Below are 96,643 nucleotides of genomic sequence, written 5' to 3'. Positions count from 1 at the left end.
CCCACGCCCCGGAATCATTCGATGACCACGAACCACGAACTCTTCGACCGCGCCCGACAGCTGCTGCCCGGTGGCGTCAATTCGCCCGTGCGCGCCTTCAAGTCGGTCGGCGGCGAACCGTTCTTCACCGCGCGCGCCGATGGCGCTTATCTCTGGGACGTGGAAGGGAAGCGCTACATCGATTACGTGGGCTCGTGGGGCCCGATGATCGCCGGGCACAACCATCCCGCAGTGCGCGAAGCGGTCCAGCGGGCGGTGCTCGATGGCCTGTCGTTCGGCACCCCCTGCGCGGCCGAAGTGACGATGGCCGAGACGATCGTGTCGCTGGTTCCCTCGGTGGACATGGTCCGCATGGTGAACTCCGGCACCGAAGCGACGATGTCCGCGATCCGCCTGGCGCGCGGTGCCACGGGCCGCAACAAGATCGTGAAGTTCGAAGGCTGTTACCACGGCCACGGCGACAGCTTCCTCGTGAAGGCCGGCTCGGGCGCCCTCACTTTCGGCGTGCCCACGTCACCCGGCGTGCCCAAGGCGGCGGCCGACCTCACCCTCACCCTTCCGTATAACGACATCGATGCGGCGCGGTCGCTGTTCGCCGAGCACGGCGACGACATCGCGGGCCTGATCATCGAGCCGGTCGCCGGCAACATGAATTGCATTCCTCCGAAGGAAGGGTACCTGCCCGCGTTGCGTGAACTGTGCACGCAGCACGGCGTGCTGCTGATCTTCGACGAGGTCATGACGGGCTTCCGTGTCGCCCTCGGCGGGGCGCAGGCCCACTATGGCGTCACGCCGGACCTGACCTGCTTCGGCAAGATCATCGGTGGCGGCATGCCGGTCGGCGCCTATGGTGGACGCCGCGACCTGATGCAACAGGTGGCACCTTCAGGCCCGATCTATCAGGCAGGCACCTTGTCGGGGAATCCCGTGGCCATGGCCGCCGGGCTCGCGATGCTGCAAGTGATCCAGGCACCCGGGTTCCACGACGACCTCGCTGCACGCACCGAGAGGCTCACCGATGGCATCCTCGACGCCGCGCGCAAGGCTGGCATTCCTTTCAGCGTGAATCGTGTCGGGGCGATGTTCGGCTTGTTCTTCACGAACGAGACGGTCGAGAGCTACGCGCAGGCCACGGCGGCCGATGTGGCGGCCTTCAACCGGTTCTTCCACGGCATGCTCGAGCGCGGCGTGTATCTGGCGCCATCGGCGTTCGAGGCGGGCTTCATGTCGAGTGCGCACGGCGACGCGGAGATCGACGCGACGATCGAGGCGGCTGCGGCGACGTTCGCCGCGCTGTAACGCGACCCGACTTCACTGTGGGAGCCGCTTCAGCGGCGATGGGTGCTTGCCGCACCCTTGCCCGCTGCCGCGGGATCGCCGACAAGGTCGGCTCCCACCAGGGCGGAGTCGGCTCCGGCTCTTTCAGGCGACCTTCGCTTCCTGCGCGAACTCGGCCAGCGTGGCGTGCAGGCGCTCCAGGCCTTCGGCCACTTCTTCGTCCGTGATCGTCAGGGGCGGCACGATGCGCAGTACATCGGGGCCCGCCTGGAGGATCAGCAGGCCGTGGGCGGCGGCGATGTCCAGGATTTCGCCGGCGCGTCCCTTGTAGGACGACTCCAGCACGGCGCCGAGCATCAGGCCCCGTCCGCGGACTTCCGAGAACAGCTGGAATTCGTGATTGAGCTTGTCCAGGCCCTTGCGGATGTCGTTGGACTGACGCTCCACGTTGAGCAGCACCGCCGGCGAGGCGATCTTGGCCAGGGCCACGCGCGCCACCGCCGCGGCCATCGGGTTGCCGCCGAAGGTCGTGCCATGGGACCCGAACTGCATTACCTCGGCCACCTTCGGCCCGGCCAGCATCGCGCCGATCGGGAAGCCACCGCCCAGCGCCTTGGCCAGGGTGACGATGTCGGGCGTGACGTGATCGTGGCTATGCGCGAACAGCATGCCGGTGCGACCCATGCCGCACTGGATCTCGTCGAGCACCATCAGCGCGTCGTGCTCGTCGCACAGTTCCCGCACTTTCTTGAGGAAGCCCGGCGCGGCCGGCATCACGCCACCCTCGCCCTGCAACGGTTCGAGCATGACGGCCGCCACGCCGCCCTGCGCGAATGCCTCTTCCAGTGCCACGGGATCGTTGAAGGGCACGTAGCGAAAACCGGCGGGCAGTGGCTCGTAGCCCTCCTGGTATTTCGGCTGGGCCGTCGCCGTCACCGTGGCGAGGGTGCGTCCGTGGAAGGATCCCTTGAAGGTCACGATCACGCGTTCTTCCGGTGTGCGCCCCTGCGAGGCGGCCCACTTGCGCACCAGCTTGATCGCGGCCTCGTTGGCCTCCGCACCGGAATTGCACAGGAAAACACGCTCGGCGAACGGCGCGTGGTCCACCAGTTCCTGCGCCAGGCGTAGCGGCGGCTCGGAATAGAAGACGTTGCTGGCATGCCAGAGCTTGTTTGCCTGGGCGACCAGCGCCGCGACGAGGTCGGGGTCCTGGTGGCCTAGCGCGTTCACCGCGATACCGGCGCCGAAATCCATGTAGTCGCGGCCTTCCGTGTCCCACACCCGCGCGCCCTTGCCGTGGTCAAGGACCACGTCGCGTGGACGGTAGACGGGCAGCCAGTAACGCTTGCCCAGGCCGAGGAGATCGGAGGGATCGACAGGGTGCGACGACATGGAACGGACTCCCGGCCCCGGCCATAGCGCCGGGACCCATGCAAGGACGGATGCGCGTGCACGCGCGTGAAAACCGCATCGTATAAGGCGATGGGCGCCCCGACAACGCCGGACGTGTGTCTCCTTTGCAACGGCTTGTTACACCTCGCAACACCGGATGAACGGACAGCGTGCGGGGCTTCGCTGAAAATTCCTTGCGAATCAAAGCATCCACCCGGTGGCACGGCGTTTGCTCCTTCTCAGGGGCAAGGCCCTGTGAAGCCGCGTGGTTCGCTCGCCCGACGACCCTGCCAAGCCGGACGATCGAATGGGAACTCCCGGTCCTTCCGAGGACCGGGAGTTTTCTTTTCAGGGGACAGGTGTAGCCGGTGCCGTCAACGCAACTGATCGAGGGCCAGTTGATGCTTCTTGCAAAGCCGATAGACGGTGACGCGGGAAACGCGCAGGCGGCGCGCGCATTCGCTGATGTTGAAGGCGCTCGCGCGCAGGCAATCCACGATCGCCTCGCGCTCGGCCGAGGTGCGCGCACTGCCGAGGCTGTCGCGGTCGCCCGTGGCCGTGTCCATGCTCAACTCCAAGTCCTCCGGCGTGATCAGCGCGTCCTCCGCGATCACCGCCGCGCGCTGCACGCGGTTCATCAACTCGCGCACGTTGCCCGGCCATGCGAACCCGTTCATCGCCTTGCGCGCGTTCGCACTGAACGCGCGCGCTCGCGTTCCGTAGCTTTCCCGGAAGGCATCGAGGAAATGCTGCGCCAGCAGTTCGATGTCGCCCTGGCGTTCGCGCAGTGGCGGCATGCGCAGCCGCAGCACGTTGAGCCGGTAGAACAGGTCTTCGCGGAACCGCCCCTGCGCCACCGCTTTTTCAAGGTCGACATGCGTCGCGGCGAGCACGCGCACATCCACCTTGATCGATTGGCAGCTGCCGATGCGTTCGATCGTTCCCTCCTGCAACACGCGCAGCAGGTTGGTCTGCGCATCCAGCGGGAGGTCGCCGATCTCGTCCAGGAAGACGATGCCGCCATCGGCGGACTCGAAGTGCCCGATCCGCCGCGCGGTGGCACCGGTGAAGGCGCCGCGTTCGTGACCGAACAACTCCGACTGCACCAGGTTGGCCGGCAACGCGCCGCAGTTGATCGCCGCGAAGGGACGGTCGCTGCGCGAGGAAATCTGGTGAAGTGCCCGCGCGGCCATCTCCTTGCCGGTGCCGGTCTCGCCGGTGATCAGCAAGGGCAGCTCCACCGGCGCGAACTTGCGTATGTTGTGCGACAGCGCGCGAATGGCGGGGCTGTTCCCGGTCAGCATGCTGGGCCGGTCGTCGCCGGCGTGCGCGATGCCCTCGTTGGGAATACGGGTGAGCGCACGGCGCAACGCGCTGAACGACGAAGGGCCGTCGATGATCTCGAACGCCTGCGGCAATACATGGCGAACGGAAGGATCGCGGGTGGGAGTGCGCGCGCTGGTCAGGCCGATCCATGCCATGCCCGGATGCGACTCGCGCAGCGCGGCGAGGATACGGACGGCTACCTGCGCACTCGCGCGCAGGTCCACCACCGCGATGGCGGCATCACCACATTCGGGCAGTTCAGCGTCCTGCCGCGCCGGATCGGCGACCAGCGTTCGCCAGCCCGCCCGGATCAGTCCGAAATGTTCCTCGACGCTCGGTCTACCCACCCAAACGACGCAACGTCCCGTCGATTCCCCGCGCGACATGCCTGCTCCTCACCCGTCTCGTGGCCTGCTGCCGGCTTCGCGGGTTCATCTTCGGACCCGCCGCCGGCACCCCTGCAGGCCGGCAAGCCCCACTTGTCCGCCCTGGTTCGAGCATGGGCGACAGGGTTCGACGGTATACCCGCTTGCCGAAAGCGGCCATACGCCAAACGGGCTAGCCGTGCTCGCTATAGGAACAGATCGGGCAGCAACGGCTGGCCCGGCAGCACGGCATAGCGCTCGAAATCGCGCACGCCTTCGTCGCGCAACACGTCTTCGTCGATGCAGAACCGTCCGGTGAAATCGCGTGACGGTTTCGTGAGGATCGCGTGGGCGGCGTCCGCCACGATTTCCGGCGTACGACAATTCTCAGGACGCACCGTGTCGCCGAGCATCGCGATGGCCGCCGTCGCGATCACGGTTCGCGGCCACAGCGCGTTCACCGCGATGCCCATCGGCGCGAACTCGGGCGCCATGCCGAGCACGCAATGGCTCATGCCGAACTTCGCGATCGTGTACGCGACGTGCGGTGCGTACCACTTCGGATCGATGCTCGGCGGTGGCGAAAGCATCAGCACGTGCGGATTCGCCGCGTCCTTCAGGAACGGCAGGCAGGCTTGCGTGGTGAGGAAGGTGCCGCGCGTGTTCACCTCGTGCATGAGATCGAAACGCTTCATCGGCGTGTCCTCCACGCCGGCCAGCCAGATCGCACTTGCGTTGTTCACCACGATGTCGATCCCGCCGAAGCGTTCCGCGGCGGTGGCGGCCGCCATGCGCACTTCCGCTTCCTCGCGGATATCGACCTTGAGCGGCAAGGCCACACCACCGGCCGCCTCGATCTCGGCAGCCGCGGTGTGGATGGTGCCCGGCAAGCGCGGGTTGGGCACGTTGCTCTTGGCCGCGATGACGATGTTGGCGCCGTCGCGCGCGGCGCGCAGGGCTATGGCCAGGCCGATGCCGCGCGACGCGCCGGTGATGAACAGGGTCTTGCCGGCGAGCGTGGTCATGACGGAGGCCTCAGGCGCGTTGGAAACGCGGAAGGATATCGCGCAGTTCGGCCAGGCGTTGCAGGGGATCGGCAAGTTCGAGCATGTGCTGGCATTCCTCCGGGTCCAGTGGCAGCAGTTCCGACAAACGGAAGCCCACCCAGCTCGCATCGTCCGACTTCGCCGCCACGTCGTTGCGCCACGGCGGGGACATCTGCTCGGAAAGACGCTCGAGGATGGTCGCCAGCAAACCGAATTCCGCGGGTAGCGGAAGGATCTCTTCGTCTTGCCAGGTGGCGATGTCGCCGCGCACCTGGCCGTCCGAACGCACGCGCGTGCGCATGACCCGGAAGCGCCGGCCGCCCTCGGCGACGATGCCGAGCAGACCATCTTCACGGGTGTGGAAATCGGTGATCGTGGCCAGCGTGCCGACGGCCGCGGGCACGGCGGGCTGCCCCGCCTCCCGGCCCTCGAGGATCATGCACACGCCGAAGGCCCGGCCGGTGCGCGCGCATTCGCGCACCAGGTCGATGTAGCGCGGCTCGAAGATGCGCAATTGCAGGTGACCGCCCGGAAAAAGGACGTTCGAGAGGGGGAACAGCGGAAGGTCGAGGGCGGGCGTGGTCGCGGCCATGCCCGTGAGTCTAACCCGCGTCCAGCGCCGCGAAGAAGCGCCGCGGGGCTCCTTCGAAGCCACCGTTGGACATGAACACCACGTGGTCGCCATCGCGCGCCTCAGCCGCGAGGGCCGCGACGAGTCCTTCCACGGTGGGCAAGGTGGCGCCGCGGCCGTGGAGCGCCGCCGTCACCTTCCCCGCATCCCACGCCAACTCGGGCCGGTGCAGGAAGACCACGCGATCGGCATCGGCCAGCGAAGGCGCCAGCGCCTCGGCATGGGCGCCTAGACGCATCGAGTTCGACCGCGGCTCCAGCGCCACGAGGATGCGCGCGCCGCCGACCTTCGCCCGCAGGCCCGCCAGCGTCGTGGCGATGGCCGTCGGGTGGTGGGCGAAGTCGTCGTACACGGTCACCCCACGCGCCGCGCCGATGAGTTCCATGCGCCGCTTCACGCTGGCGAAATCGCCGAAAGCCGGCAGCAGCGCGACGGGATCGGCGCCGGCCGCCGTCGCCGCGGCGAGCGCGGCGAGCGCGTTCATGACGTTATGCCGGCCCAGCGATTCCCAGCGAACCTCGCCCAACGGCATGCCGGCGCGGTGTACACGGAAATGCGAGCCATCGGAGGACAGCAGTTCGGCGCGCCAGTCGCCGGCATCGATGCCGAAGGTTTCCACCGGCGTCCACGCGCCCATCGCCAGCACCTCGGCCAGACAGGCGTCCTCGGAGTTGACGATCAGGCGGCCATTGCCCGGCACGGTGCGCACCAGGTGGTGGAACTGGCGCTGGATCGCGGCCACGTCGGGGAAGATGTCCGCGTGGTCGTACTCAAGGTTGTTGAGGATCGCGATGCGCGGCCGGTAATGGACGAACTTCGAACGCTTGTCGAAGAAGGCCGAATCGTATTCGTCGGCCTCGATCACGAAGGGCTTGCCCTCGCCACGCCGTGCCGAGACGTCGAAGTTGCCCGGCACCCCGCCGATCAGGAAGCCCGGCGAGAGGCCGGCGGATTCGAGCAGGTGCGCCAGCAGGCTGGTGGTCGTGGTCTTGCCGTGCGTGCCGGCCACGGCCAGCACCTCGCGCCCGCCGAGCAGGGTCTCGCCCAGCCACTGCGGCCCGGAGATGTAGCGCAGGCCCTCGTCGAGCATGTATTCCACGGCGGGGTTGCCGCGCGTCATGGCATTGCCGACGACGACCAGATCGGGCGCGGGCTGCAGGTGTTCCGCCTTGTAGCCCTGCATCAGGGCGATGCCGAGGTCCTGCAGCTGGGTGCTCATGGGTGGGTAGACGTTGGCGTCGGAGCCTTCGACGGTGAGGCCGAGTTCGCGCGCGAGCGCGGCGACGCCGCCCATGAAGGTGCCGCAGATACCGAGGATATGGACGCGCATGAGGGGGCTCGTCTTGGCGCGGTGCGAGGGCACCGCGGAGATCCGCCGGTCAGGCCGGCGGACCACGGGGATCAGGCGCTGGCGGCCTTGACGCCACCGGGCAATACGTCCAGCACGCGCTGGGTCACCTCGTCGAGTTCACCGACGCCGTCGACGACCTGCAACTTGCCGCGCTGCTTGTAGAAGTCGGCTACCGGAGCGGTCTGGTCAGCGTAGATGCCGAGGCGCTTCTTGACCGTGTCCGGGTTGTCGTCCGGACGGCCTTCCTTCTCGAAACGCACCTCGCAGCGATCGACGATGGCCGAATCGGGCACGTCGAGCTTGACCACGACATCCAGCGGCTGGCCGATGCGGGCGAGCACGGTATCGAGCGCGTCGGCCTGCGCCAGGTTGCGCGGATAGCCGTCGAGGATGAAGCCCGGCTTCGCGTCCGGCTCGCCCAGGCGGTGCTCGATGATGCCGAGCATGATGTCGTCGGGCAGCAGCTGGCCGGCGTCCATGAGGCCCTTGGCCTTGAGGCCCAGTTCGGTGCCGGCCTTGATCTCCGCGCGCAGCAGGTCGCCGGTGGAGATATGCGGTACGCCGAGGCGTTCCTTGAGGCGGGTGGCCTGGGTACCCTTGCCGGAACCGGGGGCGCCGAATAGCACGAGTCGCATTGATGCTCCGTTTCGTCGGACGCACGGGGCAAACCCGCCGCCGGACACGAGAAAATGGGTCTCAAGGTAACGGCAGCGGCGCCGCCGCGTCAAACGGCTGAAATACTCGCCCCGTTCAAGCCACCATGACGCCGGGCGCGCTACCCTGCGGTTCCCGCCCCACCAGAAGGATGCGAAGCATGGCCGCCGGCAAACTCCTCTACGCCCAGTCGGGCGGTGTCTCCGCCGTGATCAACGCCACCGCCGCGGGCGTGATCGAGACGGCCCGGGACAAGGGCATCGTGGTGTACGCCGCGCGCAACGGCATCCTCGGCGCGCTGCGCGAGGAACTGATCGACACCTCGAAGGAAGCCAAGGCCAACATCGCCGCCCTCAAGCACACGCCGGGCGGCGCCTTCGGCTCCTGCCGCTACAAGCTGAAGTCGCTGGAAGAGAACCGCGCCGAATACGAACGCCTGATCGAGGTCTTCAAGGCGCACGACATCCGCACCTTCCTCTATAACGGCGGCAACGATTCGGCGGACACCGCCAACAAGGTCTCGAAGATCGGCCAGGCGCTCGGTTACGAGGTGAACTGCATCGGCGTGCCGAAGACGATCGACAACGACCTGGTGGTGACCGACACCTGCCCGGGCTTCGGCTCGGTCGCGAAGTACACCGCGATCGCCGTGCGCGAGGCCAGTCTCGACGTCGCCTCGATGATGGACACCTCCACCAAGGTCTTCATCATCGAGGTGATGGGCCGCCACGCGGGTTGGATCGCCGCGGCGGCAGGCCTGGCCGGGTCGTCGCCGGGCGGTCCGCCGCACGTCATCCTGTTTCCGGAGAACGTCTTCGATCCGGAGACCTTCCTTGCCAAGGTCAAGGCCACCGTCGAGAAGGTGGGTTATTGCACCGTCGTGGTATCCGAGGGCGTCAAGGACAAGGAAGGCAAGTTTCTCGCCGAGTCCGGCGCCCGCGACGCGTTCGGCCATGCGCAACTCGGCGGTGCCGCGCCGGTGCTTGCGGCGCTAGTGCGCGAGAAGCTGGGCTACAAGTACCACTGGGCCCTGCCCGACTACCTGCAGCGTTCAGCGCGGCACGTCGCTTCCAAGACCGACCTCGAACAGGCTTATGCCGTGGGCAAGAAGGCAGTGGAATACGCGGCGGAAGGACTCAACGCCGTCATGCCAGTGATCGTGCGCACGTCGGACGAGCCGTACAAGTGGAAGATCGAGGCGGCGCCGCTGGACAAGATCGCCAACCATGAGAAGAAGATGCCGAAGAACTTCATCTCGAAGGACGGTTTCGGCATCACGGCGGCGGCGCGCCGTTACCTGGCGCCGCTGATCCAGGGCGAAGCGCCGCCGCCGTACGGGGCGGACGGGCTGCCGGTGTACGTGACGTTGAAGAATGCGGCGGTGCCGAGGAAGTTGAAGAAGTTCGCGATCGGATAGTTGCGCTCCCATTGTGGGAGCCGCTTCAGCGGCGATGGGTGCTTGCGGTGACTTGGCCCGCTGCCGCGGGATCGCCGACAAGTCAGCTCCCACCAGGGTTTGGCAAGCCTGTGTGCCTCATCCGGGGCCGTGAGCCGTGGTGGGAAGCCGCTTAAGCGGCGATGGGTGCTCGCGATGACCCGCCCCGCTGCCGCGGGATCGCCGACAAAGTCGGCTCCCACCGGGGTGGGGCAAGCCTCCACGGGGAGGCAAGCCTCCACCAGGGTGTGCTTAACCAAGCACCTCCTTCAATTGCTTGAGATCGCGGACGAAATCCGCGAAGCCCTGCTCGCGCGCCTCATGTCCCGGCAAGCGCAACAGATACGACGGATGCACCGTGGCCAGCCCGCGGCGGCCGTCCGCCAGTTCGATCCAGCGCCCGCGTTCGGCCATCAACCGGAACGACGCCCCGAATACCGCCTGTGCCGCCATCGCACCCAGGCATACGATGCCCTTCGGATCGATGCGGTCGATCTCCGCCGCGAGCCACGGCCGGCATGCCGCCTGTTCTTCCGCGTTCGCCCGCTTGTGCAAGCGCACCTTCCCCCGCGGTTCGAACTTGAAGTGTTTCACGGCGTTGGTGACGTAGAGCGCGCCACGTTCGATGCCTGCCGCATCCAGCGCACGGTCGAACAACTTGCCCGCCGGGCCGACGAAGGGCTTGCCCGCCAGATCTTCCTGGTCGCCGGGCTGTTCGCCGATCACGACGATCCGTGCACGCACCGGCCCCTCGCCGAATACCGTCTGCGTCGCCGGCTTCCACAAGTCGCACGCCCGGCACTCGCGCGCCTGCTTGCGCAAGGCCGTGATGCTGCCTCGCGGCGCCTCCGCGGCCGCCTTCTGCAAGGGCGTGATCTTCGTTTTCCGAGTTATTTGCTGCTTGTCGACCACGGCCTCCATCCTCGGCAACGTACCGGTGCGGTTTGCCCCGTGTTCGAACGGAAGACTCTCGCCGTCGCGGTGCGCGATACGTGACGGCGCCAGCAAGGACCAGTGCATACCAATGAACCGCCAGGCCACCCGGTGGGAGCCGCCCCTGTCGGCGATGTCCAGGGCCAAAGCGGCCGCTATCATGAAGCGTCATTCTTCCCGGACCCGCCATGGACCTCATCATCCGCCACGCCAGCCTTCCCGACGGCCGCACGGGCGTCGACATCGGCATCGAGAACGGACGCTTCGCCGCGATCCAGCCAGGCCTGCCGGCGAAGGGCGTGGAGGAGATCGATGCGCGGGGCCGGTTGGTCGCGCCACCCTTCGTCGATGCGCACTTCCACATGGATGCCACGCTGTCGCTCGGCCTGCCACGCCTGAATGCTTCGGGCACCTTGCTCGAAGGCATCGCGCTGTGGGGCGAGCTGAAACCCGACCTCACCCAGCAGGCGCTGGTCGATCGCGCGATGGCCTATTGCGACATGGCCGTGGCGCAGGGGCTGCTCACGATCCGCAGCCATGTGGACGTCTGCGACGATCGCCTGCTGGCGGTCGAGGCGTTGCTCGACGTGAAGCGCCGCGTCGCGCCCTACCTGCATCTGGAACTGGTGGCCTTCCCCCAGGGTGGCCTGCTGCGCTCGCCCCATGCGAAGGCTAACCTCGTGCGCGCCCTGGACATGGGCGTGGACGTGGTCGGTGGCATACCGCATTTCGAACGGACGATGGCCGAGGGTACCGCTTCCATCCGCTGGTTGTGCGAACTGGCCGCCGAACGCGGCCTGCGCGTGGACATGCACTGCGACGAATCGGACGACCCCCTGTCGCGGCACATCGAAACGCTGGCCGCGGAGACCATCCGCACCGGCCTGCAAGGGCGGGTGACGGGCTCGCATCTCACCTCGATGCATTCGATGGACAACTACTATGTGTCGAAGCTGCTCCCGCTCATCGCGGAAGCCGGCGTGCACGCCATCGCCAATCCGCTCATCAACATCACCCTGCAAGGCCGGCACGACACGTATCCGAAACGGCGCGGCATGACCCGCGTGCCCGAACTGATGGATGCCGGGGTGAACGTCGCCTTCGGCCACGATTGCGTCATGGACCCCTGGTACGGCATGGGGTCCGCCGACATGCTCGACGTGGCGCACATGGGCCTGCACGTGGCGCAGATGACCTCCAGCGCCGGCGTGGCGCGCGCCTTCGCCGCCGTGACCGGCAATGCGGCGCGCGTGCTCGGCCTGGAAAGCTATGGCATCGAGGCCGGGAACCGCGCCGACCTGGTGCTCTTGCAGGCGGGCGATACCTACGAGGCGATCCGGCTCAAGGCGAACCGCCTGCTGGTGGTCCGCGGGGGGCGGGTCCTTGCCCGGACGCCTGAACGGAAAACCGCTCTAGACCTGCCGGAACGCCCGGAAAGCCTCAGTCTCGAGTTCCGCCCCGGGTCGATTTCCTGAACGCACCAGTTCAATAGCTGTCGCGGCAATGAACACTTTCCTGAAGCTTTCATTTCGTAGGACTTCGCGTTCAGCCAGCGCTGCCTAGGATCCGAATCGTCGATCGACCGCGGTGACCCGCGGGGTGACGGTCGTCCTGGGAGACCTATGATGAAAACGATGCTGCGTACCGCGTTCGCTGTCCTGGCGCTGGCCACCACCACGGCGGCTTTCGCCGACGACCATGGGCGCGGCGACCGCGACCACGGCCGTGATCGCGACCGCCACGGTTACGACCGCCGGCATGACGACCGGGGCTGGCGCCACGACAACGACTGGCGCGGGCATCGTCCGCCGCCGCGTTATTACGGCCACGGCTACGACCACCGCTACGATCACCGCCCGGTCTATTACCACCGCCCGCCGCCGCCGCGTTACTACGGCCATTGGGAGCGCGGGCACCGCTACTACGGACGCAACGTGGTCGTATACGACTACGGCAGCTATCGCCTGCGTCCCCCGCCGCGCGGCTACCACTGGGTCCGTGAAAACAACGATTTCCTCCTGGTCGCGATCGCGACGGGCATCATCTTCGACATCGCCACGCGTTAACGGGAGACACGGATCATGAAATCGTTCGGAAAACTGGTGTTCTGCATCGCCACCCTGGGCACCGTCGCGCCTGCGTTCGCGTTCGATCCGCCGCGCGGTGGTCCGCCGGGACAGGATCGTCGCGACGACAAGCGTGACGATCGTCGCGACGACCGCGACTGGCACGACGACCGCGGCAACCACCGCGGCCCGCCGCCGCATGCGCGCAGCTGGCAGCGCGGCCATCGTTACGACGGCCGCGTCATCATCGTGAACGACTATCGCGTGCGCCACTTGCGCGAGCCGCCACGTGGTTACCACTGGGTCCGCGACGACGACAGCGATCAGTACCTGCTCGTCGCCATCGCTACCGGCATCATCCTGGATATCGCCACGCGGTAAAACTGACGTGCGCTGCGGCACCTACGCCGCAGCGCACAACGCCTTCCCCCGCCTCCCCTGCCTATACTCGGATCGGGCCCCATGTTGGGCCCCCACAATTCGGGGAGGCTTCGATGCTGCAGCAGTACGGTTTATGGATCGCGCTGGCATGTGCGGTCGTTGCGATTCTGTACGGTGCGTTTTCGGTCAGTTGGGTCTTGGCCAGGTCGCCGGGCAACGAACGAATGCAGGAGATCGCCGCGGCGATCCAGGAAGGCGCCCGCGCTTACCTCAACCGCCAATACGCCACCATCGGCGTTGTCGGCATCGTGCTTTTCCTACTCATCGGCATCTTCCTCGATTGGGGTACCGCGATCGGCTTCGCGCTGGGGGCGGTGCTCTCCGGGGCGGCCGGCTACATCGGCATGAACGTGTCCGTTCGCGCCAACGTCCGTACCGCCGAGGCCGCCAGAAGCGGCCTTTCTTCCGCTCTGGCGGTGGCCTTCCGTGGCGGCGCGGTCACCGGCATGCTGGTGGTGGGTCTGGGCCTGCTCGGCGTGGCGGGCTACTACGGCGTGCTCACCCACATGGGTTACGAGCGCACGCATGTCCTGCATTCATTGGTAGGACTGGCCTTCGGTTCCTCGCTGATCTCGATCTTCGCGCGCCTCGGCGGCGGCATCTTCACCAAGGGTGCCGATGTGGGCGCGGATCTCGTGGGCAAGGTCGAAGCCGGCATCCCCGAGGACGACCCGCGCAATCCGGCGGTCATCGCGGACAACGTGGGCGATAACGTCGGCGACTGCGCCGGCATGGCCGCCGATCTCTTCGAGACCTATGCGGTGACCCTCATCGCCACGATGCTGCTGGGCAGCGTGATGGCCACCGAAGTCGGCCCCTCGGGCGTGCTTTACCCGCTGGTGCTCGGGGGTGCCTCCATCGTGGCCTCGGTGATCGGCACGTTCTTCGTGAAGACCCGCGGTGGCAAGATCATGAACGCCCTGTACGCTGGCGTGGCGGTGTCCGCCGTGCTCGCGGCGGTCGCTTTCTGGCCCATCACGCAATCGCTGATGGCCGACTCCGCATTCGGTCCCGGCCGCATCTACGGCTGCGCGATCATCGGCCTCGTGCTCACCGGGGCGATGGTGGTGATCACCGAGTACTACACCGCGACGGAGTTCCGCCCGGTACGCCATGTGGCGCAATCCTCGACCACCGGGCACGCGACCAACATCATCGCGGGCCTCGGCGTCTCGATGAAGTCCACCGCGCTGCCGGTGCTCGCCGTATGCGCGGCGATCTGGGGCGCGCACGCGCTCGCCGGCCTCTATGGCATCGCCATCGCCGCCACGGCCATGCTCAGCATGACCGGCATGATCGTGGCGCTGGATGCCTACGGGCCGATCACGGACAACGCGGGCGGCATCGCCGAGATGGCCGAACTCCCCGCCGAGGTACGCGGCGTCACCGATCCGCTGGATGCCGTGGGCAACACGACCAAGGCGGTGACCAAGGGCTACGCGATCGGCTCGGCGGGCCTCGCGGCGCTGGTCCTGTTCGCCGACTACACGCACAACCTGAACCTGCATTTCGGTGGCACCGAGGTGCGCTTCGACTTGTCCAACCACTACGTGATCATCGGCCTGCTGATCGGCGGCCTTATCCCGTACCTGTTCGCGGCCATGGCGATGGAAGCGGTCGGCCGTGCCGCCGGTGCGGTCGTGGAGGAAGTGCGCCGGCAGTTCCGCGAGATCACCGGCATCATGGAGGGCACGACCAAGCCCGACTACTCGCGCGCGGTCGACCTGCTCACCCGCTCGGCGATCCGCGAGATGCTGGTTCCCTCGTTGCTGCCGGTGCTGGTGCCCGTGGTGGTGATCTTCGGCTTCAAGTGGCTCGGCGGCCCCGTGGCCGGCGCGCAGACGCTGGGCGGCGTGCTGATCGGCACGATCGTCACCGGATTGTTCGTGGCCATCTCCATGACCACGGGCGGCGGCGCCTGGGACAACGCCAAGAAATACATCGAGGACGGCCACTTCGGCGGCAAGGGCTCCGATGCGCACAAGGCGGCCGTCACCGGCGATACCGTGGGCGATCCGTACAAGGACACGGCGGGACCGGCGGTGAATCCGCTGATCAAGATCATCAATATCGTGGCGTTGTTGTTGATTCCGTTGCTTTAAGAGCATCGCCGACAAGGTCGGCTCCCACCAGGGCGAGGCAAGCCCGGTGGGAGCCGACTTGTCGGCGATCCCGCGGCAGCGGGCCAGTTCATCGCAAGCACCCATCGCCGCTGAAGCGGCTCCCACAGGGAAGCGGCTCGACAGATATGCCATCCCAGGATGGGCAGATCCCGCGATAGGTAGGAAGTCATGGCGCCCGTCGCGCCACCGCTGCGCTAAGGTCGAGCATTCACCTCCAGGATCACGACCCATGCATCAACGCTGGATTGCGCTGGCCATCGCCCTTACCTTCAGTGGCATGACCCAAGCCCACGAAACACCCAAGACCGCCGCGCCCGCCATCGAAGCCGGCGCCGATGATGAAAACCTCTGGCTCGACGACATCGACGGCGCCAAACCGATGGAATGGGTCAAGGCGCGCAACGCCGAGACCGTCGCGAAGTACGCGGAAGGCGAGGATTTCAAGACCCTCGACGCGCGTCTCCTCGAGGTGCTCGATTCCGACGCGAAGATCCCCATGGTCTCGAAGATCGGCGACCACTACTACAACTTCTGGCGCGACAAGCAGCACCCGAAGGGCCTCTGGCGGCGCACGACGCTGGCCGAGTACCGCAAGGACAAGCCCGCCTGGGAGACGGTGATCGATCTCGACGCGCTCGCCGCATCCGAGAAAGAGAACTGGGTATGGCATGGCGCCCAGTGCCTCAGGCCCGACAATCGCCGCTGCCTCGTCTCGCTCTCGCGCGGCGGCGCGGACGCCGATGTGGTGCGTGAGTTCGACCTGTCGACGAAGACCTTCATCGAGGGTGGTTTCACCCTGCCCGAGGCGAAGAGCCAGGTCGCCTGGATCGACGACGACCACATCTATGTCGCCACGGACTTCGGTCCCGGTTCCATGACCACGTCGAGCTACCCCCGCATCGTGAAGGAGTGGAAGCGCGGCACGCCGCTGTCGTCCGCCACGACGGTGTACGAGGGTAAGCCCAGCGACATGTCGATCTCGGCCTTCCGCGATCTCACGCCCGGCTTCGAACGCGACTTCGTGCAGCGTGCGCTGGAGTTCTACAATTCGGAAACCTTCCTTCGCGGCAAGGACGGCAAGCTCGCGAAGATCGACGTCCCCAACGACGCCGAGACCGACGTCGAGCGCGAGTGGTTGCTGATCGAGCCACGCACTCCCTGGACCGTCGGTGGCAAGACGTATCCTTCCGGCGCGTTGCTTGCGACGAAGTTCGACGATTACATGGCCGGCAAACGCGACCTCACGGTGCTTTTCACACCCGACGAGCACACCTCGCTGTCGGGCCACTCGTGGACGCGCCACCACCTGATCCTGAACCTGATGCGGGACGTGGTGAGTGAGATCCAGGTCCTGACGCCGGCCGCCACGGGTGCGTGGAAGAGCGAGACACTGAGTGGCGCGCCAGCGCTCAGCACGATGCAGGCCGGCGGCATCGACGCCGACGAGAGCGACGAGTATTTCCTCACCGTCTCCGGCTTCCTGCAGCCCACCACGCTCTACTACGGCACGCTGGGCAAGGGCGAGCGCGAGGCGATCAAGCACAGCCCGGCGTTCTTCGACGCCTCGCGGTTCGTCGTGAGCCAGCATTTCGCCACGTCGAAGGACGGCACCAAGGTGCCCTACTTCGAGATCGCACCGAAGGCGATGAAGGCCGACGGCAACAACCCGACCCTGGTCTATGGCTACGGCGGCTTCGAGATCTCCCTGCAACCGATGTATTCGGCGGGTGTCGGCCGCGCGTGGCTGGAGAAGGGCGGCGTCTACGTCATCGCCAACATCCGCGGCGGCGGCGAGTACGGCCCGCGCTGGCACCAGGCAGCCTTGAAGGTCAACCGTCCGCGCGCCTACGAGGATTTCGCGGCCGTCTCGCAGGACCTGATCGACCGCAAGATCACCAGCCCGGGCCACATGGGCATGATGGGCGGCAGCAACGGCGGCCTGCTAGCGGGCAACATGCTGACCAAGTACCCGCAGCTCTACGGCGCGGTGGTGAGCCAGGTGGCCTTGCTGGACATGAAGCGCTACCCGCACATGTCGGCCGGCGCGTCGTGGATGGCCGAATACGGCGATCCGGACAAGCCGGAGGAATGGAAGTACATCCAGACCTTCTCTCCGTACCAGAACCTGCGCAAGGGCACCAAGTATCCGCCCGTGCTGTTCACCACCTCGACCCGCGACGACCGCGTCGGACCGGTCCATGCGCGCAAGATGGCCGCCCGCATGCAGGCCATGGGCTTCGACGCCAGCCTGTACGAGAACATCGAGGGCGGCCACGGCGCCGCGGCGGACAACAAGCAGTCGGCGTTCATGAACGCCCTGGCCTACACCTACCTCTGGGAACACCTGAAGTAAGGGAGCGCCTTGCCCCGGGGTTTCCCCCCGGGGCGGGGTGGCCGTATCCTATCCGGCCGACTTATCCCCGAAGAATCAAGGAATCCCATGGGTCTGCACCTCGTTCCCGCCGGTCGCAACGTGCCGGATGAAATCAACGTCATCATCGAAATCCCGAAGGATGCGGAGCCGGTCAAGTACGAAGTGGACAAGCAGAGCGGCGCGATCTTCGTCGACCGCATCCTCTCCACGCCGATGCGCTATCCCTGCAACTACGGCTACGTCCCCGGCACGCTCGGCGGCGACGGCGACCCGCTGGACGCCCTGGTGATCCTGCCCCTGTCGCTGGTACCGGGCTCGGTGATCCGTTGCCATCCGGTCGGCATGCTGAAGATGACCGACGAGGCCGGCGCGGACGAGAAGCTCGTCGTGGTGCCGGTGGAGAAGGTGTTCGCGGGCTACGCGCACATCCGCGATATCAAGCAGGTCTCCGGTCACTGGCTGGAGCGCATCGGCCACTTCTTCGAGCACTACAAGGACCTGGAGAAGGGCAAGTGGGTCAAGATCGACGGCTGGGTCGGTGCCGAAGAAGCGAAGGCCGAGATCGTGTCGGGCATGGGTCGGTACAAGATCGATAACTGACCTGTGGATTCAGGGGTGCTTCTGCCGGCGCATTCGGCGAGCACCCATCGCCGACAAGGTCGGCTCCCACCCGACCTGCCCAGGTCTGGTGGGACCCGATCCTATCGGCGGCTTGGGTGGGAGCCGATCCTATCGGCGATCCGCGCGTAGCGCGGCCCATTTACCGCACCCCATCACCGTCACCCGCGCCCCAGCAACCCACGCAGGTCGATGATCGCCGCGTTCGCCCGCGAGATGTAGTTCGCCATCACCAGCGAATGATTGGCGAAGAACCCGAACGGCGAGCCATTGAGCACCACCGGGCTGCCCAGCGCCTTCTGCGATTCCTCCAATTCCCGGATCACCTGTTGCAAGCTGGCGTCCGCGTTCTTGCTGCGCAGGATCGGGGCGAAATCGTGACGGATCGCCTTCAGCTGCTCCAGCAAGGTCCAGGTGTAGCCACGCGCTTCGTAGAAGTTGTCGTCGATCTTGTTCCAGGGCGTCTTCACGTACACCGCCTTGGCGGGACCAGCGTTGACGGCCACATCGGCATTCGGGGCTGCGTCCACCTTCAACTGGCCGACGCTCGCCGATAGCCGTTGCGATAGGGAACCCAACCGCGCGGACACCGTCTGCAGGTAATCGGCCAGATTGTCGGCGCGCGCGTAGAAATGCGCATTGGCGTCCGCGGCGTCCGACAGGCGCGAGAGGTACTTGTCGAGGTCGTCCGTCGCTTTCGCATACTGCGATTCCGAACTCGGCAGCAGCCAGCGATCGTTGGGACTGTTGAGCAGCGGATCGGCCTCGCCCAGGTCCTTGTCCTCGGTGGACTGCGTCTGCGAACGGCTGAAGTCGTTACGCAGCGAGCGAGCAAGGTCGCGCGAGGCGATCAGCGAGCCGAATTCCCAGTTGGGCATGTTGTCCATGAACACGCCGGGCGGCAGCCTGTCGTTGCTGAGGTAGCCGCCGCGCTTGTCCAGCAAGGTGTCGACCGAGCGGATCAGCGTGTACGTGGTGACGGCGCCGGTGCTCAACGGGCGGCCGATGTCCTTCATGTGCGCGGTGGTGACGGCGACCGGATCGAATTGTTCGGGCTCCTTGTCCCACCACCACATCATGATGAGGATGAGCAGCACGAGGATTGCGACGAGGACCGCGATCGCCATGCTGAGGGGGTTCCGTCGGCGCCGGGCCGGCGCGGGCGTGGCGGTCGCATTCATGGGTCATCCTTATCGTCGCGAACGTGAGCGCCTAGCTTACCGTCAATGCGACGAAGGTGCCGCCGGCTCGCCCTTGGCGCCAAGGTTCTCCAGCAGGGTCGCCATGTCCTCGGCGTGCTCTTCCTCCTGCGCGAGGATGTCCTCCATGATGCGCCGGGTGGTCGGGTCGTCGTCGCCGATGTACTGCACGATCTCGCGATAGCTGTCGATGGCGATGCGCTCGGCGACGAGGTCTTCCCTGATCATCTCGACCAGCGTGGTGCCTTCGACGTAGTCGGCGTGGCTGCGCGACAGCAGGCCTTCCGGGTTGAAGTTCGGCGTGCCATCGAGCTGGGTGATCCGCTCGGCGATGCGGTCGGCGTGGGCCTGTTCCTGGTTCGCGTGTTCGAGGAACTCCGACTTCACGCTTTGCGAATGGATGCCCGGCGCCATGTAGTAGTGGTACTTGTAGCGCAACACGCAGACGATCTCCGTGGCCAGCGCTTCGTTGAGCAGCTTGATCACCGTTTCGCGGTCCGCACGATATCCCGAGGTGACGGCGCCACGGTCGATGTGTTCACGGGCGCGCTTGCGGATGTTCTCGATGTCGCTGACGAAGGGCTTGCCGTTGGCCATTGCCTGTCTCCTCGGGAGAGTGGGGAATGGCGGGAACGTTAGGGCCGCCGCCGGGAAGGGCGGGTGAAGACGCTCTTGGTGGGAGCCGACCCTGTCGGCGATCCCGCGGCAGCGGGCCAGGTTGAGGCAAGCACCCATCGCCGACAGGGTCGGCTCCCACCGGAGCACCGGGTGTCACCGGGCATCGGGTCTCATGCCTTGTGGTAGACCTCCGCGCCTTGCGCCAGGAATTCCGCGGACTTCTCCGCCATGCCGCGCTCGGCGAGTTCGACCGCGCCCTGCTCCGCCGCGTAGTCGCGGACATCCTGGGTGATCTTCATCGAGCAGAACTTCGGGCCGCACATCGAGCAGAAGTGGGCGGATTTATGCGCGTCCTTCGGCATCGTCTCGTCGTGGAATTCGCGCGCCTTGTCCGGGTCCAGGCCGAGGTTGAACTGGTCGTCCCAGCGGAACTCGAAACGGGCCTTCGACAAGGCGTTGTCGCGCACCTGCGCGCCCGGATGGCCCTTGGCGAGGTCGGCCGCGTGCGCCGCGATCTTGTACGCGATGATGCCATCGCGCACGTCCTGCCGGTTGGGCAGGCCGAGGTGTTCCTTCGGAGTGACATAGCAAAGCATGGCGGTGCCGAACCAGCCGATCATCGCCGCGCCGATCGCGCTGGTGATGTGGTCGTAGCCGGGCGCGATATCGGTGGTGAGCGGCCCCAGCGTGTAGAACGGCGCCTCGTGGCACTTCTCCAGCTGACGCTCCATGTTCTCCTTGATGAGATGCATGGGCACGTGCCCGGGGCCTTCGATCATGCACTGCACGTCGTGCTTCCAGGCCAGCTGCGTGAGTTCGCCCAGGGTGTCCAGTTCGCCGAACTGCGCGGCGTCGTTCGCGTCGGCCACGCAACCCGGACGCAATCCGTCACCGAGACTGAAGGACACGTCGTACGCCTTCATGATCTCGCAGATGTCCTCGAAATGCGTGTAGAGGAAATTCTCGCGATGATGGGCGAGGCACCACTTGGCCATGATCGAGCCCCCACGGGAAACGATACCCGTGACGCGTTTCGCCGTGAGCGGTACGAAGCGCAGCAGCACCCCCGCGTGGATCGTGAAGTAATCCACGCCCTGCTCGGCCTGCTCGACCAGCGTGTCGCGGAAGATCTCCCAGGTGAGGTCCTCCGCCACGCCGTCGACCTTCTCCAGTGCCTGATAGATCGGCACGGTGCCGATGGGCACGGGCGAATTGCGGATGATCCATTCCCGCGTCTCGTGGATGTGCTTGCCCGTGGAGAGGTCCATCACCGTGTCGCCGCCCCAGCGGATCGCCCAGACCAGCTTTTCCACTTCCTCGGCGATGCCCGAACTCACCGCGCTGTTGCCGATGTTGGCGTTGACCTTGGTCAGGAAGTTGCGGCCGATGATCATCGGCTCCGCTTCCGGGTGATTGATGTTGGCGGGAATGATCGCGCGGCCGCGCGCCACCTCGTCCCGCACGAACTCCGGCGTGATCCGCTTCGGCAACGACGCACCGAAGGCCTCGCCAGGATGCTGCATGCGCAGCGCGCTGTCGGCGAGCGCGTCGATGCACTGGTTCTCGCGGATGGCGATGTACTCCATCTCGGGGGTAACGATGCCGCGCCGGGCGTAGTGCATCTGGGTGACGTTGGCGCCGGCCTTCGCCCGTAGCGGCGCGCGCGTGGACGCGAAGCGGATGGCGTCCAGCCGCGGGTCGATGGCGCGGCCACGTCCGAAGCTCGAGGAGAGCCCGTCGAGCCGCTCGACATCGCCACGTTCGGCGATCCATGCGGCGCGCGGCGTCGGTAGACCGGCGGCCAGGTCCACCACGTGAGTGGGATCGGTGTAGGGGCCGGAGGTGTCGTAGACGACGATCGGCGGATTGTCCTCACCACCGAACAGCGTCGGCGTGGCGGCCTGGGCGATCTCGCGCATCGGTACGCGCAGGTCGGCCCGGCTGCCGGTGACATGGATCTTGCGGGAACCGGCCATCGGCGCGGTAACGGACTGCGACAGCTCGCGCGCGGCGCGGGCCAGGTCGGTGGGCATGGCGTTCATCGGCTTCTCGTTCCTCACAGGGGAAGGGAGAAGCGGACGGCGCCGTCACGAGGCGCGACACGCCCCAGGGGCACGCACGTCGACCGTGGACGAAGCTTCCTACGCCGGTACGGACCGGATCAGGTTCGAAGGGACTCTCTCAGCCCGCGCGTATCGCATGGGCACCCCCGCTTCGCCGGGGATTCAACCACGAAGCGAGCCGGGAAGCGAGCGTCAGACGCTCACGTGGCGCGGCGAATACGCGCGCATGAACATGTCCACCGCGGCCAGGGCGTTGGCCTTGACCTCTTCGGCGAACTGCACGGCGCAGTCTTCGCAACCGAAGAGACGGCGGATCAGCAGGTCGCCCTTGAGCAGGGCGAGGAATTGCGTGGTGGCGCGGGACACGTCGGGGATATCGAGCTGGCCACGCGAAGCGGCGCCCTCCAGCAGGCGCTGCATCAGCTTATGCATGCGTGCGGGACCCTCTTCCCAGACCAGGCGGCCGAAACGCGGATTGCCGCCCGATTGGCAGTCGGACAGGATCGCGCGGAAGGTGCCCACCGATTCCGTGTTGGTTTCCATCGCCGCATGACGGCTGGCGATGTTGGTCAGGGTGACGCGGATGTCGGCGCCCGGATTGAAGTCGAAGAGGTCGTCCGGCAGGCGTTCCTGCACATGCGCGCGGATCACCTCGCGGAAGAGGTTGTCCTTGTCGCCGAAATGGCTGTACACGGTGAGCTTGGATACGCCGGCGGAAGCCGCGACGGCGTCCATGCTGGTACCGGCGAAGCCGCCATGGGTGAAGAGCGACTTGGCCGCGTCGAGGATGGCCGCGCGCTTCTCCATGTCCTTCGGACGCCCCGGACCCTGGGTCTTCAGTTTCGGGCTGGCGTTCATGGCTGCACCTTCACAAACAGAGATTATGACTTTATTATACGCAGCGGTTCAGTTATTTCCAGCATGCTGAAAACACTGGTTGTACCGCCCGTCTACCTTAGAATGACAAATGGGGGCGTTCGGGCGGTTACCCATGGCGGCCAAGGCGGGGCGCCGGCACCCGTTCAGGCGCCAGCGTAGCTCCCGATGGCGGGAACCATGACTTCCGTCAGCCCGGTCCGGTGACTTCCGGCACTTCGCCGGACGGCGTCGGCACCGCAGCCTTAACACAATGGGAAAACGGGCGCTAAGCGCTTATCCTTCCGAATCTTTTTGCAGCTTTCGTACGGGATCCAACACATGGCGATGAATTTCGAGCAGGCGCGGCAGAACATGGTCGAAAACCAGGTTCGCCCCTGGGAAGTCCTCGACGCCGACGTCCTCGAGACCCTGAAGAGCGTGCGTCGCGAGGATTTCGTGGCGCCGGCTCACCGGAACGTGGCATTCGCCGACCTCACGCTGCCCCTTGGCCACGGCGAGGTGATGATGAAGCCGGTGATCGAGGGCCGCGTGCTCCAGGCCCTGGCGCTCAACAAGACCGACGAGGTCCTGGAGATCGGCACCGGCTCGGGTTACCTGACCGCCTGTCTCGCCCGCCTGGCCGGCAAGGTCACCAGCATCGACATGCATGCCGATTTCGTGGAGGCAGCGCGCCAGCGCCTGGCCGCCGCTGCGGTGACGAACATCGCGCTGGACACCGCCGAGGCCGTCAACGGTTACAAGCCCACGGGCGTTTTCGACGCCATCGTGGTCACGGGAGCCGTGCACACGGTCCCCGAGAAGTTCGTGCGCTGGCTGAAGCCTGGCGGGCGCATGTTCGTGGTACGCGGCGATTCCCCCGCACAAACGGCGGTCCTGCTCACCCATGAGGGTGAAGGCCGCTTCCGCGAGGAATCGCTGTTCGAAACGGACCTTCCCTACCTGGCGCATGCCGCGCCGGTGAAGCGCTTCGTGCTCTGACCCACCAGATTCCCAATCACCCACGAGGCGAAACCATGCGCTTGAAGCTGCTCACCGTCGCGCTGGCATTGGCCGCGATGCCGTTCGCGAGCCATGCGGAAGACTTGCTCGACGCCTACCGGCAGGCCCGGGCCAACGACCCGGTGCTGTCACAGGCCGATTCCACCCGTCTCGCCACCGGCGAGGGCGTGGCGCAGGCCCGCGCGTTGCTGCTGCCGCAGATCACCGCCCAGCTCAGCCTTAACCAGAGCGACCCGAACGGCCCCTCCCGCTCGATCGTCACCGATGCCGCGGGCAACCCCGTGGTCGACGGCGCCGGCAACCCGGTGCTCACCTCCGACGCGGGCCACACCCGCACCCGCGAGCTGGGCGCCACCATCAGCCAGAGCGTGGTCGACTTCAGCAAGTACGCCGACCTGAAGGCGGCGCGCTCCTCGTCGGAGGCGCAGGACGCCACCTACGAAGCCGCTTTGCAGCAACTCGCCACCCGCGTCGCCACCGCGTATTTCCAGGTGCTGACCAACGACGACGCCCTGACCTTCGCCAAGGCGAACGAGCAGGCGCTGGCCCGCCAGCTCGAACAGGCCCAGCAGCGATTCGACGTCGGCCTCTCGGCGATCACCGACGTGCAGGACGCCAAGGCGCAGCACGATACCGCGGTCGCCGCCGTGATCACCGCCGAGAACACGCTGGCGGATTCACGCGAGGCACTGACCCAGATCACCGGCAAGCCAGCCGACAACCTGAAGAAGCTGCGCGAGCAGCTGCCGATGGATGCGCCCTCGCCCAACGATCCGAAAGCCTGGGTGGCCGAGGCGGTCAAGAGCAATCCGACCATCATCGCCTCGCAGTACAACGTGGAGTCGGCGGAGCACAGCATCTCGTCCGCACGCGCGGGCCACCTGCCCACGCTCGATGCCTCGGTCGGCTACAGCAAGAGCACGGCATGGACGCAGAACGCCGGTACCGCGTCCACCGCGGGCACGCTCGGCACGGGTAACAACGGCCGTGGCGCCACCACCGTGGGCCTGACCCTGAGCGTGCCGATCTTCTCCGGCGGCCTGACCCAGTCCCGCGTCCGCCAATCGATCTACCAGCGTGACTCGGCGCAGGATTCCCTGGAGTCCACCCGTCGCCAGGTCGTGCGCGACACGCTGAACTTCTACCGCTCGGTCGTCGCCGGCATCAGCAAGGTCGAGGCCACCAAGGCCGCGGTCGAATCGTCTGAGAGCGCACGCGACGCCACGCAGGCCGGTTTCGAAGTCGGCACGCGCACCATCGTCGACGTGCTGATCGCGCAGCAGAACCTCACCCAGGCGCTCAGCGACTACTCGCAGGCGCGCCACCAGTTCATCCTCGACAAGCTGCTGCTCAAGCAGACCGCGGGCACGGTGGACGTGAAGGACCTGGAAGCGATCAACGCGCTGCTGCAGTGATCCAGGGCAGGCGATGAACGAAAAAACGGGCCCGCTGGGCCCGTTTTTTTATTCCTGCAGCAGGCTGTCGACCAGCTTCATCACCTTGCCGACCGAACCCCGCTCGCTGTCGAACACATGACGCGCCCTCTCGCCCATGTGTTCACGGCGCTTTGGATCGCGTAGCAGCGACAACACCTGTTCGCCGAGCGCGTCGCCATCGGGGACACGCTGGCCACCTTCTTCGTCCAGCAGCGCCTGCGTGATTTCCTCGAAGTTGAACGTGTAAGGGCCGACCAGCACGGGCTTGCCCAGCGCCGCGGGCTCCAGCACGTTGTGGCCGCCGATCGAGACCAGGCTTCCACCGACGAAGGCGACATCGGCCGCGGCGAAGAAGCGCAGCAACTCGCCCATCGAGTCGATGACGAAGCACTGCGTGGTATGGCTGGGAATGCCGTCGCCACTGCGCGTGGCCACCTGGAAGCCAAGGCTGCGCACGGAGGCTTCGACCGCCTTGAACCGTTCGGGGTGGCGCGGCGCGATCAGCAACAAGGCGTCGGGCAGGCGGCGCATCACGTCGAGGTGGGCTTCCAGCACGCACATCTCTTCGCCTTCGTGGGTGCTGGCGGCGATCCACACGGGGCGGCCCGTTCCCCAGGCTTCGCGCATCGCCGTGCCCGCCTCCAACGCGGCCTGCGGCACGGGCATGTCGAACTTCAGGTTGCCGCACACGGTGAGTTGGCTGGGCTCCGCGCCCAGCAGGCGGTAGCGCGCCGCATCCGTGCGCGATTGCGCTGCGATATGGCTGACGCAACGCAACGCGCGCTTCACCAGCGAGCTCATTCGCGCGTAACCGCGCAGCGAGCGCTCGGAGAGTCGCGCGTTGGCGATCAACAGAGGGATACCGTGGCGGCGGCAGGCGAAGTAGAGGTTCGGCCAGATTTCCGTTTCCACGATCACCGCCAGCCGCGGCCGGGTGCTGCGCAGGAAACGCTTCACCGCGAAGGGGAGGTCGTAGGGCAGGTAGACGCTGTGCACGCTGTCGCCGAAAAGCTGGCGGACCCGCTCGGAACCCGTCGGGGTCACCGTCGTCACGAGCATCGGGGCTTGCGGATAGGCCTCCATCAGCGCCTTCACCAGCGGCTCGGCGGCGTTGACCTCACCCACCGATACCGCGTGTACCCAGAGGCAACCCGTCAGGCGCGGTTCGCGGAAGCGGCCGAAGCGCTCGCGCCAGCGCACGTGGTAGTCGCCGTAACGCATGCCACGCGCCATCAGGCGGAGCATCACCAGCGGCGTGAACAGGTACATGGCGAAGTTGTAGAGCAGGCGCAGGAGCACGCGGATCCCTGGTATTGCCATCGACCGGGCAGTATAGCCGCCCCCATTCGTTACAATGACCGGCCATGCCCGGTATGCCCCGCCCCCACCTCACGCGCCGCCTGCTCACGCCCCGACATTGGCCGGCGTGGCTCGGCGTGGCCTTCATCTGGCTGATCGCGCACCTGCCCTTCCGCCTGCTGATGCGCCTGGGCCGGTTGGCGGGCCGCCTTGCCCTGCACCTGAATCCGGAGCGCCGGCGGATCGCGGCGACCAATATCGCGCTTTGCTTTCCCGAACTGGACCCGTCCGCGCAACAGGCGCTGGTCCGCGCCAACCTGTGCGATGTCGGCATGATGCTGGCCGAATTCGCCCTCGGCTGGATGGGTTCCGACCGCGCCATCGCACGGGTGCCGGTCACGGTGGAAGGGCTGGAACATCTCGAGGCCGCGCGCCGCGAGGGCCGCGGCGTCCTGCTCGTCGGCGGACACTTCTCGCACCTGGAACTGTGCGCGCGTCTCGTCTCGCAGCGCATCCGCATCGCCGGCATGTACCGGCGGATGGATTCGGACGTCTTCGAATTCACCGTCCTCCGCTCGCGCCTGCACTACGCCGACGCGATGTTCGAGAAAGACGATATCCGCGGCACGGTGAAGTACCTGAAATCGGGCGGCACGCTCTGGTATGCGCCCGACCAGGACATGCGCAGCAAGGACAACGTCTTCGTTCCGTTCTTCGGCGTACCGGCGGCGACGATCACGGCGACGCACCACCTTGCCCGCCTCTCCGGCGCGCTGGTGATTCCTTTCTTCCACCGCCGCCTGCCCGGCGACGCGGGTTATGCCATGCGCCTCGCCGCCCCGCTGGAAGATTTCCCCAGCAAGGACGCCGCCTTCGACACCGCGCGTGTCAACGCGCAGATCGAACAAATGGCCCGCGAGGCCCCGGAGCAATACCTCTGGGTCCACAAGCGATTCAAAACGCGCCCCCCCGGCGAACCGAAAATCTACTAAGCCACCGGCTGCCTTCTTCGTGTGGGAAGCGCGCGGGTGGGAAGCGCGCTGGCGCGCGATCGCGGCCCAGGCCGCTTCCCACCCCAAGCACCACGACAACCTGGTGGGAAGCGCGCTTGCGCGCGACAGGCTTCCCCTACCCAACACCACACCCACACCCTCTGTTCCCCACTCCCGCGTTTGAATGACCGTGGAGGAATGAAAAATCCTCCACCCCACAGCAAAAGCCTCCGCCGCGGACGATTCTCCGAACCCGGACGAACGTATCTCGTCACGACGACAACCGCGTCTCGCATTCCACTTTTCCTCCAGCACGATGCAGCGCGCTCGGTCGCACGCATATGCCACGACCCGAAAACCTGGCCACTGTCGACATGTGTCGCCTGGGTGGTGATGCCCGACCACTGGCATGGCCTCGTCGAACTTGGCGACGAACCGTTGTCGCGTGCTGTCGCACGGTTCAAGGGAAGAGTGTCGCGTTCGCTCGGACAGGCGGGGATGTGGCAGGAAGGCTTTCATGATTGCGGACTGAGAAGGGATGGCGATCTCAGGAGGGCGGCCCGGTACCTTGTCGCGAATCCGGTGCGTGCGGGGCTTGTCGATTCGGTCCTGGATTACCCCTATTGGAATACGGTTTGGTTGTAGTGGTGGCTGTCGCAAGAGCTATCGCGGCCAAGGCCGCTTCTCACCCCCAAGCACTACGGCAACCTGGTGGGAAGCGCGCTGGCGCGCGATCGCGGCCGAGGCCGCTTCCCACCCGATGCGACTCCCAGCATGCCGCGATCTTTCATCGGACTTTCCCTGATCTTTCGTGGTGCATAACGCCTGCACAACGGCGAACCTTTCGTCGGAAACAACGAAAGCCTCGCGAAAAAACGCCAGCGTAGAAAGTTCGGCATGCCCACAAGACGGACCTTCGCCATGCAGTCGTTCTTTCGTTTCGCGCGATCATTACGCGGCCGTGCCGGATGGCACAGCACGCGCACGCATGCCATCGGCGCGGTGCTCACCTATGCGCTGCGTTGTGCGTCTCGGTGGCGTGCGCACGATGCATGGCTGGCCTTTCTGGAGAAGCCGCCGATGGCAGGTATTTCCTCCGTCGATACCGTGCTGGTGGAACGCTACCAGCATCGCTACATCAGCAAGGCTTGGAGCAAGGAGCGCCGCATGAAAGCGCTGCGCGATCACTACGACTTCGCGCTGGCCCACTTCCCGCGTCCGTTTTTCCACACGCTCTATCGCGAACGCCAGGTGCTGGCCGGGCGCGTGACCTTGCGCGATGGCGGCCTGCTGTCGCTGATCGTCAAGGCTCCCCTGCGCCGGGGACGCGAAGGCGAACTCAGCCTTTCGCTCACCGACGAGAGCGGGCTGCAGATTTCGTACGCCACGATCTCGTTCATCGATGAGGGCCGCACGATTGTCATCGGTTGCCTTCAAGGCGCCGCGAACAACGCCGGGCGCGATGTCGTTCGCGACCTCACGCGGCAATGCCACGGACTTCGGCCGAAGAACCTCTTGTTGTCGATGATCCGTGCGCTGGCCGATGCTTTCGGCGTGGAACGCGTGCTCGGTATCGGCAATGCCGCCCACGTCTTCGCCGGCATTCCGGACAAGGTGAAGGCGGACTACGACGCCTTCTGGATCGAGTCCGATGGCGTCGCCGGTGACGATGGCTTCTACGTGCTTCCTCCACGCGACCCCGTGCGCAATGCATCCGAGATCGAAAGCAAACGCCGCAGCGAGTTCCGCCGTCGCGAAGCCTTGCGCCGCGAAGTGTGCGAGCTAGTCGTCGCCGCGTTCGGTTTCGAGCGGGCCGCGGCCGTCGCGCTGGCCGCCTGACCGGCGCAGCTCATAAAGCTTGGCGTACTTGAGGAACGCGTAGAAGGCGTGCACGCGGGCGGCGACAAAACCGGCCCAGCCGCCTCGCCAATGGCCGCGCCAGAGGTAGTACCGGGCGAACGCCACCGTGGGATAGAACACCATCCGCAACCGCAGGAAGCGCGGCGTCCGCCTGTGCCGGTCGCGCACCTGCAACGATGAATAGCGGTTGGCCTTGTCGACGCGGCCTTCGATGTCACGCTCGCCGTAGTGGTCGATGATGGCGTCGAGCCGATGCACCGGTCCGTCGACGATGACGCTCTCGTGCACCTCGTGGCCACTCATCCGCGCACGCGTGCGATCGAATAGCCGCACGTAATGGTTGAGCCGCGCCCGGTCCGGCTGCCAGCGCCAGAACACCCATTCACGGCGGAGCAGCACGTATCCCGCGGCATCCGGCGCGTCGAGCACGGCCCGGATGCGTTCCGCCGCTACCGCCGGAACGGCCTCGTCGGAATCGAGCAGCAATACCCATCGATGCAGGGCCAGGTCGATCGCCGCCTGCTTCTGCGCGCTGTAACCGGCGAACGGCTGCACATGCACCCTCGCCCCATAACGCGCGGCGATTTCGCGGGTACCGTCGGTCGAACCGGAGTCGAGCACGACGACGTCGTCGGCGAAGGCGACCGATGCCAGACAGGCCGCGATCGTGGCCTCGTTGTCGAATGTGGTGACGACGACCGACAGCGGCTCACACGGCATCGAGGGACTCCACGTCGGGCAGATCGGCGAACAGCGCCGCGCACCATACCGAGAGCAACCAGGCCGCCAACAGGCCCCACCACGCGGAGTAGAACGCCATGTGGGTGTTCAACGGGAACAGGATCGCCGCCAGCGACACGGTCGCCGGGAACGCGCGGGCACGCGCGGCGGCGCCGGCATGCCACCAGGCACGTATCGCAAACACGGTCCCCGCCAGCCAGGCCAGCAAGCCGAGGGTCCCGGTCTCCGTGGCGACTTCGAGCACGACCTGGTGCGCATGGCATGCGCCCTCGCCGTCCCCGCATTTTTCGATCGTGAGGAAGTGGTCGCCGGGCGAAGCCACCGAGGGATAGGCGACGCGGAAACCGCGCACGCCGACGCCATTCACCGGATGCGACGCGTACAGGCGCAGCGACGTCGTCCAGATGTCCAGACGGCCGGTCAGCGCCGCATCCACGCCGGCGGAGGTTCCCGACAACGCGGGCAGCGTATGCGCGACGCGATCGCGGAACCGCGGCGACACCTGCCACGCCAGCGCGAGCGCGAGGGCCACGACCACGGCGCCGGCGGCGCAGGCAGCCGCGAAACGGCGGAACGACCCTGCCTCGCGCCAGACGAAGCAGAGCGTGACCACGCCATAGCAAAGCCACGACGCACGCGAGCCGGACAGAAGCACCGGACCGAGCGCCAGCAGGAAGGCGGCGGTGAGGCCACGCCACCCCCAACGTTCACGCGCGGACCAGAGGAGGAAGGGCGCCAACGCGGACAAGGCGGGGCCGAGTTTGAGGTTATCCGCACCGAAGATGCCGGATAACCGCTCCGGGTCCGAAGCACCCGCCAATCCGTAGCCGGTCAGCGCCTGCACCCAGGCATCGGCCACCCAGACCGCGACCACCGCCGCCGTGGCGACATACAACGCGTGGACCTTTCCCGGACGGCGCATGGCGAAGCAGGTGTACACGCCCAGCGGGGCGAAGCGCAGGATGCCGGCGACGGTGCCCCAGCTCTTGCCGGGGGCCACCGCGTCCACCGCGGAAACCAGTGCGGCGCCGGCGTAGGCCAGGAACAACCACAGGAACAGCTTCGCGCCCGGATGGTGGCGCACGGCCTCTGGCTCGCGCACGAGCAGGAGGATGCTGCCGATGAGGGCGAGGAAGACCCCCAGTTCGGCGCTGCGTCCGAACGGCAACAGCGCCGGGACCAGCCAGACCGGCAGCAGCGGCGAGGCGAGGCCCGCCTTGATCGCGGCGCCGAAGCGGCTCCCGCTCACGTGGCCGGCACGCCTTCCACGACCTCCGCGTAGAGCGCCAGGGTGGCCGACTGCATGTCGGACAGGCGATAGCTGCGCGGCGGCGGGATGGACGGGGCGAAGCGAAGCAGCTCGGCGGCCCGCTCGACCAGTTTCTCGCGATCACCCAAGGGAACGCGCCCGGCGGGATAGAGCTCGGCCAGCAGTTCACCCACGCCGCCATGGGCATACCCCATCACCGGGCGGCACAGTGCCAGCGCTTCCACGACAGTGCGCCCGAACGACTCGGGACGCGTGGAAAGCTGCAGCACGAGCGCCGACATGGCGTAGATGTCGCGGACGTCCGAGCGCTGCGGCGAGATCACCACCTTGTTGTCGAGGCCACGCTGGTGGATGAGGTTGCGCAGCTCGGCGATATACGCCTCGCGGCCGGGCTCGTCGGCGCCGAGCAGGAGCAGGCGCGCGTCGATGGCCCGGTGGCTCAGGTCGGCGATCAGTTCGATCGCGTCCGCATGGCCTTTCAGTCGGGTGCCTCGCCCGGGCAAGGTCAGCAGGGGCGCACCGGCGAGTTGGGGGTATTCCTCGAAGAAGGCGCGCTGCCAGCTGTCGTCGGGGCGGTACCCGTAGGGAAAGGCGTCCGTATCGATACCGCGCGGGATCACCGTGATGCGCGAGGTCTCGATGTCGTGCGGGTAGTGGCGCAGCACGTAGTCGCGCAGGGTCTGCGAAACCACGATCACCCGCTCGCCGCGCAGCAGGATGGCGCTATAGCGGCTGGGCCGGTTCAGGCCGTGCACGGTGGTGACGAAGTGCGGGCGCGGCTTGACGCCCCGCATCGCCCACCAGCCGATCCAGGCGGGCAGGCGCGAACGGGCGTGCACGATGTCCGGCTGGATGTCGCGAAACACACGGCGCAGCTTGCCGACGGTGAACAGGGTGGCGAACGACTTCTTGCCGATGGGCAAGGCGATGTGTTCGCTGCCTTCGGCTTCCAGCTGCTCGACCATCCGCCCGCCGGCGGAAACGACGATGGAACGATGACCTGACTGGACCAGGGCCCTGGCGATTTCCAGGGTCGAGCGCTCGGCGCCACCCGAATGCAGGGCGGGTATGAGCTGTACGACGGTCATCGTCCGATTGGGAGAGACGGTGGCCATGGGTTGGTCCGTTTGAGAGGTTACGAGGGCGATGCACGAAGCATGCCCGCGCGGGGGCCGATCAGTCTTTCAGGACGTAGGTCGCGCCGCAATAGGAGCACTTCGAGGTGCCGCCGTCGTCCTCGATGGACAGGTAGACGCGCGGATGCGAATTCCACAGGTACATGCCCGGCATGGGACAGGACAGCGGCAGGTCGGCGCGGGTCACTTCGTAACGATTTTCGGCGTTCGCCGGGATCAGCGGGGCGGCCGCGGGATTGGGGCGCATGGGAAAACTCCGACGATGCGGTGGAACCGGGGATAGAAGGCGATGTTAGCAGGAACGAAATGCCCGGCGTGACGACGCGGCATGCGGCGAGGCCCGCCCGGAAACGAAAAAACCCGCGCCGTGACCGGCGCGGGTTCCCTTGCCTCGCGGAGCGGGTGGCTTACTTCTTTTCGGCCGAGGCGTCGTGCGCTTCGGTCGTGATGCGGATCTTGATCTCGTCCGAGACGTTCGGAACATACGCGCCCACGCCGAAGTCCGAGCGCTTGATCGTGGTGGTGGCGTCGAAGCCGACCGTCTGCACCTTCATCATCGGGTGCGGGCCGACCTTGTTCAGGCTGACGTCGAGGGTGACCGGCTTGGTCACGCCGTGGACGGTCAGGTCGCCGGTGACCTTCAGCTTGCCCTTGCCCGCCGGGACCACCTTGGTGCTCTTGAAGGTGACGGTGGGGTACTTGGCGGCATCGAGGAAATCCGCCGACTTCAGGTGCTCGTCGAGCTTGGGCACGAAGCTATCCAGGCCGGCGAGCGGCAGGGTCGCCTCGACGGTGGCCTTGGACGGATCCTTTTCGTCATAGACGAGGGTGCCCTGGACCTGGCCGAGGTTAGCCGTCGGGTTGGAGAAACCGAAATGGTTCCAGCTGAACAGGACCATCGTATGGCCCGGATCCAGCGTGTAGGTGACCGGGGCGGCGACGGCGGTGCCGGCGGTGGCCAGCAGCGCGGCGAGGGCGACATAACGAAGAGCGCGCATGGTGTATCTCCTGCAGTGAGGTGGGTACGGCGGTTGACGGCGGGACCGTGCGGTCACCGCGGGAAGTATCAGGCGATCCGTGCGGCTTCGTCGAAGTCCAGGCGCGGCAGGCGGTCGAACAGGTTCTTGCCGGGATCGCCATAGCCGATGTTGATCAGGAAGTTCGACTTGATCTGCGTGCCGGCGAAGAACTCGGCGTCGACGCCGGCCTGGTCGAAGCCGGACATCGGGCCGCAATCCAGTCCCAGTGCCCGGGCGGCCATGATCAGGTAGGCGCCCTGCAACGAACCGTTACGCGTGCCCGAGGACTGGATCATCGGTTCGTTGCCGACGAACCAGCTGCGCGCGTCGGCATGCGGGAACAGCTTGGGCAGCTTCTCGTGGAAGGCGAAGTCCGTGGCGACGATCGCCGTCACCGGTGCCTGCATGGTCTTTTCGACGTTGGTTTCGGACAGGTGGGGCTTGAGGCGCTGCTTCGCGTCTTGCGACTTCACGAAGACCAGGCGCATCGGCGAGGCGTTGGCGGCGGTGGGGCCGAATTTCGCCAGGTCGTACAGCCGGTGAAGCTGCTCGTCGGTCACCTCCTTCGGGAGCCACGCGTTGTAGGTGCGGGCCTTGAGGAAGAGTTGGTCAAGCGAAGCATCGGTCAACGGAGCACTCATGGATATCCTTGTACAGTGATGGCTGCCGAAACGCCGGCATCGTCACAGTGTAAGCGTCACGACGCGATCGTGGACAAGCCGGCCAGGGAACGAACTGTGCGGAAATCGACAACAATCGGGGGCCGTGGCGCCACGTGAGCACGCTATCGCACGAGTCATGCTGGGTCGTGACCGATGGCGCCGCCGGCAATCGGCGCCAGGCCTTGGCCCTGGCCGAGGCACTGACGCCCTCGATCCGCGAGATCGTCGTCCAGTTGCGCGCGCCCTGGTCGTGGCTGGCGCCACGCAGCCTGCCTGGCGCCCGCATGGCGCTGGGCCGCCAAGAGGACAGCCTGTTGCCGCCATGGCCGAAGCTGGCGATCGGCTGTGGCCGCCAGGCCGCCTGGGCGACCCGGCAGATCCGCCGTTGGTCCGGCGGCGCATCACTCACGGTGCAGATCCTCGACCCGCGGATCGATCCGGCGCACTGGGACCTCGTGGTGGCGCCGCGGCACGACGGTCTGCAGGGGAGCAACGTGCTTCACTCCCTGGGATCGCTCCATCCCATCGACGACGCATGGCTCGCCGACGGGAGGGACGCCTTCGCTCAGTTCGCCACACTGCCGGGGCCCCGGCTCGGGGTATTGATCGGCGGCGATCGCCATGGGGCTCGGCTGGATCCCGCCGCCGTGGACGCCTTCCTGATGGCGGCACGCGCGCGGCACGCGGCGGACGGCGGATCGATCCTGGTGGCCGTTTCGCGGCGCACGCCGGCGGCGAGCCTGCCACGCATCCGCGAGGTCTTCGCCGGCCTGCCGGGCGTGGTCTGGACCGGCAGCGCCGATGGAGCGAATCCGTACCCGGGCATTCTCGGCTGGGCCGACCGGCTGCTCGTCACGCCCGATTCGGTGAACATGCTTTCGGAGGCATGCGCCACCGGACGGCCGGTGCATACGCTCGTGTCCACGCCCCTGCCGGGGAAGCTGGCGCGTTTCCATGCCGAGTTGCGCTCGGCGGGGCTGTTGCACGATGTCGAGGCGGTTACCGCCGAACGGCAGGCGCCATTGCGCGAAACCGCGACGATCGCCGCGGAAGTGCGCCGGCACCTGGGGTTGGCCTAGGCGGGCACATCGCCGACAGGGTCGGCTCCCACCGAGCGCCCGCTACCTGGTGGGAGCCGACCCTGTCGGCGATACGGCCCCGCCCCTGTCCGGCCCTGTCCGCCTCGTTCAGCCTCACGCATCCACATACCGGGCCGCGTCGCCCACCCAACGCGCGATAAGCCGTTCGCAACGCACCGGATGGTCCTTCATCATCGCCTCGGCCACGCGCTGCACCTCGGGCATGAGGTGCGCGTCGCGCGCGAGGTCGGCGATACGGAACTGCAACTGGCCCGTCTGCCGCGTACCCAGCACTTCACCCGGACCGCGCAGTTCGAGGTCCTTTTCTGCGATGCGAAACCCGTCGTTCGTCTCCCTCATCACTTGCAGCCGCTCCCTGGCCAGACGCGACAGTGGCGTCTGGTAGAGCAGCACGCAATTGGACGCGACCGAACCACGCCCCACCCTTCCGCGCAGTTGGTGCAACTGCGCGAGGCCAAGCCGCTCACTGTTCTCGATCACCATCAGGCTCGCGTTGGGCACGTCCACGCCGACCTCGATCACCGTGGTGGCCACCAGTACGGCGAGGTCGCCCGCCTTGAAGGCGTCCATCACCGCCTGCTTTTCCTTCGGCTTCATGCGCCCGTGGATCAGGCCGACCGCGAGGTCCGGCAGCGCGGCGGTGAGTTCGGCATGAGCCACCTCGGCCGCCTGCGCATTGAGTTGTTCGGATTCCTCGATCAGCGTGCACACCCAATACACCTGGCGGCCCTGCACGCATGCCGCGTGGATGCGCTCCATGACGTCGAAACGCCGCTCGTTCGACAGCGCCACGGTCTGCACGGGGGTGCGTCCCGGTGGCAACTCGTCGATCGAGGAGACGTCGAGATCGGCATAGGCGCTCATGGCGAGCGTGCGCGGGATCGGCGTCGCGGTGAGCACGAGCTGGTGTGGGATGAGATCGCCTTCGGCCCCCTTGTCGCGCAGCGCCAGCCGCTGGTGCACGCCGAACCGGTGCTGCTCGTCGACGATGACGAGGCCCAGCTTCGCGAAGGCCACGCCCTCCTGCATCAACGCGTGCGTGCCGACGACGACGTGCGCCTCGCCACTGGCGGTACGATCGAGCGCTTTCTTGCGCGCCCTGCCCTGCACCTTGCCGGCCAGCCATTCCACGTCCAGCCCCAGCGGTTCGAGCCAGGCGCGGAAGTTACGCAGGTGCTGTTCGGCGAGTAATTCGGTCGGCGCCATCAGCGCCACCTGGTAGCCACTCTCCACGGCGGCGACCGCCGCCAGCGCGGCGACCACGGTCTTGCCGCTGCCGACATCGCCCTGCACGAGGCGCAGCATCGGGTGGGCGCGTGCGAGGTCGCGCGCCACTTCTTTCGAGACGCGCGCCTGCGCCTTGGTGAGGGCGAACGGCAGCGCCTCAAGCAATCGCTCACGCAGCGCGCCGGCACTTTTCAACGCGGGCGCCTTGCGCTTCTTCACCGCCGCGCGCATGCGCCGCAGGGTGAGGTGCTGGGTCAGCAGTTCCTCGAAGGCGAGGCGTTTCTGCGCGGGATGCCGGCCCTCGCCGAGTTCGCGCAGATCGACTTCCGGCGGCGGCCGGTGCACGAAAAGCAACGCCTCGCGCAACGACGCCAGGCCCATCGGGCGGCCGATCGATTCCGGGATGAGTTCCAGGCGATCGTCCACCGGCAGATGGGCCAGCGCACGCGACACCAGGCTGGCCAGCCGTCGCGGGCCCAGACCTTCCGTGGTCGGATAGACCGGCGTCAGCCGCTCATCCACCACCACGGGTTCATCGGGTTCGATGCGCTGGTACTGAGGGTGGACGATTTCCAGTCCCTGCGGGCCCTGGCGCACCTCACCGAAGCACAGCAGGCGCGTGCCCTTCTGCAACTGGTCGACCTGCGACTTGCGGAAGTGGAAGAAGCGCAACAGCAGCGCACTTCCCGATTCGTCGCCGATGATCACCTTGAGTTGCGGTCGGAAGCGGAAACCCCGCTCGACGAATTCGACCGTGCCCTCCACCTGCGCGCGGTCTCCCGGACGCAGGTCGGCGATGGGACGTACCTGGGTGCGGTCTTCGTAACGCAGGGGCAGGTGGAACCAGAGATCCTGCACCTCGCGCAGCCCGAGCCTTGCCAGCGTCTCCGCGAGCGCGGGGCCCACGCCGCCGAGCGACGTCAGCGGCGCGCGCCCGGGATCCGCCACCGGCGCGGCGGTCATCGGCGATGCACGGCGAGCCACGGAACCCGCGCTATGGCTTAGGGCAGGACGAGGATCGCGTCGACCTCGACCTGGGCGCCCTTGGGCAGGCCCGAGACCTCGATGGTCGAACGCGCTGGATACGGCTGCTGGAAGTACTCAGCCATTACCGCGTTCACCGCGGCGAAATTGCCCAGGTCGGTGACGTAGATGCCTACGCGGACGATGTCGGCGAGCTTTCCGCCCGCGGCTTCGGCCACGGCCACGAGGTTGTCGAACACGCGGCGGGTCTGCGTGGCGATGTCGCCCTCGACGAGGTTGCCGGTGGCCGGATCGAGTGGAATCTGGCCCGAGAAATACACGGTGTTACCGGCGCGTACGGCCTGCGAATACGGGCCGATGGCCGAAGGTGCCTTGTCGGTGGCGATGGTGCTGCGGGTCATGGGATGTCCTAGAGCGGATGACGGTAAACACCGCTGACCACGCCGGTGCGGCGCACGCGGCGCATCACGTCGGCGAGGTGCTTGCGGTCCTTCACCTCGATGGCGAAGAGTAGCGTGGCGGCGGTGCTGTCGCGCTCGATGTACTCGACATTTTCAATGTTCGAACCGGCGTCGGCGATCGCCGCGGCGACGGTGGCGAGCACGCCCGGGCGGTTGAGCACCTCGATGCGCAGCTCCGCGCGATAGTCACCGGAGACGTCGCGGTCCCATTCGATGGCGACGATGCGTTCGGGGGTCTTGCGGAACTCCGCCACGTTCGGGCATTCCACGCGGTGCACGACGATGCCCTTGCCCGAGGACAGGAAACCGACGATCTCGTCGCCCGGCAGCGGATGACAGCAATTGCCGAAGCTGAGCACGCCGCGTTCGGCGCCACTGATACGGATCTTCTCCGCCGAATGTTCGGCGGGCGCCTGCGTGTAGTTCTCGCCCGGACCGAGCAGTGCCACGAGTTGCGCCGCCACCTGATCGGCGAAGCGGTTGCCAAGGGCGATTTCCGACAACAGCTCCTCGAGGCGCTTGAGCTTGGCGTCGTCGAGGAAGCGGTCGAGCGTGGCGCTGGGAATCGCGTCGAGGCTGAGGCCGCGGGCATCGAGCGCGCGGTCGAGCATGCGGTGGCCGAAGTCCACCGCGTCTTCGTGTTGCAGGTGCTTGAGGTATTGACGGATCGCCGTGCGCGCCTTGCCCGTGACCACGGCCTCGAGCCATGCGGGATTGGGCACGGCCGACGGCGCGGTGATGATCTCCACCTGCTGTCCGGATACCAGGCGCGTGCGCAACGGCACCAGTTTCTTGTCCACGCGGGCGGCCACGGCGTGGTCGCCGACATCGGTGTGCACCGCATAGGCGAAGTCGAGCGCCGTGGCGTTGCGCGGCAGCGAGAAGATGTCGCCGCGCGGCGTGAACAGGTAGACCTCGTCGGGGAACAGGTCGATCTTGACGTTCTCGAGGAACTCCGACGCCGATGGCGTGTTCGCCTGGCTGTCGGCCAGCGCGGACAGCCACTCGCGCGCACGCGCCTGGGCGCTGTTCGCCGGGCCGGAATCGCTCTTGTACGCCCAGTGCGCAGCCACGCCTCGCTCGGCCACGGATTCCATTTCCGAGGTACGGATCTGGATCTCGATCGGCGCGCCGAACGGCCCGAGCAGCACGGTGTGCAACGACTGGTAGCCATTGCCCTTGGGAATGGCGATGAAATCCTTGAAGCGGCCGTCCACCGGCTTGTACAAGCCATGCACGGCACCCAGCGCCATGTAGCAATGCATGGCCGAATCGGTGATGACGCGGAAGCCGTAGACGTCCATCAGCTGCGCGAACGATTTGTGTTCGCTGCGCATCTTGGAATAGATGCTCCACGCCGACTTGATCCGGCTGACGGCGCGGCCGGGAATCTTCTCCGCCGCGAGCCGTCCTTCCAGCGCCATCTCGATCTTCGCCATCGCCTCGCGGCGGTTGCCCAGGGCGGCGCGAATGCGCTCGCCGATGATGCGGTGACGATCGGGATAAAGGGCCTTGAAGCCGAGATCCTGCAATTCGGCCTTGAACTTGTTCATGCCGAGACGCTGAGCGATCGGCGCGTAGATTTCCAGCGTTTCGCGGGCGATGCGCCGGCGGGACACGGCATCTTTCGCACCCAGCGTGCGCATGTTGTGCAGGCGGTCGGAAAGCTTGATCAGGATGACGCGCAGGTCGCGCGCCATGGCCAGCAGCATCTTGCGGAAGCTTTCGGCATCGGCTTCGGCGCGGCTGGAAAAACGCATCTTGTCGAGCTTGGTGACGCCGTCGACGAGTTCGGCCACGGTTTCACCGAAGGCACCGGCCAGCTCCGCGCGTTCGAGCTTGGTGTCTTCGAGCGTGTCGTGCAGGATCGCCGCGATGATCGTCTCGGCGTCGAGGCCGAGTTCCGCGAGCACGTGCGCCACGGCCACCGGGTGGGTGATGTACGGCTCGCCGGACTTGCGGGTCTGCCCTTCATGGGCGGCGGCGCCGACCAGGAAAGCCTTGCGGATACGCAGCACCTGGTCGTGCGGCAGGTACGCACCCACGCGGTCTTCCAGTGCCTGCACATAGGGAGGCACCGGTCCGTCATCGACCACGTCGGTCAGTTTTTTCGCAGGGATGACTTCCATGGGAGAATCTCGCGCGCCTCAGGCCGCGGAGCCTCCCGCACGCGGCTTTTCAAGCCGCGCGTCAGCGTGCGCAGGGTGAGGATGAATGCAGGGCCGACAACGACCCGGCGTCATCAATCATCTCCGCCCTTCGAGAGGTCGTCGTCCACTTCGGTGGCGGCCCACTCGAGGGCTTCACGCTCGGCACGCTCACGGGCGGCGCGGTCGATTTCGTCGATCATTTCGTCGCTGACGCGACGATCGGCGATCTCGCGCAGGGCGAGCACGGTCGGCTTGTCGTTGTTCGGGTCGAGGGTCGGTTCGGCGCCTTTGGACAACTGGCGCGCGCGCTTGGTCGCCATGAGCACGAGCTCAAAGCGGTTGTCGACTACCTCGAGGCAGTCTTCGACGGTAATACGGGCCATTTCAAATCCTTGACAATAAAGATACTTCTGACCGTGCAGTTTAGCCGCCCGGCCCGTTGGCTGGCAATCGGGGTAGGGGTATCATGCGCGGTTCTGACCAGGACGGACGGGCCCTTCGTGCAAATAATAATACCGCGCGGTACACTAAAGCACCGCCCCACCCCTAAAGCCACATCGATGCGCCCCAGAACCCTGCAACGGACCGTCCGCACCGCGCTAGGCCTCCTCGCCGCCGCCCTGCTGGCCGCCTGCCACATCGCGCCCCCGCGTACCGACGATCCGAACGAGAAGTTCAATCGCAAGGTCTACGCCTTCAACGATTCGCTGGACAAAGCGGTCATCCGCCCCGTGGCCGTCGGCTACCGGAAGGTGACCAATCCTCCCGTGCGCACGGCCATCAGCGACTTCTACACGAATATCCGCTTGCCGGTGACGGTGGCCAACGACCTGCTCCAGGCCCGTCCCAAGCAGGCCTTGCTGACCACCAGCCGGTTCGTCGTGAACCTGACGATCGGCTTCCTGGGCTTCAAGGACCCGGCCAGCCTGCTCGGCCTCCCGCTGGAACAGAACGATTTCGGCGTGACCCTGGCCCGCTGGGGCGTGCCCGAGGGCGACTACCTGGTCCTCCCTTTCGTGGGCCCGACCACGGTCCGCGACGTCTGGCGCCTGCCGGTCGACAGCTACTTCTTCGACCCGCTCAGCTATTACACGCGTAACCACGACTTCAAGTACGGCCAGCAGTACGTGCCGCAGGTGCTCTATCTCGTGACCCTGCGCTCGCGGGGCATCGACGCGGAGAGCTTCCTGGCTTCCGCTTATGACCCGTACGTGTTCATCCGCGACGCCTACCGCCAGCAGCGCCTCTACAGCATCTACTACGGCAACCCACCGCCGGAAGCCATCGAGCAGATGCAGGGCCTGAACGACAGCAAGGACTTCGACCCGGACAAACTGCTCGACGAGCAGCACACCTGGGAACGGCAGAACGGCGAAAAGCCGCAGTGACGAAAAGGGCCCCTCGGGGCCCTTTTCCGTTGGTGCTTCTTGGAAGGGCCGCTGGTGCTTCGCGATTCGGGGCTCGGCTTCGCCCTCGCATTCGCTGTGTGCGTGGCGGGGGAGCTGCCGGGCGCCACCCTCGGCGCGACAGGCGGCGCCGTCCCTTGGGAAGGGAAGCCGCTGCGCGGCCATGCCTGATGGCTGGCGCCCCTTCGGGCTCGGACGGGCGGGCGGGGGTTTTCGATTCGCCCTCCGTGGCTCAGCGAAAACGATCGGCCGTCCAGGCCGATCCCCTCCGGGCCTTTTCCGCCCGCCCCTCCTCGGCTCCTCATGTCGCGCCGAGGGTGGCGCCCGGCAGCTCTCTCGACACGGCGGTGGGGTGGTGGGAAGAGCAAAGCCCGCCGTGCCAGTGGCCATTGACCGCTAGTCACTTGCCGCCTGACGGTTCCCGGTTTGCTGCACCCAGGTGGGAAGACCGCACCCGGGTGGGAAGCGGGCTGGCCCGCGATGCCTCAATCTTTCTGCTGGTGAAGGAAGCTTTGCAGTGATCGGGCGAGGCTTGTCACCGCTCGCTCGGTTGCCGTGCACCGCCTCATTCGCTCGAAACAGGGTGGCGAATCGCGGGCCAGCCCGCTTCCCACCCGGGTGCGGGGGAGTCACACGTAACCGCTTGCCTCAGGTCGCGAGCGTTGCTCGTGTCGCACGACCCCTCAGTGCGCAGAGAGCCGTCGGCCGCCACCCTCGGCGCGACTTGTGGAACCGAGGAGCGACGGGCGAAAAGGCCCGTCAGGGGGCCGGCCATGGATGGCCGGCCGTTTCCGCTGAGCCAGGAAGGCGAATCGGAAACCCCGCCCGGCGCTCCGGGCGCGACGGGGCGTCAGCAATAGAACATGGCCGCGAAGCGGCATCCTTTCCCGAGCGACGGTGGAACCGGAGCGACGAGGGTGGCGGCCGACGGCTCTGCCTCACCAACGAATGCGAGGGCGAAGCCGAGCCGTGCATCAAACTGGCCCGCTGCCGCGGGATCGCCGACAAGGTCGGCTCCCACCAGGGTCGGCTTCCACCAGGGGTGGGTGGATTAGAAGAAGGAGTCGACGCCGGAGACGCGGGCCAGGGCTTGCAGGCCGGCGGGGGCGTGGGTGACGGAAAGCGTCCTGCCCTGGCTGCGGGTGTGGGCCAGCAAGGCCAGCACGGTGGCGAGGCCGGCGCTATCGACCTGGGACAGGCCGGCGAGGTCGAGGTTGACCTGGCGTCCGCCGTCCAGCTGGTGGCGAGCGGCATCCAGTGCTTCGGCCGCGGTGGCGAACGTCAGCGCGCCGGAGACCGTCAGGGTCTCCGGCGCCGGGTTGCCCAGCTGAAAGGCCGGCTGGCTCACTTGCGGGCGCCGCCGTTCTGCTGCTGCATCTCGTCGATGGCCGCCGAACCCTTCTGCTCGAGATCGGCCGTCAGCTTGTCCAGGCCTTCCTTCTTGATCTCGGCATCGACCTGGTTGCGGTAGTTCGTGATGTACGAAATACCCTCGATAATCACGTCGTAGGCCTTCCAGTCGCCCGTCTTCGACTTGCGGAACGCGTAGTCGACCGAGACGGACTTGCCGTCGTCGAGCATCACCTGCGTACGCACGACGGTGCGCTTGTTGTTGAGGTCGCCACTGAACGGCAGGACCTTCACGCGGCCCCGGGTGTAGTTGAGCAGGCCCTCCGCATAGCGGTGGGTGATCGAGTTGTAGAAGGCCTTGGCGAAGCGCTCGCGCTGCTCGGGGGTCGCCTTGGAGGCATTCTGGCCGAGCACGAGGATCGAGGCGTAGTCGATGTCGAAATGCGGCAGGAAAACGTCGTCGATGACGGCGATGAGCTTTTCCTTGTCGCTCTTCAGTTCGGCCTGGTGACCCTCGATGGCCTTGGCGAGGTCGTCGGAGATGGTGGTGACGATGCCCTGCGGGGACTGCGCGTCGACCGCGGCGGCCGGAGCGGGAGCGGCCTGCGCGAAGACGGGCGCGGCCGCCGCCGTGGTCACGGCGAGGGCGATGGCGAGGGAAAGCTGACGCAACATGCGGTGTCTCCTGGTCCGGCCTTACTTCTTGCCGGCGTTGTCGGGTTGGGTGGAGCCCTGGGCGCCACCGGACTTGTTGTCGCTCGGCGAACCGTTCACCAGGAACTTGCCGATCAGGTCTTCCAGCTGGAGCGCGGACTGCGTGAGCACGAAGCTGTCGCCTTCCGCCAGGTATTCCGGCGACCCGCCGGGTTGGATCGCAACATACTGGCTACCGATCAAACCGCTGGTGAACACCGCGGCCGACGAGTCATCCGGTATCTGGGAGTAGCGTTTGTCGATCGCAAGGGTCACCGTGGCTTCACTGCTACCCGGCTTGATCACCACCGAATCGACGCTGCCGATGGGCACGCCGGCCATCTTCACCGCCGCGCCAGGCTGCAGGGCGCCGACGTTGGTGAAGTTACCGGTCACGTGGAAAGTGCCACCGAGGCGGTCCGGCGCGCTGCCGCCGCCGAAGAACTTGCCGAGCATTTCCTCCAGCTGCTGCGCCGGACGGGTCAGGCCGATCTCGCCGCCTTCCTTCACGGGATTCTTGGAGCGCCCGAACTGGATGCCCACGTACTGGTCGCCCAGCAGGCCGCTGGTGAAGATCGTGGCGACGGAATCGTCCGGGATGTCCTTGTGCCGGTCGTCGATGGACAAGGTGACCTTGGCCTCCTCCTTGCCCGGCACCAGCTCGATCGATTGCACCGAGCCGACACGTACGCCGGCGATCTTCACCGGGGCGCGGGTCTTCAACTGGCCCACATTGGCGAAGTGGGTTTCCACCACGTAACTGGAACCCTGGCTGGCATTGGCCACCGAGGTGGTCTGCGTGGCGAGGTAAGCGAGGGCGGCGAAACCGAGCACGATGAAAAGGCCGGTGCCGACGGCATAGGAACGTCTCTGGGTCACGGCACGATCCTCGAATGGGCGATGAAGGAATGACGGGTCATGGCGGGTCTCCGGTGCCTCAGATCAGGAACGAGGTGAGGACGAAGTCCAGCGCCAGGATGGCGATGGACGAGGCCACCACCGTGCGGGTCGTCGCATAGGCGACGCCCTCGCTGGTGGGCGGGGTGGTGTAGCCCTGGAACACCGCGATCAGGGAGACCACGATGCCGAAGGCGATGGATTTGAGCAGCACGCCATCGATGATGTCCTTCTGGACGTCGACGGTCGCGGTCATGTTCGACCAGAAGGTGCCGTTGTCGATGCCCAGCCAGGTCACGCCGACCAGGTGGCCACCGAATACACCCATGGCGCAGAACACCACGGCGAGCAGGGGCAAGGCGACGACGCCGGCGAGGAATCGCGGCGCGGCCACGTAGGCGATCGGATCGACAGCCATCATCTCCATGGCGTCGAGCTGGTCGGTGGCGCGCATGAGGCCGATCTCGGCCGTGACCGAGGTACCGGCGCGGCCGGCGAACAGCAAGGCCGTGACCACCGGGCCGAGTTCCCGGTAGATCGCGATCGCGACGACGGTGCCGGTAGCGGACGTGCCACCGAAGATCGAGAGCACGTCGTAAAGCTGCAAGCCCAGCACCATGCCGACGAACAGGCCGCAGGTCATCACGATGGTGAGGCTCATCGCGCCGACGAACCATATCTGGCGGATCGTTTCGCGGCCATGGCGCAGGCTACGCGGCACGGCCGCGAGGATAGTCAGCAGGAAGAGCCCGCAGGCGCCGATCTGCGCCAGGCTGCGAATGACGACGTTGTCGTCCTTGGCGGTCATGCCTTGCCTCCGGGGAAACCGAGCGCGGTGGCGTAGTCGCCCGCGGGATACTGGAAAGGAACCGGGCCGTCGGGCTCGCCGCCGAAGAACTGCGCCGTCCACGGCGAGCCGTCGCTGGCGAGGGAGTCGGGCGCGCCCTGGGCGACGACCTTGCCATTGGCGATCAGGTAAACGCGGTCGGCCACTTTCTGCACGGCCGCCAGCTCATGCGCCACCAGCACGCTGGTGATGCCCAGGGTCTGGTTGAGCGTGCGGATCAGCAGCAGCACCTGGTTCAGGGCGATCGGGTCCAGCCCGACGAAGGGTTCGTCGTAGAGGATCAACGCCGGGTCGAACACGATGGCGCGCGCCAGCGCCACGCGACGGGCCATGCCGCCGGAAAGCTCCGTGGGCATCAACCGGGCGGCACCGCGCAGGCCCACCGCCTGCAACTTGTTCAACACGATGTTGCGAATGAGCTCTTCCGGCAGCCGGGTGTGCTGACGCAGCGGGAAGGCCACGTTCTCGAAGACGTCGAAGTCCGTGAGCAGGGCGGAGTTCTGGAACAGGTAGCCGATCCGCTCGCGCAGGCCGAACAGCCGTTCGCGGGAAAGCGCCGGCACGTTCTCGCCGTCGACCTCCACGCTGCCGGCGTCGCCGCGCATCTGGCCGGTGATGTGCTTCAGCAGGGTGGTCTTGCCGGTGCCGCTCGGCCCCATGATCGCCGTGACCTTGCCACGCGGGATGTCGAGGTCGAGGTTGTCGAAGATGGTCTTGCCGTTGAGGACGGTGGTCAGGCCGCGGATGCGGACGATGGCGTCGTCGGTCATGGTGCGAGCAACTCCTCGATCAGCGATTCGTGGCGGCGGGCCGACCACGGCGTGCGCTGGCGGACGGCGCGGACGATCGCCTGGAGATCGCCCAGGGCGTCCTCGAAACGATCGTTGACGATGATGTAGTCGAACTCGTGCGCATGCGCGATTTCCTCGCGGGAGTTGAACAGGCGGCGCTCGATCACCTCCGGCGCATCCGATCCTCGACCCCGCAGGCGGCGTTCGAGTTCCCCCCTGGATGGCGGGAGGATGAAAACACTGACGCAATCCGGCTTGCCCTTGCGCACCTGGCGCGCGCCTTGCCAGTCGATCTCCAGCAGGACATCGGCGCCTTCGGCCAGTTTGCCTTCCACCACGGTACGCGAGGTGCCGTAGAGGTTGCCGTGCACTTCGGCATGCTCAAGAAAGATGCCGTCGGCGATCTCGCGCTCGAAATCCGGGCGCTCGACGAAGAAATAGTGCCGGCCGTATTCCTCGCCCACCCTCGGCGGACGAGTGGTATGCGACACGGACAGGGATATGGCGGGCTCGCGCTCAAGCAGCGCGTTGACCAACGTGGACTTTCCCGCACCGGAAGGCGCGGCCACCACGAACAGGGTGCCTTCGATCATCCGCGGCTAACTCGTTGGGGGTTCATGGCTCGCTCCCGGTGGCACCGCATCGTGCAAAACACAATTGTAGCGGGTTCAGCTATCGGCCGCCTTTCACCGGATGACCGTAGCGGCTCGGCGACACGCCCACGATCCGCTTGAACGCATGGCTGAAGGCGCTTTCCGACGCGTACCCTAGGTCGCGCGCCAAGGTCGTCACCGGCACATCCCCACGGCGCAACGCGTGCTGGGCCAGCCGCATCCGCCAGTGAGCCAGGTAGGTAAGCGGGGCGATGCCCGCCACCACCTTGAAATGGGAGGCGAAAAGGGTCCGCGACATGGCGGTGGCCTGCGCCAGCTGATCCAGGCGCCACGGCTTGCCGGGTGCACCGTGCATGAGGCGCAGTGCCGGTGCCAGGCGCCGGTCGGCGGCCACCCGCAGCCACCCCGCCTTCAGCGGTCCTTCCACGGAGAGATGGGCACGCAGGATATGGACGAAGAGCAGGTGGGCGAGCTGGGTCATCGCCAGTCCGGAACCGGGTTGGTCGCTGCGGCTTTCCTCGACCAGGCTATCGAGGATCCAGCGCATGAATCGCGCCTCCGGCGTCGAAGCCCTTACGTGCACCAGTGGCGGCAGCGCCTCGGCCAGCATAGGCGCATAGGCGGGATCGAGGCGGACGTGTCCCCCGATCAACAGGATGTCCTGCCCACCCCCCAGTTCGACGATTGGCGAGGTACGGCCCTCGAACACAGTGGGCGCATCTACCGGCGTCACGGCCGGATGGCTCGCCATAGTAAAGGCACGCGCCGCCGTGAGAAGGAGCACGTCACCGGGTTCGATCCGGAATGCCCGCGGCTCGCCCTCTATCTGCAATCCACATGAGCCTCTGATCGAAGCGAAGAACTTCAGCTTGTCGGGGGCGGGAAAGCGAATCGCCCATTCGCCGCCGGCGGTGAAGCCGCCGGAGACCACCGACTCCACATCGGCCAGCCGCAAAATGTCGGAGATCGGATCTTGGTTCATGGGCCGAACGATTGAGCATGTAAGACGGACTTTCAAGCATTCATCGTTCGGAGATGCGCCCCTAGGCTAATCGGACCCTCCAAGGAAGCATCCGATGTCCACCCCACAGACCCCCATCCATTCCGGCTTCACCGCCGCATCCACCGCCGACGAGGTCATCGCCGGGATCGACCTCACCGGCAAGACCGCCATTGTGACCGGAGGCTATTCCGGCATCGGCACCGAAACCGCTCGCGTGCTTCGCGCCGCGGGAGCACGGGTGATCGTGCCTGCCCGCGATCTCGCCAAGGCCCGCAAGAACCTCGAACACATCGATGTCGAGATCGCAGCGATGGATCTCGCCGACCCGGATTCGATCGATGCCTTCGCCGCGGCCTTCCTCGCTGAGGACGCGCCACTGCACATCCTGGTCAACAGCGCCGGCATCATGGCTTGCCCGCTCACCCGCGATGTCCGTGGCTACGAACTCCAGTTCGCGACGAACCATCTGGGGCACTACCAGCTGACGGCGCGACTATGGCCTGCGCTCAAGCGCGCCGGCGGCGCACGGGTGGTCTCGGTATCCTCGCGCGGCCACCGTTTCGCCGCGGTCGATTTCGACGATCCGAACTTCCAGCACCGCGAGTACGATCGCTGGCTCGCCTATGGCCAGTCCAAGACCGCCAATGCCCTCTTCGCCGTGGCGCTCGACGCGCGAGGCCGCAGGCATGGCGTCCGTGCCTTCGCATTGCATCCCGGCGGCATCATGACCGATCTCACCCGTCACATGACGCAGGATGACCTGCGCACATTGGGCGTGATCGATGCGGAAGGTGGCCTCGTCGCCGAGGTGGCTCGTACCTTCAAGAGTGTGCCGCAGGGCGCTTCGACAAGCGTCTGGACGGCGACGCATCCGCGACTCGAAGATATCGGCGGCGTCTACTGTGAGGACAACGACATCTCGCCGATCCTCGTGGAGGCGGACAACACCGTCGGCCGATTGAGTAACGAGGTGGGCGTGCGTCCATGGGCCATCGACCCCGCGGCCGCCGAGCGCCTCTGGGCGCTCAGCGAGCTTCAGACGGGGGTGGCGTTTCCCACGTAGCGTCCTTCGCGCCGCTCAATCGGGTCGTTTGTATACCACCCCGCCCTTCATCACGAAAGCGACGTGCGCGAGCGTCCCGATGTCCTTCGTCGGGTCGCCGGGCACGGCGATGATGTCGGCTTGCAGTCCGCTGCGAAGCTGCCCGATCCGGTCCTGCTGGCGAAGCACCTTCGCGTCCACCGCCGTCGCGGCAAGCAGGGCACGGGCGGGGGTCATGCCATCGCGCACCATCCATTCCAGTTCCTTGTAGTTGGTGCCGTGCGCGAACACGCCCACGTCGCTGCCATTGCCTATGGTCACACCGGCGTCCATGGCGAGCTTGAACGCCTTCGCCGACTTCACCATCGCCTCGGTCGGTGGCTGGCCCGGCTTCCATCCGCCAAAGTATTCGGCGTAGGCGGCGCTGGCTTCGAGCGTGGGCATGTAGGCCACGCCGTGCTTCTTCATCAGCGCGAACACTTCGGGCGTGCCGTCGTAGCCATGTTCGATGGTCTCGACGCCGGCCTCGACCGATCGGCGCATGCCTTCGGCCGTGGAGGAATGCACCGCTACCGGCAACCCCAGCGAGTGCGCGGTCTCGACGGCGGCGTTCAATTCCTCCTGGCTCAACGTCGGCATCGAGCCCTTGGCCTTGCCGCAGTGGTAGTCGGCGTAGAGCTTGATCCAGTCCGCTCCATGCGCCGCCTGGTCGCGCACGGCGTCGATCATCTGCGCGGTGCCGCTGACCGGAGCGGCGCCCTGCGGCAGGTCGATGTCGTCACGGAAGCCCAGTGGCCCCGGTCCATAGCAGTGCCCGGCCACGATCGCGCGCGTGGCCACGAACAGGTGCGGACCCGGGATGAGGCCCTTGTCGATGGCCTGTTGCACGTCCACGTCGGCATAGCCCGCGCCCTCCGTGCCGAGATCGCGCAAGGCGGTGAAGCCGTTCATCAAGGTGTCGCGCGCATGCTTCACGGCCTGGATCGTGCGGAGCGCGAGCGATTCCTTCAATACCTGGTCGTTCCACAGGGTTTCGTTGTACGGGTGCAGGAAAACGTGGGAGTGGGCATCGATAAGGCCGGGCAGCAGGGTCATGCCAGGCAGGTCGATGGCCTGCGTGCCCGGTGGCGCGGAGATCTTCGCTGCAGGCCCGACTTCCGTGATCTTGTCGCCCTGTACGAGGACCACCCAACCTGCGTGCGCCTGCTCGTCACGGGCGTCGAAGACGCGGTCCGCCTTGAGCAGCCACGCCTGGTCCGCATGCCGACCGGCATCGGGCGGCGTTTCGGCGGCAAGCGTCACCGTCGACGCCGCGATGCCGGACAATGCGAGAAGCACGCTTCGGATCCACTTATCCATGCGTCATGTCCCCTTGGTAAGTCGTGGGAAGCCGATCACCCACCCGGATGGTACGTCCGTTCGACATGCCCTTCGAGTTCTTCAGGCCAGAAATACACCGTGCGCAGGTTGCCCGTGGTGTAACGCTCGGCCTCGTCGTTGAAATGCTTCGACGAAGGATCTCCGCTTTCGCCGCCCGCGGTTATCGCACGGGCACGCACCTTGGCGCCGAATTCCACCACGGCGACGAAGCTATTGCCGCTGGTGCCGTAGTAGCGCTTCGTGCCGGGCCAGCGATGCGCGCCGAACGAGGCCAGCGAGCCCCAGCGCGACGACGTGAACGGCACGGGGATGCTCGGCTTCGCATCGTCGAAACGTTGCTTGATCGCACCGTCGACACGCTGGAAGCGATTGACCTCGCCCCAGGGCACGCCCCAGCTGCCGAAATCCCTTTCCAGCCGGTCCGCCGCCTCGGCCAGCGCATTCAATCGCACCTTCGGACCCGCCTTCTCCGCCATCACGTCGTAGACCGATAAGCCTTCCGCCGTGTCCAGCTTGCTCGCCTTGTCCCACAGGATGTCGCCCCAGAACACGGCGAGCGAGGTCGGCATCGAGGCGATGCCCCAGCGATAGTCCCAGGTGCGCAGCAGCGCGATGGGCCCTGCGAGTTGCCGCTTCAGCGGGTCGGTGGCGGGAAGCGCATCGTAATCCGCGATCAGGATGGGTAGTTGCCGTGCGAAGGCCGGCAGGTACGGGTCGAAGGCAGCGTCGATCAGCGAAGCCAACGTGAAGTCGCGCCTGCCTGTAAGGACACGCGTCGCGTGCAAGCCGCGCGGATTCTCGCCGACGGAATCCATGTAGCGGGGGTAGTCGGCCTGCTTGGGGCTATCGGGTCCGGCGGCCGAATACGGCCAGTCGTTGGTGTTGAAGATCCACCCGGTCGGCGGATTGAACAGATGCGGCGCCTTGTCCAACGGAAGCGTTCCCTTCCAGTCGGCCGCCGGGTCGCTGCCATCGACGGGTTTCGTATAGTCGAAGCGGTCGTCGCGGTTCGGTATGAATTGAGGATGCAGGTAGGCGATGTTTCCCTTGTCGTCCGCATAGATCGTGTTGTTCGACGAGTTCGCCTTCAGCTCCGCGACCTTCATGTAAGTGGCGTAATCATTGGCCTTGGTTCGCAACCAACTCTGTTGCAAGGCTTCCAGCGGCTTGTTCATCAGCGCCACCGCGATCCACTTGCCGCCTTCCGAACGAACGACGGGGCCGTGGTGCGTCGCATAGACGGTGAAGCGGCGTTCCGCGAGCGACCCGTTGGCCGCTCGCACGGGCACGACGATCTCGCGCGATGCCACCGGACGGAGTTCCTTGCCATACCGGTAGAACAGCTTGCCGTCCTTGCGCTCGATGGTCTCGGCGAATTCATCCACCACGTCGGCACCGGTGGAGGTATGCATCCAGCCGATGTGCTTGTTGAAGCCCTGGTAGATGAAGAACTGGCCCCAGGTGACCGCGCCGTAGGCGTCCAGCCCCTCGTCGCTCGACATCTGCAATTCCGAGCGGAAGAAGAACGAGGTGTGCGGATTGATCAGCAGCAGCGCGTGTCCATTCGCCGTGAGCTTCGGTGCGATGGCGATGCCATTCGAACCAGTTGGCTCCGCCCAGCTCGACGGCGGCACGAATTGCGCCAGGGCGCCGGCGGGATCTTTCCCGTAGAACGCCTGTAGATCGGCCGTCTTCACCCTCTCGATGTCGCCACCGATGCTGCCTTCGCTGAAGCTCAAGGCCATCCACGGCTCGAAGCGCCGGATCACACGCGGCTGCACCTCCGGATGACTGGCAAGGTAATAGTTGAGGCCGTCGGCCCAGGCATCCATCAACCGCTTGAGCCACGCCGGGCTCCGCGCGTAGTCGGCCTTCAACGCCTCCGGGTCGACGAACAGCTTCTGCCGGAGATCCTGCCACAGCGCGGACTCCCCTTCGGCCTCGGCCGTGCGGCCCAGCGAAGTCAGATAGTTGGTCTCCACGCGATTGAAGTCGTCTTCCGCCTGGGCATAGGCCATGCCGAAGACGGCATCGGCATCGCTCTTGCCATGGACATGCGCGATGCCCCAGTCGTCGCGAACAATGGTGACGGCCTGCGTTTCCTGCCGCCAGCGGGCCACGTCATCCGTGGCGGCGTGGACGCCCGGGGTAGCGAGCAAGCCGCCAAGCGACAGGGCAAGCATCGTGTGACGAATGGACATGGCGCACCTTCCCCCGGAACGAATCGTCGATCCTAGCCGTGGCGGCCAAGGGTGCGTCAAGTGCCGGAAAGTCCGACTTGCGATACGTTAGGCCGACACTGCCTGGAGACGCCCATGCGCACCGCCCTGCTTTCGTCGTTGTTGCCCGCCCTGCTCTTCGCCAGCATGCCGGCGGTTTCAGCGGAGAAGGACGACCTGCGGAACGTCCTGCAGGCCGACCACGACATCTGCGCCGCCTTCGAACGTGAGGATGCCGATTGGCTGGAGCGCCATCTCGACGCAACCTTTACCCTGACCAGTTCCACCGGCAACGTCACCACGCGAGCCGACGAGGTCGCCGACCTGCGTGGCGGGACGAAGTACGACGTGTTCCGCAACCGCGACGTGAAAGTTCGCCTGTATGGCGACGCGGCCGTCACCACCGGCATCACGCGGGTGGAGGGCACGGCCGATGGCAAGCCTTACGCGCTGAACTTCCAGTTCACCGATACGTACGTGCGCAAGGCGGGTGGCTGGGTCATCGTCGCCAGCCACGCGTCGCGATTACCAGCGCCACAATGACGTCAGCGGTGAGCGAGCGCGTAGTCGATCGCCGCGCGCACCGCCGCCACCTGCGCATCGTTGCACTGCTGCGGCGTGGCGCGCGGGCTGTCCGGATACACCTCGGTGGTCGTCGTGTAGCGTGCGCCGGTGATGCCCGCGCACAAACCAAGCGCCTTCAATGCGTACTCGATGACGCCGGATGCCACCTGCGGTGAACCGATGATCTCGCCGTGCGCGTCGGCGGGGGCGATATGCGTGACCTTGGCCACCGCTTCGATCACCGCCCGCTGGAATGCGGGCTGGGGATTCTCCGTATCGTCCACGAGGTAGAAGCCATCTGGGATCTCGCCCGGCTCGAAATCCTTGCCGTCGCGCGCGGCGAGGGCGGGACGGAATTCGGACTCGTCGGAGTCGGTGGTTTCGTGCAGGTCGATATGCATGAGGACGCGCCCGCGCAACGGCGCCAACAGCTTCACCAGGGCTGCGGCCTCGCCCGACGGGCTTCCCTCGCGAAAATTCCGATTGGGATCGATCGCATCGGGGTTCCAGCGATGGATGCGTTCATAGGCCCAAGGGCTGACACAGGGCACCACCAGCAGGTTGGCGCGTCCCTCGTAATCCTGAGCGTGATCGCGCAGGAACTGCAATGCCCCGTGCACGCCGCTGGTCTCGTAGCCATGCACGCCGCCGGTCACGAGCATGACCGGCAGTTCGTCGCGCCAATCGCGGCTGCGGACGGTCATTAGGGGGTAATGCTCGCCGGCATAGTCGAGCGCGCCATACTCCTCCACGTCGAAGCGTTCGCGAAGGGATTTCAACGCTTGCAGGACGTCCGTGGCATAACTGCGCCGCTTCACCTGTCGCGAACGCCAGTCGGCGATTTCCACGGCACCCCAGGGTTGCCCAAGGGTACCGATGGGATACGACGGACGGCTGTTCATGGCGGAGGGAATCCTTGTCGAAAGGGGGCGTCACTTTATCATCGGGCGGCATGTCTCCGCCTGCCCGGCTTAGCACCTTCGTGCAGGCGGGCTGTAAGCCGCCAGGATGTCCCACAAGAAAGGCTATTTGCACCCCTCTCCGCTCTCTTCGCTGCAAGTCGCAAGCGCCGAGCTACCGTCACATCCCGCGTTTCCAGCGATAGCCACCGACCGCATGGGCTATTGACTCTTCAATATTATGATCATAATATTGACATCATCATCTAACTATCGCTGCGGCGCAGCCATCCTGACCACCCACCGGACGAGCCCTCATGAGCGAACCTATCGAAATCCACGAGCAATCTGACTCTGTAAACGCGTCGAAGCTCGGCGTCGCTGAAGCTGCTGCTGCCATCCGTGAGGGCTCCATGACTTCAGAGTTCTACGCCGCGGCGCTCCTTGAGCGAAGCCGGGCGAGTGCAGACCTGAATGCGTTCGTGACCATCGACGAAACAGCAGTCTTGGAACGAGCTCGCAAGGCAGACAAGCTTCGCGCTGAGGGTCTTGCTCTTCCGCTTCTCGGCGTTCCTATTGGCGTTAAGGACAGCTATCTGACCAAGGGTATTAGGACCACATTCGGATTGGAGCACTTCGATTTCGTCCCTACGCGCGACGCCGCATCGGTCGCCGCCCTTAAGGGAGCCGGAGCGATCGTGTTTGGCAAGAACAACCTTGTTGCTATGTCGTATGGCCTGACAGGCGACAGCTCGCGCGACGGCCAAGTGCTCAATCCCCACAACCGTGACCATGTTTCGGGCGGGTCATCGAGCGGATCTGCCGCAGCCGTGGCCGCCAGGCTGGTACCTGCTTCGCTCGGTGGCGACACTGTGGGATCAATCCGCGTCCCGGCATCGCTGACTGGCATTGTGGGTTACAAGCCAACCAACGGCCGGTGGCCATCCGACGGCGTGGCCCCAGTTTCGCATACGCTCGATACCATCGGTGTCCTTACGCGAAACGTTGACGACAGTATTCTCATTGACGGCGTGATTACGCGGGGCCGATTCCCACGCATCGCCTCCAGTGCACGGGACTTGCGAGGCGTAAAACTCGCAATCGCGCCGAGGCAATTTCAAGCGATCATAGACCCTGAGGTTGACGCCCATTTTCACGAGCTTTCGCGAAGGCTGCTCGACGCCGGCGCCCAACTGATCGAAATCGATCTTGGAAGCGACTTTGCTGAGCTAACTCAGCAGACCGCATGGACGCTGTTCTTTCATGAAACACGATCGTCCATTATCGAATTTCTCAAAACAAACCATGTGCCAACGACGTTTGACTATATCCATCGTGGTATCCAGCCGTTTCTCAAGGCTACCTGGGAACAGCGTGTGGTTCCCCATGGCGAATTCACCCCTTCGCACGACGTGTACGAGACGTCCCGCACCACCCATCGTGATGAGATAAAGCGCCGTTTCAAGGATGTGTTCGCAAGGAGCGGTGCGGATGCACTGATCTTCCCTACAACACCGACGACAGCGCCCTCCATCGACGATCGCTTTGAATTCAGGCTTGGCGACAAGACCGTTAATTTCACTGCTCTCGCCAACCACACCTTACCGGCAAATATCGCAGGCCTCCCGGCCATAACGCTTCCAACCGGCATGTCTCACAAGGGACTGCCCTTTGGTATCGAGCTGGATGGCCAGCACGGCGACGACAGCCACCTTCTTTCCATAGCACAGCGCATTGAACACGTTTTCGGTGACCTCACGAAGCCGCGTTGATATTACAGTCTTGTCGATACAAATCAGGAGTTAACACAATGACGAACCACAACATCAGCAGGCGTACCGTAGCCGTAGAGCACATCCGAATTACATCCAGCCTGCCATTCGCAATAGTCAAGGAGAATATCGAGCGTATCCTTCCCGCCCTGCCGGACAGTCTTCTCCAGATGATGGGCAGCGGCGATAAGGAGAGGGTCCGCGAGATCGAGGAGAAAGGTCCGAAGCTCTATATCTTCACGAAGCGCGACCACGGCCGCACGCTAACCGTTGCCACCGGCCCGCGAAACGCGATCCAGTACGTGGTGGGCAACCCCACGACAGCGGTAAAGATGACCCGGCACGATATACGTGCTTCGCTGTACGATATACGTGCTTCGCTGTACGCGCCCTTGCGAATTACACTCTTCGAATCGGATGAAGGTGAAACAGTGTTGGAGTATGACCTGCCGTCGTCTCTGTTTGGACAGTTCGGCAATCCCGAAGTCACCGAGGTGGGCCTGTACCTTGACCGTGAATTGGAGTCGACCCTGCTTTTAGCCGCTGGGTAAATGGGGACCGATATGCAACAGTTCGAGAAGGGCAACAAGGAGCGGACCCGTCGTCGCATCCTGGAGGTTGCCTCGCAGCATCTGCGATCCAAGGGCATCGCAGCTTCTGGCCTAGCCGGCATCATGACCGACGCCGGTCTGACTAACGGTGCGTTCTATGCGCACTTTCCATCAAAGGATGTGCTGGTTCGCGAAACCCTCGTGGAAACACTTGCCGACCGCCGCGACGCAATGAGTCGCCAACAGGCACTTGAAGCCGCGATTCGCGACTATCTCAATCTTGATCATGTGACTGATTGTGCCAACGGCTGCCCCTCAGCTGCACTGCTCCCGGAGATCGCAAGGCAGCCAGTTCCAACTCGACAGGCCTATGAGGATGGACTTCAGAGCTACACATCTGAGTTCGCTCGACTCCTTTCCGGCGACAAAAAGAAGGCCCACGCCACGGCTCTCAATATGTTCGCACTCATGGTGGGAACGCTTCAGATCGCACGTGCTGTTGTAGACCGAAGGCTCGCTGAGAAAACGATTGAGAGCGGCGTCAGAGCAACCCTAGCGATGGCTGTGAACCAGGCGTGACACGGTCACTTCGGAGTTTCATTACCGAAGGTTGGCACAACCTGTGACATCGGTCGCACGACGTACCGTGCAGCTCGGAGGATATAACGGGATGATGAGGAAATGCCTGCCCATCATGTCAGACGACGGGCGACATCACTCGATATTCTGCACCTGCTCGCGCATCTGCTCGATCAACACCTTGAGTTCCACGGCGGCGTTGGTCGTGCGCGAATCCACCGACTTCGATCCCAGCGTGTTCGCCTCGCGGTTGAATTCCTGCATGAGGAAATCGAGCCGGCGGCCGACCGGCTCCTTCAGCGCCAGCACGCGGCGGGCTTCGGAGATATGCGTGGCGAGGCGGTCGAGCTCTTCGTCCACGTCGATACGGGTGATCTGAAGGACGAGCTCCTGCTCCAGGCGGCCCGGGTCGGCCGGCTGGCGGATGTCGGCGAGACGGGATTCGAGACGGGCTCGCAAGGCCGCGCGAATCTCCGGGATCCACCCGCGCACGTCGCCGACGATCTTGTCGATGGCGTCGAGGCGCTCGCGCAGCATCTCGCCGAGCTTGGCGCCTTCGCGGCCCCGGGTGTCGCCCAGGACGGCAAGCGCGCGGTCGAGCACGTCCAGAAGCGCGCCCTGCAAGGCGTCGGCATCGGTTTCCGCTTGCTGCAGCACGCCGGGGAAGCGGAGCAATTCGGTGAACTCGATGTGCATCCGCGGGAACCGCTGTTCCAGGTCCAGCGCGAGCTCGGACAGGCGGGACAACACCGAGCCGTTGATCCGCAGGCCTTCGCCCGAGCCCGGTTCGGAACGCAGGCGGACGGTGACGTCCACCTTGCCGCGCGAGAGGCGCGTGGCGATCCGTTCGCGCACGGCGCTCTCGAAGCCCCGCATCTCCTCGGGCAGGCGCGGGCTGATCTCGAGGTAACGGTGGTTGACCGTGCGCAGTTCGCAGGTCAGCGTGCCGGACGGGCCGGCGCTCTCGGCGGAGGCATAGGCGGTCATGCTGCGGATCATCGGATTGCCTTCGCTCTCGCGTGGAGGAAAGGGCGCAATGGTAAACTGACCCACCGTCCGTGCCCAAATCAGGCCTCACATGACCTTTTCCCGTCCTAGCGGCCGCACCGCCGACCAGTTGCGCGCCGTCAGCATCGAGCGCCACTACACCCGCCATGCCGAGGGCTCCGTGCTGGTGTCCTTCGGTGACACGAAGGTGCTCTGCACCGCGTCCGTCGAGGAGCGCGTGCCGCCGTGGCTGCGCGGCAAGGGCGAAGGTTGGGTCACCGCGGAGTACGGCATGCTGCCCCGCGCCACCACCGACCGCACGCAGCGCGAGGCGGCCCGCGGCGGCCAGGGTGGCCGCACCATGGAGATCCAGCGCCTGATCGGGCGCTCCCTGCGCGCCTGCGTGGACCGCGCCGCCCTCGGCGAGCGCGTGATCACGCTGGACTGCGACGTGATCCAGGCCGACGGCGGCACGCGCACGGCGGCGATCACCGGCGCCTATGTGGCCCTGGTGGACGCGGTAGCGACGCTGACGCGGCGCAACGCGATCAAGCGCAACCCCATCCTCGGCGCCATCGCGGCGGTGTCGGTGGGCATCTACAACGGCGTGCCGGTGCTCGACCTCGACTATGCCGAGGACTCCAACTGCGACACCGACATGAACGTCGTGATGAACGACGGCGGCGGCTTCATCGAGGTGCAGGGCACGGCCGAGGGCCATGCCTTCCGCCGCGAGGAGATGAACGTGCTGATGGATCTCGCGGCCAAGGGCATCGACGAACTGGTGACCGCCCAGCGCGCCGCCCTCGAGGCCACCCCGTGACCGAGGTTCGCAGCGCCACGCCGGACGATCTGGAGGCGATCGTGGCCGTGCATCGCGCCGCCTTCGGCCGTGACGCCGAGGCCGGGCTGGTTCGCCGCCTGATGGCCGCCGGACGCGCTGCGATTTCCCTGGTCGCGGTCGACGAGGAAGACACCGTGGTCGGCCATGTGTTGTTTTCCCCCGTCACGGTGGAAGAAGGCGACGATGGCAAGGCCCTGGGCCTCGCCCCGGTGGCCGTGCTGCCGGAGCACCAGCGCCAGGGCGTGGGCCGCGCCTTGATCGAGGAAGGTATCGGCGCCTGCTTCGTGCGCGAGGCCCGCGCCATCTTCGTGCTCGGTTCGCCGGTCTATTACGCCGCCTTCGGTTTCATGAAGGCGTCCAGCCACGGACTGCACGACGCGTTCGAAGGCGGCAACGCCTTCCAGGTGTTACCACTGACGGTCGAGGGCCTGTCGGGCTACCGTGGCCGCGTGGATTACGCTCCCGAATTCTCCGAAGGGCTCTGATTCCATGCGCATCGTCCTGGCCTCCGGCAATGCCGGCAAGGTGATCGAACTGCAACAGCTACTGGCCGGCAGCGACGTGGAACTCGTGGCACAGACCTCGCTAGGCGTCGACGATGCCGACGAGACCGGCCTGACCTTCGTGGAGAACGCGCTGATCAAGGCACGCCATGCGGCCCGCGCCACCGGCCTGCCCGCCCTCGCCGACGATTCGGGCATCTGCGTCGACGCGTTGAACGGAGCCCCTGGACTCTACGCGGCCCGCTACGCGGGAACGCACGGCGACAGCGCCGCGAACAACGCGAAGCTCCTGCGTGAACTTGACGGCGTTCCACTGGAACGGCGCAGCGCCTACTTCATCGCCGTACTCATCCTGCTGCGCCATGCCGACGACCCGGCGCCCCTGATCGCCGAGGGCCGCTGGCACGGGCGCATCCTGGAAGCGCCACGGGGTGACGGTGGATTCGGTTACGACCCCTTGTTCCTTCCCGATGGCCACGATGTCTCCGCCGCGCAACTGGAGCCGTCGCGGAAGAACCGCCTCAGTCACCGTGGCCAGGCGCTCGCGTTGCTCAAGGCACGTTTCGCCGAGCTGGCATGAACCTGGTCCCCCCGCCGCTATCGCTGTACGTCCACATGCCGTGGTGCGTGCGCAAATGCCCGTACTGCGACTTCAACTCGCATGGCGTACGCGGTACGCCGGCTTATGCGGATTACATCGATGCCCTGCTGGCCGACCTCGACGCCGACCTGCGCGATTTCGGCACGGCGCTGCACGGGCGCCCCATCTACTCCGTGTTCTTCGGGGGCGGCACGCCCAGCCTGTTCACACCGGAACTGGTCGGCCGTTTTCTCGATGGCGCACGTGAACGCCTGGCGTTCGCCCCCGATGCGGAAGTCACCCTGGAAACGAATCCCGGCACCGTGGAACACGGCCGCTTCGACGGCTATCTCGCGGCCGGCGTCAATCGCATCTCGTTCGGGGTGCAAAGCTTCGACAACGACAAGCTGCGCCGCCTCGGCCGCATCCACTCGGCCAACGAGGCGGCCGACGCGGTGCGCCAGGCGCAGGATGCCGGCATCGACAACATCAACATCGACCTGATGTACGCCCTGCCGGAGCAGACCCTGGCCGGTGCGCTCGACGACGTGGAGCAGGCCATCGCGCTGGGGCCCACGCACGTCTCGCATTACCAGCTCACCCTCGAACCGAACACCGCGTTCGCCGCCAATCCGCCGCCGTTACCCGACGACGATGCGGCCTGGGCGATCCAGGAAGCCTGCGAAAGCCGGCTCGGTGACGCCGGATACGGCCAATACGAGGTGTCGGCGTACGCATCGCCCGGGCGGCGTTGCGCGCACAACCTGAACTACTGGCGATTCGGCGATTACCTGGGCATCGGCGCCGGTGCGCACGGGAAGATCAGCGACACGAACGGTGTGCGCCGGCGCTGGAAAACCCGCCTGCCCGCCGCCTATCTCGCCAGTGCCGGCCAATCCGCCCGGATCGGGGGCGACAACCGGGTCACGTCCGACGACCTGCCATTCGAGTACATGCTCAATGCGCTGCGCCTGATCGACGGCGTGCCGATGAAGGATTTCAGTGAACGCACCGGACTGCCGCACTCGGTCATCGCACCTGCCCTGGCCATGTGCGTGGCCAGGGGCTGGATGGTCGAGGACGCCGGAACATTGAAGACGACGCCCCTCGGCCAGCGCTTCCTGAACGACGTCATCGAAGCCTTCATGGCCTGACCGGGCCACCGTCTACTCCAATCGTCCTAAGCCATAAGCGGGCCGCCGATGCGCTGGCGCGTGCATGGCATGGACTCCTAAACTCGACGGGCAGGGTCGTGGAGGACCTTTTCGGATGAATGCGGGTACGCAACCGCCGTACGGCCGGACGGGACCGCATCCCGTCGCCCTGTCGCCGCGTGCGGAACGCGAAACGCAGCAGGGCCTGTCGCTGTGCCTGACGTGGTTGGACATGCCCTTGCGCGATTCGCTGCGCGACTTCGACCAGCGCCTGTTCGCCTCGGCGGAAAGTAGCCGCAACCATCTCGAACAACAGGCGTGCTTCGAAAGCCGCAACATCGTGGAGCGCGACGGCCCCGGCTTCCGCAACCGCTTCGCGGCCCATCTGTCGGAACGGTTCCGCCGGCTGGGAGACGCCGGCGAGCAAAAAGCCGCCGCCGGCACCGAACACCTGACACTCAGCCTGGTCGATCCCGACGAGCAGGAGCAAGCCGATGCATTGGCCAGCATGGCGGCGCGCGGCGAAGCGCGCAGCGCCAGCAGCCTGTTCGAACTCGGCTACCGGTTCGCGGTGCTCGCGGGTACGCCACCGCTCGAAGGCGAGGCCCTGCCGGCCGGGCCGCGTGCGCTCATCGCCGCGCTGAAGGACGCCATCGCGCCGATGCCCTTGTCGACCGTTCACCGGTTGCTTCTCTTCCACGCGGTGGATGCGCGCGTGCTCGGTCACGGCGAGGCCTTCTATGGCGCGCTCAACGATCATTTCCGCACGCGGGGTATCTTGCCGGGCTTCCGTGTCTACCCGAACGTGCGTGTCGCGGCGGCCCCCGTCGGCGACCGCCGCGCGCATCCCGCCGAGCCCGGTGGCGCCGGTGCGTCGCCCGATGTCACCGGCGCCGCGCTGGTCGAAGGCCACATCGGCGTGCTGGAAGGCTTGCGCAGCCTGCTCGCACAGCGCGTGGAAACCGGCCGCGGCGCGGGTTTCGCGCCGGGTCGCCTGGCCTCGGATGACGAATTGCAGACCGCCCTGCTCGCCCTGCAAGGCCACGTCGTGGATGTGACCGATGCCGCCCAGCGCGAAATCCGCAGCGCACAGGCCCTGCGCGACGAGTTGATCCACCAGTTGAACCGTGCGCGTCCCGCCGGCTCGCCGCCCGCGGAACTCACCATCGAGCAAGGGGACACCGTCGAGCTGACCGCGCGCCTCTTTCAGACCCTGGGCCATCAACTCGGTGCGGCAAGCCCCGGGCACGCCGTGCTCGGAGGCCTGCAATGGCCGATGCTGCGCGCGGCGGTGAACGATCGCGGATTCTTCGACCAGCCCGAGCATCCCGCCCGCCAACTGCTCGACACGGTGAGCGAGGCGGCGCATCACTGGCTTGACCCGGCCGAAGGCGAACCGGACGCCGGCCTGGTCGACCGGCTGGAGCGGCTGGTCGTCGAAGCGAACCATGCACAGGTCGTCGATCCGGCATGGCGCGCCGATATCGAACAACAGATCGCCCTGTTGTCGCGCAAGGCGCATGTCGCCGAACGGCGCCAGATCGAAGCCATGGAAGGCCGCGACCGGCTGGAACGCGCGCGCCGTCGCGCCACCGAGATCATGACCGAACGCATGGTCCGCGGCAGCGCGCCTCGCGGCGTGCTGCGCATCCTGCTCGAACGTACCTGGGCCGACGTGCTCGCGCTGCACATCCTGCGCGGCGGAGAGAACGGCGAGGCTTTCTTATACTGCCTGGGCGTGACCGACCAGTTGCTCGGCCGGCGTCCCGTTCCCGATGCGCGCAAACTGCGCCAGGACGTGGAGCGCGGGCTGGAACACCTGGGCATGCATCCTTCCGAGGCGGCCCAGGTCGCGGCCGGCCTGTTCGAAACCCCTGCGCGACAGGGTGACCATGCCCTGACGCCCACCGACGTCGCCGTGCGCCTCAAGCAACGGCCCCGCCTGGGCGAGGGCACGGCGCACGGGGAGCCGGTGAACCCGGTCCGGCCGACACCCCTCGATCCTGCCGCGCGTGCCGTCCACGACGGCTTCGCCAGCCTGCGATTCGGTACATGGTTCGAGTTCGTCCAGTCCGACGGAACCATGGCCCTGCGCAAGCTCGCCTGGTTCTCGCCCACCACGGGCCGCTGCCTCTTCGTGAACCAGCGTGGTGGCCGCGGCGACGACATGGACCTCACCCGCCTCGCCCGGCTGGTCGCCAACGGTGAAGCGCGCGAGTGGAAGGAGCAGAAGATGTCGATCGTCGACCGCGCATGGCAGGCGGTCGCGCGCAACCTGCGTCGCGAAAGCTCACACGACGCCCGACTGGCAGGCCGGGCATGAAACGCGAATTCGAACAACGCCGCGCGCCGCGCAAGCGGGCCACTTCACCGATGCCGGTAATGGATGTCATGAGCGAAGGCGTGGTGGGCCAGCTCGGTAACCTTTCGGCCACCGGCCTGATGCTGCTCGTCGGCAACGCGCCACGCAGTGGCGTGGTGCGACAAGTGGTCTTCACCCTTCCCGATGCCCAACATCGCGAACACAGGGTCGAGATCGGCATCCAGGAACAGTGGCACGAACCGGCCGCCTCGGCGGGACAGTACTGGGCCGGTTACCGTATCGTCGCGGCGAGTGAAGACGACGTGCGCGCCATCGATGAGTGGATCGGACCTCCCGCGGACTGAACGGAAACCTCTCGCCATGCTTTACGACGCCCCACATGGAGGACCACCATCGCTTCTCATGAGCGATGCCACCACCATCCTGGTCGACACCGACCTAGAGCGAGACGACGCCGCGGCGGCCGCGACCAGCCTGTACCTGCACCTCGTCGGGGACGGCACCATTTCGCCCTTGCCCATCGGCGAGGAGGAAACGCGGTTCCGCGTGCTCGACGAGCGCCTCGTGGCGGACACCGGCATCCGGGCCATCGGCTTGCATGCCAGCGGGCACCGCTGGCGCGGAGACGGCAATGGCGGTGCGCGGCTGGTGGACGGCGGCCGCGAAAACGGCATCTTCTGCCGCTACGACGGCAGCTTCGTCATTCGCTGCCCGGAATGCCGGGAAACGCTGGCACCCGGCGACGACGGCAGCGAAGCCCTCGAGGAGGCACTCGCGGTGTGGTGCGACGCACCCGATTCCGCCTACGTGGCCTGTCCCGCGTGCGCCACCTGGACGCCGCTACACCTGTGGCGGTCGCCCGCCAACGACTTCGCGGTCGGCCACTTCGCCATCACCTTGTACGGCGCCCACCTCAAGGCGCTCGCCCGCGATGGCGACGAGCATGCCGCCACCGCCTTGCGCCAGCGCCTGGGCGATATCGCCGGCGACTACACCGTGGTGTTCGCCAAGGCCTGATCGCCCGTACGGGGTTGGCGATGCGGCGCCGGAGGCGCACCATTGCGGTTTGCCCCACGCTCCGGAGACTCCCGATGAACGACGCGCTGGCCGCGCTTTACCCGCAGCACCTCGCCACCCTGCGCGAGCGCACCGACACCGCGCTGGCGCGCGGCGGTTTCGACCACCTGGTGGTACCGGCCGGCCGCCCGATCACCAAGTTCCTGGACGACCAGGACTACCCGTTCGTCACCAACCCGCACTTCAAGCACTGGCTGCCGCTGACCGACACGCCGGGGAGCTGGCTGGTCTATACGCCGGGCGAGAAGCCGAAACTCGTTTTCCTCCAGCCTCGCGACTACTGGCACGTGGTGCCTGAGGCGCCCTCCGGCTACTGGGTCGACCATTTCGACATCGTCGTGGTGCGCAAGCCCGCCGACGCCATCGCCGAACTGCCAGCCGCCCTCTCGCGTTGCGCCATCATCGGCGACCAGTTCTGCAACCTGCAGGACGTGTGCGCGAACAATCCCGCCGCGGTGATCGACCACCTGCACTACCACCGCGCTTACAAGACGCCGTACGAGCTCGAACTGATGCGCGAAGCCAGCCGGCGCGGCGCGCGCGGCCATCGCGCCGCCGAGCGAGCCTTCCGCGCCGGCGAAAGCGAGCTGGGCATCCACCTCGCCTACCTCACCGCGGTCGGCCAGACCGATGCCGAACTGCCGTACGCGAGCATCGTCGGCCTCAACGAACACGGCGCTGTGCTGCACTACACGAACTTCGACCGTGCCGCGCCCGCCGAAAGCCGCTCCTTCCTGATCGACGCCGGTGCCAGCGCCGCCGGTTACGCGAGCGACATCACGCGCACGTACGCAGCCGCGCACGCGAGCGAGTTCCAGGCACTGATCGATTCGGTGGACGCCGCCGAACAATCGTTCGTGGCGAAGGTACGCGCGGGGCAGAGTTATCCGGACCTGCACGTGCACGCCCACCATGTGCTGGCTGGCGTGCTGCGCGAGCACGGCTTCATCCGCATGAGCGCGGAAGGCGCCGTGGAATCCGGCGTGTCCTCCGCCTTCTTCCCGCACGGCCTTGGTCACGGCATCGGCTTGCAGGTGCACGACGTCGCAGGATTCCAGGCCTCCGAAACCGGTGGCACGATCGCCAAGCCGGAGGGACATCCCTACCTGCGCCTCACGCGCAAGCTCGAGCCCGGCATGGTGGTGACGATCGAACCCGGCCTCTACTTCATCGACATGCTGTTGGCGGAACTCAAGAACAAGCCGGTCGCGTCGGACATCGACTGGGCGAAGGTGGAAGCGTTCCGCAAATACGGTGGCATTCGCATCGAAGACGACGTGGTCTGCACGGCGGGTGCACCGGAAAACCTGACACGGGATGCGTTCGCGCTTCAGACCTTCAGGTAAATCCCGCGGCGATCCATCCAGCGCACCACCAGCCACCACAGGGCGACGAAGACGACGCCCCAGGCGGCCGAAGGCACGTAAGGACCGAACAGGGGTGTCATCCACGCGGCGAAGGCGTGGCGGTACAGGGGGCCGGTCACGCCCAGCGCGATCAGCAGGTAGACCATCAGGCCGGAACCGGCATAGGCGGCGATGGCGTTGAGTCCGAAGGCGCGGCCAGGCAAACGCCAGCCGCGCCGGTCGACCAGCTCATGCACGATCGCCAACAGGGCGAACGACCAGCCGCCGGTCCAGAGGACATAGCTGGGCGTCCACAGGTTCTTGTTGAACGGCCAAAGCCACTGCGCGAACCATCCCAGGACAAGGCACATCCCCGCCGCGACCACCAGCTTGCGCATCTCACCGGCGCGCAGCCACGCCCCGGCACGCATGCCGAGCAAGGTCGTCGCCAGCGAGGGCAGCGTCGCGAGGAGACCCTCCGGGTCGTGCCCGCGTCCCGTGGCAGGGTCGATCGTATAGACGAACGGACCGAACACCGCGGAATCGAGGCGGCTGACGAGGTTCGTCCACGGCTCCACGCCGCCCGCCAGCAACACCACCCCATAAACGGCAAGAAGCGCGACGAAGAGGACATCACGCGTGCGCTGCCGCGTGTCCACGGCAAGCAGGGCCGCCGCCGCGAAACAGATGCCGATCCGTTGCAGTACGCCGGGCAGGCGCAGGCGGGCTTCGGGGATGGCGAGCCACGCGACGAGATTCAACAACAGGCCCAGTCCGACGATGCGCAGCGCCCGGCGCAAGGCGGCTTGCCGGATCGGCGCCCTGGCGGCGCCGGCTTCGATTCGCGGCACGATGGCCAGCGACACCGAGACGCCCACGATGAAGAGGAACAGCGGAAAAACGAGATCGGTCGGCGTACAGCCGTTCCACCGGGCATGTTCCAGGGGCCACCAGACATGTCCCCAGTCGCCCGGATCGTTGACCAGCAGCATGGCCGCCACGGTCATTCCGCGCAGCACGTCGACTGAGGCGTAACGGACTTTGCTCTCGGCCATGAGGGACTACGCTGCGGCGGTGAGGGGAAAACGGAAGGATACGCGGTCAGCGGGTTGCGACGATCGGCCATCGGCCGCGCAGGTCACGCCCGGCTTACGAAGCGCCCGCCGGGTCCACAGGGATGGCACGCCACGTCCAGCGTGGCTTTGCCCACATCGATACCTACAAAGATGCTCATGGCTTCACTCCGGAGTACGATCGGCAGTGAGAGCACCTCCACCATGCCCCGGCTTGTGAATTCGAGGTACGACTCGAGCAACTGTTCGGGCTTTAGTGGAGGGAGTGCGGCAGCCCTAGCTCCCACACGTGCTCGCAGCACTGCCGTCCATCGGCTTGCCGCACTCCGCTCTCACCTCCCAGCCTAGCCCTTCGGAAAGACACAAGCCGACCTTGTCGACGATGCAGCATCAGCGATCTCGATGCCCCTAGCCCGCCTTGACGCAGTTGATCCCATGGAACACGGGAGTTGTCCGTACCCCGTCGGCGTCTTTGGCCTCCACTGCGTACCGGATGGGCGATATCTCGTCGTCGCCCCGCCAGCACACATGATTGAAGCGGTATGAATCAGCTTCGCCCTTACTAAAGACCAACTTGTCTTTCGAACGGCATCTTCCTTTGCCGCAGTTGAGTTGCGTTGCCTTGATGCTTACGGGGTAAACCGGATTCCCTGTAATCGTCACAGGCAACCAGGCGTCTCCCCCTATGCTGACGGTCACGGGCTCCAATTTCTGAACGGCAAAAAGCGCACAGGAGGCACTTTCGCGATACAACCGCATTCCCTTCGCGACGCCTTTCATCGACAGCTTCTGAAATACAGGATCCTGCAGCGCAGCGGCGTCACTTTCATTAGTATGAAACCCAACCTCCACAATCATTGAAGGAACCTCCGCATAACTATTCTCACCCTTCTTACCGTTAACTGACGGCTGAGACGGAACGGTGTAGCCTGCGAATCGAGGTTCCGTATGAATTAATTCCTTCATGCTGCACAACGTCAATTGCGCGAGCTTCAAGTCTGCGGGCCGCCCTGGATGCACCAACACACGAGTACCACTCGCAGATGGTGCGCTCGCGTTTGTGTGAATGTGTACTACTGCGTTCGCCCCCACGTGATTTGCGAACAGTGGTCGACTTCTGATGTCCTGATGCATCTCCCTACGCGGATCCGTACTACCTGGCGTGCTGTCCCATATCTCCGGGTTTTCCGGAAGCAGCCGCTGGAGAAAGTATCTGGCGGCTACGTTGGCCCATGGCATGCCGCTTGGCTCGTGCCACAGATCCATACGCGTGCCTCGAAGGCGAACCGCTTCAGCACCGTTGCTACTGGTGGAACTCACCAGTTCGCCGGCGAAGACTTGGGTAATCTCATCTTCCAGTACACCATTCACCCGGTCCCTTTGCATGGTCCATTTGTAGCTGGCGTGAAAGTAAGCACCGTGACCTGCGGCGACCACGACCTTCGGCGGTCCGCTTTCTGTCGGGGCAACACGCCTTTGCGGTTTACCCAGCGATTCCGGGTCCGCGCTCGACCGATTGAACCAGTAATCCATGTCGTGGCCGCCGATCCTCCATTCGGTGGTCGTGAATCCTGGAATCAGGCCCGTCATATCCTCGATACCAATATCGATTGCGCCTTGAAAATCCTCTAATGGAAGATCGCCCACGTCGCGGCCGAAGCTCACGTCGATATCGAGGGCGAGCACCTTCGATGGCCTGTCCAGAGTGGCTACGATCGTGATCGGTCGCCGGTCCGTCTCGAAAAACTGTCGGCTATTGGCGATCTCATTGGCGCGGCTGTCGATCCTCTTTTCAAGGAGCTGCCACTCAAGGTCGGTCATTTCGGGCGCAGGTGGCGGCTGGTCCTGAGCGATTACCGGTGCCGCGAGGCATAGGGCGATGGATGCTGCTGCTCTCAACAACGCTTTTCGACGGAATTCCGCCCGGGAATGTGCTGCGGACTGACGCATATCGAATGTCCTGGAGAACCGCACATGCGGCTCGACCATGGTCGACAGGGCAACTCATCCTTAGTATCGGCGCCCCCTGCGGAACCACGTGGCCACCGTCCCTGGCTGTGTGGGCCGTGCCCGCTGCCGTGGGATCGCCGCTGAAGCGGCTCCCACAAGGCCTGCTGCCCCCAACAGGACCGGCTGGCTCTCACCGAGTCTGCTGGCTCCAACAGTGTCTGCCGGTTCCCACATCCCCACCGGGCGGGCTCAGCGTTCCAGGGCGTCGGGGGATTTCGGTACCATCGCCGTCATCACTTCCGGAGCTCCCCTGGTCACCGCCACGTCGTCTTCGATCCGGATGCCGATGCCGCGCCAGCGCTCGTCCACGCGCTTATCGTCCAGGGGAACGTAGATTCCCGGTTCCACCGTGACCACCATGCCCTCTTCCAGCACGCGCGGCTCGCCATCGATGCGGTAATCGCCCACGTCGTGGACATCGAGGCCGAGCCAGTGACCGGTCTTGCTCGGGAAATAGGTCTTGTAGCTGCCTTCGGCGATGATCCGGTCGGCGCCGCCGCGGAGGATGCCCACCGCGCAGAGGCCTTCCGCGATGATGCGCACGGCGGCGTCGTGGGCATCACCGAACGAACGGCCGGGACGCACCGCGTCGATCGCCGCCAGCTGGGCCTGGAGCACGATGTCGTAAAGGGCACGCTGTTCCTTGTTGAACCGCCCGCCGACCGGAAAGGTCCGGGTGATGTCGGAGGCGTAGCAATCCACCTCCGCACCCGCGTCGACCAGGAGCAGGTCGCCGTCCTTCAAGGTGGCGCGGTTCGCCTGGTAATGCATGATGCAGGCATTGGCGCCGCCTGCCACGGTCGGCGGGAACGCAGGCACCGCGCCGCGGCCGCGGATGGTGCGCAGGATCTCCCCTTCCACCTCGTACTCGGCCACGCCCGGCCGGGCGATGGCCATCGCGGCGAGGTGCGCGGTTCCCGCCACCTCACCGGAACGGCGCATGAGGGCCAGTTCGTCGCGTGACTTGAACAAACGAAGGTCGTGCAGCAAATGCCCCAGGGCCACCAGGTCCTTGGGAACGACACCGCCGCCCCGCGCGGTGCGCAGCCGGCGCATCCAGCCGAGCAGGCGGGCGTCGAAGTCGGGTTCCTGGCCGAAGTGGCAGTACACGCGCGCCCGGCCTTCGATCATGCCCGGCAGGATGTCGTCGATATCGTCGATGGGAAAGGCGTCGTCGAGGCGCAGTTCGCGCGCGGCGCGATCGGTGCCCATGCGCTCGCCGTCCCAGCGTTCGCGTTCGGCGTCACGCTCGCGGCAGAACAGCACGCTCTCGCCGTGGGCGCGACCGGGAAGCAAGGCCAGCACCGCCTCCGGCTCGTCGAAGCCGGTGAGGTAGTGGAAATCGGAATCCTGCCGGTAAGGCCATGGCGCGTCGGCGTTACGCATGCGCTCAGGGGCCGCGGCGAGGATCAGCACCGCGTCCTCGCCCGCCATGCGCATCAGCTCCCGGCGGCGCCGGGCGTACTCGGCCGCGGAGATCAATGCAGGGTATCGCTCGCCGGTCGCGACACGTGACTGAGTTCGGCGTGCAGCAGCATGGCACCGGCGCGGACGAATTCCTCCAGCTCGATCAGGCTCTCGTCGTTGACGTCGTCGTCGACGTCGAATTCGAACTCCGCCGCCGCGATGCTGGCCATGTCCTTGAGCACTTCCTTCGCGTCGTCGCTCATCGCCTGGTTGCGCTCGACCGAGCCGCCCAGGCCCAGGCCACCGATGAATCCATGGATCCAGTCGATGAGCCCTTCGGCACGTTCGGGAACGGGTGCGTCCTCGTCGGGTAGCCACGGGGAAAAGGTCAATTCCGGATCGCTGAGCCATTCCTCGGTCTGGTGGCGCAGGCGGGTGAGCATGGCCTGCTCGTCGGGGGTGGGCGCCACGTCGGGTTCGAGGCTGAGGGCCTCCAGCACCGCGCCATGCGGAAAATGGCCGCCCGCGCTGAGGTAACCCACGAGCGAGCCGTGGAATTCGCTCACCGACACGGCCAGCTTGCAGCGCCCGATGAGTTCGGCGATGTCTTCGGGGTCGACGGTCTGGTTGGCCGGCATGACGGCTACTCCTGGATACTCGAACCCGAAGTCTAATGCAGCCGCCTTCACCTCGCTGGCGCCTTCGCCTTCACGGCCTGCCGACAACGCCGGACATCCTGTTATATAGTCCGCGCATGACGAACCCGGACGCCTTCAAGACCGAACTCGAAGCCCTGAGCGCGACGCTCGACCGGCTCGTCGACACCGTCCGCCGGCTGACCGAGGAAAACCGCAGCCTGCGGCATAGCCAGGAGCAGCTGGCGAACGAACGTGCAGGGCTGATGGCGCGCAACGAACAGGCGCGCAGCCGTGTGGAAGCGATGATCCAGCGCCTGAAGGCGCTCGAGAACACGGGCTGATCCCTCCTATGAATGCCACCGCCAGTGAACCGGTATCCCTGCGCCTGCTCGACCGCGAGTTCCACATCGCCTGCGCGCCGGAAGAACGGCCCGGGCTGATTGCCGCCGCCCAGTTCCTGGACGGCAAGATGCGCGAACTGAAGTCGAACGCGAAAGCGCCCGGTTTCGACCGGGTCGCCGTGCTGGCGGCCGTGAGCATCGCTCACGAACTCCTCACGCTGCGAAAGGAGCACGACTCGCAGGAACAGGTGCTGACCGACGGATTGGCCTCCCTGCGAAGAAAGCTTGATGGTCTGCTCGACGCATCGGTAAAATAGCGACGGGCGTTCCCTGCGGTGTTCGCCAGCGCACTTTACATTTGCCTTGTTCCTACATACGACCCCGGGTCGGCTTTTCGCGACTGTTGTGCATGTCCGCCTCGTACGGAAAGCCTTGAAGTTGCGTAGCCCTCCCACCTGATCCTTTGGATCAAGGTCGTTTGGTGCGCAGCGGCATCGCGGAGAACGCCTCCTTATTCCCCCGGCCGGCCGGTTCCTGACCGGTCAGCGCCCCTTCCGCGGCACCGGAGGGGGCGGCTCGACGGCAACCTTGCCTGTGCCGTTCGGCTGAACGACCCATGTCAAAGCTACCCGAGAGACGTGAACTGCGAGCCGACCTCGTGCAACGCCGACGCCAGCTGAAGCCGGCGGAGCGCGTCGCCGCGGCCCAGGGACTGCGCCAGTCCCTCGAGCAGTTGCCCGAATTCCTCACCGATGAACACGTGGCCGGGTATTGGGCCACGGGCGGCGAACTGCCGCTCAACCTCGCCATCGCACCCATGGCCGAACGCGGGCAGACCTTCTACCTGCCCATCGTCACGAAGTCGGGCGGCAAGCGCCGGCTCACGTTCGCGCCGTGGACCACGGGCGAGGACGTCGAGGCCAATGAAATGGGCATTCCCGAACCCAAGGCCGCCGATCGCATCATCGAGGCGAGCAAGCTCGACCTCGTGCTGGTGCCGCTCCTGGGCTTCGACCGGCGCGGCAACCGTCTCGGCTTCGGTGGCGGCTATTACGACCGCAGCTTCGAATTCCTCCGTGGGCAGCCCCGTCCGGCACGGCCGTTGCTGGTCGGCGTCGGATACGACTTCCAGGAACTGGACGCGATCGAGACAGCCGAGTGGGACATCTCGCTCGACTACATCGCGACCGACAAGGAGCTGATCGACTGCACGGGCGTCAACGCATGAAATACTGGCTCATGAAGTCCGAGCCGGACACCTTCTCGATCGACGACCTCAAGCGCAAAGGCACCGAACCCTGGGACGGCGTGCGCAACTACCAGGCGCGCAACTTCATGCGCGACGGCATGAAGGTCGGCGACAAGGTTTTCTTCTACCATTCCAACACGGACGTCCCCGGCATCGTCGGGATCGCCACGGTGGCCTCGCCGGCCTACCCGGACGAAAGCCAGTTCAACCCCAAGTCGAAGTACTACGACGAGAAAAGCACCCGCGAGCAACCGCGCTGGGTACTGATCGACGTGAAGTTCGAACGCAAGCTCGCACGCACGATCTCGCTGGAGGAACTGAAGGGGTACGACGAACTCGTCGACATGCCGCTCGTGCGCAAGGGCAACCGCCTGTCGGTGATGCCCGTGGCAAAGAGCGATTGGGACTTCATCCTGAAGCTGGAAAAGTCATGAGCCAGGACAACGAGAAGCGTCTAGCCGCCGAAACCGCCGCGTTCCGCTACGTCGGCAACGGTGGTTTCAAGGACGGCATCATCGGCGTGGGTACCGGCTCCACGGTGAACTTCTTCATCGACGAACTCTCCCAGTACCGCGAGCGCATCAAGGCCGCCGTATCCAGCTCCGAGGCCTCCAGTGCGCGCCTGCGCAAGCTCGGCATCGACGTGATCGACCTCAACGCGGCGGGGCGGCTCGACCTCTACGTCGATGGCGCGGACGAATGCGACCCGCACAAGCGCCTGATCAAGGGCGGTGGCGCCGCCCTCACCCGCGAGAAGATCGTGGCCGCCGCGTCGGATACCTTCGTCTGCATCGTGGATGCGAGCAAGCTGGTCGACGTGCTCGGCAAGTTCCCGCTGCCGATCGAGGTCATCCCCATGGCGCGCAGCCACGTGGCCCGTGAGATCGTCGCCCGCGGCGGCAATCCCGTGTGGCGCGACGGCGTGGTGACGGACAACGGCAACTGGATCATCGACGTGCACGGGTGGCGGATCACCAACCCGGTGGAACTGGAGGCCGATCTCAACCAGATCGTCGGCGTGGTCACCGTTGGCTTGTTCGCCAAACGCCCGGCCGACGTGGTCATCGTCGGCAATCGCGAACTCTGAGACGCGCACCATCCAATCTCTGACGTCGCCTCCTGTGGGAGCCGCTTCAGCGGCGACGGCTTCGCCAGGGGCCGTCAACACAGGTACCCTCTCGCTCCATGACGCTTGAAACCATCCTTCTGATCGCCCTGCTGGCCGTCGCGCTGGCCTGCCTGGGCCTGCTGATCGCCCTGCTTTCCCGTGGCAGGCAGGACGATGGCAGCGCGCTTCGTCTCGATGCGCTGCGCGAGGACAACCGCCGGCTGGAAGGTGTCATCCGCGAGGAACAGCGCGCGGGCCGTGGGGAGCTGGGCGAGAGCTTCGGGCAGTTCCGCGGGCACGTGCAGGAACAATTGCAGATCGCGGCCGACCGCCAGCACGAGCGCATCGAGGGCTTCGGCCGCCGCCTGGACCAGCTCACCGAGCGCACCGACATCGGCCTGCAATCATTGCGCCATGGCCTCGCCGACGACTCGCGCAAGACCCGCGAGGAATCCGCCCTCACGCTGAAACATTTCGGTGAATTGATCGAGCAGCGCTTCGCCGCGCTCACCGCCGACAACGAAAAGCGCCTTGGCGAGGTCCGCGCCACGCTGGAAACGCGGCTGGCCGCGATCCAGCAGGACAACGCGGCCAAGCTGGAGCAGATGCGCGCCACCGTGGACGAAAAGCTCCAGTCCACCCTCGAAACCCGGCTGGGACAGTCGTTCCAGCTGGTGTCCGAACGCCTGGAGGCCGTGCAGCGAGGGCTCGGCGAAATGCAGGCGCTCGCCGCCGGCGTGGGCGACCTGAAGCGTGTGCTGACCAACGTGAAGACCCGCGGCACCTTCGGCGAGGTGCAACTGGGCGCGTTGCTCGAACAGATTCTCGTGGCGGAACAGTACGCCTCCAACGTGGCCACGGTGCCCGGTTCGAACGAGCGGGTGGAATACGCGATCCGGCTGCCCGGCACCGAGGAAGGCACGCCGGTCTGGTTGCCTATCGACGCGAAGTATCCGGTGGAGGACTACCAGCGCCTGCTCGACGCCCAGGACGCTGCCGATGCCGAAGGCGCCCTGTTGGCCGGCAAGGCGCTCGAACTGCGCGTCCGGGAAGAAGCCAAGCGCATTCGCAGCAAGTACATCGCCCCGCCACACACCACCGACTTCGCGATCCTCTTCCTGCCCACCGAGGGCCTTTATGCCGAGGTGATCCGCCGCCCCGGACTTTCCGAGCAATTGCAGCGGGAGTGCCGCGTCACCGTGGCGGGCCCGACGACGCTCACCGCCCTGCTCAACAGCCTGCAGATGGGCTTCCGCACCCTCGCGATCGAAAAGCGCTCGTCCGAGGTCTGGCACGTGCTCGCGGCGGTGAAGAACGAGTTCGGCAAGTTTGCGACGGTGCTGGAGAAGACTCGCAAGCAACTGGACACGGTACGCAACAGCATCGACAGCGCCGGCATCCGCACCCGCGCCATCGAACGCAAACTGCGCGGCGTGGAATCGCTGGGCGCGGACGAGTCGCAAGCCCTGCTCGAACTGGCCCCCGGCCTGGACGATGCCGAGGGCGAGGCCGACACCACCCCCACTCCCCCCTCCGAAGACTAGTAACCTGGTGGGAAGCCGCTCTGGTGGGAAGCCGCTTCAGCGGCGATGGGTGCTTGCCTCAACCTGGCCCGCTGCCACGGGATCGCCGACAAGGTCGGCTCCCACTACAATGCCTCTTTGCTTCCACCAAGGAATCCGTCCCGATGAGCGACGACGCCAAGTCCCGCCCGGTTAGCCGTGAACAGGCCGAGGAGGCCGTGCGCACGCTGTTGCTGTGGGCGGGCGAAGACCCGAAACGCGAGGGCCTGCTCGACACGCCCAAGCGCGTGGTCAAGGCCTACTCGGACTGGTTCAAGGGCTACGACGAAGATCCGGCCGACTACCTGCGCCGCACCTTCGAGGAAGTGGCCGGGTACGACGAGATGATCGTCCTGCGCGACATCGAGTTCGAAAGCCACTGCGAACACCACATGGCTCCGATCATCGGCCGCGCGCACGTGGGCTACGTACCCACCGATCGCGTCGTCGGCATCAGCAAGCTCGCCCGCGTGGTCGACGGTTTCGCCCGTCGCTTCCAGGTGCAGGAAAAGCTCACCGCTCAGATCGCGCACTGCATCGAAGACACCTTGCGTCCACGCGGGGTCGGCGTGGTGATCGACGCCAGCCACGAATGCATGACCACCCGTGGCGTGCACAAGCGCGGCGTGTCGATGATCACCAGCCAGATGCTCGGCAGCTTCCGCGAAGATCCACGCACACGGGGTGAGTTCCTTCGCTTCGTCGGCGTCGACCGTCGCTGACCTTGAGCGGTCCGGCCGACACCAACGTCCACGACGAACGCCTGCAGGATCTTTTCCGCGACGGCATCGTCGTCGAGGACCTCCCCTCCGTGTTCCCGCTGCTGCGGGGGCGCGGCCTGCTGCGCACGTTCTCCGCGTTATTCCACGGCGGCGAGGCACAGGTGCTGCTGCGCCTGCTGGTGCTGCGTACTCTCGGCGGCCGCTCGCACGCGACGGAATGGACGCCGCAGGAAATCCGCGACCACCTGGCCTTCGTCGATCCGGTGAAACTCGAGACGGTGGTCCAACGGCTCAAGGACCACGACCTGCTGGTCTACGACGGCGAAACCCTTCGTTACCGCGTGGGGCCGCTGGGTCGCAAGGCGCTGGGCGCGATCGCGGCGATGCTGGAGTTCGAGAACGATGACGATGACGGGCTCGGCTACCTCACGGCGCAGCTTGCCGCGGGGCAGGCGATGGGACGCGTGTCGGTCGATGAGCTCGGCCACCTGCTCTCGCGCCTGACCGAACTCAAAGAGGACTTCGACCGCGCGGTGCTGTCCGGCTCCGAACACCGTATCCGTCACGCCGCCGAACGCCTCGATTCGGTGTGGACATGGGTCGAGAAGGGCACTGAAGTGGTCGCGGGCATCACTGAAAAAGACGACCTGGAGCCCGCCCCCCATCGTCTGGCCCAGGCCGTCGGCCGCGCACAGAGCGCCCTGCTGCGCCAGGCGGGCACGTTCCAGCGCGAACTCAACAAGATCGACCAGCACCGCGTGCACCTGGGCCGCACCGGCCTGTCCTCGTCGGACCTGGTCGGCTGGCTGCGCGCGCAGGACATCGACACCCTGGCCGCCTTCGAGGATGGCCAGCTCCTGCTGCCCTTGCCGGCACCCTTCATCCACGACCAGATCGCACTCGACGTCGCCGAGTTCGAATTGCTGGAACGCGAGCGACTGGTGGCCGAGAGCACGGCACTACCGGGTGCGGAAGAACCACCCGATACCGCCGACCTGCCCATGGACGAGGAGGACCTGCGCTTCCTCGACGACTGGCGCGCCGAACTGGCGACGATCGCCGAACCGCGCGAACTCGAAGACACGCTCATCGGCGACGACTATGCCCTCTCGGCTTACCGCCTCTCCTTGCTTGGTCTGCTTGGCGACCCCGAATCGGCGGCGCTGGAAGGCGGCACCGCCGACCTCGCGCGCCTGCCCCTCGCGCTGGAAATCGAGGCGCGATTGATCGAGACCGACCTGCCCCAGATCGCGCTGGTCAGCGCCGGACGCCTGCGTCCGCGCGACGCCGCGAAGGACATCCACGATGCATGACGATACCGCCAGCCTGATCACCCGGCTGCTCGCCCAACGCTGGCTGCCTCGGGACGATGCACAGGCGCGCAAGGCCTTGCTCGACGAGGCCTTCCGTGACGATCTCGACCGCCGCCTGGAGGCGGTCGGCCTCGAATTGCGCGAACATCCCTATGCCGCCTACATCGGCCTCGCCGTGGCGCGGAAAAGCGAGCGCGCCGTTTTCGGCGGCAGCGACAGCTGGATATCGAACACCTTGCAACTCGACCGTGACGGCGTGGCCCTGCTGGTCGTCATCTGGGCGCTGATCGTGCTGCCCAAGCGGCAGCGCCAGGTGGAACGCCAGGACGCCGAAGCCGCGGCGTCGCAAAGCCAGATGTTCGCCGAAGACAAGCCCATCCCGCGCGATCCGGCCGTTTCCCCCGTGATCGCCGAACGCACGCTGCTCGCCGATTTCGGCGACAAGCTCGGCGGCAAGACACGCGTGGGCTTCAACCTGGGCACGCTCAACCGCCTCGGCTTCATCGTGCGCCGCAAGGGCGAGGTCGCCGAAGGCCCCCTGCTCGATCTCGCCTTCGACTACGAACGCACGGCGCGCCGCATCCTCGATGGCGCGCTGGGCGACCTGCTTGCCGGTGCCGCTTCACGCGCCGCCGAGGAGACCACCGATGTTTGATTTTCGCAGCCTCGAAGTGGTGCATTGGGACTACTGGCAGCGTTTCAGCCTGCCGCTCGATACCAACATCGTGACCGTGGTGGGTCCCAACGGCTCAGGCAAGACCACCTTGCTCGACGCCTTGCGCACCCTGCTCACCATCGACTGCGCGGGCAACCGCGATTACAAGAGCTACCTGCGCCACAACGGCAAGCCGTTCGCATGGCTGCGCGCCCGCGTGGGCAATACGCCGGGCCAGAACGGCGAGCGTCCCTTCTTTCCGCTGATGGATCGCGAGGTGACCCTCGCCTGCCGCATCCAGAAGAAGGGCGGCGAGTGGACGCGCCAGTACGCCGTGCTAGGCGGCGACGTGAGCGTGGAAGAGATCGAGGCGCGCGGCGACTTCCTCGGTTTGCGCGAATACCGCGTGCGCCTGGAAGGCGCCGGGCTTTCGCAAGCGATCCGGCGCGTGCTCACCCTGGAGCAAGGCGCGACCGACAAGCTCTGCCAACTTCCACCCAAGGCGCTGCTCGACCTCGTCTTCGACGTGTTCGGCGACAAGGCCGTGCTCGACGACTACCAGCGGGCGCGTAACGAACAGGCCGAGGCGGATCGCGAGCAGCATGGGTTGGAGCACCAGCTCTCGCTCATCGGCGTGAGCTTGCAGGAAGCCGAGGCGCGGGCGCGCTCGTACCAGGAATGGAACGCGCTGAAGAGCGAACGTGTCGAACTTGTCGCCGATATCCTGCCGCGCACGGAACTGGCCGAGCTGAGCGCCGGTATTCGTGGTGCGCGCCCACCACTCACCGGCGTGAAACGCCGCGTCGCGGAACTCGAACGGCGTGATGTGGAACTGACCCGCCAACTGGTTGAACTCGACGCCACCGGTGAAGCATTGCGAGCCGAGCAGCACGAGGCCGACCTCGCACGCCAGCAGACCCAAAAGAGCCTCGATGCGGCTCGCGCCGAACTCGCCCAGAACGACCTGCTGATCAAGCAGGAGACGCGGCTGCGCGAGATGGTCGCCGCCCAGGGCGGTGCCGACCACGAACGGCTGGCCGACGTCGCGCGCGACGCGCGAGCACGCGTCAACATGCTGCAAGCCGAGGAAACCCGCTTGCGCCAGGACCTGGCGACCCTGACGACGCAACTCTCGGCCTGGCGTAGCGGCAGGCGTTACACGCCGGATTTCGAAGCGTCGTTCCGCCGCGCGCTCGACGAGGCCGGCGTCCGTCACAGCATGCTCAGCGAGATCGTCGAGATCGTCGAGCCACGCTGGCAACCGGCCGTGGAGGCCGTGCTCGCCGGTTATCGGCACGTGGTCCTGCTGGACGATCCGCGCGATCGCGAGAAGGCGTGGAAGCTGGGCGAGCAGCATCGTTACAAGCATTTCGTCGTGGCCGACCGTGCGCCTGCCAGCGCCGCGAAGCCTGGCTCGCTGCTGGAAGTGGTCGAGTTCTCGGCCGCGGCGCCGGACTGGCTGCTGCGCAACCTCGATCGTATCCGCCGCGTGGAGGATGTCGCGGACGGGGCACGCGTCGCCAAGGACCAGGACTGGATCACGCCGCAAGGCTATTTCCGCGAACGCCGCGGCGGACGGCATCTCGGCGTCGACGACATGTACTTCGGCTCCGGCGCGCGCGAACGCCAACTCAGGGACGGCGAAGCCCGGCTGCGCGAGATCGAGGGCCGCCTGCGCGACATCGCCACGGAACGCAAGGACACCCTCGCACGCGCGAGCGATGCCGAAGCCGTGCTGCGTGGCGCGAGCGCGAGCAGCCAGCTCGCCGACCGCGCCGACGAATTCGCCGAGGCGCGCGAGCAACAGGCACGCCTGCGTGAAGACGTGCAGCGCACGGCCGACAGCCATGTCGCCGCAGAAACCCATTACGAGGCCGTACGCGAGAAGCGTCTGAAGACATCGAACGCGCGCGATAACGCCGCACGCGAGCAGCGCTCGATCCAGAACCAGCTCGCCGACGCGGTGCGCCAGCATCATCAGTTGCGTGGCGAGCAGGTCGACCGACTCAAGGCGTTCCGGTCGAAGCGTGCCCATGTGGCGCTCGTCCATCGCACACGCGCCGCCATGGCGGCGCTCCGCGAACGCTATGAATCGCCGTCCGCCGTGCGCCGGGAAATCGACCGCATCGAGCGCCGTCTCGAAGAAGGCCATTGGGAGCAGGACCCGAGCGTTCTCGCCCTGCGCGAGAAATTCTGGGCCGACCACGAAGGCCTGAAGCAGGATCTGGAGAAGCGCCGCGTGCATCTCGAACGCGCGTCGCGGATCACGCACGAAGCACGCGGCGCGTATATCCAGGTGCTGCGCAACACCGTCCGCCGCTACGCGAAGAACCTCAAGGTGCTGGCGGAACTGGCGGGCATCGGTGTCGACGTCGACCTTCCGGAGTTGAGCAACGACGACCTCGCCCTCGCCTCGGCCGCCCTGCACGTACGCTTCGAGTTCGACAAGAAGGGCTGGATCGGCATGGACGACGGCGAAGCCTCCGGCGGCCAGCAGGTCATGAAGTCGCTGTTGCTGCTGGTAGCGCTGATGCGCGATGAGGATCGCCCCGGCGGCTTCGTCTTCATCGACGAGCCTTTCGCCCACCTCGACATCTTCAACATCGACAAGGTGGGTGCCTTCCTCAAGAGCACGCGTGCGCAGTACATCCTGACCACACCGGCCACGCACAACGTCAACGTGTTCCAGCCATCGGAACTGACCCTGGTCACCAGCAAACGCCGCCCCGGCGCCACCTGGGCGCAACCGTTAGCGGTACTACGCAGACGCTCGAACGCGGCATAACCATGCCGAGAATTGGCACATGCCTTGTGGGAGCCCGTATCCGCTGCCTGGTGGGAGCCGACCTTGTCGGCGATCCCGCCGCAGCGGGCCAGGTTTAGTCGAGCACCCATCGCCGACAAGGTCGGCTCCCACAACAGCTGCCAGTACAACCGGCCTGCTATACGGTCAGTACAACCCCGTCTCGCCCGGAATAGGATTGTCCTCGCCCGACCCATCCAGCGCATCGCCGCTGCTGTTCGTCGGCCGCTGCCTCGTCGGATCGTGTTCGTCGTGCTCATCGACCTGCCGTGCGTGTCGGCGTGCCAGGAGGTACGCCGTCGCCAGCGCGCCGAGGCTGGCGCCGATGGCGATGCTCAAGCCCATGTTGCGGCGGACACCGCGTCCGGCGACGCCCATGGCCTGACTCGCCAGGGCGCCGGCTTGCCCGGCGTATTCGCGGGCAGCGCCGAGTGCTTCGCGGGGATGATGACCGGTGACGGCGCCAGCGACACGATGCGCACGGCCAAGGACTTCTTCGCCGATGCTCTTGCTGCGGAACAGGGTCATGGTGTTCTCCTCCTTTCGAAGGGCCTACCGTGACGCGTCAGGCGTGATGGGAACGCAGTGCGTTTGTAAGCCGCCGATGATGGTTCACTGGCGGCTCACGGCTGTCACGACAGGCTATTCAGCCATGCATCGTCCGACCCTTCCTCGACACCCTCGAAGAGGAAGGTGGAAAGGTAACGCTCGCCGGTATCCGGCAGCATGGCGAGGATGACGCTGCCCTCTTCCGCGCCTTCCGCATGTTTCAAAGCCGCGGCCACCGTGGCGCCGGCGGATACGCCGACGAAGATGCCCTCCTCCTGGGCGAGCCGCCGCGCGGTATCGCGCGCCAGCACCTCGTCCACGGGCAGGTTCACGTCGAAGATCTTCCGGTTGAGCACCTCGGGCACGAAGTCCGGTGTCCAGCCCTGGATCTTGTGCGGCGACCACGGCTTGTCGGCGAGGAGCGGCGCGGCGGCGGGTTCGGACACGACGATCTTCACCTCGGGACGGGCGACCTTCAGCACCTCGCCCACGCCCGTGAGCGTGCCACCCGTACCCCAACCCGTCACGAAGGCATCCAGCCGGCGGCCGGCGAAATCCTGGAGGATCTCCGCTGCCGTCGTGTTGCGGTGGTAGGCCGGGTTGGCCGGATTCTGGAACTGCCGCGGCAGGAACCAGCCATGCTTCGCGGCCAGTTCCTCCGCACGTTTCACCATGCCGCTGCCGCGCTCGGCGGCGGGCGTGAGGATCACCCTGGCGCCGTAGGCCCGCATCAGCTTCCGGCGCTCCACCGAAAAGCTGTCCGCCATGGTCGCGACGAATTTGTAACCCTTGGCCGCGCAGACCATCGCCAACGCGACGCCTGTATTACCGGAGGTCGCCTCGACGACGGTGTCGCCGGGTTTCAGCAAGCCCTTCCGCTCGGCGTCGAGGATTACGGCGATCGCGAGGCGATCCTTCACCGAACCGCCCGGATTGAACGATTCCACCTTCGCGTAAAGGGTCACATGGGACGGGGCCACGCGATGCAGGCGCACGATGGGCGTGCGGCCGATGGTGTCCAGGATGCTGTCGTGGATCATGGGCGACTCCCTTGGCGAAAGGTGCAAGGGCTCAAAGGTACTCCCGTTTCCCACGGGGCGACAAACGGCTGGGGATCGAGCAGACTGCCGGCCCATGAATCGACGTCCCTATGGCTTGCTGGCCACCCTGCTCCTGATCGCTCCGGCTTCCGGCCAGGACTTTCCGCGGACGCCCGCGGAGTACCTTCGTCGCATGGATGGCAATGGCGACGGCCGGATCGACGAGGCGGAATACGTCCGCTACATGAGCCAGGGCTTCCTGCGCATGGACGTCGATGGTGACGGCGTGCTCGATGCCAACGATGGTCCGATGCGTCCCGGTGCGAAGCCGGTGCGCCTGGACGAGTTCCAGCGCAACCTCATTCATCAGTTCCACAAGCTGGATCGGAACGGGGATGGGGTGTTGGATGCGAAGGAGCTTTCGCAGCCGCCGCGGTAGGAGCATCGCCGACAGGGTCGGCTCCCACCACAACACCGGCTCCCATCAGGGTCGTCTTCCGCTACCCTCTGGCGAACCTGGGGAGGGTGGATGAATACGACCGAATTGTTCCTGATCGCGATGACGATCATTCTTGGCGTGCCGTATCTGGTCTGGCGCGTTTTCCGTACCGACTACTGGGCGCCGCTCGTGGTGGTGCAGATCATCACCGGCATCCTGTTGGGGCCGGGGGTGCTTGGCAAGATCTTTCCGGAGTATTACGGGACGGTATTCGCACCGCCGGTCATCGGCGCGCTGAACGGCATCGCCTGGTGGGCGGTGATGGTGTTCGTCTGGATCGCCGGGATCGAACTGGACCTTCGCGTGGTCTGGAAGCAGCGCCGGGAATGTGGCACGACGGCGGGGCTCGCACTGGTTGGACCGCTTGTCGCCGGTTGCCTGGCTGCGCTGGCGATGCTGGCCTGGCGCGACGGCTGGATGGGCGAAGCGGCGGCCACCTGGCAGTTCGTGCTCGGCGTGGGCATGGCCTGCGCCGTGACCGCCCTGCCTATCCTTATCCTGTTACTCGAGAAGCTGGATATCCTGCGCCGGCCGATCGGCATGCGGGTGCTGCGGTACGCCAGCCTCGACGATCTGGCGATATGGGGCGTGCTCGCGATCATCCTGCTCGACTGGAAGCGCGTCGGATACCAGGCCGCGTTCCTCGCCGGCTTCGCCGTGGCGGCATGGCTGTTCCGCCAGCTGATGGCACGTCTACAGGAAAGCGACCGCTGGTACGTCGGTCTGATATGGCTGGCCGCCTGCGGGTATGGCGCCGACTGGTGCGGCCTGCACTACATGGTGGGCGCTTTCCTCGCCGGCGCCATCATCGACCGCGACTGGTTCACGCTCGATCACCTGGACAAGCTTCGCCATCACGTGTTGCTGGTGGTGATGCCGGTGTTCTTCCTCTCCACCGGCCTGCGCACGAACTGGTCGGTCGGTGGCACGGCGGTGTTCATCGCCGCGGCGTTGCTGCTCGTGGCGTCCGTGGCGGGCAAGCTCGCCGGCGTGGGACTGGCGGGCAAGCTGCTCGGCTGGGCACGCGGCGATGCGTGGACGATCGGCTGGCTGTTGCAGACCAAGGCGCTGATCATGATCATCTTCGTCAACATCCTGCTCGACCGCCATGTCATCACCAGCGAGACGTTCACCGCGTTGCTGCTCATGGCGGTGGCGAGCACGATGCTGACGGTGCCGATCGTGGCGCCGCGGCTGAAGCGACTCCTGGACTGACCACGGACACCATGGAAACGAACACCCACACACCCGTGCGGCGCGCCGCCGTGGTCTTCATCTTCATCACGGTGCTGATCGACATCCTGGCGTTCGGCATCATCATTCCGGTGTTGCCGCACCTGATCGAGCAGATGACCGGCAACACCGTGTCGAACGCGGCATGGTGGGTGGGTGTGTTCGGTACGGTGTTCGCCATCGTGCAGTTCATTTCCTCACCGATCCAGGGCGCGTTGTCGGACCGGTTCGGACGGCGGCCGGTGGTGTTGCTGTCGAACCTCGGCCTGGGGCTGGACTTCGTCTTCATGGCGATCGCGCCTTCGCTATGGCTGCTGTTCGTCGGGCGCGTCATCTCCGGTATCACCGCGGCGAGTTTCACCACCGCCAACGCCTACATCGCCGACGTGACCCCGCCGGAGAAACGCGCCGCCGCGTTCGGCATGCTCGGTGGCGCCTTCGGCATCGGCTTCATCGTCGGTCCGGCGCTCGGCGGCTTCCTCGGCGGCATCGACCTGCGCCTGCCGTTCTGGGTGGCGGCCGGGTTGGCACTGACGAACTTCCTGTATGGCTTCTTCATCCTTCCCGAATCGCTGCCGCCGGAGAAGCGGGCGGCGCGCTTCGAGCCGCATACCGCCCACCCGTTCGGCGCGCTGAAGATGCTGCGCCGCCATCGCGAAGTGTTCGGCCTTTCGGTCGTGATGTTCCTGTTCTACCTCGCCCATTATGTGTTGCAGACGGTGTTCGTCCTCTACGCGGACTACCGCTACGGTTGGGGGCCGCAACAGGTGGGCTATGTCCTGGCCCTGGTCGGCGCCTGCGATGGCACGGTGCAGGCCTTCCTCACCGGGCGTCTCGCGGCCCGCTTCGGCGAACGGCGCGTGCTGCTGGCCGGCATGGCCTTCGGCACGGCGGCGTTCGCGGTGATGGGACTGGCGCCGGTCGGCTGGGCCTTCCTGGTCGGCATCCCGTTGATGTCGCTGTGGGGCCTGGCCGGGCCACCGATCCAGTCGATCATGACGCGGCACGTGGAGCCGGACGAACAGGGCCGCCTCCAGGGCGCCGTCACCAGCCTGGGCAGCTTCGCAGGAATTTTCGGTCCCTACCTGTTCGCGCAGATCTTCGCGTTCTGGATCTCGCCCACCCGCACCGTCCACCTGCCGGGCTTCCCCTTCCTGGTGGCCGCGGCCCTCGTGGCGTTCGGCATCGTGGTCGCGGCACGGGCGACCCGGGGCGAGCCGGAGCCTGCCCTGACAGGGAAAAACGTGAGCTAATTCGCAAACTTCGTCGTATTATGTGAACCAAATCGGCAAATAACGCGACGGTTGGGACGTGCGTTTGGACAACCAGCTCTGGGAAAGCAAGTATCACGAAGCCGTCGAGCGGTTGACCCGTGAAGAGGCGCAGTGGCGCATCGCGGAATCGCTCCTGCGCCAGCTCGTCGGCTGCCTCGGCCGTGTCGCCCATGGCGCGCACGACCAGGTCGATCCGCATATCGAGCGCCTGTCCGCGGCCTTGAGCGGGCCGATGGAGCCGCTCGCGCTGGAACCACTGGTCAGCGGCCTCGCCGACGCGATCGACGGCCTCGGCGCTCGCCCGCGTGGCGTGAACGACGAACGATCCATTCCCATCACGCGTCCCCAGCGTACCGAGCATGGCTCTTCCGTGCAGTCGTCGTTGAGCCGCCTGGTCGACCGGATCGTCATCCTGCCGCGTCTCGCCGATCGCGCGAACGATCTTCGCCACGACGTGGCGGACGCGGGCGACCTCGTCGCATTGGCCGCCTGCGGCGACCGCCTGGCCGACCTCATCAACGAACAGCGCATCGGTCTGCAACGCGAGATCGACGCCTTGCAAGCCGTGCTCCGCCACGTCACCGGGCGTCTCGACGAGATGAGCCAGTACATGTCTCGCGAACTCGCCGATCAATCCACCGGCGAAGCGAACGGACAAGCCCTGGATGCCTCGGTGGCGCACGAGATGCGCCTGCTGGGCGAGGCCGCGCTCGAGATCGACGACATGCATGAGTTGCGCGAGCGCGTGAACCAGAGCCTCGAGACCATCTCGCTCTGCTTCCGCGATTTCCGCGACCGTGAAGGCATCCGCCTTACCGCGTACCGTGAGCGCGCGGAGCGGATGCGCCTGCGCATCGAGCAACTCGAGACCGAACGCAACACCTTGCAGCGCTCGCTCGAACGCGAGCACGAACTCGCGCAGACCGACACCATGATCGGCATGCCCAACCGCCTCGCTTATGAGAAGCGGATCGAAGCCGCTTACGAGAGCTGGCAGGCCACGATGCGGCCATTGAGCATCGCCGCCATCGACATCGATCACTTCAAGAGCATCAACGATACCTACGGGCATACGGCGGGCGACGCGGTGCTGCGCATCATCGGCCAGGCCTTGCTGAAGCACATCCGCCCGTGCGATTTCGTCGCCCGCTATGGCGGCGAGGAATTCATCGTGATCTTCGATGGCGCCGACGAAGTCGAATCGCTACAGGTATGCGAGCGGTTGCGCGGCAAGATACAGCACCTGGCCTTCCACGCCAGCCGGCAGCCCGTGCGGGTGACCGCCTCGATTGGCCTGACCCAGTTCCAGCCGGGCGACACGCCGCAGTCGGTGTTCGACCGCGCGGATCTCGCGCTGTATACGGCCAAGAACGGCGGCCGCAATCGCTGCGTGGTGGGCTGAAGCTCCCGCCGACGCTCAGGCGGCCACGCCGAAGAGACGCCCCACCGCCGCCGTCAGCGCCATGGCCGCCGCGCCCCAGAAGACGACCCGGATGACGCCGCGACCGATGTTCGCGCCGCCCGTCCAGGCGGATACCGCGCCGAGTATCGCCAGCGCGGCGAGCGACACGGCCACCGTCACCATCGTGACCGCCTCACGCGCCGAGAACGCCGCGGCGAGTATCGGCAGTAACGCGCCGCTGGCGAAGCTCAACGCCGACGCGGCCGCCGCCTGCAACGGCCGCGCCGCCATGGTCACCGACAACCCCAGTTCATCGCGCGCGTGCGCCTCGAGTGCGTCGTGCGCCATCAGTTGCTCCGCCACGCGATCGGCCAGTTCACGATCGAGGCCGCGGCGAACGTAGATCTCGGTCAGTTCCTTGTGCTCGCCGCGGGGGTCCTCGCGCAACTCGCGCGATTCCAGCGCCAGCTCGGCTTTCTCGCTATCGGCCTGCGAGCGCACCGACACGTATTCGCCTGCCGCCATCGACATGGCCCCGGCGACCAGTCCGGCCACGCCGGCGATCATGATGTCGCCGGGCCCGGCCTGGCCCGCGGACGCCACGCCCACGAGCAGGCTGGCCGTGGAGAGGATGCCGTCGTTCGCGCCGAGCACGGCGGCGCGCAGCCAGCCGATGCGATCGATACGATGCCGCTCGCGATGGCGTGTCCGGGAGATCATGTCGCCTCCGTTTCCTGTTTGCGTTCCGCCCGTTCTTCGAGACGCGACACGAGCCAGCCGATGACCAGTGCGCAAAGCGTTCCCAGCACGACCTCGCCCAGGCGGTACAGCGGTACCTCCCAGCGCGGCCCCTGGCTAGGCACGAGCAGCACGATGGCCGTGGTAATGCCACCGATACGCGCGGCCGGGCCCGCGTTCGCCGTCCAGCAGGCCAATGTCACCAGCCCCAACGCCAGTCCGAACGAAAGCATGTCGCCGCTGCCTCCGACCGCCAGTCCCAACAAGCCCGCGATGCCACCGAAGACGGTGCCCAGGCAGCGGTCGCGGCCTGCGCCACGGGTATCCCCGAAGTGCGGCTGGGTGACCGCCACGGCACTGATCGCGGCCCAGAATGCCTGCTCGGTGTGCAGCGCGTTTCCGATGGCATAGGCGACCAGCGCGGAAAGTACCGTCTTGAAGGCCATGAATACCCCGGTCCGCACCTTTCGGCCCAGTGGCAACGAGCGGAACAGCGTGTCCAGCGCCCGCTGCGCGCGGCGCAGGCGAACCATCCGCAAGGCGGCTTCGGTGCGGGAGGGGTGCGCGTCCGGTGGGCTCATGCGCCCATCCTACCCCGGCGGCGTCGACGCGCCGCCAACGACCCCGCACAATACGTGGCCGCGGCCGCCCGGCCGACCTCCACCCCAAGAGCTTACGAACCCATGTCCATCACGATGTACCAGACCTGCGTGCCTGTATTGACCCGCGCCCTGACCAACCTCTCCGGCGTCCTCGCCAAGGGCGCCGCGCACGCGGCCGACCGCAACATCGCGCCCGAGGTGCTGCTCAATACGCGTATCACGCCGGACATGTTCCCGTTGATCCGCCAGGTGCAGATCGCGACGGACATGGCGAAGGGCGCCGTGTACCGTCTGGCTGGCGAAGAGCCGCCGAAGATGGAAGACAACGAGGCGACCTTCGATGACCTGCAGGCCCGCATCGCGAAGGTGATCGGCATGTTGGAATCGTTCAAGCCCGCGCAGTTCGAGGGCAGCGAAGAGCGCGAGATCGTGTTGAAGATGCGCAGCGGCGAAATGCGCACGCGCGGGCAGGACTACCTGCTGAACTTCGTACTGCCGAACGTGTATTTCCACACCACCACGGCCTACGCGATCCTGCGTGGCGTGGGCGTTGTGCTGGGCAAGGCGGATTTCCTCGGCAAGGCGTGATGTCATCGAGGCCGCTGGATTTCTGCCGTATGCGGGAATCCAGCGGCTTCGCACCGCCTGCTACGACTTCAGTTTCCAACCGGTACGGAAGATCCACCACACCACGGCGAGGCAGATCAGCAGGAAGCCCACCGTCATGCCCGCGCTGACCACCACGTTCACGTCCGCCTTGCCGTAGAAGCTCCAGCGGAAGCCGTTGACGAGGTACACGACCGGGTTGAACAGCGTGATCTTCTGCCACACCGGCGGCAGCATCGAGATCGAATAGAAGCTGCCACCGAGGAAGGTCAGCGGCGTGATCACCATCAACGGCACCACCTGCAGCTTCTGGAAGTCGTCGGCCCACAGGCCGATGATGAAGCCGAACAGGCTGAAGGTAACAGCGGTGAGCAGCAGGAAGGCGATCATCCAGAACGGATGCAGGATCTCGTAGTCCACGAACAGTCGTGCCGTCGCGAGAATGAGCAGACCGAGGATGACCGACTTGGTCGCGGCCGCGCCGACGTAGCCGAGCACCACTTCGACGTAGGACACGGGCGCCGAAAGCAGTTCGTAGATGGTGCCCGCCCACTTCGGCATGTAGATGCCGAACGCGGCGTTGGAAATGCTCTCGTTGAGCAACGACAGCATGATCAGGCCGGGAATGATGAAGGCGCCGTAGCTCACGCCGCCCACTTCGCCCATACGCGACCCGATGGCGGCACCGAAGACGACGAAATAGAGCGACGTGGACAGCACCGGCGAGGCGATGCTCTGCATCAGCGTGCGGAAGGTACGGGCCATCTCGAAGCGATAGATGGCGCGGATCGCGTAGACGTTCATGCGCGGGCCCTCACCAGGCTGACGAAGATGTCCTCGAGCGAGCTCTCGCTCGAATGCAGGTCCTTGAAGTCGATGCCGAGTTCGCCGAGCTTGCGCAGCAATTCCGCGATGCCGGTGTCGTTACCTTGCGTATCGAAGGTATAGATCAGGCATCCACCGTCGGCCGACAACTCCAGCGGCCAGTTCGCCAGGCCTTCCGGCACGGCCTGCAACGGCGTCTGCAATTGCAGAGACAGCTGCTTCTTGCCCAGCTTGCGCATCAGCGTGTGCTTCTCTTCCACCAGCACGAGTTCACCGCGGTTGATGACACCGATGCGGTCGGCCATCTCTTCCGCTTCCTCGATGTAATGCGTGGTGAGGATGATGGTGACGCCCGATTCACGCAGGCGGTGGACCATCTGCCACATGTCGTGGCGCAGTTCCACGTCGACGCCCGCCGTGGGCTCGTCGAGGAAGAGCACGCGCGGCTCGTGCGCCAGCGCCTTGGCGATCAGGACGCGCCGCTTCATGCCGCCGGACAAGGTCATGATCTTCGAATCGCGTTTTTCCCACAGGGAAAGTTCGCGCAGGATCTTCTCGAGGTAGTCCGGATTCGCGGGCTTGCCGAAGAGTCCGCGGCTGAATTTCACCGTGGCCCACACCGTCTCGAAGGCGTCGGTGGAGAGTTCCTGCGGCACGAGGCCGATCAGCCCGCGCGATGCGCGGTAGTCGCGGGCGATGTCGTGTCCATCGACGGTCACGCTGCCCTCGCTGGCATTGACGATGCCGCAGACGATGCTGATCAGCGTCGTCTTACCGGCGCCATTCGGGCCGAGCAAGGCGAAGATCTCGCCCCGGCGGATTTCCATATCCACGCGCTTGAGCGCCTGGAAACCGGTCTTGTAGGTCTTGGAGAGGCCGCGTATCGCGACGATGGCGTCGGGCGCGGAGGTGGAGGCATCGAGTGGCGGCATGGGAACCCGCGGGATCGGTGGATAAGGCGGCCGATGGTAGACCCGAACGATCCCCGGTGCGAGGCTTGGTGGACTTGGTGGACTTGGTGGCTTGCTCGGCTTGGTGGGCTTGGTGGGGAGCCGATGCTGTGGTGGGAAGCCGCTTAAGCGGCGATGGGTGCTTGCCTCGACCCGGCCCGCTGCCGCGGGATCGCCGACAGGGTCGGCTCCCACCCGGGCGCCGGGGTTGTCGATACGCTATGGCATCCCCACGTCGATCCGGGTCGACCCTCTCAAGAGATACCACCGCATGAGCATCTCCATCTACGACGCGTCCGCTCCCGTCTTCGTCCGCGGCTTCCGCGTCCTCTCCGACCTTCTTGCCAAAGCGGAGGTGCACGGCGGCGATTCCCTGGTGGAAGCGCGACTCGCCCCGGACATGCTGAATCTCGCTGGCCAGGTCCAGCGCGCCAGCGATACGGCGAAATTCGCCGTATCGCGCCTTGGCGACGTGCAGCCACCGTCGTTCGAGGACAACGAGACCACCATCGCCGACCTGCGCAAGCGTATCGACGCCACGGTGGCCTGGATCGAGTCGGTGGACCGCGCGGCGCTGGAGGCCGGCGCCACGCGCGAGATCTCGCGCAAGTTCAAGGACACCGAGCACAACTTCACCGGCGCGTCGTACCTGCTGACCTTCGCCATTCCCAATTTCTTCTTCCACGTCACCACCGCGTACGACATCCTCCGCCACAACGGTGTCGGCGTCGGCAAGCTCGACTACCTGGGTTTCGGCGGGTAATCGATGGCCGATCCGCAGGCTGGCGCATGACGCACGCCCTCGTACGCTGCCCGTGGGGTGACGCGGACGACCTCATGCGTGAGTACCACGACCGCGAGTGGGGCGTGCCCGAGCGCGACAGCCGCAAGCTCTGGGAGAAGCTGATCCTCGACGGCTTCCAGGCGGGACTCTCGTGGCGGACGATCCTCGCCCGCCGCGAAGGTTTCCGGCGGGCGTTCGAGGGATTCGATCCGGAGCGGGTCGCCGCCTATGGCGCACGGGATGTCGAACGCCTCCTGGCCGACGCCGCCATCATCCGATCCCGCAGCAAGATCGAGGCGGCGATTCGCAATGCCGGGGCCTATCTGGCGATGCGCGATGCCGGTGAAGACTTCGCCCGCTTCGCCTGGGGTTTCGTCGACGGCGAACCGATCGTCTGGGAGGGCCCGGTGCCGCCGAACAGTGCCTTGTCCGCGCAGGTGTCCAAGGCCTTGCGCGCCCGCGGCTTCACCTTCGTCGGGCCCACCATCGTCTTCGCCTGGATGGAGGCCACCGGCCTCATCAACAGCCATGCCCCGGACTGCTTCCGGCGCGGGGAAATATCCCCGCAGCCCGCGCGCCCCAAGGGTTAACGGGTTTTTTAGCCGATTCGGCGTAGCGTGGATCACGAGGCCGCAGCAGCGGCCTCGTCCGTCTGGTACACCCACCATCGAGAGGGTCCCATGGCTTCCAGTTCCGCCCAACTGTTCATTCCTTACAGCGAATCGACACAGGGACCGTGGATCGTGCGCCGTGCCTCGCTCCCCCTCGGCCGGTATGACTCGCAGGCGGCGGCGATCGCCGCCGCCGAAGCACTCGCCCCCGGCCTGTCCGACAGCCTCGGCCGTCCCGTCGAAATTCACGTGCAGCAGGCCGACGGAACGTGGGAAGAACATACCTTCGTCGTGGCCGGACTCGTTCCCGGACCTTCCACGCCATCCACCGGAATGAACCGGCACGCCTGAGCCTCGTGGGCTGAGACGACGATAGGGTAACCTTGCAAGGTTGCCCTGCCCGTTTTCATGCCTGCCCCATGCTCACCGACGACACCAAAGCCGCGATCCGCGCCGCCTATGCGCGGCTGAAGGACGGCCTTGCGGGGTTCCGTGGGCGTACCTCGCAGTTGAAGATGATCGCCGAGGTGGCCAAGGCACTGGCCGAGCCCGCGGGGGCCGCCGTGATCGAGGCGCCGACCGGCACGGGCAAATCGATGGCTTACCTGATCGCCGGGCTCGAAGTGGCCCGCGCGCAGAAGAAGAAGCTGGTGATCGCCACCGCCACGGTGGCGCTGCAGGAACAGCTCGTCCAGCGCGACATCCCGCAATACCTCACCCTGTGCGGCGTGGAGGCCAAGGTGGCGTTGGCCAAGGGGCGCGGCCGCTATCTCTGCCCACGCAACCTGCGCGCGGCCGGCGCGGAGCCCTCGGCACAGGGCGGCTTCGAGTTCGACGCCGATCTGGCGTTGTGGTCGCGCCCGCCCGCCGAGCGGGACACCAAGGCCGTCGAGAAACTCGGCAAGGCGTTCGAATCGCGCGAGTGGAACGGCGACATCGACACCAGCCCCGAGCCGCTGTCCGACCTCGTCCGCGGCATGATCACCACCAGCGCCGGCGGCTGCACGGGCCGCAAGTGCGGCGCCTTCGCCGTGTGCCCCTTCTTCCTCGCCCGCCGCGCCATCGGCGAAGCCGACATCGTGGTGGCTAACCAGGACCTCGTGCTGGCCGACCTCACCATGCCGCGCGACGAGGACACCTTCGGCGGCGTAATCCTGCCCAAGCCGGAAGACACGCTGTACATCTTCGACGAAGCGCACCACGTGCCTGCCAAGGCGATCGACCGTGGCGCCGCCGACGTGCACCTCGCCACCGCCGTACGCCGGATCGGGCGCCTGCAAAACCAAATCCATGGCGCCTATTCGCTCACCGACAAGGAAAGCATCGGTAACCTCACCCTGGAAGCGGGCGACGAGAAGCTGCTGGCAATGTCAAACGCGCTGGAAGAGATCGAGCGCGAGATCCGCCTCTCGTGGACGCCCTCGTCGAGCGAGACCGAGCCCGTGTTCCGCGCGTCGCTCGGCCAGCTTCCTGAAAACTGGAAGATGCATGCCGAGCACCTGCACCTCATCACCAAGGACATCCAGCGCTGGTTGCGTACCGTGCGCCGCACCGTGGTGGAAATGGAAGCGGGCGGCCCGACGCAGGAAGCCTTGTCGCGGGAACTCGGCGTGGCGCTGGAGCGTCTGGATCGCCAGGTGCGCACCTGGTACGCCTGGTCCACCGACGACCGCGAGAACAGCCCGCCGCTGGCCCGCTGGGTCAGCATGACACCGGAACAGCAACTGGTCTGCCATGCCTCCGCCGTCTCGGCGGGTGGGCTGTTGCGCAGCGTGCTCTGGGACAACGCGTCCGCGGTGGTGATGACCTCGGCCACGCTCAGTGCCGGAGGCAACTTCCGTGGCTTCGCGGATTCGGTGGGCCTGCCCAACGAAGCCCTCACGCTCAGCCTGCCATCGCCGTTCGATCTGGAGAAGCAGGCCCGGCTCGAAGTACCCGCGTTGAAGACCTTGCCGGACGATCGCGAAGGCCATGCACGCGAAGTGTCCGAGTGGCTGGCCAAGCACCTCGACTGGAATGCGGGCAACCTCGTACTGTTCACATCGCGTGCGAAGCTCGACCGCGTGTTGCAGATCCTGCCGATCGAGTTCGTGCGCAAGGTGCGAGCGCAGGGTTCGCTGTCGAAGTCGCAACTCATCGCCGAGCATTGCGAAGACATCGACGCAGGGAAGGGCAGCACCCTGTTCGGGCTCGCTTCGTTCGGCGAAGGCCTCGACTTGCCGGGCAAGCTCTGCGAGACCGTCGTCGTCACCCAATTGCCATTCGCCGTGCCGACGGACCCCGTCGGCGCCACGTATGCGGAATGGCTGGAATCGCGTGGCCGCAATCCCTTCATCGAAGTGAGCGTGCCGGATGCCACGCGCCTGCTCACGCAGTACTGCGGCCGGCTCATCCGTACCGAAACCGATACGGGCCGCATCGTGCTGCTGGACCGCCGTGTCATCACGAAACGCTATGGCACGGGCATGCTCCGCGCGCTGCCACCCTTCGCCCGCGAGATCGAGCGTGTCGCATGACTGTCCTTCGCTTCGGCGACCTCAAAGCGGTGCCGTGGAAGAACGGGCTCGGTGTCACGCGTGAGATCGCCGTTGAGCCAGCCGGCGCGACGATGGAGGATTTCCTCTGGCGCGTCAGCATCGCGGATGTCGATACGGCTTCGCCGTTCTCCACGTTTCCGGGCATCGACCGCACCATCGTGCTGCTGGAGGGCGATGGCTTCACGATGACGCTGGATGGGGAGCGCGAGCATGCGTTGACCGTTCCGCTCTCGCCCTTCGACTTTCCGGGCGAAGCTCGCGTGGACGTGACGCTAGCCGGTGGCGCGACGCGCGACTTCAACCTCATGGTGCGACGTGGCATGCGGCGTGGACGTGTCGATGTCGTGCATGGGCCCGTTGCTGCGACGTTGGCGAAGGACGTCGTGCTTCTTCACGTCGCCCACAGTGAGGCGTATGTCGATGGGCAGGCCTGTCGTCAGGGTGATTCGGTCGTTTGTTGGCAGGGTGACTCGGCTGAAGCGCCCCGCCATCTCGATTTACCGTACGGCGCCACGGCGCTGGTCGTCGTGATCAGCGAGGCCTGACGCTCCTGCCGAAGTGCTATCGCCGACAAGGTCGGCTCCCACCAAGCAGATTGCGGCTAACGATCAGGTTTCGGCGTACTGGTGGGAGCCGACCCTGTCGGCGATGCTCTTCCCGCCTAAAACCATCGACGCCCGAACCACCTCACGCGGCACTATCCACCACGTCGCCCTCGCCGCTCGACGCACTACCACCGTCCGCCGAAGCCCGCGTCCAAAGATCCACCGACGTCAGCTGGAACGCCACCGGCGGCACGGCACGCTGCCAATACTCGATCCCTGGAAAATAAAGTCGCAGGTCGTCGACCAACGTGGCGAAGCCCTTCTCCAATTCCGACACGGCAAGCGTTTCTTCCCCTTCGACATGGAAGAACAGGAATACCGTGTCGTACGCGGCATCGTCACGATTACCCGCTTCCACGCGCACGACGCGATCGATCGACACCTCCCGCATCCGCAGTCGTCCGGGACACGTGACGATAGCGCCCGCGTCGCGATCGAAGCGGACCGCCACCCGGGAGACAAAACGCTCCCGCAACCGCCTCAGCAGCGGTCTGCGGACGAGAGGTGGATTCCTGTCCATGCGATGGCATGCCCCGGCACAGCGTGGTTCAAACGACGTTCACTCCCCGTGGGCATCGTAGGGGGTCGTCCCGAAGGAATCCAGCCATGCGCACCGCACTCGTCGCCCTCATCGGCTCGATGGCCACGCCCACCGTCGTCGCGACCACCCCGGTTAACGCCGTCCCCCACCTGGATGTCGCCCGCTACGCTGGCACATGGCACGAGATCGCACGCTTGCCGATGTACTTCCAGCGCAAGTGCGCAGGTCCCGTTACCGCGCGCTATGCGCCCCAGCCCGACGGCACCGTTGCAGTGCACAACGAATGCGTCACCGCCGAAGGCACGATCATCGCCATCGACGGCGTGGCCCGCCGGCCGGAACCCTTCGCCCAGGGCAAGCTGGAAGTGCGCTTCGCGCCAAAATGGTTATCGTGGCTACCGCTGGTCTGGGCGGACTATTGGGTAGTGGCGCTGGACGACGACTACCAGTGGGCCATGGTCGGGCAGCCGGGGCGGAAGTATCTCTGGATCCTGTCGCGGCAGCCCTCGCTGGATCGGAAGACGTTCGAGATGTTGAAGGCGCGAGCCGTGGCGATGGGGTATGACTTGTCGGGGTTGATCATGTCTGGCGATGTTATCTAGGACAACGAAGACACATTATGGCTAAGACCTCGATAATCCCCTGCCCCTGTGGACGCGCCGATTACGCCACCTGCTGCAGCCGATGGCACGCAGGCGAACCCGCGCCAACAGCCGAAGCACTCATGCGGTCGCGCTATAGCGCCTATGCGCTCGGCCTGGAAACCTACTTGCTCGACACGTGGCACGACAGTACGCGGCCTGCGTCGCTTGGTCTGGCCACGCAGGCACCGAAGCCGACATGGCTTGGATTGACCGTCAAACATCACGAGAACCCCACGCCGGACACAGCCATCGTCGAGTTCGTCGCGCGATTGCGGATGGGTGGTGGCAGCGCGGAGTGCATGCACGAAACCAGCCGGTTCGTGCGTGAGAGCGGGCGTTGGTTCTATGTGGACGGTGACGTATCGTGAAACGCTTCGAGGCGACGATTTGCGAGGCCATCACCTCCATGCGGCTGTTGCTCGTGGAGTACGGAGGCGCGACGCGACTGGTGCAACCGCATGTGTATGGCGACGATCACGCGGGCGAGCGATTGTTGAGTGCTTACCAGGTGTCCGGCGGGAGCAAGTCGGGCGCTTCCGCCGGATGGAAGTTCTTCCGTATGGACCGGGTGGCCTCGGTGACATTGAGTGAGCAACGGTTTCATGCGCCGCGGCCTGAATTTCAGCGGGACGATGGGGCCTTTGCGCGGATCATTTGTCAGCTCGGTGACTGAGTAGTGTGTGGGGACAGCTTGTGTGGGAGCCGCTTCAGCGGCGATGGGTGGTCGCCGGCGCCTGGCCCGCTGCCGCGGGATCGCCGCTGAAGCGGCTCCC

Annotated in this window: 96 protein-coding genes, 1 other RNA gene and 1 riboswitch (1 of these 98 only partly in view); of the genes, 53 read left to right on the top strand and 44 right to left on the bottom strand. The window is 66.1% G+C overall.

Annotation, left to right across the window (positions count from 1 at the left end; translation table 11 throughout):
* Together thiE and hemL are read left to right on the top strand one after the other, a co-directional pair.
* Positions 1-25 carry the 3' end of a thiamine phosphate synthase gene (thiE, locus tag QFZ41_RS12640; protein WP_429199098.1) on the top strand. 623 nt of this gene lie to the left of the window's left edge, so only the last 25 of its 648 coding nucleotides appear in the window; its start codon lies beyond the left edge, outside the window; it ends in the stop codon at positions 23-25.
* Positions 22-1,299, top strand: a complete 1,278-nt coding sequence (gene hemL / locus QFZ41_RS12635; protein ID WP_429199097.1) for a glutamate-1-semialdehyde 2,1-aminomutase — start codon at positions 22-24, stop codon at positions 1,297-1,299. The genes thiE and hemL overlap by 4 nt, the downstream gene beginning before the upstream one ends.
* A 123-nt stretch (positions 1,300-1,422) precedes the next feature.
* Here hemL and QFZ41_RS12630 read toward each other — a convergent pair whose 3' ends face one another.
* The 6 genes from QFZ41_RS12630 to QFZ41_RS12605 all read right to left on the bottom strand — a co-directional run bounded on the left by QFZ41_RS12630 (position 1,423) and on the right by QFZ41_RS12605 (position 8,024).
* Entirely contained in the window at positions 1,423-2,670 is a 1,248-nt protein-coding gene (locus tag QFZ41_RS12630) for an acetylornithine/succinylornithine family transaminase (protein ID WP_429199096.1), read from the bottom strand.
* Positions 2,671-3,044: 374 nt separating this feature from the next.
* A complete protein-coding gene (locus QFZ41_RS12625) occupies positions 3,045-4,382 on the bottom strand; it encodes a sigma-54 interaction domain-containing protein (RefSeq protein WP_429199095.1) in 1,338 nt (445 codons plus the stop codon).
* Positions 4,383-4,567: 185 nt separating this feature from the next.
* Positions 4,568-5,386, bottom strand: a complete 819-nt coding sequence (locus QFZ41_RS12620) for an SDR family oxidoreductase (protein WP_429199094.1) — start codon at positions 5,384-5,386, stop codon at positions 4,568-4,570.
* Between the two features lie 10 nt (positions 5,387-5,396).
* A complete protein-coding gene (locus QFZ41_RS12615) occupies positions 5,397-5,999 on the bottom strand; it encodes an LON peptidase substrate-binding domain-containing protein (RefSeq protein ID WP_429199093.1) in 603 nt (200 codons plus the stop codon).
* A gap of 10 nt (positions 6,000-6,009) precedes the next feature.
* Positions 6,010-7,368: a UDP-N-acetylmuramate:L-alanyl-gamma-D-glutamyl-meso-diaminopimelate ligase gene (gene mpl, locus QFZ41_RS12610; protein WP_429199092.1), complete on the bottom strand. Its 1,359-nt coding sequence runs from the start codon at positions 7,366-7,368 to the stop codon at positions 6,010-6,012.
* Between the two features lie 71 nt (positions 7,369-7,439).
* Positions 7,440-8,024 carry an adenylate kinase gene (locus QFZ41_RS12605; protein ID WP_306849391.1) on the bottom strand — a complete coding sequence of 195 codons (585 nt, stop codon included), beginning with the start codon at positions 8,022-8,024 and terminating at the stop codon, positions 7,440-7,442.
* A gap of 179 nt (positions 8,025-8,203) precedes the next feature.
* Here QFZ41_RS12605 and QFZ41_RS12600 point away from each other — a divergent pair, with 179 nt between their 5' ends.
* Complete coding sequence (locus tag QFZ41_RS12600; RefSeq protein ID WP_429199091.1) at positions 8,204-9,460, top strand: 6-phosphofructokinase; 1,257 nt, start codon at positions 8,204-8,206, stop codon at positions 9,458-9,460.
* 270 nt (positions 9,461-9,730) lie between these two features.
* On the opposite strand, the gene QFZ41_RS12595 is transcribed toward QFZ41_RS12600, so the two are convergent.
* Positions 9,731-10,573, bottom strand: coding sequence for a UdgX family uracil-DNA binding protein (locus QFZ41_RS12595; RefSeq protein ID WP_429199090.1), 843 nt, complete (start codon positions 10,571-10,573; stop codon positions 9,731-9,733).
* Between the two features lie 26 nt (positions 10,574-10,599).
* On the opposite strand from QFZ41_RS12595, the gene QFZ41_RS12590 reads away from it, so the two are divergent.
* The 6 genes from QFZ41_RS12590 (at position 10,600) to ppa (ending at position 18,015) form a co-directional block, all read left to right on the top strand.
* Complete coding sequence (locus QFZ41_RS12590; protein ID WP_429199089.1) at positions 10,600-11,886, top strand: amidohydrolase family protein; 1,287 nt, start codon at positions 10,600-10,602, stop codon at positions 11,884-11,886.
* Between the two features lie 150 nt (positions 11,887-12,036).
* The gene (locus tag QFZ41_RS12585) at positions 12,037-12,477 is read left to right on the top strand and encodes an RcnB family protein (RefSeq protein WP_371025068.1); all 441 of its coding nucleotides are present in this window, start codon (positions 12,037-12,039) and stop codon (positions 12,475-12,477) included.
* Between the two features lie 15 nt (positions 12,478-12,492).
* On the top strand, positions 12,493-12,858 hold the full coding sequence (locus QFZ41_RS12580) for an RcnB family protein (RefSeq protein WP_429199088.1): 366 nt from the start codon (positions 12,493-12,495) through the stop codon (positions 12,856-12,858).
* Between the two features lie 113 nt (positions 12,859-12,971).
* Positions 12,972-15,020, top strand: a complete 2,049-nt coding sequence (locus tag QFZ41_RS12575) for a sodium-translocating pyrophosphatase (protein WP_429199087.1) — start codon at positions 12,972-12,974, stop codon at positions 15,018-15,020.
* A 250-nt stretch (positions 15,021-15,270) separates the two neighbouring features.
* On the top strand, positions 15,271-17,394 hold the full coding sequence (locus QFZ41_RS12570) for a prolyl oligopeptidase family serine peptidase (protein ID WP_429199086.1): 2,124 nt from the start codon (positions 15,271-15,273) through the stop codon (positions 17,392-17,394).
* Positions 17,395-17,481: 87 nt separating this feature from the next.
* Positions 17,482-18,015 carry an inorganic diphosphatase gene (gene ppa / locus QFZ41_RS12565; protein ID WP_371025072.1) on the top strand — a complete coding sequence of 178 codons (534 nt, stop codon included), beginning with the start codon at positions 17,482-17,484 and terminating at the stop codon, positions 18,013-18,015.
* A 179-nt stretch (positions 18,016-18,194) separates the two neighbouring features.
* On the opposite strand, the gene QFZ41_RS12560 is transcribed toward ppa, so the two are convergent.
* The 4 genes from QFZ41_RS12560 to QFZ41_RS12545 all read right to left on the bottom strand — a co-directional run bounded on the left by QFZ41_RS12560 (position 18,195) and on the right by QFZ41_RS12545 (position 22,771).
* Complete coding sequence (locus QFZ41_RS12560) at positions 18,195-19,214, bottom strand: DUF2333 family protein (RefSeq protein WP_429199085.1); 1,020 nt, start codon at positions 19,212-19,214, stop codon at positions 18,195-18,197.
* A 42-nt stretch (positions 19,215-19,256) separates the two neighbouring features.
* Positions 19,257-19,829 (bottom strand): ferritin-like domain-containing protein, encoded by a 573-nt coding sequence (locus tag QFZ41_RS12555; RefSeq protein ID WP_429199084.1) that lies wholly within the window; start codon positions 19,827-19,829, stop codon positions 19,257-19,259.
* A gap of 191 nt (positions 19,830-20,020) precedes the next feature.
* On the bottom strand, positions 20,021-21,892 hold the full coding sequence (thiC, locus tag QFZ41_RS12550) for a phosphomethylpyrimidine synthase ThiC (protein ID WP_429199083.1): 1,872 nt from the start codon (positions 21,890-21,892) through the stop codon (positions 20,021-20,023).
* A gap of 79 nt (positions 21,893-21,971) precedes the next feature.
* Positions 21,972-22,071: riboswitch (TPP riboswitch) on the bottom strand.
* A gap of 34 nt (positions 22,072-22,105) precedes the next feature.
* Positions 22,106-22,771 carry a TetR/AcrR family transcriptional regulator gene (locus QFZ41_RS12545; protein ID WP_371022545.1) on the bottom strand — a complete coding sequence of 222 codons (666 nt, stop codon included), beginning with the start codon at positions 22,769-22,771 and terminating at the stop codon, positions 22,106-22,108.
* 339 nt (positions 22,772-23,110) lie between these two features.
* Between QFZ41_RS12545 and QFZ41_RS12540 the strand changes: the two genes are divergently transcribed.
* The gene (locus QFZ41_RS12540; RefSeq protein ID WP_429199082.1) at positions 23,111-23,770 is read left to right on the top strand and encodes a protein-L-isoaspartate O-methyltransferase family protein; all 660 of its coding nucleotides are present in this window, start codon (positions 23,111-23,113) and stop codon (positions 23,768-23,770) included.
* A gap of 35 nt (positions 23,771-23,805) precedes the next feature.
* Entirely contained in the window at positions 23,806-25,206 is a 1,401-nt protein-coding gene (locus QFZ41_RS12535; RefSeq protein WP_429199081.1) for a TolC family outer membrane protein, read from the top strand.
* Between the two features lie 48 nt (positions 25,207-25,254).
* Here QFZ41_RS12535 and waaA read toward each other — a convergent pair whose 3' ends face one another.
* Positions 25,255-26,520 carry a lipid IV(A) 3-deoxy-D-manno-octulosonic acid transferase gene (waaA, locus tag QFZ41_RS12530; protein ID WP_429200228.1) on the bottom strand — a complete coding sequence of 422 codons (1,266 nt, stop codon included), beginning with the start codon at positions 26,518-26,520 and terminating at the stop codon, positions 25,255-25,257.
* Positions 26,521-26,591: 71 nt separating this feature from the next.
* On the opposite strand from waaA, the gene lpxL reads away from it, so the two are divergent.
* The 3 genes from lpxL to QFZ41_RS12515 all read left to right on the top strand — a co-directional run bounded on the left by lpxL (position 26,592) and on the right by QFZ41_RS12515 (position 29,357).
* Positions 26,592-27,518 (top strand): LpxL/LpxP family Kdo(2)-lipid IV(A) lauroyl/palmitoleoyl acyltransferase, encoded by a 927-nt coding sequence (gene lpxL, locus QFZ41_RS12525; RefSeq protein WP_429199080.1) that lies wholly within the window; start codon positions 26,592-26,594, stop codon positions 27,516-27,518.
* A 198-nt stretch (positions 27,519-27,716) separates the two neighbouring features.
* On the top strand, positions 27,717-28,163 hold the full coding sequence (locus tag QFZ41_RS12520) for an REP-associated tyrosine transposase (RefSeq protein WP_429199079.1): 447 nt from the start codon (positions 27,717-27,719) through the stop codon (positions 28,161-28,163).
* A 276-nt stretch (positions 28,164-28,439) separates the two neighbouring features.
* Positions 28,440-29,357 carry a VirK/YbjX family protein gene (locus tag QFZ41_RS12515; protein WP_429199078.1) on the top strand — a complete coding sequence of 306 codons (918 nt, stop codon included), beginning with the start codon at positions 28,440-28,442 and terminating at the stop codon, positions 29,355-29,357.
* On the opposite strand, the gene QFZ41_RS12510 is transcribed toward QFZ41_RS12515, so the two are convergent.
* The 6 genes from QFZ41_RS12510 to QFZ41_RS12485 all read right to left on the bottom strand — a co-directional run bounded on the left by QFZ41_RS12510 (position 29,301) and on the right by QFZ41_RS12485 (position 34,185).
* Positions 29,301-30,098, bottom strand: coding sequence for a glycosyltransferase family 2 protein (locus QFZ41_RS12510; RefSeq protein ID WP_429199077.1), 798 nt, complete (start codon positions 30,096-30,098; stop codon positions 29,301-29,303). The two genes, QFZ41_RS12515 and QFZ41_RS12510, sit on opposite strands and share 57 nt — an antisense overlap.
* The gene (locus QFZ41_RS12505; RefSeq protein WP_429199076.1) at positions 30,088-31,368 is read right to left on the bottom strand and encodes an O-antigen ligase family protein; all 1,281 of its coding nucleotides are present in this window, start codon (positions 31,366-31,368) and stop codon (positions 30,088-30,090) included. Before QFZ41_RS12505 ends, QFZ41_RS12510 begins: the two co-directional genes overlap by 11 nt.
* Complete coding sequence (locus QFZ41_RS12500; RefSeq protein ID WP_429199075.1) at positions 31,365-32,504, bottom strand: glycosyltransferase; 1,140 nt, start codon at positions 32,502-32,504, stop codon at positions 31,365-31,367. Before QFZ41_RS12500 ends, QFZ41_RS12505 begins: the two co-directional genes overlap by 4 nt.
* A 61-nt stretch (positions 32,505-32,565) precedes the next feature.
* The gene (locus QFZ41_RS12495) at positions 32,566-32,772 is read right to left on the bottom strand and encodes a zinc-finger domain-containing protein (RefSeq protein WP_429199074.1); all 207 of its coding nucleotides are present in this window, start codon (positions 32,770-32,772) and stop codon (positions 32,566-32,568) included.
* 160 nt (positions 32,773-32,932) lie between these two features.
* Positions 32,933-33,523 (bottom strand): YceI family protein, encoded by a 591-nt coding sequence (locus QFZ41_RS12490; protein ID WP_429199073.1) that lies wholly within the window; start codon positions 33,521-33,523, stop codon positions 32,933-32,935.
* Between the two features lie 68 nt (positions 33,524-33,591).
* Complete coding sequence (locus tag QFZ41_RS12485) at positions 33,592-34,185, bottom strand: malonic semialdehyde reductase (RefSeq protein ID WP_429199072.1); 594 nt, start codon at positions 34,183-34,185, stop codon at positions 33,592-33,594.
* 134 nt (positions 34,186-34,319) lie between these two features.
* On the opposite strand from QFZ41_RS12485, the gene QFZ41_RS12480 reads away from it, so the two are divergent.
* Positions 34,320-35,285, top strand: coding sequence for a mitochondrial fission ELM1 family protein (locus QFZ41_RS12480; protein WP_429199071.1), 966 nt, complete (start codon positions 34,320-34,322; stop codon positions 35,283-35,285).
* Between the two features lie 114 nt (positions 35,286-35,399).
* On the opposite strand, the gene recG is transcribed toward QFZ41_RS12480, so the two are convergent.
* The 4 genes from recG to rpoZ all read right to left on the bottom strand — a co-directional run bounded on the left by recG (position 35,400) and on the right by rpoZ (position 40,511).
* The gene (gene recG, locus QFZ41_RS12475; RefSeq protein WP_429200226.1) at positions 35,400-37,496 is read right to left on the bottom strand and encodes an ATP-dependent DNA helicase RecG; all 2,097 of its coding nucleotides are present in this window, start codon (positions 37,494-37,496) and stop codon (positions 35,400-35,402) included.
* A gap of 38 nt (positions 37,497-37,534) precedes the next feature.
* The gene (locus QFZ41_RS12470; protein WP_429199070.1) at positions 37,535-37,918 is read right to left on the bottom strand and encodes a RidA family protein; all 384 of its coding nucleotides are present in this window, start codon (positions 37,916-37,918) and stop codon (positions 37,535-37,537) included.
* Between the two features lie 8 nt (positions 37,919-37,926).
* Complete coding sequence (locus QFZ41_RS12465; RefSeq protein ID WP_429199069.1) at positions 37,927-40,107, bottom strand: RelA/SpoT family protein; 2,181 nt, start codon at positions 40,105-40,107, stop codon at positions 37,927-37,929.
* Positions 40,108-40,220: 113 nt separating this feature from the next.
* On the bottom strand, positions 40,221-40,511 hold the full coding sequence (rpoZ, locus tag QFZ41_RS12460) for a DNA-directed RNA polymerase subunit omega (protein ID WP_306849349.1): 291 nt from the start codon (positions 40,509-40,511) through the stop codon (positions 40,221-40,223).
* A 177-nt stretch (positions 40,512-40,688) separates the two neighbouring features.
* Between rpoZ and QFZ41_RS12455 the strand changes: the two genes are divergently transcribed.
* Positions 40,689-41,516 carry an MlaA family lipoprotein gene (locus QFZ41_RS12455; protein WP_429199068.1) on the top strand — a complete coding sequence of 276 codons (828 nt, stop codon included), beginning with the start codon at positions 40,689-40,691 and terminating at the stop codon, positions 41,514-41,516.
* 1,069 nt (positions 41,517-42,585) lie between these two features.
* On the opposite strand, the gene QFZ41_RS12450 is transcribed toward QFZ41_RS12455, so the two are convergent.
* From QFZ41_RS12450 to QFZ41_RS12420, 7 genes are all read right to left on the bottom strand, one after another.
* The gene (locus QFZ41_RS12450) at positions 42,586-42,882 is read right to left on the bottom strand and encodes an STAS domain-containing protein (protein ID WP_429199067.1); all 297 of its coding nucleotides are present in this window, start codon (positions 42,880-42,882) and stop codon (positions 42,586-42,588) included.
* Complete coding sequence (locus tag QFZ41_RS12445) at positions 42,879-43,559, bottom strand: MlaC/ttg2D family ABC transporter substrate-binding protein (protein WP_429199066.1); 681 nt, start codon at positions 43,557-43,559, stop codon at positions 42,879-42,881. Before QFZ41_RS12445 ends, QFZ41_RS12450 begins: the two co-directional genes overlap by 4 nt.
* Before the next feature lie 21 nt (positions 43,560-43,580).
* On the bottom strand, positions 43,581-44,456 hold the full coding sequence (gene mlaD / locus QFZ41_RS12440) for an outer membrane lipid asymmetry maintenance protein MlaD (RefSeq protein WP_429199065.1): 876 nt from the start codon (positions 44,454-44,456) through the stop codon (positions 43,581-43,583).
* 58 nt (positions 44,457-44,514) lie between these two features.
* Complete coding sequence (gene mlaE, locus QFZ41_RS12435) at positions 44,515-45,282, bottom strand: lipid asymmetry maintenance ABC transporter permease subunit MlaE (protein WP_429199064.1); 768 nt, start codon at positions 45,280-45,282, stop codon at positions 44,515-44,517.
* Entirely contained in the window at positions 45,279-46,091 is an 813-nt protein-coding gene (locus QFZ41_RS12430; RefSeq protein WP_429199063.1) for an ABC transporter ATP-binding protein, read from the bottom strand. Before QFZ41_RS12430 ends, mlaE begins: the two co-directional genes overlap by 4 nt.
* The gene (gene gmk, locus QFZ41_RS12425) at positions 46,088-46,705 is read right to left on the bottom strand and encodes a guanylate kinase (protein ID WP_429199062.1); all 618 of its coding nucleotides are present in this window, start codon (positions 46,703-46,705) and stop codon (positions 46,088-46,090) included. Before gmk ends, QFZ41_RS12430 begins: the two co-directional genes overlap by 4 nt.
* A gap of 79 nt (positions 46,706-46,784) precedes the next feature.
* The gene (locus QFZ41_RS12420; RefSeq protein ID WP_429199061.1) at positions 46,785-47,708 is read right to left on the bottom strand and encodes an AraC family transcriptional regulator; all 924 of its coding nucleotides are present in this window, start codon (positions 47,706-47,708) and stop codon (positions 46,785-46,787) included.
* Positions 47,709-47,802: 94 nt separating this feature from the next.
* Between QFZ41_RS12420 and QFZ41_RS12415 the strand changes: the two genes are divergently transcribed.
* Positions 47,803-48,792 carry an oxidoreductase gene (locus tag QFZ41_RS12415; RefSeq protein WP_429199060.1) on the top strand — a complete coding sequence of 330 codons (990 nt, stop codon included), beginning with the start codon at positions 47,803-47,805 and terminating at the stop codon, positions 48,790-48,792.
* 15 nt (positions 48,793-48,807) lie between these two features.
* On the opposite strand, the gene QFZ41_RS12410 is transcribed toward QFZ41_RS12415, so the two are convergent.
* Positions 48,808-50,130: an amidohydrolase family protein gene (locus tag QFZ41_RS12410; RefSeq protein ID WP_429199059.1), complete on the bottom strand. Its 1,323-nt coding sequence runs from the start codon at positions 50,128-50,130 to the stop codon at positions 48,808-48,810.
* Positions 50,131-50,165: 35 nt separating this feature from the next.
* Positions 50,166-52,352: a penicillin acylase family protein gene (locus QFZ41_RS12405; RefSeq protein WP_429199058.1), complete on the bottom strand. Its 2,187-nt coding sequence runs from the start codon at positions 52,350-52,352 to the stop codon at positions 50,166-50,168.
* 114 nt (positions 52,353-52,466) lie between these two features.
* On the opposite strand from QFZ41_RS12405, the gene QFZ41_RS12400 reads away from it, so the two are divergent.
* On the top strand, positions 52,467-52,913 hold the full coding sequence (locus QFZ41_RS12400) for a nuclear transport factor 2 family protein (protein ID WP_429199057.1): 447 nt from the start codon (positions 52,467-52,469) through the stop codon (positions 52,911-52,913).
* Positions 52,914-52,915: 2 nt separating this feature from the next.
* Here the strand turns inward: QFZ41_RS12400 and QFZ41_RS12395 are convergent, their stop codons facing one another.
* On the bottom strand, positions 52,916-53,836 hold the full coding sequence (locus QFZ41_RS12395; RefSeq protein ID WP_429199056.1) for a M14 family metallopeptidase: 921 nt from the start codon (positions 53,834-53,836) through the stop codon (positions 52,916-52,918).
* A 314-nt stretch (positions 53,837-54,150) separates the two neighbouring features.
* Between QFZ41_RS12395 and QFZ41_RS12390 the strand changes: the two genes are divergently transcribed.
* The 3 genes from QFZ41_RS12390 to QFZ41_RS12380 are packed head-to-tail and all read left to right on the top strand — an operon-like array spanning position 54,151 to position 56,735.
* Positions 54,151-55,605 carry an amidase family protein gene (locus tag QFZ41_RS12390; RefSeq protein ID WP_429199055.1) on the top strand — a complete coding sequence of 485 codons (1,455 nt, stop codon included), beginning with the start codon at positions 54,151-54,153 and terminating at the stop codon, positions 55,603-55,605.
* 38 nt (positions 55,606-55,643) lie between these two features.
* Positions 55,644-56,156 carry a DUF302 domain-containing protein gene (locus QFZ41_RS12385; RefSeq protein ID WP_429199054.1) on the top strand — a complete coding sequence of 171 codons (513 nt, stop codon included), beginning with the start codon at positions 55,644-55,646 and terminating at the stop codon, positions 56,154-56,156.
* A 12-nt stretch (positions 56,157-56,168) separates the two neighbouring features.
* Positions 56,169-56,735 (top strand): TetR/AcrR family transcriptional regulator, encoded by a 567-nt coding sequence (locus tag QFZ41_RS12380; protein ID WP_429199053.1) that lies wholly within the window; start codon positions 56,169-56,171, stop codon positions 56,733-56,735.
* Between the two features lie 135 nt (positions 56,736-56,870).
* On the opposite strand, the gene QFZ41_RS12375 is transcribed toward QFZ41_RS12380, so the two are convergent.
* Entirely contained in the window at positions 56,871-57,734 is an 864-nt protein-coding gene (locus QFZ41_RS12375) for a YicC/YloC family endoribonuclease (protein ID WP_429199052.1), read from the bottom strand.
* Between the two features lie 79 nt (positions 57,735-57,813).
* On the opposite strand from QFZ41_RS12375, the gene rph reads away from it, so the two are divergent.
* The 8 genes from rph (at position 57,814) to pepQ (ending at position 65,549) form a co-directional block, all read left to right on the top strand.
* Positions 57,814-58,545: a ribonuclease PH gene (rph, locus tag QFZ41_RS12370; RefSeq protein WP_429199051.1), complete on the top strand. Its 732-nt coding sequence runs from the start codon at positions 57,814-57,816 to the stop codon at positions 58,543-58,545.
* A complete protein-coding gene (locus QFZ41_RS12365) occupies positions 58,542-59,051 on the top strand; it encodes a GNAT family N-acetyltransferase (protein WP_429199050.1) in 510 nt (169 codons plus the stop codon). The genes rph and QFZ41_RS12365 overlap by 4 nt, the downstream gene beginning before the upstream one ends.
* Before the next feature lie 4 nt (positions 59,052-59,055).
* The gene (rdgB, locus tag QFZ41_RS12360) at positions 59,056-59,649 is read left to right on the top strand and encodes an RdgB/HAM1 family non-canonical purine NTP pyrophosphatase (RefSeq protein WP_429199049.1); all 594 of its coding nucleotides are present in this window, start codon (positions 59,056-59,058) and stop codon (positions 59,647-59,649) included.
* Complete coding sequence (gene hemW / locus QFZ41_RS12355; RefSeq protein WP_429199048.1) at positions 59,646-60,803, top strand: radical SAM family heme chaperone HemW; 1,158 nt, start codon at positions 59,646-59,648, stop codon at positions 60,801-60,803. The genes rdgB and hemW overlap by 4 nt, the downstream gene beginning before the upstream one ends.
* Before the next feature lie 115 nt (positions 60,804-60,918).
* Positions 60,919-63,126: a DUF1631 family protein gene (locus QFZ41_RS12350; RefSeq protein ID WP_429199047.1), complete on the top strand. Its 2,208-nt coding sequence runs from the start codon at positions 60,919-60,921 to the stop codon at positions 63,124-63,126.
* Complete coding sequence (locus QFZ41_RS12345; protein WP_429199046.1) at positions 63,123-63,470, top strand: PilZ domain-containing protein; 348 nt, start codon at positions 63,123-63,125, stop codon at positions 63,468-63,470. The genes QFZ41_RS12350 and QFZ41_RS12345 overlap by 4 nt, the downstream gene beginning before the upstream one ends.
* Before the next feature lie 58 nt (positions 63,471-63,528).
* On the top strand, positions 63,529-64,143 hold the full coding sequence (locus QFZ41_RS12340; RefSeq protein WP_429199045.1) for a hypothetical protein: 615 nt from the start codon (positions 63,529-63,531) through the stop codon (positions 64,141-64,143).
* Positions 64,144-64,217: 74 nt separating this feature from the next.
* On the top strand, positions 64,218-65,549 hold the full coding sequence (pepQ, locus tag QFZ41_RS12335) for a Xaa-Pro dipeptidase (protein ID WP_429199044.1): 1,332 nt from the start codon (positions 64,218-64,220) through the stop codon (positions 65,547-65,549).
* On the opposite strand, the gene QFZ41_RS12330 is transcribed toward pepQ, so the two are convergent.
* The 4 genes from QFZ41_RS12330 to QFZ41_RS12315 all read right to left on the bottom strand — a co-directional run bounded on the left by QFZ41_RS12330 (position 65,534) and on the right by QFZ41_RS12315 (position 70,677).
* The gene (locus QFZ41_RS12330) at positions 65,534-66,604 is read right to left on the bottom strand and encodes an acyltransferase family protein (RefSeq protein ID WP_429199043.1); all 1,071 of its coding nucleotides are present in this window, start codon (positions 66,602-66,604) and stop codon (positions 65,534-65,536) included. The genes pepQ and QFZ41_RS12330 overlap by 16 nt on opposite strands.
* A gap of 426 nt (positions 66,605-67,030) precedes the next feature.
* The gene (locus tag QFZ41_RS12325) at positions 67,031-68,572 is read right to left on the bottom strand and encodes an N-acetylmuramoyl-L-alanine amidase family protein (protein WP_429199042.1); all 1,542 of its coding nucleotides are present in this window, start codon (positions 68,570-68,572) and stop codon (positions 67,031-67,033) included.
* A 249-nt stretch (positions 68,573-68,821) separates the two neighbouring features.
* Positions 68,822-70,114, bottom strand: coding sequence for an aminopeptidase P N-terminal domain-containing protein (locus QFZ41_RS12320; RefSeq protein WP_429199041.1), 1,293 nt, complete (start codon positions 70,112-70,114; stop codon positions 68,822-68,824).
* Positions 70,111-70,677: a UPF0149 family protein gene (locus QFZ41_RS12315; protein ID WP_429199040.1), complete on the bottom strand. Its 567-nt coding sequence runs from the start codon at positions 70,675-70,677 to the stop codon at positions 70,111-70,113. The genes QFZ41_RS12320 and QFZ41_RS12315 overlap by 4 nt, the downstream gene beginning before the upstream one ends.
* Positions 70,678-70,793: 116 nt before the next feature.
* On the opposite strand from QFZ41_RS12315, the gene QFZ41_RS12310 reads away from it, so the two are divergent.
* The 11 genes from QFZ41_RS12310 (at position 70,794) to QFZ41_RS12260 (ending at position 80,412) form a co-directional block, all read left to right on the top strand.
* Positions 70,794-71,018, top strand: a complete 225-nt coding sequence (locus tag QFZ41_RS12310) for a TIGR02449 family protein (protein ID WP_036116258.1) — start codon at positions 70,794-70,796, stop codon at positions 71,016-71,018.
* An 8-nt stretch (positions 71,019-71,026) separates the two neighbouring features.
* Complete coding sequence (locus QFZ41_RS12305; protein ID WP_371022502.1) at positions 71,027-71,335, top strand: cell division protein ZapA; 309 nt, start codon at positions 71,027-71,029, stop codon at positions 71,333-71,335.
* 7 nt (positions 71,336-71,342) lie between these two features.
* A non-coding RNA gene (gene ssrS / locus QFZ41_RS12300) (6S RNA) lies at positions 71,343-71,525 on the top strand.
* A gap of 109 nt (positions 71,526-71,634) precedes the next feature.
* Entirely contained in the window at positions 71,635-72,246 is a 612-nt protein-coding gene (locus QFZ41_RS12295; RefSeq protein ID WP_429199039.1) for a 5-formyltetrahydrofolate cyclo-ligase, read from the top strand.
* Positions 72,243-72,701 carry an EVE domain-containing protein gene (locus tag QFZ41_RS12290; RefSeq protein ID WP_429199038.1) on the top strand — a complete coding sequence of 153 codons (459 nt, stop codon included), beginning with the start codon at positions 72,243-72,245 and terminating at the stop codon, positions 72,699-72,701. Before QFZ41_RS12295 ends, QFZ41_RS12290 begins: the two co-directional genes overlap by 4 nt.
* Positions 72,698-73,354: a ribose-5-phosphate isomerase RpiA gene (gene rpiA, locus QFZ41_RS12285; RefSeq protein WP_429199037.1), complete on the top strand. Its 657-nt coding sequence runs from the start codon at positions 72,698-72,700 to the stop codon at positions 73,352-73,354. The genes QFZ41_RS12290 and rpiA overlap by 4 nt, the downstream gene beginning before the upstream one ends.
* A 98-nt stretch (positions 73,355-73,452) precedes the next feature.
* Positions 73,453-74,919: a DNA recombination protein RmuC gene (locus QFZ41_RS12280; RefSeq protein ID WP_429199036.1), complete on the top strand. Its 1,467-nt coding sequence runs from the start codon at positions 73,453-73,455 to the stop codon at positions 74,917-74,919.
* Positions 74,920-75,062: 143 nt separating this feature from the next.
* On the top strand, positions 75,063-75,659 hold the full coding sequence (gene folE / locus QFZ41_RS12275) for a GTP cyclohydrolase I FolE (RefSeq protein ID WP_429199035.1): 597 nt from the start codon (positions 75,063-75,065) through the stop codon (positions 75,657-75,659).
* A 2-nt stretch (positions 75,660-75,661) separates the two neighbouring features.
* Entirely contained in the window at positions 75,662-76,972 is a 1,311-nt protein-coding gene (locus QFZ41_RS12270; protein WP_429199034.1) for a hypothetical protein, read from the top strand.
* Positions 76,965-77,627 carry a hypothetical protein gene (locus QFZ41_RS12265; RefSeq protein WP_429199033.1) on the top strand — a complete coding sequence of 221 codons (663 nt, stop codon included), beginning with the start codon at positions 76,965-76,967 and terminating at the stop codon, positions 77,625-77,627. Before QFZ41_RS12270 ends, QFZ41_RS12265 begins: the two co-directional genes overlap by 8 nt.
* A complete protein-coding gene (locus tag QFZ41_RS12260) occupies positions 77,620-80,412 on the top strand; it encodes an AAA family ATPase (protein ID WP_429199032.1) in 2,793 nt (930 codons plus the stop codon). The genes QFZ41_RS12265 and QFZ41_RS12260 overlap by 8 nt, the downstream gene beginning before the upstream one ends.
* 165 nt (positions 80,413-80,577) lie before the next feature.
* Here the strand turns inward: QFZ41_RS12260 and QFZ41_RS12255 are convergent, their stop codons facing one another.
* Both QFZ41_RS12255 and cysK read right to left on the bottom strand, forming a co-directional pair.
* Entirely contained in the window at positions 80,578-80,958 is a 381-nt protein-coding gene (locus tag QFZ41_RS12255) for a hypothetical protein (RefSeq protein WP_429199031.1), read from the bottom strand.
* Positions 80,959-81,062: 104 nt separating this feature from the next.
* Positions 81,063-82,019, bottom strand: coding sequence for a cysteine synthase A (cysK, locus tag QFZ41_RS12250; RefSeq protein ID WP_429199030.1), 957 nt, complete (start codon positions 82,017-82,019; stop codon positions 81,063-81,065).
* Between the two features lie 94 nt (positions 82,020-82,113).
* Here cysK and QFZ41_RS12245 point away from each other — a divergent pair, with 94 nt between their 5' ends.
* The 4 genes from QFZ41_RS12245 to QFZ41_RS12230 all read left to right on the top strand — a co-directional run bounded on the left by QFZ41_RS12245 (position 82,114) and on the right by QFZ41_RS12230 (position 86,427).
* On the top strand, positions 82,114-82,458 hold the full coding sequence (locus tag QFZ41_RS12245; protein ID WP_429199029.1) for an EF-hand domain-containing protein: 345 nt from the start codon (positions 82,114-82,116) through the stop codon (positions 82,456-82,458).
* A 90-nt stretch (positions 82,459-82,548) separates the two neighbouring features.
* Positions 82,549-83,733 carry a cation:proton antiporter gene (locus QFZ41_RS12240; protein WP_429199028.1) on the top strand — a complete coding sequence of 395 codons (1,185 nt, stop codon included), beginning with the start codon at positions 82,549-82,551 and terminating at the stop codon, positions 83,731-83,733.
* Positions 83,734-83,744: 11 nt separating this feature from the next.
* Positions 83,745-85,004 (top strand): TCR/Tet family MFS transporter, encoded by a 1,260-nt coding sequence (locus tag QFZ41_RS12235; RefSeq protein ID WP_429199027.1) that lies wholly within the window; start codon positions 83,745-83,747, stop codon positions 85,002-85,004.
* 58 nt (positions 85,005-85,062) lie between these two features.
* Entirely contained in the window at positions 85,063-86,427 is a 1,365-nt protein-coding gene (locus tag QFZ41_RS12230) for a GGDEF domain-containing protein (protein WP_429199026.1), read from the top strand.
* A gap of 15 nt (positions 86,428-86,442) precedes the next feature.
* Here the strand turns inward: QFZ41_RS12230 and QFZ41_RS12225 are convergent, their stop codons facing one another.
* Together QFZ41_RS12225 and QFZ41_RS12220 are read right to left on the bottom strand one after the other, a co-directional pair.
* Positions 86,443-87,147, bottom strand: a complete 705-nt coding sequence (locus QFZ41_RS12225; protein ID WP_429199025.1) for a VIT1/CCC1 transporter family protein — start codon at positions 87,145-87,147, stop codon at positions 86,443-86,445.
* Positions 87,144-87,746, bottom strand: coding sequence for an FUSC family protein (locus QFZ41_RS12220; RefSeq protein ID WP_429199024.1), 603 nt, complete (start codon positions 87,744-87,746; stop codon positions 87,144-87,146). The genes QFZ41_RS12225 and QFZ41_RS12220 overlap by 4 nt, the downstream gene beginning before the upstream one ends.
* A gap of 102 nt (positions 87,747-87,848) precedes the next feature.
* Here QFZ41_RS12220 and QFZ41_RS12215 point away from each other — a divergent pair, with 102 nt between their 5' ends.
* On the top strand, positions 87,849-88,355 hold the full coding sequence (locus QFZ41_RS12215) for a DUF1993 domain-containing protein (RefSeq protein WP_429199023.1): 507 nt from the start codon (positions 87,849-87,851) through the stop codon (positions 88,353-88,355).
* 60 nt (positions 88,356-88,415) lie between these two features.
* On the opposite strand, the gene QFZ41_RS12210 is transcribed toward QFZ41_RS12215, so the two are convergent.
* Both QFZ41_RS12210 and QFZ41_RS12205 read right to left on the bottom strand, forming a co-directional pair.
* Positions 88,416-89,177 carry an ABC transporter permease gene (locus tag QFZ41_RS12210; protein ID WP_429199022.1) on the bottom strand — a complete coding sequence of 254 codons (762 nt, stop codon included), beginning with the start codon at positions 89,175-89,177 and terminating at the stop codon, positions 88,416-88,418.
* Positions 89,174-90,130: an ABC transporter ATP-binding protein gene (locus tag QFZ41_RS12205; protein WP_429199021.1), complete on the bottom strand. Its 957-nt coding sequence runs from the start codon at positions 90,128-90,130 to the stop codon at positions 89,174-89,176. The genes QFZ41_RS12210 and QFZ41_RS12205 overlap by 4 nt, the downstream gene beginning before the upstream one ends.
* Positions 90,131-90,419: 289 nt before the next feature.
* Here QFZ41_RS12205 and QFZ41_RS12200 point away from each other — a divergent pair, with 289 nt between their 5' ends.
* The 5 genes from QFZ41_RS12200 to QFZ41_RS12180 all read left to right on the top strand — a co-directional run bounded on the left by QFZ41_RS12200 (position 90,420) and on the right by QFZ41_RS12180 (position 94,625).
* Positions 90,420-90,911 (top strand): DUF1993 domain-containing protein, encoded by a 492-nt coding sequence (locus tag QFZ41_RS12200; protein WP_429199020.1) that lies wholly within the window; start codon positions 90,420-90,422, stop codon positions 90,909-90,911.
* Positions 90,912-90,937: 26 nt separating this feature from the next.
* On the top strand, positions 90,938-91,522 hold the full coding sequence (locus QFZ41_RS12195) for a DNA-3-methyladenine glycosylase I (RefSeq protein WP_429199019.1): 585 nt from the start codon (positions 90,938-90,940) through the stop codon (positions 91,520-91,522).
* Between the two features lie 90 nt (positions 91,523-91,612).
* The gene (locus QFZ41_RS12190; RefSeq protein WP_429199018.1) at positions 91,613-91,894 is read left to right on the top strand and encodes a DUF2188 domain-containing protein; all 282 of its coding nucleotides are present in this window, start codon (positions 91,613-91,615) and stop codon (positions 91,892-91,894) included.
* A 68-nt stretch (positions 91,895-91,962) separates the two neighbouring features.
* The gene (gene dinG / locus QFZ41_RS12185; protein ID WP_429199017.1) at positions 91,963-94,059 is read left to right on the top strand and encodes an ATP-dependent DNA helicase DinG; all 2,097 of its coding nucleotides are present in this window, start codon (positions 91,963-91,965) and stop codon (positions 94,057-94,059) included.
* Positions 94,056-94,625, top strand: coding sequence for a HutD/Ves family protein (locus QFZ41_RS12180; RefSeq protein ID WP_429199016.1), 570 nt, complete (start codon positions 94,056-94,058; stop codon positions 94,623-94,625). Before dinG ends, QFZ41_RS12180 begins: the two co-directional genes overlap by 4 nt.
* A 142-nt stretch (positions 94,626-94,767) precedes the next feature.
* On the opposite strand, the gene QFZ41_RS12175 is transcribed toward QFZ41_RS12180, so the two are convergent.
* Complete coding sequence (locus tag QFZ41_RS12175; RefSeq protein ID WP_429199015.1) at positions 94,768-95,067, bottom strand: hypothetical protein; 300 nt, start codon at positions 95,065-95,067, stop codon at positions 94,768-94,770.
* A gap of 224 nt (positions 95,068-95,291) precedes the next feature.
* On the opposite strand from QFZ41_RS12175, the gene QFZ41_RS12170 reads away from it, so the two are divergent.
* The 3 genes from QFZ41_RS12170 to QFZ41_RS12160 are packed head-to-tail and all read left to right on the top strand — an operon-like array spanning position 95,292 to position 96,543.
* The gene (locus tag QFZ41_RS12170; protein ID WP_429199014.1) at positions 95,292-95,828 is read left to right on the top strand and encodes a lipocalin family protein; all 537 of its coding nucleotides are present in this window, start codon (positions 95,292-95,294) and stop codon (positions 95,826-95,828) included.
* Positions 95,829-95,845: 17 nt separating this feature from the next.
* Positions 95,846-96,238 carry a YchJ family protein gene (locus QFZ41_RS12165; protein WP_429199013.1) on the top strand — a complete coding sequence of 131 codons (393 nt, stop codon included), beginning with the start codon at positions 95,846-95,848 and terminating at the stop codon, positions 96,236-96,238.
* Positions 96,235-96,543, top strand: coding sequence for a hypothetical protein (locus tag QFZ41_RS12160; protein WP_429199012.1), 309 nt, complete (start codon positions 96,235-96,237; stop codon positions 96,541-96,543). Before QFZ41_RS12165 ends, QFZ41_RS12160 begins: the two co-directional genes overlap by 4 nt.
* The last annotated feature ends 100 nt before the right edge of the window (positions 96,544-96,643 follow it).

Origin of the sequence: Luteibacter sp. W1I16 (genome assembly GCF_050434905.1) — a bacterium.
GTDB lineage: Bacteria > Pseudomonadota > Gammaproteobacteria > Xanthomonadales > Rhodanobacteraceae > Luteibacter.
The sequence above is the reverse complement of the archived record's forward strand: the minus strand, read 5'-3'. Positions and strand labels throughout refer to the sequence as shown.

Coding starts and splice junctions, on each gene's coding strand:
- hemL (WP_429199097.1), top strand. CDS start 22: ATGACCACGAACCACGAACTCTTCGACCGCGCCCGACAGCTGCTGCCC.
- QFZ41_RS12630 (WP_429199096.1), bottom strand. CDS start 2,670: ATGTCGTCGCACCCTGTCGATCCCTCCGATCTCCTCGGCCTGGGCAAG.
- QFZ41_RS12625 (WP_429199095.1), bottom strand. CDS start 4,382: ATGTCGCGCGGGGAATCGACGGGACGTTGCGTCGTTTGGGTGGGTAGA.
- QFZ41_RS12620 (WP_429199094.1), bottom strand. CDS start 5,386: ATGACCACGCTCGCCGGCAAGACCCTGTTCATCACCGGCGCGTCGCGC.
- QFZ41_RS12615 (WP_429199093.1), bottom strand. CDS start 5,999: ATGGCCGCGACCACGCCCGCCCTCGACCTTCCGCTGTTCCCCCTCTCG.
- mpl (WP_429199092.1), bottom strand. CDS start 7,368: ATGCGCGTCCATATCCTCGGTATCTGCGGCACCTTCATGGGCGGCGTC.
- QFZ41_RS12605 (WP_306849391.1), bottom strand. CDS start 8,024: ATGCGACTCGTGCTATTCGGCGCCCCCGGTTCCGGCAAGGGTACCCAG.
- QFZ41_RS12600 (WP_429199091.1), top strand. CDS start 8,204: ATGGCCGCCGGCAAACTCCTCTACGCCCAGTCGGGCGGTGTCTCCGCC.
- QFZ41_RS12595 (WP_429199090.1), bottom strand. CDS start 10,573: ATGATAGCGGCCGCTTTGGCCCTGGACATCGCCGACAGGGGCGGCTCC.
- QFZ41_RS12590 (WP_429199089.1), top strand. CDS start 10,600: ATGGACCTCATCATCCGCCACGCCAGCCTTCCCGACGGCCGCACGGGC.
- QFZ41_RS12585 (WP_371025068.1), top strand. CDS start 12,037: ATGAAAACGATGCTGCGTACCGCGTTCGCTGTCCTGGCGCTGGCCACC.
- QFZ41_RS12580 (WP_429199088.1), top strand. CDS start 12,493: ATGAAATCGTTCGGAAAACTGGTGTTCTGCATCGCCACCCTGGGCACC.
- QFZ41_RS12575 (WP_429199087.1), top strand. CDS start 12,972: ATGCTGCAGCAGTACGGTTTATGGATCGCGCTGGCATGTGCGGTCGTT.
- QFZ41_RS12570 (WP_429199086.1), top strand. CDS start 15,271: ATGCATCAACGCTGGATTGCGCTGGCCATCGCCCTTACCTTCAGTGGC.
- ppa (WP_371025072.1), top strand. CDS start 17,482: ATGGGTCTGCACCTCGTTCCCGCCGGTCGCAACGTGCCGGATGAAATC.
- QFZ41_RS12560 (WP_429199085.1), bottom strand. CDS start 19,214: ATGAATGCGACCGCCACGCCCGCGCCGGCCCGGCGCCGACGGAACCCC.
- QFZ41_RS12555 (WP_429199084.1), bottom strand. CDS start 19,829: ATGGCCAACGGCAAGCCCTTCGTCAGCGACATCGAGAACATCCGCAAG.
- thiC (WP_429199083.1), bottom strand. CDS start 21,892: ATGAACGCCATGCCCACCGACCTGGCCCGCGCCGCGCGCGAGCTGTCG.
- QFZ41_RS12545 (WP_371022545.1), bottom strand. CDS start 22,771: ATGAACGCCAGCCCGAAACTGAAGACCCAGGGTCCGGGGCGTCCGAAG.
- QFZ41_RS12540 (WP_429199082.1), top strand. CDS start 23,111: ATGGCGATGAATTTCGAGCAGGCGCGGCAGAACATGGTCGAAAACCAG.
- QFZ41_RS12535 (WP_429199081.1), top strand. CDS start 23,806: ATGCGCTTGAAGCTGCTCACCGTCGCGCTGGCATTGGCCGCGATGCCG.
- lpxL (WP_429199080.1), top strand. CDS start 26,592: ATGCCCGGTATGCCCCGCCCCCACCTCACGCGCCGCCTGCTCACGCCC.
- QFZ41_RS12520 (WP_429199079.1), top strand. CDS start 27,717: ATGAAAAATCCTCCACCCCACAGCAAAAGCCTCCGCCGCGGACGATTC.
- QFZ41_RS12515 (WP_429199078.1), top strand. CDS start 28,440: ATGCAGTCGTTCTTTCGTTTCGCGCGATCATTACGCGGCCGTGCCGGA.
- QFZ41_RS12510 (WP_429199077.1), bottom strand. CDS start 30,098: ATGCCGTGTGAGCCGCTGTCGGTCGTCGTCACCACATTCGACAACGAG.
- QFZ41_RS12500 (WP_429199075.1), bottom strand. CDS start 32,504: ATGGCCACCGTCTCTCCCAATCGGACGATGACCGTCGTACAGCTCATA.
- QFZ41_RS12495 (WP_429199074.1), bottom strand. CDS start 32,772: ATGCGCCCCAATCCCGCGGCCGCCCCGCTGATCCCGGCGAACGCCGAA.
- QFZ41_RS12490 (WP_429199073.1), bottom strand. CDS start 33,523: ATGCGCGCTCTTCGTTATGTCGCCCTCGCCGCGCTGCTGGCCACCGCC.
- QFZ41_RS12485 (WP_429199072.1), bottom strand. CDS start 34,185: ATGAGTGCTCCGTTGACCGATGCTTCGCTTGACCAACTCTTCCTCAAG.
- recG (WP_429200226.1), bottom strand. CDS start 37,496: ATGACCGCCGCGCCGGTGGCGGATCCCGGGCGCGCGCCGCTGACGTCG.
- QFZ41_RS12470 (WP_429199070.1), bottom strand. CDS start 37,918: ATGACCCGCAGCACCATCGCCACCGACAAGGCACCTTCGGCCATCGGC.
- QFZ41_RS12465 (WP_429199069.1), bottom strand. CDS start 40,107: ATGGAAGTCATCCCTGCGAAAAAACTGACCGACGTGGTCGATGACGGA.
- rpoZ (WP_306849349.1), bottom strand. CDS start 40,511: ATGGCCCGTATTACCGTCGAAGACTGCCTCGAGGTAGTCGACAACCGC.
- QFZ41_RS12455 (WP_429199068.1), top strand. CDS start 40,689: ATGCGCCCCAGAACCCTGCAACGGACCGTCCGCACCGCGCTAGGCCTC.
- QFZ41_RS12445 (WP_429199066.1), bottom strand. CDS start 43,559: ATGTTGCGTCAGCTTTCCCTCGCCATCGCCCTCGCCGTGACCACGGCG.
- mlaE (WP_429199064.1), bottom strand. CDS start 45,282: ATGACCGCCAAGGACGACAACGTCGTCATTCGCAGCCTGGCGCAGATC.
- QFZ41_RS12430 (WP_429199063.1), bottom strand. CDS start 46,091: ATGACCGACGACGCCATCGTCCGCATCCGCGGCCTGACCACCGTCCTC.
- gmk (WP_429199062.1), bottom strand. CDS start 46,705: ATGATCGAAGGCACCCTGTTCGTGGTGGCCGCGCCTTCCGGTGCGGGA.
- QFZ41_RS12420 (WP_429199061.1), bottom strand. CDS start 47,708: ATGAACCAAGATCCGATCTCCGACATTTTGCGGCTGGCCGATGTGGAG.
- QFZ41_RS12415 (WP_429199060.1), top strand. CDS start 47,803: ATGTCCACCCCACAGACCCCCATCCATTCCGGCTTCACCGCCGCATCC.
- QFZ41_RS12410 (WP_429199059.1), bottom strand. CDS start 50,130: ATGGATAAGTGGATCCGAAGCGTGCTTCTCGCATTGTCCGGCATCGCG.
- QFZ41_RS12405 (WP_429199058.1), bottom strand. CDS start 52,352: ATGTCCATTCGTCACACGATGCTTGCCCTGTCGCTTGGCGGCTTGCTC.
- QFZ41_RS12400 (WP_429199057.1), top strand. CDS start 52,467: ATGCGCACCGCCCTGCTTTCGTCGTTGTTGCCCGCCCTGCTCTTCGCC.
- QFZ41_RS12395 (WP_429199056.1), bottom strand. CDS start 53,836: ATGAACAGCCGTCCGTCGTATCCCATCGGTACCCTTGGGCAACCCTGG.
- QFZ41_RS12390 (WP_429199055.1), top strand. CDS start 54,151: ATGAGCGAACCTATCGAAATCCACGAGCAATCTGACTCTGTAAACGCG.
- QFZ41_RS12385 (WP_429199054.1), top strand. CDS start 55,644: ATGACGAACCACAACATCAGCAGGCGTACCGTAGCCGTAGAGCACATC.
- QFZ41_RS12380 (WP_429199053.1), top strand. CDS start 56,169: ATGCAACAGTTCGAGAAGGGCAACAAGGAGCGGACCCGTCGTCGCATC.
- QFZ41_RS12375 (WP_429199052.1), bottom strand. CDS start 57,734: ATGATCCGCAGCATGACCGCCTATGCCTCCGCCGAGAGCGCCGGCCCG.
- rph (WP_429199051.1), top strand. CDS start 57,814: ATGACCTTTTCCCGTCCTAGCGGCCGCACCGCCGACCAGTTGCGCGCC.
- rdgB (WP_429199049.1), top strand. CDS start 59,056: ATGCGCATCGTCCTGGCCTCCGGCAATGCCGGCAAGGTGATCGAACTG.
- hemW (WP_429199048.1), top strand. CDS start 59,646: ATGAACCTGGTCCCCCCGCCGCTATCGCTGTACGTCCACATGCCGTGG.
- QFZ41_RS12350 (WP_429199047.1), top strand. CDS start 60,919: ATGAATGCGGGTACGCAACCGCCGTACGGCCGGACGGGACCGCATCCC.
- QFZ41_RS12345 (WP_429199046.1), top strand. CDS start 63,123: ATGAAACGCGAATTCGAACAACGCCGCGCGCCGCGCAAGCGGGCCACT.
- QFZ41_RS12340 (WP_429199045.1), top strand. CDS start 63,529: ATGAGCGATGCCACCACCATCCTGGTCGACACCGACCTAGAGCGAGAC.
- pepQ (WP_429199044.1), top strand. CDS start 64,218: ATGAACGACGCGCTGGCCGCGCTTTACCCGCAGCACCTCGCCACCCTG.
- QFZ41_RS12330 (WP_429199043.1), bottom strand. CDS start 66,604: ATGGCCGAGAGCAAAGTCCGTTACGCCTCAGTCGACGTGCTGCGCGGA.
- QFZ41_RS12325 (WP_429199042.1), bottom strand. CDS start 68,572: ATGCGTCAGTCCGCAGCACATTCCCGGGCGGAATTCCGTCGAAAAGCG.
- QFZ41_RS12315 (WP_429199040.1), bottom strand. CDS start 70,677: ATGCCGGCCAACCAGACCGTCGACCCCGAAGACATCGCCGAACTCATC.
- QFZ41_RS12310 (WP_036116258.1), top strand. CDS start 70,794: ATGACGAACCCGGACGCCTTCAAGACCGAACTCGAAGCCCTGAGCGCG.
- QFZ41_RS12305 (WP_371022502.1), top strand. CDS start 71,027: ATGAATGCCACCGCCAGTGAACCGGTATCCCTGCGCCTGCTCGACCGC.
- QFZ41_RS12295 (WP_429199039.1), top strand. CDS start 71,635: ATGTCAAAGCTACCCGAGAGACGTGAACTGCGAGCCGACCTCGTGCAA.
- QFZ41_RS12290 (WP_429199038.1), top strand. CDS start 72,243: ATGAAATACTGGCTCATGAAGTCCGAGCCGGACACCTTCTCGATCGAC.
- rpiA (WP_429199037.1), top strand. CDS start 72,698: ATGAGCCAGGACAACGAGAAGCGTCTAGCCGCCGAAACCGCCGCGTTC.
- QFZ41_RS12280 (WP_429199036.1), top strand. CDS start 73,453: ATGACGCTTGAAACCATCCTTCTGATCGCCCTGCTGGCCGTCGCGCTG.
- folE (WP_429199035.1), top strand. CDS start 75,063: ATGAGCGACGACGCCAAGTCCCGCCCGGTTAGCCGTGAACAGGCCGAG.
- QFZ41_RS12265 (WP_429199033.1), top strand. CDS start 76,965: ATGCATGACGATACCGCCAGCCTGATCACCCGGCTGCTCGCCCAACGC.
- QFZ41_RS12260 (WP_429199032.1), top strand. CDS start 77,620: ATGTTTGATTTTCGCAGCCTCGAAGTGGTGCATTGGGACTACTGGCAG.
- QFZ41_RS12255 (WP_429199031.1), bottom strand. CDS start 80,958: ATGACCCTGTTCCGCAGCAAGAGCATCGGCGAAGAAGTCCTTGGCCGT.
- cysK (WP_429199030.1), bottom strand. CDS start 82,019: ATGATCCACGACAGCATCCTGGACACCATCGGCCGCACGCCCATCGTG.
- QFZ41_RS12245 (WP_429199029.1), top strand. CDS start 82,114: ATGAATCGACGTCCCTATGGCTTGCTGGCCACCCTGCTCCTGATCGCT.
- QFZ41_RS12240 (WP_429199028.1), top strand. CDS start 82,549: ATGAATACGACCGAATTGTTCCTGATCGCGATGACGATCATTCTTGGC.
- QFZ41_RS12235 (WP_429199027.1), top strand. CDS start 83,745: ATGGAAACGAACACCCACACACCCGTGCGGCGCGCCGCCGTGGTCTTC.
- QFZ41_RS12225 (WP_429199025.1), bottom strand. CDS start 87,147: ATGATCTCCCGGACACGCCATCGCGAGCGGCATCGTATCGATCGCATC.
- QFZ41_RS12220 (WP_429199024.1), bottom strand. CDS start 87,746: ATGAGCCCACCGGACGCGCACCCCTCCCGCACCGAAGCCGCCTTGCGG.
- QFZ41_RS12215 (WP_429199023.1), top strand. CDS start 87,849: ATGTCCATCACGATGTACCAGACCTGCGTGCCTGTATTGACCCGCGCC.
- QFZ41_RS12210 (WP_429199022.1), bottom strand. CDS start 89,177: ATGAACGTCTACGCGATCCGCGCCATCTATCGCTTCGAGATGGCCCGT.
- QFZ41_RS12205 (WP_429199021.1), bottom strand. CDS start 90,130: ATGCCGCCACTCGATGCCTCCACCTCCGCGCCCGACGCCATCGTCGCG.
- QFZ41_RS12200 (WP_429199020.1), top strand. CDS start 90,420: ATGAGCATCTCCATCTACGACGCGTCCGCTCCCGTCTTCGTCCGCGGC.
- QFZ41_RS12195 (WP_429199019.1), top strand. CDS start 90,938: ATGACGCACGCCCTCGTACGCTGCCCGTGGGGTGACGCGGACGACCTC.
- QFZ41_RS12190 (WP_429199018.1), top strand. CDS start 91,613: ATGGCTTCCAGTTCCGCCCAACTGTTCATTCCTTACAGCGAATCGACA.
- dinG (WP_429199017.1), top strand. CDS start 91,963: ATGCTCACCGACGACACCAAAGCCGCGATCCGCGCCGCCTATGCGCGG.
- QFZ41_RS12180 (WP_429199016.1), top strand. CDS start 94,056: ATGACTGTCCTTCGCTTCGGCGACCTCAAAGCGGTGCCGTGGAAGAAC.
- QFZ41_RS12170 (WP_429199014.1), top strand. CDS start 95,292: ATGCGCACCGCACTCGTCGCCCTCATCGGCTCGATGGCCACGCCCACC.
- QFZ41_RS12165 (WP_429199013.1), top strand. CDS start 95,846: ATGGCTAAGACCTCGATAATCCCCTGCCCCTGTGGACGCGCCGATTAC.